This is a genomic window from Aquabacterium sp., assembly GCF_030652515.1.
Taxonomy (GTDB): Bacteria; Pseudomonadota; Gammaproteobacteria; order Burkholderiales; family Burkholderiaceae_C; genus Aquabacterium.
The window spans coordinates 1-81,723 of record NZ_JAUSAR010000113.1 but is presented as its reverse complement, the minus strand read 5'-3'; the positions used below and the strand labels follow the sequence as shown (position 1 = coordinate 81,723).

The 81,723-nt window shown below is 63.4% G+C and carries 61 protein-coding genes, 2 tRNA genes and 2 pseudogenes; 43 read left to right on the top strand and 22 right to left on the bottom strand.

Annotation, left to right across the window (positions count from 1 at the left end; translation table 11 throughout):
* A tRNA-Ser gene (locus tag Q7V20_RS13685) sits at positions 1-91 on the top strand.
* Between the two features lie 76 nt (positions 92-167).
* Here Q7V20_RS13685 and Q7V20_RS13680 read toward each other — a convergent pair.
* Together Q7V20_RS13680 and hmpA are read right to left on the bottom strand one after the other, a co-directional pair.
* On the bottom strand, positions 168-398 hold the full coding sequence (locus Q7V20_RS13680; protein WP_304792009.1) for a hypothetical protein: 231 nt from the start codon (positions 396-398) through the stop codon (positions 168-170).
* A gap of 84 nt (positions 399-482) precedes the next feature.
* Complete coding sequence (gene hmpA, locus Q7V20_RS13675; RefSeq protein WP_304792006.1) at positions 483-1,664, bottom strand: NO-inducible flavohemoprotein; 1,182 nt, start codon at positions 1,662-1,664, stop codon at positions 483-485.
* Positions 1,665-1,842: 178 nt separating this feature from the next.
* Here hmpA and norR point away from each other — a divergent pair, with 178 nt between their 5' ends.
* Positions 1,843-3,378 (top strand): nitric oxide reductase transcriptional regulator NorR, encoded by a 1,536-nt coding sequence (norR, locus tag Q7V20_RS13670; RefSeq protein WP_304792003.1) that lies wholly within the window; start codon positions 1,843-1,845, stop codon positions 3,376-3,378.
* A gap of 63 nt (positions 3,379-3,441) precedes the next feature.
* Positions 3,442-4,920 carry an NAD(P)/FAD-dependent oxidoreductase gene (locus Q7V20_RS13665; protein ID WP_304792001.1) on the top strand — a complete coding sequence of 493 codons (1,479 nt, stop codon included), beginning with the start codon at positions 3,442-3,444 and terminating at the stop codon, positions 4,918-4,920.
* Between the two features lie 7 nt (positions 4,921-4,927).
* On the opposite strand, the gene Q7V20_RS13660 is transcribed toward Q7V20_RS13665, so the two are convergent.
* Positions 4,928-5,287 (bottom strand): DUF2845 domain-containing protein, encoded by a 360-nt coding sequence (locus tag Q7V20_RS13660; protein ID WP_304791998.1) that lies wholly within the window; start codon positions 5,285-5,287, stop codon positions 4,928-4,930.
* Between the two features lie 92 nt (positions 5,288-5,379).
* Here Q7V20_RS13660 and Q7V20_RS13655 point away from each other — a divergent pair, with 92 nt between their 5' ends.
* A complete protein-coding gene (locus Q7V20_RS13655) occupies positions 5,380-6,186 on the top strand; it encodes an EcsC family protein (RefSeq protein ID WP_304791996.1) in 807 nt (268 codons plus the stop codon).
* On the opposite strand, the gene Q7V20_RS13650 is transcribed toward Q7V20_RS13655, so the two are convergent.
* Entirely contained in the window at positions 6,155-7,096 is a 942-nt protein-coding gene (locus Q7V20_RS13650; protein WP_304791993.1) for a LysR family transcriptional regulator, read from the bottom strand. The genes Q7V20_RS13655 and Q7V20_RS13650 overlap by 32 nt on opposite strands.
* Before the next feature lie 108 nt (positions 7,097-7,204).
* On the opposite strand from Q7V20_RS13650, the gene Q7V20_RS13645 reads away from it, so the two are divergent.
* The 4 genes and pseudogenes from Q7V20_RS13645 to pbpC form a co-directional block, all read left to right on the top strand.
* Positions 7,205-7,828 (top strand): glutathione S-transferase family protein, encoded by a 624-nt coding sequence (locus tag Q7V20_RS13645; RefSeq protein ID WP_304791990.1) that lies wholly within the window; start codon positions 7,205-7,207, stop codon positions 7,826-7,828.
* Entirely contained in the window at positions 7,825-8,763 is a 939-nt protein-coding gene (locus Q7V20_RS13640; RefSeq protein ID WP_304791987.1) for a pyridoxamine 5'-phosphate oxidase family protein, read from the top strand. Before Q7V20_RS13645 ends, Q7V20_RS13640 begins: the two co-directional genes overlap by 4 nt.
* Positions 8,764-8,803: 40 nt before the next feature.
* Positions 8,804-14,908: an MG2 domain-containing protein gene (locus Q7V20_RS13635; RefSeq protein WP_304791984.1), complete on the top strand. Its 6,105-nt coding sequence runs from the start codon at positions 8,804-8,806 to the stop codon at positions 14,906-14,908.
* Between the two features lie 4 nt (positions 14,909-14,912).
* Positions 14,913-17,090 (top strand): annotated as a pseudogene (gene pbpC / locus Q7V20_RS13630) (penicillin-binding protein 1C); the annotation flags it as partial.
* Here the strand turns inward: pbpC and Q7V20_RS13625 are convergent.
* The 5 genes from Q7V20_RS13625 to Q7V20_RS13605 form a co-directional block, all read right to left on the bottom strand.
* Positions 17,066-18,352 (bottom strand): RNA polymerase sigma factor, encoded by a 1,287-nt coding sequence (locus Q7V20_RS13625; RefSeq protein ID WP_304791981.1) that lies wholly within the window; start codon positions 18,350-18,352, stop codon positions 17,066-17,068. The pseudogene pbpC and the gene Q7V20_RS13625 sit on opposite strands and share 25 nt — an antisense overlap.
* Positions 18,352-18,765, bottom strand: a complete 414-nt coding sequence (locus Q7V20_RS13620) for a VOC family protein (protein ID WP_304791979.1) — start codon at positions 18,763-18,765, stop codon at positions 18,352-18,354. The genes Q7V20_RS13625 and Q7V20_RS13620 overlap by 1 nt, the downstream gene beginning before the upstream one ends.
* Positions 18,762-19,292, bottom strand: coding sequence for an SRPBCC family protein (locus tag Q7V20_RS13615; protein ID WP_304791976.1), 531 nt, complete (start codon positions 19,290-19,292; stop codon positions 18,762-18,764). Before Q7V20_RS13615 ends, Q7V20_RS13620 begins: the two co-directional genes overlap by 4 nt.
* A 10-nt stretch (positions 19,293-19,302) precedes the next feature.
* Positions 19,303-19,686, bottom strand: a complete 384-nt coding sequence (locus Q7V20_RS13610) for a YciI family protein (RefSeq protein ID WP_304791973.1) — start codon at positions 19,684-19,686, stop codon at positions 19,303-19,305.
* Positions 19,687-19,758: 72 nt separating this feature from the next.
* Positions 19,759-20,115 (bottom strand): YciI family protein, encoded by a 357-nt coding sequence (locus tag Q7V20_RS13605; RefSeq protein WP_304791970.1) that lies wholly within the window; start codon positions 20,113-20,115, stop codon positions 19,759-19,761.
* A gap of 165 nt (positions 20,116-20,280) precedes the next feature.
* Here Q7V20_RS13605 and Q7V20_RS13600 point away from each other — a divergent pair, with 165 nt between their 5' ends.
* Entirely contained in the window at positions 20,281-20,493 is a 213-nt protein-coding gene (locus tag Q7V20_RS13600; RefSeq protein WP_304791966.1) for a hypothetical protein, read from the top strand.
* A 68-nt stretch (positions 20,494-20,561) separates the two neighbouring features.
* A complete protein-coding gene (locus Q7V20_RS13595) occupies positions 20,562-21,146 on the top strand; it encodes a DUF2239 family protein (RefSeq protein ID WP_304791964.1) in 585 nt (194 codons plus the stop codon).
* A gap of 449 nt (positions 21,147-21,595) precedes the next feature.
* On the opposite strand, the gene Q7V20_RS13590 is transcribed toward Q7V20_RS13595, so the two are convergent.
* Complete coding sequence (locus tag Q7V20_RS13590; RefSeq protein ID WP_304791962.1) at positions 21,596-22,471, bottom strand: universal stress protein; 876 nt, start codon at positions 22,469-22,471, stop codon at positions 21,596-21,598.
* Positions 22,472-22,674: 203 nt separating this feature from the next.
* Here Q7V20_RS13590 and Q7V20_RS13585 point away from each other — a divergent pair, with 203 nt between their 5' ends.
* The 6 genes from Q7V20_RS13585 (at position 22,675) to Q7V20_RS13560 (ending at position 30,073) form a co-directional block, all read left to right on the top strand.
* Positions 22,675-25,314 (top strand): cation-translocating P-type ATPase, encoded by a 2,640-nt coding sequence (locus Q7V20_RS13585; protein WP_304791959.1) that lies wholly within the window; start codon positions 22,675-22,677, stop codon positions 25,312-25,314.
* A complete protein-coding gene (locus tag Q7V20_RS13580; protein ID WP_304791956.1) occupies positions 25,311-26,315 on the top strand; it encodes a sodium:calcium antiporter in 1,005 nt (334 codons plus the stop codon). The genes Q7V20_RS13585 and Q7V20_RS13580 overlap by 4 nt, the downstream gene beginning before the upstream one ends.
* Before the next feature lie 15 nt (positions 26,316-26,330).
* Complete coding sequence (locus Q7V20_RS13575) at positions 26,331-26,468, top strand: hypothetical protein (RefSeq protein ID WP_304792024.1); 138 nt, start codon at positions 26,331-26,333, stop codon at positions 26,466-26,468.
* A gap of 11 nt (positions 26,469-26,479) precedes the next feature.
* On the top strand, positions 26,480-27,673 hold the full coding sequence (nhaA, locus tag Q7V20_RS13570) for a Na+/H+ antiporter NhaA (protein WP_304791953.1): 1,194 nt from the start codon (positions 26,480-26,482) through the stop codon (positions 27,671-27,673).
* Positions 27,674-28,281: 608 nt separating this feature from the next.
* Positions 28,282-29,574 carry a hemolysin family protein gene (locus Q7V20_RS13565; protein WP_304791951.1) on the top strand — a complete coding sequence of 431 codons (1,293 nt, stop codon included), beginning with the start codon at positions 28,282-28,284 and terminating at the stop codon, positions 29,572-29,574.
* A gap of 148 nt (positions 29,575-29,722) precedes the next feature.
* A complete protein-coding gene (locus Q7V20_RS13560; protein ID WP_304791949.1) occupies positions 29,723-30,073 on the top strand; it encodes a hypothetical protein in 351 nt (116 codons plus the stop codon).
* Positions 30,074-30,225: 152 nt separating this feature from the next.
* Here Q7V20_RS13560 and Q7V20_RS13555 read toward each other — a convergent pair whose 3' ends face one another.
* On the bottom strand, positions 30,226-30,768 hold the full coding sequence (locus tag Q7V20_RS13555; protein ID WP_304791946.1) for a hypothetical protein: 543 nt from the start codon (positions 30,766-30,768) through the stop codon (positions 30,226-30,228).
* Positions 30,769-30,923: 155 nt separating this feature from the next.
* Here Q7V20_RS13555 and Q7V20_RS13550 point away from each other — a divergent pair, with 155 nt between their 5' ends.
* From Q7V20_RS13550 to Q7V20_RS13510, 9 genes are all read left to right on the top strand, one after another.
* Positions 30,924-31,508, top strand: coding sequence for a TetR/AcrR family transcriptional regulator (locus Q7V20_RS13550; RefSeq protein ID WP_304791943.1), 585 nt, complete (start codon positions 30,924-30,926; stop codon positions 31,506-31,508).
* Between the two features lie 95 nt (positions 31,509-31,603).
* Complete coding sequence (locus tag Q7V20_RS13545) at positions 31,604-32,311, top strand: SDR family oxidoreductase (protein WP_304791940.1); 708 nt, start codon at positions 31,604-31,606, stop codon at positions 32,309-32,311.
* Between the two features lie 34 nt (positions 32,312-32,345).
* Positions 32,346-33,767, top strand: coding sequence for an MFS transporter (locus tag Q7V20_RS13540; RefSeq protein ID WP_304791937.1), 1,422 nt, complete (start codon positions 32,346-32,348; stop codon positions 33,765-33,767).
* Between the two features lie 170 nt (positions 33,768-33,937).
* Positions 33,938-35,191 carry a glucose-1-phosphate adenylyltransferase gene (locus Q7V20_RS13535; RefSeq protein WP_370652470.1) on the top strand — a complete coding sequence of 418 codons (1,254 nt, stop codon included), beginning with the start codon at positions 33,938-33,940 and terminating at the stop codon, positions 35,189-35,191.
* A 3-nt stretch (positions 35,192-35,194) separates the two neighbouring features.
* Positions 35,195-37,351 carry a glycogen debranching protein GlgX gene (glgX, locus tag Q7V20_RS13530; protein ID WP_304791933.1) on the top strand — a complete coding sequence of 719 codons (2,157 nt, stop codon included), beginning with the start codon at positions 35,195-35,197 and terminating at the stop codon, positions 37,349-37,351.
* Entirely contained in the window at positions 37,348-39,225 is a 1,878-nt protein-coding gene (gene treZ, locus Q7V20_RS13525; RefSeq protein ID WP_304791930.1) for a malto-oligosyltrehalose trehalohydrolase, read from the top strand. The genes glgX and treZ overlap by 4 nt, the downstream gene beginning before the upstream one ends.
* Positions 39,225-44,381 (top strand): malto-oligosyltrehalose synthase, encoded by a 5,157-nt coding sequence (locus Q7V20_RS13520; protein ID WP_304791927.1) that lies wholly within the window; start codon positions 39,225-39,227, stop codon positions 44,379-44,381. Before treZ ends, Q7V20_RS13520 begins: the two co-directional genes overlap by 1 nt.
* Positions 44,378-45,820: a glycogen synthase GlgA gene (gene glgA, locus Q7V20_RS13515; protein ID WP_304791924.1), complete on the top strand. Its 1,443-nt coding sequence runs from the start codon at positions 44,378-44,380 to the stop codon at positions 45,818-45,820. The genes Q7V20_RS13520 and glgA overlap by 4 nt, the downstream gene beginning before the upstream one ends.
* Before the next feature lie 167 nt (positions 45,821-45,987).
* Complete coding sequence (locus Q7V20_RS13510) at positions 45,988-49,059, top strand: transglycosylase domain-containing protein (protein ID WP_304791922.1); 3,072 nt, start codon at positions 45,988-45,990, stop codon at positions 49,057-49,059.
* 15 nt (positions 49,060-49,074) lie between these two features.
* Here Q7V20_RS13510 and Q7V20_RS13505 read toward each other — a convergent pair whose 3' ends face one another.
* Positions 49,075-50,298, bottom strand: a complete 1,224-nt coding sequence (locus Q7V20_RS13505; protein ID WP_304791919.1) for a sodium:proton antiporter — start codon at positions 50,296-50,298, stop codon at positions 49,075-49,077.
* A gap of 142 nt (positions 50,299-50,440) precedes the next feature.
* On the opposite strand from Q7V20_RS13505, the gene Q7V20_RS13500 reads away from it, so the two are divergent.
* From Q7V20_RS13500 to Q7V20_RS13490, 3 genes are all read left to right on the top strand, one after another.
* Complete coding sequence (locus Q7V20_RS13500) at positions 50,441-51,802, top strand: ethanolamine ammonia-lyase subunit EutB (protein WP_304791916.1); 1,362 nt, start codon at positions 50,441-50,443, stop codon at positions 51,800-51,802.
* Positions 51,799-52,608: an ethanolamine ammonia-lyase subunit EutC gene (gene eutC / locus Q7V20_RS13495; protein ID WP_304791913.1), complete on the top strand. Its 810-nt coding sequence runs from the start codon at positions 51,799-51,801 to the stop codon at positions 52,606-52,608. Before Q7V20_RS13500 ends, eutC begins: the two co-directional genes overlap by 4 nt.
* Before the next feature lie 20 nt (positions 52,609-52,628).
* A tRNA-Arg gene (locus Q7V20_RS13490) sits at positions 52,629-52,703 on the top strand.
* Here the strand turns inward: Q7V20_RS13490 and ureG are convergent.
* Genes ureG through ureE form a run of 3 tightly spaced genes read right to left on the bottom strand, consistent with a single transcriptional unit; the run spans position 52,704 to position 54,720 of the window.
* Positions 52,704-53,348 (bottom strand): urease accessory protein UreG, encoded by a 645-nt coding sequence (gene ureG / locus Q7V20_RS13485; protein ID WP_304791910.1) that lies wholly within the window; start codon positions 53,346-53,348, stop codon positions 52,704-52,706.
* A complete protein-coding gene (locus Q7V20_RS13480; protein ID WP_304791907.1) occupies positions 53,345-54,100 on the bottom strand; it encodes an urease accessory protein UreF in 756 nt (251 codons plus the stop codon). The genes ureG and Q7V20_RS13480 overlap by 4 nt, the downstream gene beginning before the upstream one ends.
* Entirely contained in the window at positions 54,100-54,720 is a 621-nt protein-coding gene (ureE, locus tag Q7V20_RS13475; protein ID WP_304791904.1) for an urease accessory protein UreE, read from the bottom strand. Before ureE ends, Q7V20_RS13480 begins: the two co-directional genes overlap by 1 nt.
* 106 nt (positions 54,721-54,826) lie before the next feature.
* On the opposite strand from ureE, the gene Q7V20_RS13470 reads away from it, so the two are divergent.
* Positions 54,827-55,852, top strand: a complete 1,026-nt coding sequence (locus Q7V20_RS13470; protein ID WP_370652469.1) for an extracellular solute-binding protein — start codon at positions 54,827-54,829, stop codon at positions 55,850-55,852.
* 1 nt (position 55,853) lies between these two features.
* Here Q7V20_RS13470 and Q7V20_RS13465 read toward each other — a convergent pair whose 3' ends face one another.
* Positions 55,854-57,503 (bottom strand): ABC transporter permease, encoded by a 1,650-nt coding sequence (locus Q7V20_RS13465; protein ID WP_370652468.1) that lies wholly within the window; start codon positions 57,501-57,503, stop codon positions 55,854-55,856.
* A 31-nt stretch (positions 57,504-57,534) separates the two neighbouring features.
* Here Q7V20_RS13465 and Q7V20_RS13460 point away from each other — a divergent pair, with 31 nt between their 5' ends.
* Positions 57,535-58,620: an ABC transporter ATP-binding protein gene (locus Q7V20_RS13460; protein WP_304791902.1), complete on the top strand. Its 1,086-nt coding sequence runs from the start codon at positions 57,535-57,537 to the stop codon at positions 58,618-58,620.
* 1 nt (position 58,621) lies between these two features.
* Positions 58,622-59,404 carry a DUF72 domain-containing protein gene (locus Q7V20_RS13455; RefSeq protein ID WP_304791899.1) on the top strand — a complete coding sequence of 261 codons (783 nt, stop codon included), beginning with the start codon at positions 58,622-58,624 and terminating at the stop codon, positions 59,402-59,404.
* A gap of 77 nt (positions 59,405-59,481) precedes the next feature.
* On the opposite strand, the pseudogene Q7V20_RS24375 reads toward Q7V20_RS13455, so the two are convergent.
* A pseudogene (locus tag Q7V20_RS24375) lies at positions 59,482-59,631 on the bottom strand (hypothetical protein); the annotation flags it as partial.
* Positions 59,632-59,697: 66 nt separating this feature from the next.
* Here Q7V20_RS24375 and Q7V20_RS13450 point away from each other — a divergent pair.
* On the top strand, positions 59,698-60,483 hold the full coding sequence (locus tag Q7V20_RS13450) for a PEP-CTERM sorting domain-containing protein (RefSeq protein ID WP_304791896.1): 786 nt from the start codon (positions 59,698-59,700) through the stop codon (positions 60,481-60,483).
* Between the two features lies 1 nt (position 60,484).
* Here Q7V20_RS13450 and ureC read toward each other — a convergent pair whose 3' ends face one another.
* The 4 genes from ureC to ureA form a co-directional block, all read right to left on the bottom strand.
* Entirely contained in the window at positions 60,485-62,212 is a 1,728-nt protein-coding gene (gene ureC / locus Q7V20_RS13445; RefSeq protein ID WP_304791893.1) for an urease subunit alpha, read from the bottom strand.
* A gap of 27 nt (positions 62,213-62,239) precedes the next feature.
* Positions 62,240-62,545, bottom strand: a complete 306-nt coding sequence (locus Q7V20_RS13440) for an urease subunit beta (protein WP_304791891.1) — start codon at positions 62,543-62,545, stop codon at positions 62,240-62,242.
* 11 nt (positions 62,546-62,556) lie between these two features.
* Positions 62,557-63,225, bottom strand: a complete 669-nt coding sequence (locus Q7V20_RS13435; protein ID WP_304791887.1) for a HupE/UreJ family protein — start codon at positions 63,223-63,225, stop codon at positions 62,557-62,559.
* A gap of 76 nt (positions 63,226-63,301) precedes the next feature.
* Positions 63,302-63,604 carry an urease subunit gamma gene (ureA, locus tag Q7V20_RS13430; RefSeq protein WP_304791884.1) on the bottom strand — a complete coding sequence of 101 codons (303 nt, stop codon included), beginning with the start codon at positions 63,602-63,604 and terminating at the stop codon, positions 63,302-63,304.
* A gap of 70 nt (positions 63,605-63,674) precedes the next feature.
* On the opposite strand from ureA, the gene Q7V20_RS13425 reads away from it, so the two are divergent.
* From Q7V20_RS13425 to Q7V20_RS13415, 3 genes are all read left to right on the top strand, one after another.
* Positions 63,675-67,217, top strand: a complete 3,543-nt coding sequence (locus Q7V20_RS13425) for an ATP-binding protein (protein ID WP_304791883.1) — start codon at positions 63,675-63,677, stop codon at positions 67,215-67,217.
* Entirely contained in the window at positions 67,214-68,173 is a 960-nt protein-coding gene (locus Q7V20_RS13420; protein ID WP_304791880.1) for a response regulator transcription factor, read from the top strand. Before Q7V20_RS13425 ends, Q7V20_RS13420 begins: the two co-directional genes overlap by 4 nt.
* Positions 68,174-68,307: 134 nt before the next feature.
* The gene (locus Q7V20_RS13415; protein ID WP_304791877.1) at positions 68,308-69,909 is read left to right on the top strand and encodes a DUF342 domain-containing protein; all 1,602 of its coding nucleotides are present in this window, start codon (positions 68,308-68,310) and stop codon (positions 69,907-69,909) included.
* Between the two features lies 1 nt (position 69,910).
* Here Q7V20_RS13415 and Q7V20_RS13410 read toward each other — a convergent pair whose 3' ends face one another.
* Entirely contained in the window at positions 69,911-70,651 is a 741-nt protein-coding gene (locus Q7V20_RS13410; RefSeq protein ID WP_304791874.1) for a fused MFS/spermidine synthase, read from the bottom strand.
* A gap of 136 nt (positions 70,652-70,787) precedes the next feature.
* Between Q7V20_RS13410 and urtA the strand changes: the two genes are divergently transcribed.
* The 8 genes from urtA to Q7V20_RS13370 form a co-directional block, all read left to right on the top strand.
* Positions 70,788-72,065 (top strand): urea ABC transporter substrate-binding protein, encoded by a 1,278-nt coding sequence (gene urtA, locus Q7V20_RS13405; RefSeq protein ID WP_304791871.1) that lies wholly within the window; start codon positions 70,788-70,790, stop codon positions 72,063-72,065.
* Positions 72,066-72,224: 159 nt separating this feature from the next.
* Positions 72,225-73,802 (top strand): urea ABC transporter permease subunit UrtB, encoded by a 1,578-nt coding sequence (gene urtB / locus Q7V20_RS13400; RefSeq protein ID WP_370652471.1) that lies wholly within the window; start codon positions 72,225-72,227, stop codon positions 73,800-73,802.
* Positions 73,799-74,941 (top strand): urea ABC transporter permease subunit UrtC, encoded by a 1,143-nt coding sequence (urtC, locus tag Q7V20_RS13395; protein WP_370652467.1) that lies wholly within the window; start codon positions 73,799-73,801, stop codon positions 74,939-74,941. The genes urtB and urtC overlap by 4 nt, the downstream gene beginning before the upstream one ends.
* Positions 74,938-75,837, top strand: coding sequence for an urea ABC transporter ATP-binding protein UrtD (gene urtD, locus Q7V20_RS13390; RefSeq protein ID WP_304791869.1), 900 nt, complete (start codon positions 74,938-74,940; stop codon positions 75,835-75,837). Before urtC ends, urtD begins: the two co-directional genes overlap by 4 nt.
* A gap of 6 nt (positions 75,838-75,843) precedes the next feature.
* Positions 75,844-76,548, top strand: a complete 705-nt coding sequence (urtE, locus tag Q7V20_RS13385) for an urea ABC transporter ATP-binding subunit UrtE (protein WP_304791865.1) — start codon at positions 75,844-75,846, stop codon at positions 76,546-76,548.
* A 97-nt stretch (positions 76,549-76,645) separates the two neighbouring features.
* Positions 76,646-76,993, top strand: a complete 348-nt coding sequence (locus tag Q7V20_RS13380) for an FKBP-type peptidyl-prolyl cis-trans isomerase (RefSeq protein WP_230182500.1) — start codon at positions 76,646-76,648, stop codon at positions 76,991-76,993.
* A gap of 6 nt (positions 76,994-76,999) precedes the next feature.
* Positions 77,000-77,431, top strand: a complete 432-nt coding sequence (locus Q7V20_RS13375) for a DUF1841 family protein (protein ID WP_304791861.1) — start codon at positions 77,000-77,002, stop codon at positions 77,429-77,431.
* A gap of 224 nt (positions 77,432-77,655) precedes the next feature.
* Positions 77,656-81,723, top strand: a 4,068-nt coding sequence (locus Q7V20_RS13370) for an Ig-like domain-containing protein (protein WP_304791858.1), incomplete at its 3' end; no start/stop codon positions are given.

Below are 81,723 nucleotides of genomic sequence, written 5' to 3'. Positions count from 1 at the left end.
GGAGATGTGGCCGAGTGGTCGAAGGTACTCCCCTGCTAAGGGAGCATACGCCAAAAGCGTATCGAGGGTTCGAATCCCTCCATCTCCGCCAAAACAGAGATCCCCCTGCAAGTCTTGTACTTGCAGGGGGTTTTTCTTTGGGCGCGCTTTGGTGCCGGTGCACCGCCTCACTGCCTGGCCAGGGCCTGGCCAATCGCCAAGCAAACCTCATAAAGGATTTCGCAGATCTTGGTTGCGGCCAGCACCGCGATGCAAATCGAGCACACCCAGATCAGCAGCGCCACGCGTTGTTCTGCACGGTTCATGGGCACGCGGGCATTCACCCGCGTGATCTGAATCCGGGGCAAGGCATTCGGCAGTGGGCGGGGCTCTAGGCGCCGTTCGCGTTGACTGTTCACGACATGTCTCCCGGGACAAATCCGGATGCATGCTTTGTGCCAACGACTGGACGGCCCTTTCAGCCGCGGGCCCGCCTTGAATGCTCACGCGGTGATGGCTTCCATGGGCCCAAAAAACTCGTAGCGCAGCTGGCTGGGCTGCACGCCCAGGTCTCGGCCGATCTGGTAGATGGCCTGCATGAAGGGCTTGGGGCCGATGAAATAGACGTCCACGTCGCGGTCGGCGGGCAGGTGCTGGCCGAGCAGATCCTGGGTCACCCGACCGATGGTGTGGGGGCGCTCTGCACCACGAGGTTGCTCGTACACATACGTGGCGCGCACGTTGGCGTGCTGGGCTGCCAGCTCGTCCACCCGATCACGAAATGCGTGCACCCCGCCATGGCGGGCCGCGTGGATGAAATGAATGGGGCGACCGGACGCCGCATTGGCTTCCAGCATGCTCATGGCGGGCGTGATGCCCACGCCGCCAGTGACGAGCACCAGCGGGCGCGTTGTTGCTTCGCTCAGCACGAAATCACCACTGGGGGCCTGCACCTGCAGTTCCTGCCCCACTTGCACTTCATCATGCAACCAGTTGGAGGCCAGCCCGCCAGCTTCGCGCTTCACACTGATGCGCAGCCAGGGCTTGCCCGGCGCATCCGATAGCGAGTAGTTGCGGCGCATCTCCTGTCCGTGCACCTTGAGCACCAGGGTCAGATATTGGCCGGGTTGGAAAGCAGGCAGCGCCCCGCCATTGGTGGGCTCCAGGTAGAACGAGGTGATCAGCTCGCTCTCAGGCTCTTTGCGCGCGACCTTGAAGGCGCGCGTGCCACGCCATCCGCCCAGCTTGGCGGCGTTGTCCTGGTACACCTGTTCTTCGGCGGCGATCAGGATGTTGGCCAGGGCCGTGTAGGCCTCGCCCCAGGCGGCGATGATGTCGTCGGTGGCGGCCTCACCCAGCACCTCCTTGATGGCGCGCAGCAGGCACTGGCCCACGATGGGGTAGTGCTGGGCCTCGACGCCCAAGGACACGTGCTTCTGGATGATGCGGGGCAGGGCGCCTGCCAGGGCTTCCAGGCGATCGATGTTGGCGGCGTAGGCCAGCACGGCGCCCGCCAGTGCGCGCGCTTGCGTGCCATGGGCCTGGTGCGCCTCGTTGAAGAAGGCCTTGAGCTCGGGGTGCTCCCGCAGCATCAACTGGTAGAAATGCGTGGTGATGGCCTCGCCGTGCTGCTTGAGCACGGGCACGGTGGCCTTGATGAGGGCGATGGTTTGGGCAGAAAACATGGTTGGGCTCCTGAGGGTGGTTTGAACGTCTGCCTCACTCCAATCCAAATACCGTGCCAAACCTGCACCGCGCGCAAGTGCTTGATTCACAAGTGGCTTTGCTCAAGTGTTGTTAAGATGACAGCATGATGATTGTTGTCTGAATGACATGGATGTTGTCGAATTGACTAATGAGGGTGTGCTGGCACCATATCAGAGGCTTCTTTCTGCCGCGCGGGCGTTGGTGCAGTGCGATGCCGTCGCCTTGCTGCGGCTGGAGCACGATGTGCTGGTGCCCGTGGCCATCGATGGTTTGAGCGACGACACCCTGGGTCGGCGTTTCGCCGTGGCCCAGCATCCCAGGTTGGCGCAGTTGCTCTCCAGCGGGCAGGGGCTGCGTTTCCCCTCCGATTGCAACTTGCCCGATCCCTACGATGGTCTGGTGGCCGGCCACCCGGACATCCTGCCGGTGCACGACTGCATGGGCGCCCCTCTGATGGTGGGCGGCCGCCTGTGGGGGCTGATCACCCTGGACGCGCTGACCCCAGGGGCCCTGGCGGGCGTCTCGCCCGAACAGCTTCGGGCTTTGACAGCCTTGCTGGAAGACGGCATCGAAAAGCAGAACACCATTGGAGCATTGGCCGAACGGGCCGAGCGCGAGCAGGCCGTGTCGCGGGCCTTGCTGCAAACCGGCCAACAGCCACGGCGCCTGTTGGGCCACAGCGCATCGCTGCAGCAGTTGGTGGGTGAAATCAACATCGTCGCGTCGTCAGACCTGACGGTGTTGATCCTGGGCGAGACCGGGGTGGGCAAGGAGCTGGTGGCGCAGCAACTGCACGCGCAGTCCGCGCGGCGAGATCGCCCCCTCATCCAGCTCAATTGCGCGGCCTTGCCCGACACCTTGGCCGACAGCGAGCTGTTCGGCCACAAGCGGGGCGCTTTCACCGGGGCGGTGCAGGACCGGGTGGGCAAGTTCGAGTTGGCCGATGGCGGGACCTTGTTCCTGGACGAGGTGGGCGAGCTGTCGCCCTCGGTGCAGGCCAAGCTGCTGCGCGTGCTTCAAAGTGGGGAGCTGCAACGTCCGGGCAGCGACAAGGCCTTGCGGGTCGATGTGCGGGTGTTGGCCGCGACCAACCGCGATCTGAAGCAGGAGGTGGCGCAGGGGCGTTTTCGCGCCGACCTGTACCACCGTTTGTCGGTGTACCCCTTGCACGTGCCGCCACTGCGAGAGCGTGGCCGCGATGTGTTGACCTTGGCTGGTGGATTTCTGGAAGAGAACCAGCACCGTTTGGGCGCGCGCAATCTGCGCTTGTCGCCGCTGGCCAAGGCGGCTTTGCTGGCGCATGACTGGCCTGGCAATGTGCGCGAGTTGGAGCACCTGATCAACCGGGCCGCGCTGCGTGCCTTGTCGGAGCAGGGGCGCAGCGCGAGGTGGGTGGCCATTGACCCGGGGCACCTCAACTTGGGCGATGTGGCCGGTGGTGGCACGCAGCCGCAGACATCAAGTGCCGAGTTGCCACCACCGGTGGAGATGGTTGACGGGCAGGGACTGCGTGCCGCCACGGAAGCCTTTCAGAGGCGGTGGATCGAGGCGGCCCTGGGCAAGCATGCGGGTTCCATGGCGGCAGCCGCGCGAGAAGCGGGCATGGACCGGAGCAACTTTCACCGCTTGGCAGTGCGGCTAGGGGTGTCCAGGCCTGAAATATCTGACATCGTTTGTGATCAAATATATTGACAATGATTGTTGTCACTATTAAAGTGCAGGCCAGACACTCGCACTTTGACCCTGAATCGCACCATGTCAGCCACCAACGCTTCCACCGAAAAAACCTCGATCCTGATCATTGGCACTGGCTTTTCCGGCCTGTGCATGGGCGTGCAGCTCAAAAAGGCGGGCATTGAAGATTTTGTGCTGCTGGAGCGGGGCGATGACGTGGGTGGCACCTGGCGCGACAACCACTATCCGGGCGCGGCTTGCGACGTGCCTTCAACGCTGTATTCCTTCTCGTTCGAGCCCAACCCGGAGTGGTCGCGCTCCTTCCCGACCCAGCCCGAGCTGTTCGAGTACCAGCGGCATGTGGCGCGCAAGTATGGTTTGACGCCGCACGTGCGCCTGAAGGCCGATGTGCAGGAGTGCCGCTACGACGAGGCGACCAAGCGCTGGACGGTGACCGCGAAGGACGGCCGCGTCTTTGAGGGCAGCGTGGTGGTCTCGGGCATGGGTGGATTGAGCAACCCGTCGTACCCCAACATCCCTGGGCTGGACCAGTTTGAAGGCGAGTCCTTCCACTCGGCCACCTGGAACCATGATTTTGACCTGCGTGGCAAGCGCGTGGCCGTGATTGGCACTGGTGCCAGCGCCATCCAGTTCGTGCCGCAGATCGTGGGCAAGGTGAGCGAGTTGCATTACTTTCAACGCACGCCGCCTTGGGTGCTGCCCAAGGCCGACGGCCCGGTGCGTGGCTGGGAGAAGTCCATGTTCCGCGCCTTGCCCTTCACCCAAAAAATCTACCGCGCGTGTGTCTATGGTCTGCGCGAATGCTATGTGCTGGGCTTTACCACCTTTCCCAAGGTCATGGCGGCGGTCGAATGGCTGGCCAAGGCGCACATTCACCGTCACGTGAAAGACCCGGTCAAGCGCCAGCAACTGACACCCAATTACCGTGCCGGCTGCAAGCGTGTGCTGCTGTCCAATGACTACTACCAGGCCGTGGCCCGCCCGAACGTCAACCTGGTCACCGATGGCATCCAGGAAGTGCGCGGCAAGCGTGTCGTCACCAAGGATGGCACCGAGCGCGAGGTGGACGCCATCATCTTCGGCACAGGTTTCAAGATTCAGGAATTGGCACCCAAGGGCACTTTCATCGGGACTGCAGGGCGTGATCTGGCCGATGTCTGGCAATCGGGCGTCGAGGCCTACCGCGGCACCACCATCAGCGGCTTTCCCAACCTGTTCATGATGGTGGGGCCCAACACGGGCGTGGGGCACACGTCCATCATCTACGTGATCGAATCGCAGGCGCGTTATGTGGTCGATGCGATCAAGACCATGCGCGACCAGAAGCTGGGCAGCGTGGATGTGCGGCCTGAAGTGCTCAAGCAATACAACGACAAGGTGCAAAGCATGCTGGTGGGCACCGTGTGGAACAACGGTGGTTGCAAGAGCTGGTACCTCAGTGAGAATGGCCGCAACAACACGCTGTGGCCCACCTTCACCTTCCGCTTTCGCAGCCAGCTGAAAAGCTTTGACCAGGCCAGCTACCAGGTCAAGCGTTGATCCTGGGTCATTTGGGGGCTCGGCCGTAGGTGATGGACTGAACCACCCCCGACTTGAACCGCACGGTGGCCATGAGGTTACCTTCGCCCCGGTCGTACAGCCATTCCTCGACCTGTTGGCACGGGGCCACCACACTGGCAAATGGCTGGGGCACGGGCATCAGGGAGGGGGCGTAATACACCGGTGCACAGAAGCTGTCGGTGAGCATGGGTTGGCCGCATTTGTGCAACACGGACAGGCGTGAGTCGCCTTCGGAGGCGATGTTGCCATGGCAGCGCAAGGACTCTGCGTTGGCGGACGCGCCATGCAGGGCCGCGATGGCGGCCGCCATCAGAACAAGGCGGTGGTGGGCACGTGGTTCACGCATGGCCCTCAGAATACCTTTTTTAGGCGGCGCCCGCAGGTGGCCACGCGTGGGCGCACCAATTGCTACCGAGAGGTCAAACAAAGGACCACAACATGCCATTTTCATCTGCCGACATGGGCGACCTTCGCCAAGCCAAGGCGCTGCTTGAAAACCCCGGCCTGGTGGCCAGGATCAGTGATGTGCTGGGCACGCCGCTTGAGAGGGGTTTTGGCATGCTGCCTAAAAAGTGGGGCACCGTGATCAACGAGGCTGCCAGCAAGGCCATTGCCAAGGCCATGGACGTGGCTTTGAGCACCATGAACAGCCTGCCCGCCAGCCACTCGTCCAACGGCTGGCACAAGCTGGCGGTGGGGGCCAGTGGCGCGGTGGGTGGTGCGTTTGGCCTGTCCACCTTGTTGATCGAATTGCCGGTGTCCACGACGATCATGTTGCGCTCGATCGCGGATGTGGCGCGCAGCGAGGGAGAGGATCTGAGCACGCCCGAGTCCCAACTGGCGTGCGTGCAGGTGCTGGCGTTGGGGGGCCGATCTGCCCAGGACGATGCGGCAGAGACCGGCTACTTTGCGGCCCGCGCGGCCATGGCGCAGGCGGTGTCTGAGGCTGCCCGACAGGTGGCGCAGAAAGGTTTGGTTCAGCGCAAGGGAACGGCGCTGGTTCAGCTCATCGCGCAAGTGGCATCGCGCTTTTCAGTGAACGTGTCCGAGAAGGTGATGGCCCAGGCCGTGCCCATCGTCGGGGCCGTGGGCGGCGCGGTGATCAACACCTTGTTCATGGAGCACTTTCAGTGCATGGCGCGCGGGCATTTCATCGTGCGAAGGTTGGAGCGCGTGCACGGTGTTGAAGAAGTCCGGGTGGCCTATGCCGGTATCACAGTGAACGGGTCGGATCAAACTCGTTGAGCGCAGGGTGGGCACGCAAGCGCGCCACCGCGAAGTCAACGAAAGCGCGCACCTTGGCGGCGGCATGCCGGCCTTCGGGGTGCACCAGATGCACCGGCACGGGGGCTGGTTCATAAGCCGCCAGCACGATGCGCAGATGGCCTGAGGCCACATGCTCGGCCACCTGGTAGGAGATGGCCCGCGCCAGCCCATGACCGGCCCGTGCGGCCAGGATGCCGACCTCGCTGCTGTTGACCGTGCATTGCACGCGGGGTGAGGGCGCCGGGTGCAACTCGCGCTTGGGGTCATCGGGGCGGGCGAACTGCCAGGGCGTGAAGGGCCCGCCGGAGGTCGAGGTGCCGATGGCGTCGTGCTGGCCGAGTTCATCGGGGGACATGGGCTCACCATGCTGTGCCAGGTAATCGGGCGAGGCGACCACCACACGCCGCACGCTCCCGACCTTGACGGCGCTGAGGGAGGAGTCGGGCAGGTGCGCGATGCGCAAGGCCACGTCCATGCCTTCGTCGATCAGGTGCACCACGCGGTCCACGAAAAAGGCCTTGGCCTGCACACGCGGGTGTGCCTTGAGGAAGTCCAGCATCAGCGGCGCGATGTGGATGCGCCCGAACAACACCGGGGCCGTCACTGTGAGGTAGCCCTGGGGTTCGACGTGCGCGCCGCTGGCCACGGCATCGGCCTCGTTCAATTGGCCCAGGATGCGGCGGCAGTCGGCCAGGTAGCGCTCGCCGGCTTCGCTCAGGCGCAGGCTGCGGGTGGTCCGGTGCAGCAGGCGCGCGCCGAGGTGGGCCTCCAGGGCGGCCACCGCGCGGGTCACGGCCGCGGGCGAACATTTCAGCCAACGGGCGGCGCTGGCGAAACTCTGGGCATCGGCCACGGCGACGAACACCCGCATTGATTCAAGCTGGTCCATGGCCTCATTGTTGCGCAACTTGCAATGATGATTTTCTACACATGAGGATTCACAACGTTATCTGGTGGGAATAAGGTGAGGGCACTGTTCAACCAAGGAACCTTCACCATGTCGATCCGATTGCATGACTTTGCCTTGTCCGGCCACGCCCACCGGGTGCGCCTGTTCCTGTCACTGCTGGGTTTGCCCTTTGAGACGGTGCCGGTCAACATGCTCAAAGGCGAGCACAAAAGCCAGCCATTCCTGGCCCTGAACGCGTTTGGCCAGGTGCCAGTGCTGGAGGATGGCGACGTGACCTTGTCCGACAGCAATGCCATCAACATCTACCTGGCTTTGAAACACGATCCGTCGCGGCAATGGTGGCCCGAGTCGCCAGCGCAGATCGCCCGGGTGCAGCATTGGCTGAGCGTGGCGGCAGGGCAGTTGGCACAAGGCGCGGCCCGCGCGCGCTGGATCTGCCTGACCGGCGGCACGCCCGACCAAGCGGTGATCGACACGGCGGTGCAACTGCTGCGCGTGATGGACCAGCACCTGGCTGGTCAACGTTTTCTGGCCTCGTCGCAGCACCCCACCGTGGCCGACATCGCCTTGTACAGCTACACGGTGCGCGCGCCCGAAGGCGGCATTCCGCTGGAGGCGTACCCGCACGTGCGGCGCTGGTTGTCCGAGCTGGAGGCCTTGCCAGGTTTCGTGCCCATGCCGTCAACCCAGCCTTTCAAGAAGCCGGCATGAACGCCAGCCCTTCGCCCTTTCATGCTGGCGAGCAAGCCATGCAAAGCCTGGTGGGCGTTCGCGAGGCGATGGAGATGCGTGGGCGCCAGATGATCCGGGACCACATGCCTGATCAGCACCGCGAGTTCTTTGCGGCCTTGCCTTTCATCGTGATCGGGGCGCTGGATGGGCAGAGGCGCCCATGGGCCACCGTGATGGCCGGCCCGCCGGGGTTCATGGATTCGCCCGATCCGCAGGTACTGCGCTTGAATGCCGGACTGCTGGCCCACGATCCTCTGGCGCCGAGTTGGCACGCTGGGGCGCCATTGGGTTTGCTGGGTATCCAGCCGCACACGCGTCGGCGCAATCGGATGAACGGTGTGTTGACCCAGGTGGATGAGTCGGGGGCCTTGGTGGCCGTGCGGCAGAGCTTTGGCAATTGCCCCAAGTACATCCAGCCGCGCCGCGCGGTGTGGATGGGTGGCGATGGCTTGCCCAAGGAGCCACCACAAGTGCGTGATGAAGGCCCACACGTGTCGCCGCAGGCCATGGCCATCATTCAACAATCCGATACCTTTTTCATCGCCTCGGCGTCGCTGCACGCGGGCGACGGCGACATGGCCAGCAGTGAAGGGGTGGACGTGTCGCACCGAGGCGGCCCGCCGGGTTTCGTCAAGGTGCACGAAGAAGCCGAGGGCACCTGCTTGACCGTGCCCGACTACACCGGCAACTTCATGTTCAACACCCTGGGCAACATCGTGAGCAACCCCAAAGTGGGCCTGCTGTTCATCGACTTTGCCAGTGGCGCGCTGTTGTGGTTGCAAGGCTGGGCCCACGTCGATCACGACAGCCCGGAGCAGGCCGAGCATGCGGGCGCACTGCGCTTGCTGCGCATCCGCATCACGCAAGGGCGCCTGCATGAGAAGGGGTGGCCGCTGGTCTGGTCGGAAGGCTGATATCGTCTCTGCCAGGACAACAAAGCAGAGGATGCCCCCCATGAGTCAAGATTGGTTTCGCCACCGCATGCCCAGGGCTTTGGTCTGGACGGCGTTGGCTTTGACCACGGGGGTGTTGTCCGCCGCCACGGTGCAGACTTTTTCGCCGCAGGGCGAGGTGGCCAAGGTGCGGCAGGCTCGGGCCACGTTCACAGAATCGATGGTGCGTTTTGGCGACCCCAAGCTGCCATCGCCGTTCGACCTGGCCTGCGCCAACAGCACGCCACCAGCCGGTTCAGGCCGTTGGGTGGACGACAAGACCTGGGTGCACGATTTCACCCAGGACGTGCCAGCGGGCACCAAGTGCAGCTTCAAGCTCAAGCCGGGCTTGAAGACCTTGGCGGGCGATGCGGTTCAAGGCCCGGTCGCGTACGACTTCAGCACGGGCGGCCCCACGATCGTGCGGGCCTACCCCTCGGCGGGTGAGGGCAGCCGGATTGAGGAAGAGCAGGTCTTTGCGCTGCTGCTGACGGGCGCAGCCACAACGGCCAGCATTGAGCAACATGGCCGCTGCGAAGTGGCGGGCCTGGGTGAGCAACTGCCTTTGAAGGTGGTGACAGGCCCGGTGCGCGAGGCCATCCTGAAAGCCGTTGACCTGGTGCCGCAGCAAGCGCGCGTGGTGGCGATGCAATGCGCGCGGCCCCTGCCCAACGATGCCCGGGTCCAGGTGGTGTGGGGGCGCGGCATTGCCACACCCTCTGGCGTGGCCAATTCGGCCGACCGCAATCTGGACTACACCGTGCGCGCGCCGTTCAGCGCCAGTTTCACGTGCGAGCGCACCAGTTCGCGGGCTGACTGCCTGCCCATCCGCCCGATGCGGATCGAGTTTTCATCGCCCGTGCCGCGCAAGTTGGCCGAGCGCATCGTGCTGATCGCGCCCGATGGCACGCACAAACCCGAGGTGGAGCAGCAGCGCGGCGAGACCAAGGAGCAATTGTTGTCGGTGGTGCGAAACGGCATCCGCCAGTTCTTCTACCTGTTCAGTCGCAAAAAGGGCGAGGTGGGCATTGATCCGTCCGAGAGTGGCGTGAGTGCCGTGCAGTTCAAAGGCCCCTTGCCCGAAAGCGCCGACATCCTCATCGAGCTGCCCGCTGATCTGCGCGATGACGCAGGCCGTGTGCTGAGCAATGCCAGCGCGTTTCCCCTGAAGACGCGCACGGCGGAAGCCCCGGCCCTGGCCAAGTTCCCGGCCGCCACCTTCGGCATCCTGGAGTTGAACGCCGAGCCCATGCTGCCTTTGACGGTTCGCCGCATCGAAGGTGATCTGAAGGTCAAGGGTTTGGCTGCGCCAGGCAGTGCGGTGCGTGATCTGAAGTTGGCCGATGACCGCGCCATCATCGATTGGTTGGCCAAGGTCAAACGCTACAACGAAGGCCGCTTGCCGCGCGATGAAGTGCAATCAGAGTTGGGCATCAAACTGCCGCCGCCAGTCAAGCGGGCCAAGCCGGCACGCCAGGCCAAGCGCTATGGCGAAGAGGTGCCCGACGGTGAGCAGGACAACGAGGACCCGCCCGATGTGGTGCAGACGCGCACGGTGAGTTTGTTGAGCCGCGAATCCGGCGCGAAGAAGCTGAGCCTGCCGTCCAACGATGCCAAGGTTGATGCCCGGCCTTTCGAGGTCATCGGCATCCCGATGACTCAGCCCGGCTTCCACGTGGTCGAGGTGGAATCGGCCAAGTTGGGCCAAGCCTTGTTGGACCGCAATGCGCCCATGTACGTGCGCACCAGCGTGCTGGTTACCAACCTGGGCGTGCATTTCAAGACCAGTGCCAACAATTCGCTGGTGTGGGTCACCACGCTGGACAAGGGCAAGCCGGTGGAAGGCGCGCAGGTGCAGATCTCGGATTGCCTGGGCGAGCCGGTGTGGTCAGGCCGCACCGACAAGCAGGGCCTGGCCATGGTCAAGCAGGAACTGCCGCGCCTGATGTGGGACTACTGCCAGCGCAGGCAGCGCAACGAGAACGAGACCGGTTACTTCGTGAGTGCCCGCAAGACCGATGCGCAAGGCCGTGGCGACATGGCCTTCGTGTGGTCCACCTGGAATCAGGGCATCGAGCCGTGGCGCTTTCACGTGGACACCAATGGGTCTGACACGCCCTCGGCCACGATCTACCACTCGGTGCTGGACCGGACCTTGCTGCGCGCCGGCCAGACCGTGTCGATGCAACACCATGCGCGGCTTGAAAAGCTCACGGGCCTGGGCCTGGTGGATGCCGGTGATTTACCGCCCACGCTCACCATCACTCACGAAGGCACGGGCCAGGAGTTTTCACAAGCCTTGAGCTGGCGCGGCCGCCATGCGGACTCGACCTTTGCCATCCCGGAAGACGCCAAGCTGGGCGTCTACAACGTGCAGCTGGTCAGCGAAGGCCAGCGCGTGAATACCGGTAACTTCCGCGTTGAAGAGTTCCGCTTGCCGGTCATGACAGGCCGCATCATCCCGCCCAAAACAGCGCTGATCCAGCCCAAGGAAGTGAGCCTGGGCTTGCAGATCAATTACGGCAATGGCGGTGGCGCGGCCGGTTTGCCGGTGCGCGTGTCGGCCCAGTGGCGCGATGCCCAGGTGGCCAGCGCCTTGCGCACCGAGCGCTACCCGGGCTTTCGCTTCAACCCGCCAAGCGCGCCGCGCGATCCCAATGCCAAGTCCTTCTTCTCGGAAGACTACGTGGACGAGGGTGATGAAGATTCCGCCATCGATACCCGCGAAGACCGCGCCAACCTGGTGGCCGACAAGCTGTCGGTGACGCTGGACAAGAACGGCGCGGGCAATGTGTTGCTGCCCAAGCTGCCTGCCACCAAGGTGCCGCGCGAAATGCTGGTGCAGGCCACCTACGCCGATCCCAATGGCGAGGTGCAGACCCTGAGCCAGACCGTGCCCGTGTGGCCCGCTGGCCTGGTGCTGGGTGTGCGCACTGAAGAGTGGGTATCCGTCAAGCAGAAGGTGGCCACGCAGATCGTGGTGCTGGACACCAGCGGCCAGCCCAAGGCCGGTGTGAGCGTGGCGGTGCGCGCCGTGGCCCACCGCACCAACTCCACCCGCAAGCGCCTAGTGGGTGGCTTCTACGCCTATGACAACCAGAACGCCGACGAGGACCTGGGCCAGGTGTGCAGCGGCACCAGCGACGCGCGCGGTCTGGTGCTGTGCGAAGCCCCGATGAAGTCCGCCGGTGAGATCGAGTTGATCGCGCAGGCGAATGACGCGGCGGGCAACACCGCGCGCTCGGCCGCCTCCGTGTGGGTGACGCGCCAGGGCGAGCTTTGGTTTGGGGGTGACAACCAGGACCGCATGGACGTGATCCCCGAGCAGCGCAACTACGAGCCTGGCCAGACCGCCCGGTTCCAGGTGCGCAGCCCCTTCAGGCACGCCACGGCGCTGGTCGCCATCGAGCGCAACGGCATCATCGAAACCCGCATGGTCGAGCTGAATGGCAAGGATCCGACCATCTCGCTGGAGGTCAAGGCCGAGTGGGGCCCTAACGTGTTCGTGTCGGTGCTGGCCGTGCGCGGCCGTGTGCGCGATGTGCCCTGGTACAGCTTCTTCACCTGGGGCTGGCGCTCGCCCACCGAATGGTGGAAGGCCTTCAACGACGATGGACGCGATTACCAGGCGCCGACGGCCATGGTCGACCTGTCCAAGCCCGCTTTCAAGTACGGCATTGCCGAGATCGAAGTGGGCACGGCTTCGCACCAGTTGAAGGTGACGGTGCAACCGGACAAGGCCCGCTACCCCATCCGCGCCACCAGCCAGGTGCGCGTGAAAGTCAGCTTGCCCAATGGCCAGCCCGTGCCTGCGGGCACCGAGGTGGCCCTGGCCGCCGTGGACGAAGCCTTGCTGGAACTTAGCCCCAATGACAGCTGGGACTTGCTGGGCGCCATGGTGCGCAAACGAGGCTACGGAGTGGACACCGCCACGGCGCAGATGCAGATCATCGGCAAGCGGCACTTCGGCAAAAAGGCCGCGCCACCAGGCGGTGGGGGCGGCCAGTTCCCCACCCGTGAATTGTTCGACACCTTGCTGCTTTGGAACCCGCGCGTGGTGCTCGATGCCAAGGGCGAAGCGCTCGTCAACGTGCCTTTGAACGACTCGCTCACGTCCTTCCGCATCGTCGTCATTGCGGATGCGGTGCAGGGTGGCAACGCTGGCTTGTTTGGCACGGGCCGCGCCAGCATCGCGGCCACGCAGGACTTGCAGATCGTCTCGGGCGTCCCGCCCCTGGTGCGCGAGGGTGACCGCTACCGTGCCATGTTCACCCTGCGAAACACCACTGCCCAGGCCATGGACGCGGCCTTCACCGCGCAGGTCGGCACCGAGACTTTGCCGCCACAGCGCATCCGCCTTGAACCCAATGCGGCGGCCGAAGCCGGTTGGGACGTGACCGTGCCTTTCAACGTGAAACAGCAGGATTGGACCGTGTCGGCCGAATCCGGTACCACCCGCGACCGCATGAAGATCATGCAGAAGGTGGCCGAAGCCGTGCCCGTGACCGTGCAGCAAGCCACGCTGATGCAACTCGACAAAGGCAGCGTCAGCATCCCCATCGGCATGCCCGCCAGCGCCTTGGCCGACGCGCAAGGCGTGCCACGCGGCGGCATTGAAGTCACGTTCAAGCCCAAGCTGTCTGATGGCCTGCCAGGCGTGCGCGATTTCTTCGAGCGCTACCTGTGGGATTGCCTGGAGCAGCGTGCCTCGATCGCCATCGGCCTGCGTGATGTTGAAGCCTGGCGCAGCCTGGCCAGCCGCATCCCGCTGTATTTGGACGAAGACGGCCTGGCGCACTACTTCCCGCCCTCGGCCAGCGCCGGCCGCACCGGCAGTGACAGCCTCACCGCCTACCTGCTGGCCATCAGCGACGAAGCCAGCAAGCTGGGCTACGACTTCAGCCTGCCCGATGACACGCGCCTGCGCATGGAGCGTGGCCTGGCCGCGTTTGTCGAGGGCCGCATCAAGCGCGACTTCTGGGCGCCCGCCTTCCTGAAGAACGGCGACCTGGATGTGCGCAAGCTGGCGGCCATCGAGGCCTTGTCGCGCACCGGCAAGGCCCAGGCCCGCATGTTGGACTCGGTGCAGATCCTGCCCAACCAGTGGCCCACCAGCGCCGTCATCGACTGGATGGCCATCCTGGACCGCGTGAAGGACATCCCCGACCGCGACAAACGCATCACCGAGGCCGAGCAAATCCTGCGCGCACGCCTGAACGTGCAGGGCACGCGCCTGGGCTTCTCCACCGAGCGTGACGACAGCTGGTGGTGGCTGATGGCCAATGGCGACGTCAACAGCGTGCGCATGATCCTGGCCACCTTGCCCAAGGCCGGTTGGAAAGACGACCTGCCTCGCCTGGTCACCGGCACCTTGCAACGCCAGCAGCGCGGCCGTTGGTCGACCACGGTGTCGAACGCCTGGGGCTCGGTCGCCATCGAGGCCTTCTCCAAACGCTTTGAGCGTGATCCCGTCGCCGGCACGTCGCGTGTGGGCTTCGAGCCCGGGCCCGCGCCGCAAAGCTTTTTGTGGAGCCAGTCGCCCGAGGGCGGCAAGGTGGCGCTGGGCTGGCCCAAGGCCGTGGCCGCAAGCAGCGCTTCGGTCTCACCTGGCAGCAGCGTCAAAGTCACGCACGAAGGCACAGGCAAGCCCTGGCTCACTTTCACCAGCAAGGCCGCCATTCGCCTGACCACGCCCTTCAGCAGCGGCTACCGCATCACCAAGACGATCACGCCGGTCGAGCAGAAAGTAAAGGGCCAGTACAGCCGTGGCGATGTGCTGCGCGTGCACCTGGAGATCGACGCGCAGGCCGACATGACCTGGGTGGTGGTCAACGATCCCATCCCCGGTGGTGCCACTTTGCTGGGCTCCGGCCTGGGCCGCGACGATGCCATGAGCACCACCGACGAGCGGCAGGACAGCCGTGGGTGGCTGGCGTATCAAGAGCGCAGCTTCGAAGCCTTCCGCTCCTACTACCGCTACCTGCCCAAGGGCCCGCTGGTGCTGGAGTACACCGTGCGCCTGAACAACCCGGGCACCTTTGGCCTGCCGCAAACGCGGGTCGAGGCCATGTACGCGCCCGAGATGTTCGGCGAGTTCCCCAATGCGCCCGTGGCGGTGGGGCCTTGAGGTGATGAACTCCCGCCGATCATGGTTGGCCATTGCTTTGGCGTTCACCTGCACAGCCGCCATGGCCTTGCCCAGCTTCGACCAAGTCAAAGCAGGGTACCGATCGTCAGATGCCGTGCTGCTGGACCGCCATGGCGAGCCCGTGCAGCAGTTGCGGGCCGACACCCGCGCCCAGCGGGCCGACTGGGTGCCGCTGGCGCAGGTCTCACCGGCATTCCGGCAGGCCTTGTTGTTCTCGGAAGACAGGCGCTTCTACGAGCATGGCGGGGTGGACTGGTCCTCTGTCGGTGCCGCCGCCTGGGCCAATCTGTGGAACACCCGCACGCGCGGCGCCTCGACCGTGACCATGCAACTGGCTGGCCTGCTGGACCAGGATCTGGCCACGCGCGGCGGCCGTTCGGTGGTCGCCAAGGTGGGCCAGGTCAGCACGGCTTGGCAGCTGGAGCGCCAATGGCGCAAAGACCAGATCCTGGAGGCCTACGTCAACCTGGTGGGCTTTCGGGGCGAGCTGGTCGGCATTGGCGCGATGTCGGCCAGGCTGTTTCAAAAATACCCCAGCGGTCTGAATGCCCAGGAGGCCGCCATCGCCGCCGCCCTGGTGCGCGCTCCCAACGCCAAGCCGGTCGCCGTGGCCAACCGCGCCTGTGGCATCCTCACCGCGCAAGGCCGCGCCAAAGAGTGCGTGTTCTTGTCCACCTACACCGCACAAGTCCTGGCCAGTCGGCCCTCCGAGCGCCTGGATGCCGATCGCCAGATCGCCCCGCACCTGGCCCGCCGCCTGCTGAACCTGCATGCAGCACCGGCCAACTCGGGCGCGTCGATCACCGTCAAGAGCACGCTCGATGCCCGCCTGCAACGCTTCACCCGCGACACCCTGCGCCAGCACCTGGCCGAGTTGAGCGACCGCCATGTTGAAGACGGCTCGGTCATCGTCATCGACAACGCTTCGGGCGACGTGCTGGCCTGGGTGGGCTCCAGCGGCGCGCTCTCGCAAGCGGCCGAGGTCGATGGCGTCATGGCCTTGCGCCAGGCCGGCTCCACGCTCAAACCTTTCCTCTACGAGATGGCGGTGGAGCAGCGCTGGATGACCGCCGCCTCGATCCTGCATGACTCGCCCGTGGACTTGTCCACCCCGGGTGGCCTGTACATCCCCCAGAACTACGACCGCCACTTCAAGGGGCCCGTCTCGGTGCGCACCGCGCTGGCCGCGTCGCTCAACGTGCCCGCCGTGCGCACCTTGGTCATGGTCACGCCCGAGCGCTTTTCGCAGCGCCTGAAAGCCTTGGGCCTGCCCCTCAAACGCAACGGTGATTACTACGGCTACAGCCTGGCCTTGGGCTCGGCCGAAGTCACGCTGGCTGATCTGAGCAATGCCTACCGTGCCCTGGCCAATGGCGGTGCCTACTCGCCACTGCGCATGCGCACCACCGACCCAAGCACCGCCATGAAAGCCGTGATGGACACTGGCGCCAGCTTCATCGTCAGCGACATCCTGGCCGACCGAGAAGCGCGCGTGCCCACCTTCGGCCTGGACAACGCCTTGGCTGCCCGCTATTGGGTGGCGGCCAAGACTGGCACCAGCAAGGACATGCGCGACAACTGGTGCATCGGCTTTTCAAAGCGCTACACCGTGGGCGTCTGGGTGGGCAATGCCAGCGGTGAACCCATGTGGGATGTCTCTGGCTTGACCGGCGCCGCACCCGTGTGGCGAACGGTGATGGACGAGTTGCAACGCCGGGCCAGGTCTTTGCCGGCGCCGCCACAGGCCGTGCCCGCCAGCGTGCTTCAAACCGCCGTGAGCTTTGATCGCCAACTGGAGCCACCGCGCCAGGAATGGTTTCTTGACGGCACGCAGCAAAGCCTCATCCAGCTGGCCAGCCTGTCGGGCTCGGCCCGATCGCTGATCACCGCCCCCGCTGACAGAACGATCATTGCGCTGGACCCCGACATCCCCCCCAGGTCACAAAGACTGACCTTGAAAGCGGCCCCCGGTGTGCCTGCACAATGGAGCTGGCGCCTGAACGACCAGCGGATCGGGCCCGCCAGACCCATGTTGTGGCCGATGTGGCCAGGCCGACACCATCTGGCCTTGGTCAATGAACAGGGCAAGACCATGGCAGAGGTGAAGTTCGAGGTGCGTGGTGCTGGGGTCAAGCCTCAAGCACCCAGTCCCCGTGCCCGCTCCAGCAGCAGTTCGCGTTCACGCGCATTGCCCGCCATCTCCGCTGCGCGCTCAAACTCGGTGCGTGCTTCTTCAAGCCTGCCCAGTTTGGCCAGCAGGTCGCCGCGCACGCTGGGCAGCCACTGGTAGTTTTTCAGCGAGGGGGATTCGCGCAGCTCGTCCACCATCTGCAGCCCAGCGGCCGGCCCAAAAGCCATGCCCACGGCCACCGCGCGGTTCAGTTCCACCACCGGTGAAGGCATGGCCTGCGCCAGCGCATCGTACAAAGCCGCGATGCGCGGCCAGTCGGTTTCGCCGCCCGTGCGTGCCCGGCCGTGGCAAGCGGCGATCGACGCCTGCAAGGCGTAGGCACCCAGCGGCTGATGCAAGGACACGGCCAAGGCTTCGGCGCGCCCCAGGGCCGTCAAGCCGCGGCGAATCAGCAAATGGTCCCATCGGGCGCGGTCCTGCGCCAGCAGCAGCACCGGCTTGCCAAGCGCATCCACCCGCGCCGCAGAACGCGAGGCCTGCAGTTCCATCAACGCGATCAGCCCATGCGCCTCGGGCTCTCCGGGCGCCAGCTCGGCCAGCATGCGGCCCAGTCGCAATGCTTCGTCGCACAAGGCCGGGCGCATCCAGTCTTCACCACTGGTGGCGGTGTATCCCTCGTTGAAGATCAGGTAGACCACTTCCAGCACCGAGGCCAGGCGCTGCGCCAACTCTTCGCCGCGCGGCACCTCGAAGGGCACCTTGGCCGCGGTGAGCGTGCGCTTGGCCCGCACGATGCGTTGCGCGATCGTGGTCTCTGAAGCCAGGAAAGCCCGGGCGATCTCCTCGGTGCTCAGCCCGCCCAGCAGCTTCAAGGTCAAGGCGGCACGCGCCTCAGTTGACAGCAGCGGGTGGCAGGCTGTGAAGATCAGGCGCAGCAAGTCGTCGCCGATCTCATCGGCCCGGGCGGCGTCCAGCGCATCCACAAAGTCAGGCACGATCAAGGCCTCCTGCGCTTCCAGGTCGTGGCCAAGCTCTTGCAGCTTGCCCTCGATCATCTTGGCGCGCCGCAGCCGGTCCAGCGCGCGGTTTTTGGCGGTGGTCATGAGCCAGGCGCCCGGGTTGTCTGGCACACCGGTGGATGGCCACTGTTCCAGCGCCGTGAGCAGCGCGTCCTGCGCCAACTCTTCCGCCAGCCCGATGTCGCGCACCAGGCGCGCCACCCCGGCGATGATCTTGGCCGATTCGATGCGCCAGACTGCCTCGATGGCCCGGTGCGTGGCCGACGCCGCCATCAGAACTGGGCCGGGGCGGCGCTCATGTCCATGTGCATCACTTCCCAGAGGTGGCCGTCCAGGTCTTCAAAGCCATGCTCGTACATGAAGCCGTGGTCCTTGGCTTCCTTCGAAGCCTTGCCACCAGCGGCGATCGCCTTGGCTACCATCTCGTCCACCTGAGCACGGCTGTCGCACGACAGACAGATCAGCACCTCCGTGCTTTTGGTGGCATCGGCCAGCGTTTTCTTGATGAAGGTTTTGAAGAAGTCCTCGACCAGCAGCATCGCGTAGCTGTGGCCCTCGGAGATGACCATGCAGGCCCCTTGCTCGTTGGTGAACTGCGGGTTGAAGCTGAAGCCCAGGCTGCTGAAAAACGCCTTGGTCTTGTTCAGGTCCTTGACGGCCAGGTTGACGAAGATCTGGTGGCTCATGATGTTTTCTCCGCTTTGGTTTTCAAACTGTTCAGGCCGGTCTCGAAGTCGCGGCCAATCATCTGGTCCATGTTCATGAAGATGCCCACCAGCTTGAACATGAAGGGGGCAGGGCCGCGCATGGCCCAGGTCACCTCTGTGGTGTCATCTTGTGGCCGCAGCGTGAACTCGACCAGGTTGTGGCCTTCAAAAGGCTCGATGATGTCCAGCTTCATCGCCACCTGGCTGGGCGTTGAATCGGTGATCTGGATGCTGCCTTTGCCGACATCCTTGTTGCCTTCAAATTCGTAGCGGGCACCGGGGCCAGACACCGGGCCGCTGTAGAACCCCTTCACCTTGGGATCCTTCTGGTTGTAGGGGTTCCAGGTGTTGAACTGGTGCAAATCGTTGATCAGCGAATGCAGTTGGTCGGTCGACGCTTTGATGCTGATACTGCGTTGAACCGCGAAGGTGTCCGGCTTGCTGGCCGCGTAAAACAGCAGCCCCGCGATGCCCATGGCCGCGATGATGAAGATGGTCTTGATCACCGTGTTTTCCTCATGGTTGGATGCTCGGGCCAAAGCCGCCTGGCTCATGCAACTGGCGCGCCTCGATTTCAGCGTTCCAGCCTGGGCCCATCGGGGCTGGAAAGCGCTGAGTCCATTCCACCGCTTCTTCACGTGAGCGCACCTGGATCAGCGTGTAGCCGGCCACAAGGTCCTGGCCCTCCGTGAAAGGGCCATCGACCACCTGGCGTTGGCCCTGCGCTCCGAAGTGCACCCTCCAGCCCATGGCCGTGGGCTGCAGGCCCGATGCATCGAGCAGCACACCGGCTTGGGCCAGTTGCTCGTGGTACTCGGTCATCGAGGCGGTGAGGGCCTTGTCGGGCATGCCGCCGGCCTCGCTTTGTGGCCTTGCTTTCACCATGATCATGAATCGCATCTGGATGCTCCTGGGTTGTCATGAACACGACGAACCGGGTGCCACGGTTTCGACAACCTGGCTGCTAAAAATTCAGGTTTCGTAGCAGGGGGCGAGGGCGCGCACTTCGACCGTGCACCATTCGGCCGCCGGACATTGCTTGGCAATGGCGATGGCTTCGTCGCGGGTTTGGCAATCCAGCAAAAAGAAACCACCGATCATTTCCTTGGCCTCAGCGAAAGGGCCATCCACCACCCGACTGGCACCGCCGCGCACTTCAACGCGCGCCGCATCGTGCTGGGATTTCAAGGACTCGCTGGCCAGCAACAGGCCGCGCTCTTTCAGGTCGGCACCAAAGCGAACCATGCTGGCATAGGCCTCGCGGCCCTCAGCTTCAGTGCGAGAGAGCCTTTGATCAACGGGCTCGACGATCAGCAACATGTACGGCATCTTGATGTCCAGAAGGGTGGTTTGAAGGGGTGGCCAAAGCTTGGGGGAAATGATATCGCCCAACCTCGTGTGAGGCCTTGGCTTGACGGTCGCCCCGAAAAGGTCGACAAGGAAGCTCAAGCACGCCAAAAGCGTTTGATGACATCAATTCAAAGGAGCAAGACCATGACCATCGGTTCCGAAGTCCATGTGAGCGTGCGCGATCTGGTTGGCCCGCAATGCGTGCAGCGGCTGACCCAGGCCATTCAGAAACTCGACCCGACCGCCTTGGTGCAGTTCGATTTGCAACAGGGCTTTGTCGATGTGGTGACCACGCAGCCGGAGAAGGCTGTGCTGATGGCCATTCAGGACCAGGGCTTTCATCCAAAAATGCTGTGAAACAAGCACCAATGTAAATTTACCCGGGTTTAATTGACGTTTTTATTTTACCCGGGTATTATTTGGTGATGGAACATTCATCACTGAGCCCCGCCACCGCCTTCATCGGGCATCGCCTGCTGGCCACAGGCCCACTTCAACATGTCGCCCTGGCCGTGAAAGCCGCAGGTGAGGCGACTGAGCCGATCCTGGTGTTCAAGGATGCCACCGGCACCGTGATCGACCTGGACCTGCGCGGTTCGGAGCAAGAAATCATGCAACGGCTGGAACCGGCACCCAGCGTGCAGCCCGTCGATGTGGACGCGCTCACGGCCGAGCCGCGTGGCCGAGGCAGGCCCCGTCTCGGTGTGGTCGCACGTGAGGTGACTTTGTTGCCCCGCCATTGGGATTGGCTCAATGCCCAAGCGGGTGGAGCGTCTGTGGCGTTGCGCAAGTTGGTGGAAGAAGCGCGGCGTGCCTTGCCCGAGAAAGAGCGCAAGCGCCAATCCCAAGAGGCGGCTTACCGCGCGATGTCAGCCTTGGCGGGCAACCTGCCTGATTTCGAGGAAGCCAGCCGCGCACTGTTTGCCGATGATGCAATTCGTTTTGCCAAGCTGGTGGCGGGCTGGCCCGAAGACATCCGCCGCTATGTGCAACGCCTGGCCTGGCATTGAGACGCATCAGGCGAAAAGCGTTCAGCACGGGATGCCAGCGGCCTCCTCTCATGCTTCGTCTTCGCAAGAATGCGTTTATGGCCAAGGCGCCCATCCCCACCAACGGCAGCTGATGTGTGGTGACATAGAGAGACAGCGTCTTTTCCACCTTGCCGCTCTCGATGGCTGTATGCACCGTCCATCAGCCTGAGTCAGACCTTGGCTGGCCCGGCTCACCTTGCTCTGCATGCCAGCTGTGTCGGCTCCGACATGCACGAGGTGGCAGGACAGGCCTTTGAGCAGAGGCCTGCAACCGAGATCATGGCGGGTCACCCTCCAGCAATGGCGATCACGAGCGCCATGCTGAACGAGGCATACAGGCCCACTTTGGGGTCCACCCCTGCGATGATGGAAAGGCGCAGACAAGCAAGGCAATGGCATCGGCGCGATTGTCTCCACGCCGCCCACCTTTACTGAGGACGCACGACCATGGTGTCGCAATCGAGCGTGTGCAAAAGGTTTTCTGCCGTGCTGCCAAGCAGTGCTTTGAGCAGGCCGCTGCGGCCATTCGTGCCCAGGATCACCAGATCGACATCCGCGAAGCGGACATAGTCTGGCAGCAAAACTTCAGGGTGCCCTCGCTCAAGGATGAGCGAGATGCCCAGCGACACGTCTGTGCCGAGCCCAGATTCTTTGAGGAACGTGTCGCACTGGCCAGCTGCCACTGCGCGCCATGTGTCCTCGACGAGGTGTTCTCCTCCCAGGCCGGCGCCGGTCGATGGGTAGGCGTGAAAGAGCGACAGTTTGCAGTCGCCGAACCAGCGAACTGCGGTGTTCAGCGCAGCACGCGAGGCGGGCGAAAAGTCTGTTGCCAACACCACATGCCGATAGGGGCCGTGGACCCGGCGTCGCACTGTCAGAACAGGTGCATGGGCTTCGCGCACCAGTCGGTCAACCGTGCTGCCCAACTGGATGCGTCCGATCGGGTCGTCTTTGGCAATGCCACCAATGATCATGGCAACATGGTGCTGTTGTGCCGCATCAAGCACCGCGCTGGCGGGGGTGTCCTCGACCACCTGGACTTGCGCAGAGACGCCTTCCTCCTGGAGATCGGATTGCAGTCGACGGGTGACGGTGGCTGTCCATTGCTCTGGCTGGCGCCAGGACGGCAATGTCCGTGCAAATCGACTGGCCTGTGCTGTTGCCGATGGATCGACGGCATGCACGACGAGCAACTCGCCATCCCATTGCTGGGCCAGTTGTGCGGCGCGATCAAGCGCACGGTCGCACCGCGCGCTCATGTCTGAAGCCAGCAGCAAGCGAATTGGATCTTTGCTTTGTGTCATGTTGACCCTCGGTGTCAGGCGTCGAATGATGGTATGGATGGTTGTACCTGGTCAGTATTTCCCAACCTTGCGTCATGTCAAGTTTTTCGAGCGAAGCGACCCACCCGGCGGCGGTTTGCGAATGGTGTCAACTGTGTGCGGAGTAGACTGGGATGCGCTCAGTTTGTCTCGCTGCCTGTCGGTATTGAAGGATCTGACCCACCATGAAGAACTTGCCTGAGGAGGGGGTCGCATGGCACCAGCGTGAGCCCCATGACGTTGCACGCGAACACGCTGTCGATCCAGCCATTGGGCTGCAGCAGGCGCAAGCACAAGAGCGGACAGCGCGCTATGGCGCCAACGCTTTGCAAACCCAGGAGCGCCGGGGGTGGCTTGCCTTGCTGGCGGACCAGTTCAAGGACTTCATGGTGCTGGTCCTGCTGGCCGCTGCGGTCATCGCGGGCCTCATCGGCGAGTTGGCGGACACGCTGGCCATCATCGTCATCGTCTTGCTCAATGCGGTCATCGGCTTTGTGCAGTCGTGGCGGGCTGACAAAGCAATGGCGGCCTTGCGTCTGCTCGCGGCCGCGCAGGCCACGGTGCTGCGTGGCGGCGAAGTTCTGGTGGTGGCTGCCAGCACGCTGGTGCCTGGCGACGTGGTTTTGCTGGAGGCGGGCAACCAGATCCCTGCCGACCTTCGCTTGATCGAGTTGGCCCGGCTTCAGGTGGACGAGTCGGCCCTGACCGGTGAATCCGTGCCGGTGGACAAGCAAACGGATGCGCTGCCCCAGACGGATGGCGCTGCCTTGGGTGACCGGCTCAACATGGTGTTCAAGGGCACCACGGCCACCCATGGGCGGGCACGCGGCCTGGTGGTGGCCATCGGGATGGACACCGAACTTGGCAAGGTGGCCCGGTTGCTCAACAGCGAAGACCGCAGCACCCCGTTGCAGCGGCGTCTGGCCGCGTTTGGCAAGCGGCTGGCCCTGGGGGTGATCGGTATCTGCGTGGTGATCTTTGCCGTCGGCGTGCTGCGTGGCGAGGCGCCCTTGCTGATGGCCCTCACCGCGATCAGCCTGGCGGTGGCGGCCATCCCCGAAGCCCTGCCCGCAGTAGTCACGGTGTTGCTGGCGCTGGGCGCACGCCGCATGGTGTCCCAGCATGCCCTGGTTCGACGCCTGCCATCGGTGGAGACCTTGGGCTCGGTCACGGTCATCTGCTCCGACAAGACAGGCACGCTGACGCAAAACAAGATGCATGCGGAGTTGCTGCAGGCTCAAGGACAGCCGTGGGTGCCGGGCGATGCGTTGCCGGGAGAGGTCCACCGTGAAGCCTTGAAGGCCGCAGCCCTGTGCAATGACGCCCGCCAGGGGCATGCGCCCCCAGACTGGGAGGGCGACCCGACAGAAACTGCGCTGGTGCTGGCCGCTTTGAGCGCAAAGATCGACAAGACGGCGCTGGACCTGGCCATGCCACGTGTGCAAGAGCAGCCCTTCGATTCCGAGCGCAAGCGCATGACCACCTTCCATCGCAACCAGGATGGGTATGTGGCCTACACCAAGGGAGCACCCGAGTCGGTGCTGCCTTGCTGCGCTGCGCAGTGGACGCCGCAAGGGCCCACCAAGATGGATGGTGCCGCAGTGCTGGCCAGTGCCACGGAGCTGGCCGCACAAGGCCTGCGCGTGCTGGCTCTGGCGCGACGCGAGCACGCCCGCTTGCCGGACACCAACGCGCTGGCTTCGGTCGAAAGCGACTTGCAGTTCCTGGGCCTCATCGCTCTGATCGACCCGCCGCGCCCCGAAGCCGCCGCCGCTGTGCGCGACTGCATCGCGGCGGGCATCACCCCGGTCATGATCACGGGTGATCACCCCTCCACGGCAAGGGCCATCGCGCACCGCCTGGGGATCGTGGCCGACGCTCAAGCCGATGTGCTCACCGGCCAGGATCTGAGCACACTGGACGAGCAGACCCTGCAGCAACGTGTGGCCCATGTGCGTGTCTATGCGCGCGTGGACCCGGCGCAGAAGATCCGCATCGTCGAGGCCCTGCAGGCCTTGGGGCACTTCGTGGCCATGACAGGCGATGGCGTGAACGATGCACCTGCCCTGAAGCGTGCCGACATTGGCGTGTCCATGGGCAAGGGCGGCACCGATGTGGCGCGCGAAGCCTCCAGCATCGTCCTGCTTGATGACAACTTCGCCACCATCGTTGCAGCGGTGCGGGAGGGGCGCCGCATCTACGACAACATCCGCAAGTTCGTGCGCTACGCCATGACGGGCAATTCAGGCGAGATCTGGACCCTGTTTCTGGCGCCCATGCTGCTGCTGCCCATTCCCCTGCAGCCCATTCACATCTTGTGGGTCAATCTGGTCACCGATGGCCTGCCGGGCCTGGCGCTGGCCGCCGAACCGGCCGAACCCGGCGTCATGCAGCGTCCACCGCGTGCGCCGGACGAAAGCCTGTTTGCGCGTGGCATGTGGCAGCACATTCTGGGCATTGGGCTGCTGATTGGCGGGCTGTGCCTGGGCCTGCAGGCCTGGGCCTTGCACAACGGCAACGCCCATTGGCAGACCATGGTGTTCACGGTGCTCACGCTGTCGCAGATGGTCCATGTTTTGACGATCCGGTCGGAAACGCAATCCTTGTGGCGCCTGGGGCTGGGCAGCAACCGGCCCTTGCTGGGTGCGGTGTTGCTGACGTTCCTGCTGCAGATGGCCACGATCTACATCCCGCTCTTGCAGCCGATCTTCAAGACCCAAGCCCTGAGCCTGAGCGAATTGGCCATCTGCGTGGGGGCCGCCTCGATGGTGGGTGTGGTCGTCGAGTTGGAGAAAGCCTGGCGTCGACGGAAGGCCCAAGCATGAGCCCCCTCCTTTTGATCTGGCTGAAATTTGCCGCGTGTGTCTGCGTGATCGGCGTGGCTGGTGTGCGCCTGAGCCGCTATGGCGATGCCTTGGCCACCCTGACGGGGCTCTCGCGCAACTGGATTGGCCTGATCCTGGTGGCCACGGTCACGTCTTTGCCTGAGTTGGTGACGGGCCTGAGCGCCGTGACGGTGGCGGCTGCCCCCGATATTGCCGTGGGCGATGTCTTGGGCAGTTGCGTCTTCAACCTGGCGATCCTGGCTTTGATCGATCTGGTTTACCGCGAGAAAGTGATGTACTGCGTGGCGGCCAGCGAACATGTGCTGTCGGCGGGTTTTGGCGTCATCTTGCTGGGCGGGGTGGCCTTGGTGCTCCTGTTGGCAACGCAGGGTCAGATACCGACCATCGGGCATGTCAGCCTGGCGAGTGTCGCCATCCTTGGGCTTTATCTGGTTGCCATGCGAGCGCTCTACAAGGCGGAGCAACGCCACGCCGGCAGCCACGTGGCAGCGCGCTCAGAGATGACGCTCAAAGCGGCCTTGTGGGGTTATGGGGTGGCCTCGGCCGTTATCGTGGGCGCAGGAATCTGGCTGCCCTTCATTGGCGTCGAGCTGGCCCGGATCATGGGTTGGTCCAACTCCTTTGTGGGCACGCTGTTGGTGGCTTTTGCCACCTCGGTACCAGAGCTGGCCACCACCTGGGGTGCGCTTCGCATTGGCGCTGTCGACATGGCACTGGGCAATCTGCTGGGCAGCAACCTGTTCGACGTGGTGATTCTGGCGCTGGACGATTTTGCCTACCTGCCAGGCGCCATCTACCAACAAGTGTCGCCCATCCACGCTGCCACGGCGATCACGGCCTGCATGATGAGTGGCGCGGTTGTGGTGGCCTTGGCTTACCGTCCGGTTTCGAGGGTATGGCACACGGCGAGTTGGGCCAGCCTGTCATTGCTGGCCATGTACCTGCTCAATGCGGTGATTCAGTATCGGCACGGGTTGTAGCATCGCCTGACCGTGATGGCGGTAGGCGTGGCGGTCGCCGTGCTTTGGCCATGGCCGATCGACGACACCCGCCCGGATCGATGGAATCTGATCGGCAGTACCATCACCCTGATTGGCATGGCCATCATTTGTTCTCCGCGCGGCAGCGCTTGACTTGAATCCGCATGACACGCTCAAAAAGTTCCTCGATCCTGTCCGTGGTCACGCTCAAGGCTTTCCTGCAAAGCCAGAGCGCTGGCGGCATCCTGTTGATGGGCGCCGCAGCACTGGCGATGGTGGTTGCGAACACCGCCTGGTCAGATGTTTACTTCAGTGTGCTGGAACGGCATGTGGCGGGTCTGAGTGTTCTGCACTGGATCAACGATGGACTCATGGCCATTTTCTTCCTGCTGGTGGGGTTGGAGATCAAACGGGAATTCCTGGACGGAGAGCTTTCGACCTGGGATCAGCGAATCCTGCCTGGATTGGCCGCACTGGGCGGGGTGATCGTGCCCGCGCTCGTTTACGTTGGTTTCAATCTTCAGGAGCAGCAAGCCTTGCAAGGCTGGGCCGTCCCCACCGCCACCGACATCGCTTTTGCGCTGGGTGTCCTGTCGATCCTGGGTTCTCGGGTTCCGCCTTCGCTCAAGGTCTTCTTGGCGGCGCTTGCCATCATCGACGATTTGGTGGCCGTGCTTGTCATCGCGTTCTTTTACACCGCGCAGATCAACGCCCTGTTCCTGGGCCTGGCGGGCCTCACTCTGGGCGCGCTTGTGTTGTGCAACCGCGCGGGTGTCCGCAGCCTCGCGGTGTATGTGATTCTCGGGGTGGTGCTCTGGTTCCTGGTGCTTCGTTCTGGCGTGCACGCGACGTTGGCTGGCGTGGCGTTGGCGATGGTGGTGCCCATGCGGACCGGGCCTGCATCAAGGGGGCTCTCACCGCTGCATCGGCTTGAACATGGCATCGCGCCTTGGACGGCCTTTGTCGTGGTGCCCGTTTTTGGGTTCGCCAATGCGGGCGTGTCGTTTCACGGCATGACCGTGGAGACGCTCGCCCAGCCTGTGACCCTGGGTGTCGCTGCCGGCTTGTTCTTTGGCAAGCAGATTGGCGTCATGGGTGCAGTGGTCTTGGCCCGCATGGCAGGCATCGCCCAATTGCCGTTGGGTGCCTCCTGGGGGCAGGTGTATGGCGTGGCCCTGCTTTGCGGCATTGGATTCACCATGAGCCTGTTCATCGGGCTTCTTGCCTTTGAAGGGCCCGAGTTGCAGCAGGCGACGAAATTAGGGGTATTGGTCGGGTCTCTGCTGTCTGGGGTGGCTGGGTGGCTCGTCTTGCGGCTTTTACCTCACAAATCGCCCAATAGTTTGATAGAAACTTGAGCAAGCGCGGGCCTGCAGTGCCCGGATCGTTTCAGCTGCCGTTCAAGCACCGCCCGAGCGTCAGTCGCTATACTCACTGCCTGTATGCATCGCCAGGCCATCGCGTTCGTTGCTTCGATCGTTCTTCTGTGCGCGGGACTCCTCAGCACATGGACAGGGCCGTCCGTGATTGGCGATGGTCATGCATTTGCCATGCACCAGGTCAATACCGACGATGGCGTATCTCTGGATGAGAGCGTGATCGATGATCTGCGACCTAGCACACTGGCCGATGTGTCCCAGTTTTCCATGCTGGCGGACATGGCGGCTGTGCCGGTCTGGCGGTGGTCTCCGCTTCAAGATCGCCGCCATGCTTTGCCGCCATGCCGACACCTTTCGGTACACCAGCCGCCATTCATCGAATGCCTCTTGCGGCCGCCATCGATCAACCCAGTTCCGACCTGATAAGGCCCCCTTGCTGTGAAGCAAGGCGCGCCTGACGTTCATCCAGTTCTGCTTTCCGTGATCGCTGCTTCGCGCGCAGATCTGGGTAACTCCGACGACGGTTGATCGTCTCTTGCCTGCCGCCTGACCCAATCCGGCCCATCACGGCCCACCCGAATCCCATCATGGAAATTGCCCTTCTTCTATTCCTCATCATCCTCAATGGCTTGTTTGCCATGTCCGAGATCGGTCTGATGACCGCCCGCAAAGCCAGGCTGCAGCGGCACATCGACGAGGGGGACAGTGGGGCGGCCGCGGCCGTCAAGTTGGGGGAGGATCCGACCAGGTTTCTGTCCACCATTCAGATCGGCATCACCTCCATCGGGGTCTTGAACGGCATTGTGGGTGAGGCCGCTCTGGCGAAGCCCTTGTCGCTGTGGTTCGTGTCGCAGGGGCTCAACGAGGTTCACGCGGGCTATGCAGGGACCGGCTTGGTGGTGGTTTTGATCACCTATTTCTCGATCGTGCTGGGCGAACTGGTGCCCAAGCGGCTGGGGCAGACCAATCCTGAGGCCGTGGCGCGGTTGGTGGCCAAGCCCATTGGGTGGTTGGCCACGGCCACCAAGCCCTTCGTGCGTTTGCTGACCGTGTCAACCAACACCTTGCTTCGGGTCATGGGTGTCAAAGCGGGCGCAACGTTCAATGTGACCGAAGAAGAAATTCACGCCGTGCTGGCCGAGGGCACGAGTGCAGGTGTCATTGAGTCCAACGAGCACGCGATGGTTCGCAATGTTTTTCGCCTCGATGACCGTCAGATCGGCTCTCTGATGGTGCCTCGCAGCGACGTGGTGGTGCTGGATCTTGATGAGCCGTTCGAGGAGAACCTTAGACGCATCGAGCAGTCCAATCATGCCCGCTTTCCGGTGGTGAGAGGCGGACTGTCTCACATCGTTGGACTGGTCAATGCGCGTCAATTGCTGGCGCGGACTGTGCGAAGTGGGACCAAGGATCTCAGCGAGCATGTGCAAACGCCTTTGTATGTCCCGGAGACTTTGACCGGCATGGAACTGCTGGGCAACTTCAGGGAGTCCGACGTTCACATGGCGTTCGTCATCGATGAATTTGGGGAGGTGCAAGGCATCATCACCTTGCAGGATCTGGTCGAGGCCATCACGGGCGAGTTCCACCCTCGCAATCCGGACACATCCTGGGCCATGCAACGAGACGACGGGTCTTGGTTGCTGGACGGGTTCATCCCCATTCACGAACTCAAGGATCGCCTGGGCCTGGATTGCACGCCAGAAGAAGACCGCGGTCGATACCACACCCTCAGCGGCATGATGATGTTGTTGACAGGGCGTTTACCGAAAGAGGGGGACATCACGACGTGGGAGGCCTGGAAATTCGAGATTGTCGACATGGACGGTAAACGAATCGACAAGGTGTTGGCCACGCCTGTTCTGGCTACCCATGAATGATCGGCCATCGACTCCCTTGCATGCCTGCACGGCTCGGGCTGGTTGGGGTCGGCGGCAGATGTGCGTCTGGTTGATGGTGGCAGTCGCGCTGTCAGCCTGCTCCGATGGGTACCCAACGTCAGATGTCTCACCGTTGACAGCGGAGCAGATGAACCGACCGCAGCTTTTAAAGTATTTGCGCCAGTTGGGCGAGGCTGGACATCAGGGCTTCACCTGGCGATACGAGCTTCACGATGATTGCCATCTGGCGGTTGTTGGGCGTGAAGCTGGCCGGGCGGACGATGAATGGGACGCATCATTGCGCGGAGCTGTGTTGGACATCGATTTCGACGAAGCAAGAAAGGCCTATGACGTGGGCATCTCGCCCAAGACGTTGGTAGGCAGTTCGCGCCATGTTCTGTACCGGGCTGACAAATGGACGGATGCCATTTTTGCCATGGCTTTTTTCCAGAAAATGCAGATGAACTGCGTGGGGCAGGGGGCGCTCGCTCCCGTCTGAGTTGTCTGCTCGCCCAGGGCATGCTGCAAAGGCGGCAGGATGTGGAAGCCTCCTCCTGCGGCTGGCGCTTTGAGCCACATTGACGGGAGGCACTCTCGCCCGAGAACATTCGCCGTTCTGTTCAACGACTTGCACCAGAAGACGCTGACCAATTACGCGCGATGCGTCCGCAACGCCTGAGCTTGTTTGCGCAAACTCACGATCGTTGAATGCTGGGCTTGCAGTGCATCCTGTTCATAGCGTTTGACGGCTGCAGCGCGCATTTCGGTGCTTTTTGCGAGCGCGGTGAGGTACTTCTCGACCGTGTACGTATTCTCGCTAGCGATGTGAACGGTCTTAACCTCGGCCGACATGCCAAACCGTGGCAGCAGGACTGAAAGGACCGCCGAGGGTGCGCGGCCAGCGCGTTGCCGAACAATGGGCCCGGAGATCCCCGCAGGAAGGTCAGACGTTTTGTTGGCGCTTGGGCCTTGCTTGAGACCACTTGGCGCAGGCATGGCCGAGATTCGTGCGGCCAGTTCACGTGTGGCCTTGGCCAAGGAAAGCTGGGCGTCTGCGCTCTCACCGTCTGAGAAGAGCTTGGTTCCCTGGCATCTGACTTGCCAGCCATGGGTGGATTTGGAGTCGATGCGCTGGATGCCTTGAGGAACTTGGAAGCTTTGACCGCTTGCAAGCGTCACTTCACGAAATTTCATGGTTGAGCCTTGATGATTGAATGCTGACTCCCCTTTGAACTTGTGCTGATTATGCCGGGCAATCCTAACGCCTGCGTTAACAGGCGAATTCACCAATGCCCATGCCGTCATCATAAAAATATGACGATCATCATAAAAAGCAGTAATATATCGACATGGACGCCAAACCAAGCCGCCGCGAGGCCACCCACGATCGCATTGTCGAAACCGCTGCACGGGCCATCCGCCGCGCCGGTTACCAAGGCGTTGGTGTGGCCGACATCATGAAGGAAGCGGGCCTCACCCATGGCGGCTTCTACGCGCACTTTGCTTCCCGCAATGCCTTGTTGGTTGAAGCCGTGGAGCGGGCCGGCCAGGACGGCTTGACCAACATGACGCGCCACATGGCCGAACGCCAGGCAGCGGGTGCCAGCGAGTTTCGCGCCTTGGTCGAGTCCTACTTGTCCGATGCTCACCTGGTCGGCGCCGAGCATGGCTGCCCTGTGGCAGCGCTGTGCTCCGATATACCCCGCCAGGCCCCGGAGGTGCGCGACGCATCGGTGCTGCGGGTGCAAGGCATGGTCAAGTTGGTGAAGAAGACATTGCCCGCCAGCGCGGCAGCCGATGCAGCCATGGTGATTGCCAGCACCATGGTGGGGGCCTTGCAACTGGCCCGTGCCCTTGGCAACAACGCGCAAGGCAAGGCTTTGCTCAAGGCAAATCGCCAAAGTTTGCTGGCTCAGCACGACCAGCCCGATTGACACTGCAGTTTCCCTGAACGCGCCATCCAGAATGATGGCGATTTTTTGAACCAAATATATGATGATCATCATATAAATAGACCAAGGACATGACCATGAAACTCGACAACGCTGTGGTTCTCATCACCGGTGCCAACCGGGGCCTGGGCTTGGCTTTCGCCAAAGAGGCGCTGGCCCGTGGTGCGCGCAAGGTGTATGCCGGCGCGCGCGATCCCGCCTCGGTCACGCTGCCCGGCGTCATCCCCGTGAAGCTGGACGTGACCAATCCCGCGGATGTGGCGCGCGTGGCGGCCGAACTGGGCGATGTCACGCTGCTGGTCAACAACGCGGGCATTGCCAACACCGGTGGATTTCTGGCGCCCAACAGCGTGGAGTCCGCGCGAGCGCACATGGAGACCAACTTCTTCGGCCCCCTGCTGTTGAGCCAGGCTTTCGCGGGCGTGCTGGCGGCCAATGGCGGTGGCGGCATCGTGAACGTGTTGTCAGTGGTGAGCTGGATCAACTCGCCCGTGCTGGGCGTGTACAGCGCCAGCAAATCGGCCGCCTGGGGCCTGACCAATGGCTTGCGCCACGAGCTGCGCCGACAAAAGACGCAGGTGCTGGGCCTGCACGTGGGGTTCATCGACACCGACATGACGAGCGGTTTTGATGCCCCCAAGACACCTCCCGGGGTGGTCGTGGCGCGCACGTTTGACGCCTTGGAAGCGGGTGCCGACGAGGTGCTGGCCGATGAGTTCACGCAGCAGGTCAAGCAGGGCTTGTCCGCCGAGCCGGGCGTGTACCTGGTCCCGGCCGACGCCTGACCTGACCTCACCTCACCGAGACGGAGAGACCGCCATGCGCGCAGCAGCCACCCATCCTGACATCACTGTGGTGTCGCCAAACCCATCGGTTTCTGCGGCGTCGCTGTGGCCGGTTTTCTGGATCGCCAGCGTGGCGGTGTTCCTGGTGTCGCTGGACAGCACCATGCTGTTTGCGGCCTTCGGCGCCTTGCGCGCCGCCTTCCCGCAAGCCTCGGCGGCGGACATGTCCTGGGTGCTCAATGCATACACCGTGGTCTACGCCGCCATGTTGATCCCGGCGGGTGGCCTGGCCGATGCGCATGGGCGCAAGCGCGTGTTCATGTTCGGCGTGGTGTTGTTCCTGGCCGCGTCGGCGGCCTGCGGCTTGGCTGGCAGCGTGGGCTGGCTGATCGCGGCGCGTGTGCTGCAGGCCATCGGCGCGGCCTTGCTGACGCCCGCATCCTTGTCCATCGTGCTGGCCGCGTTTCCGCAGGAGAAGCGCGCCGTCGCCATCAGCCTGTGGGGCGCGGTGGGCGGCTTGGCGGCGGCGATTGGCCCCAGCCTGGGCTCGTTCGTGGTGGATGCCGTGGGCTGGCAGTGGGCTTTCTACCTGAACCTGCCTTTGGGTGCGATTGCTTTGTGGCGCGGGGCGTCCAGGCTGACCGAATCGGTTCGCCCCGAGACCCGTCGCCGCGTGGATGCGGTGGGTGTGGGCTTGCTGATCGTGGCGGTGGGCACCATCGCCTTGAGCATCGTGCAGTCCGACGCGCCAAGCTGGCACCGCACCGATCTGCTGATGACCTTTGCCACCGGTGCGATTGCTTTCATCGGCTTCATCGCCTGGGCCCGATTCACGCCAGCGCCGCTGGTGGACCTGGGCTTGTTCCGCCACCGCACTTACAGCTACGTGAACCTGGCCACGCTGTCGTTTGGCATCGCGTTCTCGATGATGTTCTTCGCCTTCTTTTTCTACATGACCGGGGTCTGGCACTACACGCTGCCGCGCGCCGGTTTGGCGATCACGCCGGGGCCTTTGCTGGTCATGCCGGTGGCCATCATCACGGGGCGGCTGGCGGGGCGGCTGGGGCATCGGCCCTTCCTGGTGGGTGGCGGCCTGATCTACGCGGCCAGTGGCTTGTGGTTCCTGCTGGTGCCGGGCGCCGAGGTGAACTACCTGCGCGACTGGCTGCCAGGCTTGCTGCTCAGCGGTGTGGGCGTGGGCATGGTGTTGCCGTCCTTGTCGGCCGCGGCCGTGAACAAGCTGCCAGCGGAGCACTATGCGGTGGGCAGTGCCGTCAACCAGGCCACACGGCAGATTGGTTCGGTGCTGGGGGTGGCGATCACGGTGGTGTTGATTGGCCACGGAGGCGTGCAACATGCCGACTTCCAGCCGGTCTACCTCATCCACGTGGCCTTGGCCGTGCTCACGGCGGCATTGTGCTGGCCGGTCAACACCAAGCCGGTGCCCGCCGGCTGATTTGACGCGCAGCTTTTACAAGGCTTTTCGACAGGTTTACACGCACGGGCCTGGGTTTCCGGATTTGAAGCGTTCGATGAATGGGCACGCTGATTGCCCCAAGAGATCATCGATCTATTCAAGGACCTGGCGATGACTGCAAACACCAAGCTGACTGGGCGGAGGCTGCCATGATCGCCGGCAAGAACGTGCTGGCTTTCGTCATGGCGGGCGGTGAGGGCACGCGCCTGCACTCGCTCACGGCAGATCGTTGCAAGCCTTCGGTTCCGTTCAACGGCAAGCATCGAATCGTGGACTTCGTGCTCAGCAACCTGGTCAACTCCGAGATCTACTCGGTGTACCTGCTGGTGCAGTACAAGTCGCAGTCCTTGATTGAGCACGTGCGCCAGTCCTGGACCATGAGTCGGTTCATCCCCAACCATTTCATCACCGTGGTGCCGCCCCAGATGCACTCGGGCAAAGAATGGTTTCAGGGCACGGCCGACGCCATTTTTCAGAACATCCACTTGATTGAAAGCGCCCAACCCGACCTGGTGGCGGTGTTTGGGGCCGATCACATCTACCGCATGGATGTTCGCCAGATGGTCGAGTTCCATTTGAAGACCCAGGCTGATGTGAGTGTGGCGACCTTGCCGGTGCCGGTTTCGCAAAGCTCCTCGTTCGGGATTGTCGAGATTGATGACGAGCACCGTGTGGTTGATTTCATTGAAAAGCCGCCCACCGCCAAGTCAATGCCAGGTCGGCCGGGGCATGCGTTGGCTTCGATGGGCAACTACATCTTCAAGGCCGATGTGCTGTTGCGGGAATTGAAGCGTGCCAAAGAATTGGGTGAGAGCGATTTCGGCAAGCACATCCTGCCGCGCATGATGAAAACGCACAAGCTGGTGGCCTACGACTTCGGCACCAACGAGGTGCCGGGTACCCAGCCTTATGAGGAAGCGGCCTACTGGCGGGATGTGGGCACCATCGATGCCTATTTCGACGCGCATTTCGACACCTTGGGCGCCAAGCCGCGCTTTCGCATGAGCAACCCGCAGTGGCCGATTTACTCCAGCAACGATTCGGCTGAATCGGCGCAGATCGAAAATGGTTTGATCAATCGCTCGGTGGTGGGCTCAGGCAGTGTGATCAATGGCGCGCGCTTGGACCATGCCATGTTGCGCAGGTCGGTCATCGTTGAGCCCGACGCCCAGCTTGAGCATTGCATCGTGATGGAGCGCTCGGTGATCAGCGCCGGTGCGCGCATCAGGCGCGCCATCATTGACCAGAACAACCACATTCCGCCGGGCGAGTTGATCGGCCATGACCTGGAGAAGGATCGGCAGCGCTTCCACGTGAGCGAGGGCGGCATCGTGGTCGTTCCCCGAGGTTACTTTTCAGGCACCGTTCCGGTGGAGCGTGACGTCACCAGCCGGCACGCCTGAACCATGAAGAAGTCATCGGGAGAGAAGCGGGCTGCTGAAGCTGTGCGCGCCTGGCATCTGGAAGCCGGGCAGGCCTATCCGCTGGGGGCCACGTTCGATGGCAACGGCACGAATTTTGCGCTTTACGCCAGCACGGCCGACAAGGTCGAGTTGTGCTTTCATGCGCCAGACGGCCACGAGATCCGCCGCTTTGAGTTGAGCCGCAGGTTGCACCATGTCTGGCATGGCTATGTGCGAGGTTGCTCGGCGGGCACCCTGTATGGCTATCGGGTGCATGGCTCGCACCAGCCTGAAGAAGGACAGCGCTTCAATCCGAGCAAGCTGCTCATTGATCCCTACGCCAAGGCCATCGTCGGGTCGGTGGATTGGTCCCCAGCCCACTACGATTATGAGTTGGACGCAGTTGACGAAGACCTGGCGCAGAACAATGACGACAGCGCGCCAGGCATGCCCAAGTCGCAAGTGGTGGACGAGTCCTTTGACTGGGGCGATGACCAGCCGCCGCAAGTGCCTTGGCGCGACACCATCTTCTACGAGGTTCATGTCAAAGGCTTGAGCCAAAGCCATCCTGAAGTGCCCGAGGCCCAGCGGGGCACCTACGCCGGCTTGGCTTCGCCCCCGGTGTTGAACCACTTGAAAAAGCTGGGCGTGACGTCGATCGAGTTGTTGCCCGTGCATGCCTTCATCGATGACCAGCGCCTGGTCGAGTCAGGCCTGCGCAACTACTGGGGCTACAACACGATCGGCTTCTTTGCGCCCGAGATGCGCTACAGCGCCGCGGGCTCGATCAACGAGTTCAAGCAGATGGTCAAGGACGTGCACGCCGCCGGGCTGGAGGTGATCCTGGACGTGGTCTACAACCACACGGCCGAGGGCAACCATCTGGGCCCCACGCTGTGCTTCAAGGGCATTGACAACGCCACCTACTACCGACTCAGCCCAGAAGACCCGCGCTATTACGTGGACTACACCGGCACCGGCAACACCCTGAACAGCCACCACCCGGTGGTGCTGCGCTTGATCATGGACAGCCTGCGCTACTGGGTCACACAGATGCACGTGGATGGCTTTCGATTTGACCTGGCGACCACATTGGGCCGCAGTGCATCGGCCTTTGACCACCACAGCAGTTTCTTTGCCGCGCTGGCACAAGACCCGGTGCTGTCGCGCGTCAAACTGATCGCCGAGCCTTGGGACCTGGGTGACAACGGCTACCAGGTGGGCGGTTTTCCGCCCGGTTGGGTGGAGTGGAACGGCCTTTACCGCGATGCCGTGCGCGACTTCTGGCGTGGGCAAGAACACACGGTAGCCGAGTTGTCACGCCGCATGTGTGGCTCCAGTGACCTGTACGAACACCGAGGGCGCTGCCCGACCGACAGTGTCAACCTGATCACCGTGCATGATGGCTTCACCCTGCGCGACCTGGTCAGCTACAACGACAAGCACAACGAGGCCAATGGCGAAGACAACCGCGATGGCGAGAGCCATAACCGCAGCTGGAACTGCGGGGCCGAGGGCGAGACTGACGACGAGGCCATCCGCGCCCTGCGCCTACAGCAGCAGCGCAATCTGCTGACCACCTTGTTCTTGTCGCAAGGCACGCCCTTGCTGCTGGGCGGTGATGAGGTCGGGCGCTCCCAAGGGGGCAACAACAACGGTTACTGCCAGGACAGCGAGATCAGCTGGTTTGACTGGAACCTGACACCCGATCAGCAGGGCCTGCTGGCCTACGTGCAGCGCCTGATCGAGTTTCGCAAGGCCCAGCCCGGCTTGCGCCGCACCGATTTCCTGGATGGCCACATTGACGAAGATGGCCACCGCGATGTCACCTGGTTCGATGCCGAAGGCCGCGAGATGACGACCGAGGCCTGGGAAGAGCCAGAAGCCCGCACCGTGGCCTCCATGTTCTGCGGCCGCCACACGGGCGAGTACGACGAGCATGGCCGCCGTGCCAATGCCGAGACGCTGCTGATGCTGATCAACGGGCACCACGAGGACGTGCCATTCACCCTGCCGCCGCACTACGAACAAAAGGACTGGACCGCGCGCTTTGACACCAGCCATGACCACGGCCAGCCCGACCAGCAGGCTTGGCGGGCGGGCGAGGCTTATCCCTTGGCCGCCAGGTCCATGGTTGTGTTCACGCAGGAGCCTGGATGATGGCGAGACAGGCCCATGCCATGCGCTTCGGTGCCCAGGTGCGCGAAGGCGGTGGCGTTGATTTTCGCTTGTGGGCACCGGCTGCCAAGCGCGTCGAGCTGGTGTTGAAGATCCAGGTGGCCGAAGGCGGCGAGGCGCGCTTCATCGAAGTCCATGGCAACGCCTGTCAGGGGAGTGATGATCCTGCCCGCGAGTGGTACGAGTTGTTCGTGCCAGAGGCGACGGCGGGCAGCCGCTACCGCTGGCGAATTGATGGCGAGTTGGACGTGCCGGACCCGGCTTCGCGCAGCAACCCTGATGGGGTGCACGACTTCAGCGAAGTCATTGATCCGCTGAGTTTTGAGTGGGTGCACTCAAAGGCTTGGCAGGGCTTGCCTTGGCACGAAGCCGTGATGTACGAAATGCATGTGGGCGCTTTCACGCCAGAGGGCACTTACGCCGCTGCGCAGGCCCACTTGTCAGATTTGGCCGAGCTGGGCATCACGGCCATCCAGCTGATGCCGCAGGCCAGCTACCCGGGCCGCTTTGGCTGGGGCTATGACGGCGTGCTGCTTTTCGCGCCCCAGTGCAGCCATGGCACGCCAGACGACTTGAAGCGATTCATCGACGCGGCCCATGGCCTGGGCTTGATGGTGATGTTGGACGTGGTCTACAACCACTTTGGGCCGGATGGCAATTACCTGCCTCGCTACGCGCCCGGGTTTTTCTCTGAGCAGCATCACACGGCCTGGGGCGCGGCCATCAACTTTGACGGGCCTGGCAGCGCCACGGTGCGCGACTTCTTCATTGACAACGCCATGTACTGGCTGGAGGAGTACCGCTTTGACGGTCTGCGTTTTGATGCAGTGCACGCGATGCTGGATGACTCGCGCCTGGACATCATGGCTGCGCTCTCGGTCCGTGTGCGTCAGGCCTTCCCGCAGCGCCACATTCACCTGGTGCTGGAGAACGACAGCAATGATGCATCGCGCCTGGATAAGCCCGGCACACCAGGCCGGTTTGAGGGGCAGTGGAATGGTGATTTTCATCACGCCGTGCACGTGCTGTTGACTGGCGAGCGCGATGGTTACTACGCCGAGTATGTGGACGATACCCTGGGGCAACTGGCCACCAGCCTGACCCATGGCCTGGTGTGGCAGGGTGGGCCGCACAACTGGGCGCATGCCCAACCAAGGCGCCGAACGATATTGCCCCAGCCTTTGCTGAACATGGTCAACTTCTTGCAGAACCACGATCAGGTGGGCAACCGCGCCATGGGCGAGCGCCTTGCGCAATTGGTGGGTGAGCCTGCTTTGCGCCTGGTCACCGCCATGCACTTGCTGAATCCTGCGCCACTGTTGTTGTTCATGGGTGAGGAGTTTGGTGCCGCCACGCCATTTCTGTACTTCAGCGACTGGAGCGGCGACTTGCGCACGGCCGTGACGGAAGGGCGCCGTCGCGAGTTTGCCCAGTTCCCGCAGTTTGCCAACGCCGCGACACGAGCGCTGATCCCCGACCCTTGCGATGAGGTCACCTTCCGGCGCAGCCAACTGGATTGGACTGCCGCCACCAAGCCTGAAGGTCAACGGTGCTTGAGTTTCTACCGCGAGCTGCTGGCCCTGCGACGCTTGTGGATCGTCCCCCACCTGCCCACGATGCCGGCTGGCGAACACCAGGCTGAGCGCATCGGAGAGCACGGGCTGAGGGTGCGTTGGGCGCTTGGTGATGGGGCCGCGCTGCACATGGTGGTCAACCTTTCAGCGCAGCGTTTGAGTTGGCTCGGTTCTGCCGCCGCTTTGGATGTGGCGGCCGCGCTGATGGTGGTGGGCGAGGTGTCCGGTCATGAGCTGGGGCCTTGGGCGGGTGGTTGGTGGATTGACCGGACTGCAAGCTGATGGACAACATGCCAAGTTCCTCGGGCCTTGAGTCGCTGTGCGCCCATGTGGGCTTGGCCAGCCGCTACAACGACTTTTGGGGGCATGCCCGCGAGGTGCCGGAAACTTCTTTGCGCAAGTTGCTGAAAGCCATGGGCCTGGATGCCGACAGCGATGAGGCGGCGCGATCCACCTTGTCCCGCTTGAAAGGCCAGGAGCAGCATCGGCGCATGCCTTCCGTTGTCGTGCTGCGCCAGGGCCAGCCCGGGAGCATCAGCATCTCGCTGCCAAAGCATGCACCGCACGGCGATTCGGACAGCCGCTACACCTGGGCGCTGGCTTGCGACAACGCCGAGCGTTATGGCGGTCTGATGTTTGCGCGTGACGATGACGGCCTTGATGCGCTCCACCTGCGCATTGATCTGCCGCAAACTTTGCCATTGGGGTACCACCAGCTCACCCTTAAATCGGCTGCGCAGTCGTCAGGTGAGGTGGCACGCACGAGGGTCATCGTCTGTCCGCCCCGGTGCTACGAGCCCAAGGCGCTGAAGCAGGGTGAGCGGCTATGGGGCCCCAGCATCCAGCTTTACGCCCTGCGCTCCAACGACAACTGGGGCATTGGCGATTTTTCAGACCTCAAACGCTTGCTGGAGATCGTGGCCGGGCAGGGCGCATCGTTTGTCGGCCTGAACCCCTTGCACGCCTTGTTCCCGCATGAACCCGAGCGGGCCAGCCCCTACAGCCCGTCCAGCCGCAATGCCCTGAACGTGTTGTACATCGATGTGACGGCGGTGCCTGATTTTGCCGAATGCCGCTTTGCGCTTGACCTGGTCAACAGCGTGGCGTTTCAGCAGCGCCTGCAGGCCCTGCGCGCACCGGACATCGTCAACTACCAGGGCGTGGCGGCGGCCAAGTTCGAGGTGCTGGAGATGCTGTTCAAGCACTTCCACCTGCGCCACCTGTCTGCCGATACCCACCGCGGCCGCGCGTTCAGGGCCTTCCAGAAAGAGCGTGGCACCGAGTTGCTCCGCCAGGCTTTGTTCGAGACCTTGCAGGCGCACTTCCATGCGCAAGACTCGTCGGTGTGGGGCTGGTCTTTGTGGCCGCAAGCCTACCAAGATCCTCAGTCGCCCGCCGTGGCGGATTTTGAGCGCGAGCACGAGGCCCATGTCGAATTCTTCGAGTACCTGCAATGGCAGGCCGAGTTGCAACTGCAGTCTGCCCAGTCGCGGGCCGAGTCATTGGGCATGCCGATCGGCCTTTACCGCGACCTCGCTGTGGGCGTGAACGAGGGCGGGGCGGAAACCTGGTCCCGGCAAAGCCTGTATGCCATGGGCCTGCACGTTGGTGCGCCATCAGAGGACTACAACCTGAATGGCCAGGACTGGGGGTTGCCGCCGATGATCCCCTCGCGCTTGCGCGAACAGGATTTTCAACCCTTCATTGACACCCTGCGCGCCAACATGCGCTGCGCGGGGGCCTTGCGCATCGACCATGTGATGGCCTTGATGCGGCTGTTCTGGATCCACCCTGAAGACGGTGCCAAATCGGGCGCCTACATGAACTACCCCTTTGAAGAGATGATGGGCATCCTGGCGCTGGAAAGCCAACGCCACGGTTGTCTGGTCATTGGAGAAGACCTGGGAACTGTGCCGCCCCGCATGCGCGAGGCCATGCGCGACCAATACCTGCTGTCTTACTGCCCCTTGTTTTTTGAGCGCACGCACGATGGGCGCTTCAAGCCGCCTGCCGATTGGCCGCCTCATGCCCTGGCCGTGGTCAGCACGCATGACTTGCCCACCTTGCGTGGTTTCTGGAATGGCAAGGACGTGGACCTGCGGAGCGAGTTGGGCCTGTTTCCCAGCGATGAAGTGCGGGCGCAGCAGGTGGTGGGCCGCGCGCAAGATCGGGCGCAATTGCTGTTGGCCCTGGCGCAAGAAGGCGTCACGCCCCAGGATGCCAGCGTGCACCCGCCATCGATGGACGACACCTCACCCGCGTTCACCGATGCGGTCTACAGCTTCCTGGGGCGCACGCCCTCGCAACTGGTGGGTGTCCAACTGGAGGATGTCACCCAGCAGCTCATCCAGGTGAACATTCCGGGCACCAGTGAATCGCAGTTTCCCAACTGGCGACGCAAGTTGGGCATCGCGTTGGAAAGCCTGGCCAGCGATCCCCGTCTGCTGTCGGTCAGCGCAGCGTTGCGACGCGCGCGGCCCAGCGAGGTGGCGCCTCATGGCCCCATGGATGAACTGCCGGCGCTGGCCACCGCCGTGATTCCCCGGGCCACTTACCGCGTGCAACTGCACCAAGGCTTTCGCTTCAGCGATGCCATGGACATCGTGCCTTACCTGGATGCGTTGGGCATCAGCCACCTGTACACCTCGCCTTACCTGCGAGCCCGAGCCGGCAGCACGCACGGCTACGACATCGTTGACCACAACGCGCTGAATCCCGAGATCGGTGACGAAGACGATTTCGAGCAACTGTGCGCGAGCCTGTCGCGCCACGGCATGCACCAGTTGATCGACATCGTGCCCAACCACATGGGCGTGCTGGAGGCCGACAATGCCTGGTGGCTGGACGTGCTGGAGAGCGGCCAGGCCTCGGTGCATGCCGAGACCTTTGACATCGACTGGAACCCGCCCGCGCCCGAGCTGTCGGGCCAGGTCCTGCTGCCAGTGCTGGGCGACCACTACGGCAAGGTGCTGGAGGCGGGCGAACTCAAGCTGTCTTTCGATGCGTTGGCGGGCGAGTTCAGGATCCACTACCACGACCACCGTTTCCCCATCGATCCCCGCCACTACGCCGACATCATGGCCGTGGTGTCGGCCCCTGCGCCATCAGATGAATCCGTCAGCGAGGAGGTCCAGATCGTTCAGTCGCTGCTGCATGCCTTCGCCAGCTTGCCACCGCGAGATGATGAGGCGCCAGCGCAGCGCGCCGTGCGGCACCGTGACAAGGGCATCCACAAGCGGCAATTGGCCCAACTGGCCAGCCGCTTCAACTGGCTGGGCCACTGGGTGGATGCCTGCCTGAGCACCCTGAACGGCATCCCCGGTGAGGCCGCCAGCTTCGATTCACTGGATGCATTGATCAGGCAGCAGGCCTACCGGCTGGCCTTCTGGCGGGTCGCGGGCGATGACATCAACTACCGCCGTTTTTTCGACATCAACACCCTGGCCGCCGTGCGCATGGAGCGGGAAACCGTGTTCGAGGCCACGCACCACACCATCTTCCAGTGGTTGAGAACCCGCAAGGTGGCGGGCTTGCGCGTCGATCACCCGGATGGCCTTTGCGACCCGCAAGGCTATTTCAAGCGGCTGCAATCGCGTCACCTCGCCATCATGCGCACGGCGGACGAACCGGACGAAGCGCCCAAGGCCTTGTTCCTGGCCGTGGAAAAGATCCTGGCCGACCACGAGCGACTGCCGCCAGATTGGCCCGTGCATGGCGGCACGGGCTACCGCTTTTCCAACCTGGTCAACGGCCTGTTCGTGGATGGCGAGCACGAAGAAGACTTCGATCGGCTTTACACCGACTTCATCGGCCACAAGCTGGTGTTCGACGATGTGTTGTACCAGGCCAAGCTCGACATCATCGCCACCTCATTGTCCAGTGACCTGGAGGTGCTGACCGAGGCCTTGCACCGCATCGCCTTGGGTGATCGCCGCACTTGCGATTTCACCCGCAACCGTTTGCGCGTGGCATTGCGTGCTGTGGCGGCCGCCTTCCCGGTTTACCGCACCTACATTGGCGAGCGAGGCTTCAGCGACGCGGATCGCCAGCACATCGATTGGGCCACCGCCAGCGCCAAGCGTCGCAGCCGTGCTTCGGAGGTCAGCGTCATCGACTACCTGCGTGACATCATGCTGGGCGCGCCGACCGAGCCCGATCTCGCACGCCGCCAGGCCATGCTGAACCTGGTCTACCGTTGGCAGCAGTTCACCGCCCCGGTCATGGCCAAGTCCATGGAGGACACGGCGTTTTACCGATACCACCGCCTGGCTTCGCTCAACGACGTGGGGGGCGACCCGCGCCACTTTGGCCTGTCGGTCAGCGCCTTCCACGCGGCCAACCAGCACCGGGCCCGCTTCACGCCCCACAACATGCTGGCCACCTCGACCCACGACACGAAGCGTTCCGAAGACGTGCGCACCCGCATCGACGTCCTGTCGGAAATGCCGCAAGCGTGGCAAGGCGCCATTGAGCGGTGGCAGGCCATGAACCACAAGCGCACGACCCGCATCGACGGCATGCTCGCGCCCACGCGCAACGACGAGTACCTCCTGTACCAGACCTTGGTGGGTGTGTGGCCCCTGACTCCCGTCAACAGCGAGACGCTGGCCGACGTGTGCCAGCGCGTTCAAGCCTACATGCTCAAGGCCGTGCGCGAAGCCAAAGAGCAGACCAGCTGGGTCAACCCCCACCAGGCGTACGAGGCCGCTTTGGCACGCTTCATCGATTCACTGTTGGGGCAGCTGGAGCCCAATCCCTTCTTGAAGGACCTGCAAGCCTTCGTTGACCAGATCGCGCCCTTCGGGGCGTTGAACAGCCTCAATCTGGTGGCTTTCAAGTTGACCGCGCCGGGCGTGCCCGACATCTACCAAGGGTGCGAGACCTGGAACTTCAGCCTGGTGGACCCCGACAACCGCCGACCCGTGGATTTCGAAGCCTTGCGGGCCCGGCACGCTCAGGTGCAAACGATGTTCGCGGGCGGCCAGGCCGACGAGCGTGCGCTGTCAACCCTGCAGGAAAACTGGCGTGACGGCGGACCCAAGATGTTGTTCACCTGGCGCCTGCTGCAATTGCGCGCTCGCTGCCCGGAGCTGTTCAGCCGAGGCACTTACCAAGCGCTGCCCGTGGTGGGGGCGGCCGCCTCACACGTGGTGGCTTACGCCCGGGCCATGGACGGCCAACAATGCATCACCATCGGCAGCCGCCTGCTGCACGCCCTGACGCAAGGAGATCACGGCGCCTTGCACCGCCCGGAATGCTGGGGCGATGCGCGTGTGGACTTGGCGGTGGGTGCACCTGCTCGGTGGCGTGATGTCCTCACTGGCCGGATCCTGACGGTGAACGATGGACCTGCCGGGGCGTTGTCATTGGCTGACCTGTTCAGGCACTGGCCGGCCGCCGTGCTGGTCCCCGCCGACCAGGCGTCTGGGCTGTCATGAAGATCTTGTTTGTCACCCCGGAGTGCGCCCCCTGGGTCAAGACTGGTGGCCTGGGTGAAGTGTCGGCAGCCTTGCCCAAAGCCCTCGGTGAACGGGGCCATGACGTCAAAGTGCTCATGCCGGCTTACCGCAGCTTGCGGGATCAGCTGGACCAAGGCGAGTTGCTGGCCGACATCCCGGCTCAAGGCGTGTGGCCCGCTGCGCGTCTGGTGCAGGCCCCGCCATCCGTCCATCAGACTGCTGGCTTCACGCTGTGGCTGCTGGACTGTCCGGCGCTGTATGACCTGGCTGGCGGCCCTTATCAAGATGAAAGCAGCCAGGACCATGCCACCAACGCCGTCCGCTTTGGCTGGCTCAGCCAGGTCGCGGCCCGCCTGGGCAGCACCCTCACGCCCGTGCCGGGATGGCAGGCCGACATCGTCCACTGCAATGACTGGCCCACCGGCCTGGCGCCCGCCTACCTGAGCCGCCTGCCGGGCCGGGCGGCCAGCGTCATGACCATCCACAATCTCGCTTTCCAGGGCCTGTTCCCCTTGGACGAGGCCGCTGGCCTGGACCTGCCAGACGAGTGGCTGTCGGTCAGCGGCCTGGAGTATTGGTCGCAGCTGTCCTTCATGAAAGGTGGCTTGCAATTCGCGGACGCCATCACCACGGTCAGCCCCACCTATGCCCGTGAAATCCAGGAAGAACCGCTCGGCTTTGGCCTGCAGGGTGTGCTGCGCGACCACGCCGACCGTTTGCACGGCATCCTCAACGGCATCGACACGGCGGTGTGGCATCCGGCCGTGGACACCTTCATCCCGCAACGCTATGACGCCTCGACTGTGCAAACCGGCAAGCGGGCCAACAAGGCGGCGCTGCAGATGCGCTGCCACCTGAACCCTGATCCGCAGGCGATGCTGTTTGGCGTGGTCAGCCGCTTGACCGCGCAAAAAGGCAGCGACCTGATCGTGCAGGCGGTGCCGGAAATCATCGCCCAGGGTGGCCAGTTGGTCATGTTGGGCAAGGGCGATGCCGAGCTGGAAAGCGCCCTGCGCTCCATGGCGCAGCAGCACCCAGGGCGCGTCCACGTGAGCATCGGGTTTGACGAAGGCCTGGCCCACCTGATCGAGGCTGGCGCCGATTGCTTTCTGATGCCGTCCCGGTTTGAGCCCTGTGGCCTGAACCAGCTCTACAGCCTGGTTTACGGCACACCGCCCATTGTTCACGCCACGGGCGGGCTGGCCGATTCTGTGGTGGATGAGGTCACCGGCTTCGTTTTCACGCCCTCCACAGCCGAAGCGCTGATCGCCGCGATCACGCGTGCCTTGAGCCGCTACCGGGATCCTGTGGCCTGGGGGCGCCTGATTCAGGGGGGCATGGCACAGTCGCTGGATTGGTCGGGCAGTGCGGAACGGTACGAATCCGTCTACCGGAATTTGCACTTGAGGGTTATCTGAGCAAGTGGCCGTTGCGCCCAGCACACATCGCGTGGCGCAACGCGAAAGAAGCGTGAAAGCCACAGCCATTTTTAATGATGAAAATGGCTGTTCCGCTTTATGCTGGATTTTGCGAATTGCCCGTGTTGGCCGCTCGCCAGCGGCCTGTTTTCCCAGCTGAGTGACCCTTGACCGATTCCCCCACCAAGCCCCCCCGTGTACTGAAGCGGCTGCTCATTGGCAGTGTCGTGGTGGCTTTCATCGCGGCGCTTGCCTATTTCGTGTCTGACGAGGCGAAGACCTCCCGGCTGCAGGCCCGCTATCTGAGCGGCCTGGCCCAGGGCTTGACCTACAAAGTCGAGCCCGGGCCCAGCACCGCCCTCAGTTTCCCCCAGCCCGGGCCTTATGACGACCGGCTGGGCTACAGCCACATTCCTGATTTCGTCAAGCGATTGGGGGTGCAGGGCTACCAGGTCAGCGCCCAGGCGCGCATGTCCGACGACCTGCTGCGCGTGACCAACAAAGGCATCTTCACGGCCTACCACGAGACATCTCAGGCGGGGCTGCAGATCCTGGATTGCAGTGGCCAGGCCATGTACGCGGTGCGGTTTCCAGAGCGGGTCTACCCGCGCTTCGAGGCGATCCCTGATCCCCTGGTTGATGCGCTGCTGTTCATCGAAAACCGCGAATTGCTCGACGCCACCTACCCCACGCACAACCCGGCCATCGAGTGGAGCCGTTTGGGCAAAGCGGTGATCACGCAAGTGGCCCGGCACGTCAGCGATTCGCAAGCCTCGGCTGGCGGCAGCACCTTGGCCACGCAAATCGAAAAGTACCGGCATTCGCCCGATGGCCGCACCTCGTCCATGAAGGAAAAGCTGCGCCAGGTGGCCTCCGCCTCGGTGCGCGCCTACCTGGACGGCGAGGACACCCGTGGCGCGCGCCGCCGCATCGTCCTCGACTACGTCAATTCCGTGCCCCTGTCTGCCAAGCCGGGCGTGGGTGAAGTCCACGGCGTGGGCGATGGCCTTTGGGCCTGGTACGGCCGCGATTTCGCCGAGGTCAATGCCTTGCTGCACGCGGCCGTGAAATCGCCGGCTGCCCCGGGCCCTGAACTGGAGCGGCAGGCCAAGGCCTACAAGCAGGTGCTGTCGCTGTTCATCGCCCAGCGCCGTCCTTCTCATTACCTGGTGGATGGCCATGAAGACCTGCAAAGGCTGACCGACAGCCACCTGCGCCTGCTGGCCAGCGTCAACCTGATCCCCATCTCTCTGCGCGATGCCGCCTTGCCCATCAAGCTCAAGCTTCACCCGGTGCAACCCACCGAGCGGCCGGTGTCCTTCGTGGACCGCAAGGCCATCACGGCCATGCGTTCCACCCTGTCCACCATGCTGAAGGTGCCGCGTCTGTACGACCTGGATCGTCTGGACCTGAAGACCAACAGCACCCTGGATGGCGATCTGCAGCGCACAGCCACCCGCCTGCTCAGCGACCTCAAAGACCCCAAAATGGCCAAGACCCACGGCCTGTATGGTTATCACATGCTGAAGGAAGGCGATGACCCCAGCAAGCTGACTTTGAGCTTCACGCTGTTCGAACGCAGCGGCCAGGCCAACCTGCTGCGCGTGCAGAGCGACAACCTGGACCAGCCTTTCGACATCAACGAAGGCGCCAAACTCGATCTGGGTTCCACCGCCAAGCTGCGCACACTGATCTCCTACCTCAAGGTCATTGCCGACCTGCACGGGCAGTTCAGCCCCATGAGCGAAGAAGACCTCACCGCCGTGCCCGTGCAGCGCCGGGATGTGCTGCGCCGCTGGGCGCGTGACTACCTGCTCGATGCCAAGGACAAGGGCCTCAAGACCATGCTGGAGGCCGCCATGGACCGCAAGTACTCGGCCAACTCGGGCGAGACCTTTTACACGGGCGGTGGCGCGCACCACTTCAACAACTTCGAATCCGAGGAAGACGGCGGGGTCATGGACTTGCGCACGGCTTTCCAGAAGTCGGTGAACCTGGTGTTCGTTCGCCTCATGCGCGATGTGGTGTATGCCTACATGGCCAACAACAGCAAGTCAGACAACGACTTGCTGGAAGACTCGGACGACCCTCGTCGCCAGGAGTACCTGGCCCGTTTTGCTGACAGCGAAGGCCGTGAGTTCCTGCGCCGTTTCTACAAGAAATACAAAGGCAAGCCCCCTGAAGAGGCCCGCGACCAGTTGATCAAGCGTGCCAAGTCCGCGCCCTCGCGCCTGGCGGTGATGTTCCGCAGCATGGATCCCCAGGCCTCTTTGGCCGAGTTCACTGCCTTCATGAACGAGCAGTTGCCTCAGAAGGAATTGAGCGAGGCCAAGCTGCAGCGCCTGTACGACGACTACGCGCCTGACAAGTTCTCGTTGGCCGACCGTGGCTACATCGCCCGCGTTCACCCGCTCGACCTCTGGCTGGTCGGCCACCTGAAGGCCCACCCCAAAGCCAGCCTGACCGAGGTGATGGCGGCCAGCCGCGACCAGCGCCAGGCGGTCTACGGCTGGCTCTTCAAAACCCGCCACAAGACCGCCCAGGACTCGCGCATCCGCAACCTGCTGGAGCGGGACACCTTTGCCGAGATCAACCGCGACTGGCGTCGCCTGGGCTACCCGTTCGCCACGCTGACCCCGTCCTATGCCACGGCCCTGGGCGCCTCCGGTGATCGGCCCGCGGCCTTGGCCGAGTTGATGGGCATCATCGTCAACAAGGGCATGCGCATGCCGGTCAGCAAGCTGCAACGCCTGAATTTTGCATCGGGCACACCGTTCGAGACCCGGCTTGAGCAGACCACTGCCAAGGCCGAGCGCGTTTTGCCGGAAGAAGTGGCTGATGTGGTACGCAGTACCGTGCTTGCCGTCGTTGATGGTGGCACGGCCAGGCGCTTGAAGGGGGCCTTTGTCCGCCCTGACGGCAGCGTGATTGACGTGGGTGGCAAAACCGGCACGGGCGACCACCGCTTTGACGTTCATGGCCCGGGCGGCGGACTCATCTCATCGCGCGTGGTCAACCGGTCGGCCACCTTCGTTTTCCTGATTGGCGATCGCTTCTTTGGCACATTGACCGCCTATGTGCACGAGCCCTACGCGGCCAAGTACACCTTCACCAGTGCCCTGTCGACCCAAGTGCTCAAGTCGCTGGCACCGGCCCTGATGCCCTTGGTGCAGGAAAAAGCACCTGACGGCCCGGGCAGTTGTCGCAAGAAAGAGCCTTTGGTGGCGGCCAAGCGCTGACAGTCCAGTCGGGGCTCAGGCGCGTTTGGGGCGGGGCTGACGCTTCTTCAGCTTCATGTAGCGTTCCATCAGGGGGGTGGCCGAGATGCCATGGGCCAGGATGGAAATGAAGATCGTGATCATGACCGCGCTGGTCAAGGTGCGCGCCACCGTGCCATCGATGCCATGGTTGATGGCATAGGCCAGGTAGTACACCGACCCCACGCCCCGGATGCCGAACCAGGCCACCAGGCGGCGCTGGGGCTGGGCCATCAGGCGCACAGGCACGGTGGCCAGCACCGACACGGGCCGCGCCACCACCATCACCAACAGGGCAAACACCACGGTGGCCCAGTCCCAATCGACCGAGGCCAGCGAGGCCCCGATGACGAGCACGATCGCCACCTCGGCGAGGTGCTCGCTCTGTGCGCTGAAGTGGATCAATCGAGACGAGTGCGCTCCGTCGGGATGGGGTGCTTTGTCGGCCCGCAAAGAGCGTTCGCAATGGGCCAGCGCGGCACCTGCTGCAAACACGGCCAGGAAGCCATAGGCGTGGACCAGCAGCGCGGCCCCATAGACCAGGGCAATCACCCCAAAGGTCAGGAACTCTTCGGCCTCCAGCGGTTGCCCGCTTTGCCGCAAGGCGTGCACCGATCGCCCCACGGCGTAGCCGCACAACCAGCCCAGCAAGAGGCCGCAAGACGCGGCCCAGACCACATCGATGGCCAGCCACCGCCAGCCCAGGTCACCGATCTCATGCAGGCCCATCAAGCCCAACGCCAGCATCACCCCCGGAAAGGCCATGCCATCGTTCAGCCCCCCTTCAGCGGTCAGCGAGAAGCGCAAACCGTCCCGGTCATCGGGGTGGCGGATCTGCACCTCAGAGGCCAGCACCGGATCGGTGGGCGACAAGATGGCGCCCAGCAGCAGCAGGGCGGGCCAGGACAGGTCCATCAACAGCCACCCGATCAAGGCAATGCAGGCCGTGGTGACCACCATGCCCGCCGTGGCCAGCCGCAGCGGCACGGCCCATGCCACCAGAGAGAACGGCACGCGCAAACGCATGCCCACCGTGAACAGGGTGATCAATACCGCCACTTCCGTGAGCAACTCCAGCCAGGGCATGCTGTCCTGGGGTGACAGGTCCAGCATGCTGGCGCCCAGCGGCCCGATCAGGGCGCCGACGCCAAGGTAAAGGATGGCGGGTGACAAGGGCAACCGCTTGACCAGATGGCTGGAAAACGCCATCGCGATCAGCATGGCCCCCACCAGCACAAACCAGGCTATGTGCATGTGGAACAGACTGACAAAAAGCGCTTGATCCACTGACCAGCAATGCGGGTGCCACCCCCATCGTCAAAATCAGGCAGACTGCGTTGGTCTGGACTGAATGTGTCCCGCCATGCCCGCATTCCGTGATTTGAAAGACCTGTTGGCCAAGGCCACGCCCGCGCGATCGGGCGACCTGCTGGCGGGCATTGCCGCGCAAACCGCCCAAGAGCGGGTGGTGGCCCAGATGGCCCTGGCCGATCTGCCCCTGCGCACCTTCTTGAACGACGCGCTGATCCCCTATGAAGAGGACGAGGTCACGCGCCTGATCATCGACACCCACGACGCGCAGGCCTTTGCACCCATTGCGCACTTCACAGTGGGGGATTTCAGAAACTGGCTGTTGCGAGACGACACCGACAGTGACACCTTGGCCGCCGTGGCGCCGGGCATCACGCCCGAAATGGCCGCTGCCGTTTGCAAGATCATGCGCAACCAGGACCTGATCCTGGTCGGTCAAAAATGCCGGGTGCTCACCGCTTTCCGCAACACCCTTGGTTTGAAGGGGCGGCTGTCCACCCGCCTGCAGCCCAATCACCCCACCGACGACGCCAGCGGCATCGCGGCCAGCCTGATCGATGGCTTGCTGTATGGCAGCGGCGATGCGGTCATCGGCATCAACCCCGCCACCGACAACGTCCCGCAAGTCATCAAGCTGGTGACGATGATGGCCGAGCTGATCGAGCAATACGCCATCCCGACCCAGTCCTGCGTGCTCACGCACGTCACCAACACCCTGGCCGCGGTGGCGCGTGGTGCGCCGGTGGACCTGGTGTTCCAGTCCATTGGTGGCACCGAAGCCACCAACCGCAGCTTTGGCATCGACCTGTCCTTGCTGGGGCAGGCGCGCGAGGCGGCTTTGTCCTTGAAGCGCGGCACGGTGGGCGACAACGTCATGTATTTCGAAACGGGACAGGGCAGTGCCTTGTCGGCCAATGCCCACCACGGCGTGGACCAGCAAACTTGCGAGGCGCGGGCCTATGCGGTGGCGCGGCATTTCAAGCCGCTGCTGGTGAACACCGTGGTCGGCTTCATTGGGCCCGAGTATCTGTACGACGGCAAGCAGATCATCCGTGCAGGCTTGGAAGACCATTTTTGCGGCAAGCTGTTGGGCTTGCCCATGGGCTGCGACGTTTGCTATACCAACCACGCCGAAGCCGACCAGGATGACATGGACGTGCTGCTCACGGTGCTGGCCACGGCGGGCTGCACCTTCGTGATGGGCGTGCCCGGCTCGGACGACATCATGCTCAACTACCAGAGCACCTCGTTCCACGATGCGCTGTATGTGCGACGGGTGCTGGGACTGCGGGCGGCGCCCGAGTTCGAGGCGTGGCTGCAAAGGATGCAGATCATGCAAGGCGAGGGCGCGGGGTTTCGGCTGCTGGATGGCTTGCCGCCTGGTTTTCAGCATGCCTTGCTGGGTGCGCCATGAGCCAGTCCCCCGTCACCACCAACCCCTGGCTGGCGCTGCGCCAGTTCACGCAGGCGCGCATCGCCCTGGGCCGATCCGGTGTGAGTTTGCCGACCGAGCCGCACCTGGCGTTTCAACTGGCGCACGCGAAGGCGCGCGATGCCGTGCACCTGGCGCTGGACGTGACAGCGCTTCAAGCCGCGTTGACAGCACTGGGCCAGGAAACGCTGGTCTTGCACAGCGCCGCCATCGACAGGGACACGTATCTGAAGCGGCCTGACCTGGGGCGAAGGTTGGATGCGCCATCGCGCCAGGCCTTGCTGAGCAGGGTGGCTGGCCTTGCTTTTGGGTCATCAGAAGCAGACGCCCGCCAGCACGACATCGCCTTCGTGGTCGCAGACGGTTTGTCGGCCGTGGCCGTGGGCAAGCATGCACCGTCTTTGCTGCAAAACGTGCTGCCTGTTTTGCGGGCCGAAGGGTGGGCGATCGCACCATTGACCATCGTTGAGCAGGGCCGGGTCGCCGTTCAAGACGAAGTGGGCGAGCTGCTGGATGCACGCCTGGCGGTCATCCTGATTGGCGAGCGCCCGGGCCTGAGCTCACCCGACAGCATGGGCCTGTACCTCACCTGGATGCCGCGCATGGGCTTGACCGATGCCAATCGCAATTGCATCTCGAACGTGCGTCCGGAAGGGCTGCCCTGCGACCAGGCCGCGGGCAAACTGCTGCAACTGTTGCGCGAATCGCGGCGCTTGCGCCTGTCGGGCGTGGCCTTGAAAGACGAAGGCGACGCCCCAAGCCTCATTCCAAAAGCAAGCCAGACCTGAGGCACAATCACGTCCGGTCTGGCTCCATGGTTCAATGGATAGAACAGCCCCCTCCTAAGGGGCAGATGCAGGTTCGATTCCTGCTGGGGCCACCATCAGCTCTTGAGCAAACCCTTGGTTTCGATGAAGGCGATCACCTCGTCCAGGCCCGCCTTGGTCTTCAGATTGCTCATCACGAACGGCCGCGTGGGGCGCATGCGCTTCGTGTCGGCCTCCATCACGTCCAGATTGGCCCCCACATGGGGCGCCAGGTCGGTCTTGTTGATCACGAACAGATCGCTTTTGGTGATGCCGGGCCCGCCCTTGCGTGGGATCTTCTCGCCAGCCGCCACGTCGATCACGTAAATCGTCAGGTCGCTCAGCTCGGGGCTGAAGGTCGCGGCCAGGTTGTCGCCACCCGATTCGATGAACACGATGTCGGCATTGGGGTACTTGGCCAGCATGCGGTCCACCGCCTCCAGGTTGATGGAGGCGTCTTCGCGGATGGCGGTGTGCGGGCAGCCGCCGGTTTCCACGCCCATGATGCGGTCGGGCTCCAGCGCGCCGGCCACGGTCAGCAGGCGCTGGTCTTCCTTGGTGTAGATGTCGTTGGTGACGACGACCAGGTCGTAGGTGTCGCGCATGCCTTTGCAGAGCATTTCGACCAGGGTGGTCTTGCCGGAGCCGACCGGGCCGCCCACGCCGACGCGCAGGGGGGGCAGTTTCTTGGTGCGGTTGGGGATGTTGTGCAGATTGCTCATGATCGGAAGAGGCGTGAGTATTGGGTTTCGTGCTGGCTGCTCAAGATGGCCAGCATGGGCGTGAAGGCCTGGCGCTGGCTGTCGGGCAGGGCGCAGGCGTGGTCAATGGCGGCGGGGAGGTCGTCGATCAGGCTTTGCAGGATGCGCTGGCCCGCGCTTTGGCCCAGGGGCACGGATTTGATGGCCGCTTGCACCATGTTTTCGGCCCAACCGAAGGCGAAGCTCAACAGGGTGTCTTTCACCGTGTTGGCGTGCGGCGCGGTGCTGGCCGGGTTGTCGGGCAGGCACTGGGCCACGGCCAGGGCAAAGGCCACGGGCCAGGTGGGCGCGGGCTTCAAGGCTGCACACTGAGCCAGGCGTGGGTCGTTCGGGGCCACCGAGGCGCCACGGTTGCGCACCCATTCCACCAGCGAGCGGCCCATCTGCTCGGCCTGCAATTTGAACTCGGTGGTCTCGCGGGTGTGCACGATCCAGTCGTTCAGCTCGGTGATGCGGGCCAGGTCGTGGCGCTGCCAGGCGGGCAGGGCCTTGGCCACCACGGCCATGTCTGAACGGGCCAGGCTCAGGTACAGCTGGTCGCGCAGCCAGGCACCGGCAGTGGCCTCGTTGGTGACCAAGCCTGATTCAACGGCGGCTTCCAGGCCTTCGGAGTAGCTGAAGCCCCCCACCGGCAAAGCCGGTGAAGCCAGCCACATCAACTGCAGACGAGCAGCGGCGCTGAGGGGCACGGCGGCGCCCAGCACGCGAGACATCAGTGGTCGTGGCCGTGGTTGCAGCCCGGCCCGTGCACATGAGGCTTGGCAGCGGCCGTCACGGCAATGCCGATGGGCTTGCCGCGTGCCGGTGTGGCAGGCGCGGCATGGCCGTGGTCATGGTGATCGTGGCCATGGTCATGATGAGCATGTGCATGAGCGCCGCCTGCAGCATAGGCGCCACCTTCGGGCTCAAACGCGGCCTGGGCTTCGACCACCGTCAAGTGCATGGCACGCAGCATGTCGGCCAGCACGTGGTCGGGTTCGATCTTCAGGTGATCAGGTTGCAGCTCGATCTGCACATGGCGGTTGCCCAGGTGGTAGGCGGCACGGGTCAGGTCGAAAGCCTTGCCATGTTCGGCGCAGGGCGTGATCACCAGCACGGGCTGGGGTTTGGCGGTGACGCGGATCAGCGAGCCGTCTTCGGCCACCAGCACATCGCCACCCCGCACGGCGGTGCCACGGCTCAGAAAGATGCCCAGTTGGCGGCCGCCGCTGTCGGTGGCGTCGAAGCGGCTTTTCTGGCGCACGTCCCAGTCGAGTTCAACGGTGTGGGCGCGCTTGAGCAGCGCGTTGGCCAGGCCTTGGCCTTGGGGGAGGAGTTTGTTGACGGTCAGCATGGGCTCAATGGTAAGCAAAAAACGTGACACCCATGTTCCTCAAATAAGAATCATTGCTGTTATTATTTTTGAAGAACAAATTGGACGCCAACCGGCCTCAAAGCTCATGAATAACTTCGTCAAATCCGTTTTAACCGGCGTGCTTGCGGGTGCTGCCCTGGTCAGTGCTCATGCTCAATCGGGCGGCGTGCTCAACATCTACTCGGCGCGCCACTATCAAACCGACGAGGCGATGTACGCCAACTTCACCAAGCAGACCGGCATCAAGATCAACCGCCTGGATGGCAAGGAAGACGAGTTGCTGGAGCGGATCAAAAACGAAGGCGCCAATGGCCCGGCCGATCTGCTGATCACCGTGGACGCTTCGCGCCTTGAAGTCGCCGACAAGGCCGGGTTGTTTCAACCCTGGCAATCCAAGGTGTTGGAAGCCCGCATCCCAGCCGCTTTGCGCACGCCCACCTGGGTGGCGTTTTCAACCCGGGCCCGCCTGGTTGTCTACAACAAGGCCACCGTCAAGGCTGACATGGTTCAGACCTATGAAGACTTGGCCTTGCCGCGTTTGAAGGGGCAAGTTTGCGTGCGATCCGGCTCGCATCCCTACAACCTGTCGCTCGGGGGCGCCATGATCGCTCACCTGGGCGAGGCCAAGACGGAAGCGTGGGCCAAGGGCCTGGTGGCCAATTTTGCCCGCTCGCCCAAGGGCGGAGACACCGACCAGATCAAGGCGGTGGCGTCTGGCGAATGCGGCGTGGCCATTTCAAACAGCTACTACCTGGCGCGGCTCATGCGCTCCAGCAAGCCCGAAGACCTTCAGGTGGTCAAGGAGCTGGGCGTGGCTTGGCCCAACCAGAAGTCCTGGGGCACGCACATCAACGTGTCTGGCGCTGGCGTGATCAAGACCGCACCGAACCGCGACGCGGCCATCCGTTTTCTGGAGTACCTGAGCAGCGATGAGGCCCAGGCTTACTTTGCCGATGGCAACAACGAGTGGCCCGTGGTGAGCTCGGCCAAGGTCAAGAACCCGGCGCTGGAATCCTTGGGCGCTTTCAAAGCTGATGCGCTGCCCGTGGGCCAACTGGGCGCCAACGCGGTGCTGGCTCAGAAGGTGTTCGACCGCGCTGGCTGGCGCTGAATCAAGCTTGCCGCTCGGCGGCAATCTGCCGACACAAAATGATGAGCGGCACCAGGCCCACCGCCACGATGGCCAGGGCGGCGGTCGAGGCTTCGCTCAATCGCTCGTCCGAGGCCAGGGTGTAGACCTGCGTGGCCAGGGTGTCGAAATTGAACGGCCGCATGACCAGCGTGGCGGGCAGCTCTTTCATCACATCGATGAACACGAGCAGCCCCGCGGTCAGCAGGCCTCGGCGAAGCAGTGGCAGGTGCACCCTGAGCAAGGTCTTGCCTGAGGACAACCCCAGGCTGCGCGCCGCGTCGTCCATGTGGGGCGTGACCCGGTGCAAGGCTGCGTCCACGTTTTGCAGGGCGGCGGTCAAAAAGCGAACCAGGCAGGCGTACACCAGGGCGGCAATGCCGCCGGTGAGGATCAAGCCGCCTTGCCACCCGAAGTGAGCCTTCAAGGCCGATACCAGGGCATTGTCCAGTTGGGTGACAGGGATCAAAACGCCGACGGCGATCACGGAGCCCGGCAGGGCATAGCCCATGCCTATGGCTCGGTGGGCCATGCTCGTCCAGGGCGTGGGGTGCAGGCGCCTTGCATAAGCCACGATGAGGGCCAGCGCCACCGCCAGCACGGCGGTCATGGCCGAGACCAGAAAACTGTTGCGTGCCAGGGTGAGGAAGCGTGTGCCGAACTGGGCATCGCCGTCGGTCAGGGCCATGTGCAGCATCACGCCGCCTGGCAGCACGAAGCCGATCAGGATGGGGATCAGGCAAGCCACCACCGCCAGGCCCGACGGCCACTTGCGCAGCCGGTGAGCTCGCGAGGGCTTGCGCAAGCCGGTGCCGTGGAAGCGGGCCCGTCCCCGTGAGCTTTGCTCGATGCTCAAGACCACCAGCACAAAGCCCAACAGGCACATGGCCAATTGGGCGGCGGCCACACGGTCGCCCAACGAGAACCAGGCTCGGTAGATGCCTGTGGTGAAGGTTTGAACGGCAAAGTAAGAGACCGCGCCGTAGTCGGCCAATGTTTCCATCAAAGCCAGGGCCATGCCGGCGGCGATGGCGGGGCGGGCGATGGGCAGCGAAACCCTGACAAAGCTCTGCCACGGGCTCAAGCCCAGAGACCGGGCGGCTTCGGTCACGGCGCCGCCTCTTTCCAGAAAAGCGGTGCGGGTCAGCATGTACACATAGGGGTACAGCACCCCGATGAACATGAAGATGGCCCCGGCCAGGGTGCGAACGTCGGGGAACCAGTAGTCGGCACGGGTCAAGTTGAAGCTGGCCCGAAGCCAGGTTTGAACGGGGCCTGAAAACTGGAGGACATCCGTGTAGGCATAGGCCATCACATAGGCGGGCATGGCCAGCGGCAGCACCAGGGCCCATTCAAAAACACGGCGCCCCGGAAACTCGCAATGCGTGACCAGCCAGGCCGCGCCCACGCCCACCAGCGCCGTGCCGATGCCCACGCCCAGGCACAACACCACGGTGGTGGTGATGTAGTCCGGCATCACCGTGGCCATCAGGTGGGCCCAGGTATCGGATGTGCCTGCGTTGAACACATTGGTGGCCACGGACAGCAGGGGGATGACCATGACGACGGCGATGAGCAGCGCGAACAGGGTCAGCCCACTGGGCCGAATGCGGTGGGGGTAGGAGGACATCATGGATGCGGGCTAGTGTAAGGTGCCGCCCTGTATGACTCATTCAACACCCCATCCATCGCTGGCGTTGCACGGCATCCACCACGCCTATGAGGGCCAGCCCACCGTTGAGCAGTTGAGCCTGTCGGTCGCTGCAGGAGACATCTGCTGTTTGCTGGGCCCCTCAGGCTGCGGCAAGACCACGGTGCTGCGGTGTGTGGGCGGCTTCGAGCGCCTGACGGCGGGGTCGATCAGCATGGAGGGCGACGTGGTCAGCGGGCAGGGGCGGCATGTGCCCCCTGAGCGCAGGCGCATCGGCATGGTGTTCCAGGACTACGCCCTGTTTCCTCACCTGAGCGTTGAACGCAATGTGGCCTTTGGCTTGAAGGGCGGGGCGGAAACACTTCAAACGGCGCGGCAATGGCTGGACACGGTGGGCCTGGCCTCGGCCGCCAAACGCTTTCCGCATGAGCTGTCCGGGGGGCAGCAGCAGCGGGTGGCTTTGGCCCGGGCCTTGGCGCCTCGGCCACGCTTGCTGTTGCTGGACGAGCCTTTTTCCAACCTGGACGTGGCCTTGCGTGAGCAACTGGCCGCCGAGGTGCGTGGTGTGCTGAAAGCGACGGGCACCACAGCGGTGTTCGTCACGCATGATCAGAACGAGGCATTTGCCATGGCCGATCAGATCGTGGTGATGGATCACGGGCGCATCCAGCAAATCGACACGGCTTACAACCTGTACCACCGGCCCCGCAGTCGTTTCGTTGCCGACTTCATCGGGCAGGGGGTGTTCGTGTCGGGCCGGGTGCGCGATGCGCAATGCTTGGGCATTGAACTGGGCGATGTGATCTCACCCGGGCCCATTTGCTACGCCAATGACCTGGCGCCGTGCGCACCCGACAGTCCGGTGGAGGTGTTGTTGCGGCCCGATGACGTAGTCCACGACGATGCCAGCACGGTGCGGGCTTTGGTGAAACACAAGGCTTTCCGGGGGGCCGAGATCCTCTACACACTGGAGCTGCCCAGTGGCGCCAGGGTGCTGTCGATGGTGCCTTCACACCATGACCATGCGCTCGACGAATCCATCGGCGTGCGCCTGGAGATGGATCACCTCATCGTGTTTCCGCCGGGTGACGGGCTTTGACATGAGCGCGTACCGCATCTGCTGTGCGGGCTGGGCCTTGCCCAAGGAGGCGCAGGGATTGTTCGCGCCGGAGGGCAGCCACCTTGAGCGCTATGCCAGCCGTTTCTCAGGCGTCGAGATCAACTCCAGCTTTTATCGGCCCCACAAGCCTGCCACGTACGCGCGGTGGGCGGCCAGCGTGCCGTCAGATTTTCGGTTTTCGGTCAAGGTGCCCAAAGCCATCACGCACGAGCGCCGTCTGGTGGATTGCCAGGATTTGCTCGGTGCCTTTTTGCTGGAAGTCGGGCAATTGGGCCATAAGCTGGGCTGTCTCTTGGTCCAGTTGCCGCCGAGTCTGGCACTCGATCCAAACCGGGCCGATGTGTTCTTCGCCATGCTGCGCGCACGGCATGAGGGACACGTGGTGATCGAGCCCCGGCATGCGAGCTGGTTCGGTGAACAAGGCTCAGCGTTGCTGGCGCGGCATCGCATCGATCGGGTCTTGGCCGATCCGGCGCCTTGCGCTGGCGCAGCTTGGCCTTTGGCCGGTGGTGATGTTGCTTCCCGGATCGCCTATTACCGCTTGCATGGTTCGCCTCGCATCTACTACGACAACTACGACGCGGGCTATCTGCAAGCCCTGGCTCACCGGCTGCACGAGGATGCCCTGAGCTTTGAGTCGGTCTGGTGTATTTTTGATAACACCGCCCTGGGCGCGGCGACCTTCAATGCGCTGGAGTTAACGAACCTGTTCGAGCGAGGGACTTCGCCATGGTTCGGCATTGACCCGCAACCACGGCCTTGACCACAATGAGCCGCAGCTTCCTTCCCCTCAGAAAAGGACATGGTGCTGCACCAGGTGGCTGGGTTGGACACGCCCACGACCTGCACTCCTGGGATGCGCTGCCGCCATTGCTTAGGTGCTTGGCTTTCCGTCAGCATGAACACCGTGGCCGCGAAGCCGAACAGGAACAGGTCGTGGGCCAGCGAGGCGGCTGCCCGGTTTGCTTGGGCGGCCTTGAGGAATCCGATGAGCCCGCAGTTGCGCGATATATTGCAGTGGCCATTTCCAAATCAACCAATCACTGGGAGAAACTCATGAAAAAAGTTCAATGCTTGAAGATGTCCGCGCTGACGTTTGCGATGCTGGCGGGTGCGGTGCATGCCAATACCGGAACAGCTTACTCGCGGTTCACGAACCTGTCCTTGGCAGCCGTTGACCTCACGCCAGGCGATGGCGTGGCCGCCTCGTTTGAGGTGTTGGCGAGCGGGGGGTCGACCCGCGTGCTGTATAGCCAGTACTACGCCACCAGGGATGGCCAGTCAAGCAACGCCTTTTTGGCCAACACTTCGGTGAGTGGGGCGGGCTACCTTGCACAGACGACGGCAACGTCGCTTCAAACCTCGGTGTCGGGGAGTGGAACGATCGAAGATGGCGCGTGGGCGATGGTCCGCCCCAACGTCTACAACGGCAACATCCGGCTGGCACCCAACACCATGTTGCTGATTTCAGCTGACATCGAATTGTCGGCGCAAGTCAACTGCACCGAGTCACAACTCACTTGCTCGGCCTCGTCTGCTGCCTACGTGGAAGTGAGGCGGGACAACTACCAAACCTCATCACCTTACTCAGGCATCGCGAGCTACTACAAAGGCATCAGTGCCAATGCGTCGACGGCGTCGAACTCTTACACTGACACGGCCAGGATCGCTTACGTGAACTACAGCAACGAATACCAGAACCTTGGGGTCACCCTGACGTCGAACAGCCAGGTGTCTCTGAACTCCGGCAATGTGCCAGAACCCTCGGCCTACCTGTTGGTGGCCGCGGGCCTGGGCATGGTGGCCTGGCGTGCTCGCGCTCGCCAATCGCGGGTGGTCTGAGTCAGAACAAGAAGTACCGCTGCGCCATCGGCAACACGGTGGCCGGTTCGCAGGTCAACAACTGCCCATCTGCGCGCACCTGGTAGGTTTGCGCGTCGATCTCCATCACCGGAAGATAGTGGTTGTGGATCATGTCGGCCTTCTTGACGCTGCGGTTGCCCCGCACGCCCACGGCTTGCTTCTTCAAACCATATTGCTCGGGCATGCCCGCATTGATGGCAGCCTGGCTCATGAAGGTCAGCGAGCCCCGCGCCAGCGCGCCACCAAAGGCGCCGAACATGGGCCGGTAGTGCACCGGCTGCGGCGTGGGGATGGAGGCGTTGGGATCGCCCATGGCCGCTGAAGCGATGAAACCGCCCTTGAGGATCAGGCTGGGCTTGATGCCGAAGAACCCGGGCTTCCACACCACCAGATCGGCCCACTTGCCCACTTCGATGCTGCCCACTTCGTGCGCGATGCCATGCGACAAAGCTGGGTTGATCGTGTACTTGGCCACGTAGCGTTTCACCCGCGTGTTGTCATTGCGATCGGAATCGCCGGGCAGGGCGCCGCGTTGCGACTTCATCTTGTGCGCCGTCTGCCAGGTGCGCATGATGACTTCGCCCACACGGCCCATGGCCTGCGAGTCAGAGCTGAACATGCTGATGGCGCCCAGGTCGTGCAGGATGTCTTCGGCGGCGATGGTTTCGCGGCGGATGCGGCTTTCGGCGAAGGCCAGGTCTTCCGCGATGGACGCGTCCAGGTGGTGGCACACCATGAGCATGTCCAGGTGCTCGTCGATGGTGTTGACCGTGTAGGGCATGGTCGGGTTGGTTGACGAGGGCAGGAAGTTGGCCTCGCCCACCACGCGCATGATGTCGGGCGCGTGGCCGCCGCCAGCACCTTCGGTGTGGAAGGCGCACAAGGTGCGGTCCTTGGTGGCCGCGATGGTGTTTTCAACGAAGCCCGACTCGTTCAGCGTGTCGCTGTGGATCGAGACCTGGGTGTCGGTCTCTTCGGCCACGCTCAGGCAGCAGTCGATGGCCGAGGGCGTGGTGCCCCAGTCTTCGTGCAGCTTCAGGCCGATCACGCCAGCCTCGACCTGCTGGCGCAAGGCCTCGGGGCGGCTGGCGTTGCCCTTGCCCAGAAAGCCCAGGTTCATCGGGAAAGCCTCGGCCGCTTGCAGCATGCGCGAGATGTTGTCCGGCCCAGGCGTGCAGGTGGTGGCGAAGGTGCCCGTGGCCGGGCCGGTGCCGCCACCGAGCATGCTGGTCACGCCGCTGTTGAGCGCTTCCTCGATCTGCTGCGGGCAGATGAAATGGATGTGGGTGTCGATGCCGCCAGCCGTCACGATCATGCCTTCGGCCGCGATGATCTCGGTGCCGGGGCCAATGACGATGTCCACGCCAGGTTGCACGTCGGGGTTGCCCGCTTTGCCAATCTTGAAAATGCGGCTGGCCTTGATGCCGATGTCGGCCTTGACGATGCCCCAGTGGTCCACGATCAGGGCATTGGTCAGCACGCAATCGGCCGCCTCCATGGCGCCAGGGCCATTGATGCGTTGGCTTTGGCCCATGCCATCGCGGATGGTTTTGCCGCCGCCGAACTTGACTTCTTCGCCATAGCCTCCAGCTGCCAAGGTCAGGTCTTGCTCGACTTCGATGATGAGGTTGGTGTCGGCCAGGCGCAGGCGGTCGCCCACGGTGGGGCCGAACATTTCAGCGTAGGCACGCCGTTGGATGGTGGCCATCTGGGTGGTTTCCTTGGCAAATGGTGGTCAGAGCGGGCCTTGAACCAGGCCGCGGAATCCGTAGACGATGCGCTCGCCAGCGTAGTCGACCAGTTCGACGGTGCGCTGCTGGCCGGGCTCGAAGCGCACGGCGGTGCCGGAGGCGATGTTCAGGCGCATGCCGTGCGCGGCTTGGCGGTCAAAGCTCAGGGCGCCATTGGTCTCGGCAAAGTGGTAGTGCGAGCCGACCTGGATGGGGCGGTCGCCCGCGTTCTCAACGACCAGGGTGATGGTGCGGCGGCCGGGGTTGATGGGATGGTCGGGGCCATCGGTGAGCAGTTCGCCAGGGATCATGGTGGCGCTCCTCAGAACACGCCAGCGATGGCGGGGCTCAAGAGTCCAAGGCCCAAGGCGGCGACACCGACGCCTGCGATGCGCGGCAGCCAGCGGCTGCGTTGTTGGCCCAAAGCCAGCCCGAAGCCGATGCCGACCGTGTGCAGGGCCATGGTGCTCAAGACCATGCCGGTGAGTGCGGCGCTGGCGTGGCCGCCCAGCTCCTGGCCATGCGCCAATCCGTGGAAGAGGGCAAAACCGGCCACCAGGGCAGCGCCCACGCCGGTCGGCAATGCAGTGCGCGTGGCCACCAGCAGCCCCAGGGCCAGCAGCGAGGCCGCGATCATGGGTTCAACGCCGGGCAGGGTGACGCCATTGAGCGCCATCAAGGCGCCGATCAGCAAGGTGGCCGCAAACGCCAGCGGTGCGGAGAGAAGGCGCTTGGCGCTGGCGGATGAGGTCGATTGCCCCCCCAGGCTCAAGGCACTCCACAAGCCCACGCTGACCATGGCGGCCAGGTGGTCCAATCCCGTCAAGGGGTGGGCGGCGCCCGCCGTGAAGCTGTCAAAGGCACCGTGGTGGTGGGCCAGGCCATCGGCACCCACGTGGGCTTGCGCCACGGAGGTCAAGGTGGCCACAGCCAGGCCGGTGGCCCAGGGAGCGCAGACCAGAATGGTGCGACGGAAAGAGATTTTCGGCATGTTCTTGAATCCAGGCTGGGACGTGGATGGGTTTGATTGCACTTTATTGGTGCAATTCAGGGCTGATTGAATGATCTCAAGCAATGGGTTGGTGCACGGTCACCAATTTGGTGCCATCCGGGAAGGTCGCTTCCACCTGGATTTCAGGCACCATGTCGGCCACGCCATCCATCACGTCGTGACGGCTCAACACAGTTTTGCCTTCGCTCATCAAGGCGGCCACGGTTTTGCCATCGCGGGCGCCTTCCATGATGGCGGCGGTGATCAGGGCCACGGCTTCCGGGTAATTCAGCTTCAGTCCCCGTGCCTTCCGGCGCTCGGCCAGCAGGGCGGCCGTGAAGATCAGCAGCTTGTCTTTCTCTCGTGGGGTCAGTTCCATTGTTGTTCTCGGCACCGAAATTGCGGCAACGGCCGTTGATGAAGTACCCACTATGCAAGACACACGCCAAATGAGTCCAGCCGCCGAACGGCGTATTGATGGCCCGCCCGCCGCCGAAGGCGAGTCTTCCGCCGATTTGCTGGGAGACCAGGCCCTGCAGCGCGTGGTCAAGGTGCGGCGCGACTACAACACCTGGGTCGGCAGCGAGACGCTGGAAGACTACGCCCTGCGCTTCACCCCCCGGTCTTTCCGGAAATGGAGCGAATGGCGCGTGGCCAACACGGCCTTCGGCGCGGCGTCGTTTCTGGTGCTGGAAGCGGTGGGTGCCACCTTGATGGTGGAGCACGGTTTCATCAACGCCTTGTGGGCCATCCTGGCCACGGGTTTGATCATCTTGCTGGCCGGTTGGCCGATCAGCGTGTACGCGGCGCGCCATGGCGTGGACATGGATCTGTTGACGCGCGGGGCGGGCTTTGGCTACATCGGCTCCACCATCACCTCGCTGATTTACGCCACCTTCACCTTCATCTTCTTCGCGCTGGAGGCTGCCATCATGGCCTACGCGCTGGAGCTGGCCTTCGACATCCCGCCCGCCTGGGGCTACCTGATCTGCGCGGTGGTGGTCGTGCCGCTGGTCACGCACGGGGTCACCGTCATCAGCCGGTTGCAGGTGTGGACGCAACCGATCTGGCTGGTGATGCTGGTGCTGCCCTACATCTATGTGTTCAAGGCGAACCCGCATGTGTTGAGCGACCTGGTGGGCTATGGCGGTGCGCAAGGGCAGGCCCCCGGTTTCAACCTGATGTCTTTTGGCGCGGCCATGACGGTGGGCGTGGCCCTGATCACGCAGATGGGCGAGCAGGCCGACTACCTGCGCTTCATGCCCGAGCAGCAGCCCAAACACAAGGCCCGCTGGTGGTTCAACGTGTTCATGGGTGGGCCGGGCTGGGTGATCCCGGGCGTGCTCAAGATGCTGGGCGGCACGGTGCTGGCCTACCTGGCGCTGAGCCTGTCGGTGCCCGCCGACCGCGCGGTCGATCCCAACCAGATGTACCTCCTGGCGTACGAGACCATGTTCTCGAACCTGAGCTGGGCGGTCGCGGCCACCTGCCTGTTCGTGGTCATCTCGCAGCTCAAGATCAACGTCACCAATGCCTACGCGGGCTCGCTGGCCTGGTCCAACTTTTTCGCGCGCATCACGCACAGCCACCCCGGGCGCGTGGTGTGGGTGGTGTTCAACATCATGATTGCCTTGATGCTGATGGAGTTGAACGTGTTCCAGGCCCTGGGCCGTGTGCTGGGCCTGTACTCCAACGTCGCCATCGCGTGGATGATGGCGGTGGTGGCCGACCTGGTCATCAACAAACCCATGGGCTGGTCGCCCAAAGGCATCGAGTTCAAGCGCGCTTATTTGTACGACGTGAACCCGGTGGGTGTGGGCGCCATGAGCGCGGCCTCGATCCTGTCGGTGACGGCCTACCTGGGGTGGTTGGGGCCGATGGCGCAGGCGTTTTCCGCACTGATCGCGCTGGTCACGGCCTTGATCACTTCACCGCTGATCGCCTGGTTCACCCAGGGCCGCTATTACATCGCCCGCCAGGCCGAGCCCAAGGCCCCCAGTTGCGACACCTGCCCATCCCGGCAAGGCATGAAAGGCGTTTACCGCTGCACCGTGTGCGAGCGCGAGTACGAAGGCGAAGACATGGCCCATTGCCCGGCCTACCAGGGCTTCATCTGCTCATTGTGCTGCTCGCTGGACGCGCGCTGCCACGACCTGTGCAAGCCCGAGGCGCGCTGGTCGGTGCAGTGGCGGGCGGTGGGGCAAAAGCTGTTGCCGCCCTTCGTCTGGCGCCACCTGGACACCGAGCTGGGCCATTTCATGCTGTTGATGGGCGCATTGGTGCCGACACTGGCGCTGCTGTTCGCCCTGATCTTCAACCACGAATTGCGCGCCTTGGACCAACCGGCCACGGTGGGCTTGATCGAGGCCTTGCAAAGCGGTTTCCTCAAGGTCTTCGCGGTGCTGCTGGTGATCTCGGGCGTGGTGGGCTGGTGGCTGGTGCTGGCGCACAAAAGCCGCAAAGTGGCGCAAGAAGAGTCCAACCGCCAGACGCATCTGCTGGTGCGCGAGGTGGAATTGCACCGCCGCACCGATGAAAAACTGCAGCAGGCCAAGCGAACCGCCGAGCAGGCCAACCAGGCCAAGAGCCGCTACATCTCGACCATCAGCCACGAGCTGCGCACACCGCTCAACAGCATCCTGGGTTATGCGCAATTGCTGGACGAAGACCAGCGCCTGCCCGCGCACGCCAAGCACGGCGTGGAGGTGATCAAGCGCGGTGGCGACCACCTGTTGTCATTGATCGAAGGCACGCTGGACATCGCCCGCATCGAAAGCGGCAAGCTGACGCTGGACGTCAAGCCCATGCGTCTGTTCGAATCCCTGCAGCAGATCATCAGCATGCTGCAGCCACAAGCCTTGAGCAAAGGCTTGATCTTTGACGTGGAGCTGGACGCGGCCCTGCCTGAAGTGGTGCGCGCCGATGAGCGGCGGGTGCGCCAGATCCTCTTCAATGTGCTGGGCAACGCGGTGAAGTTCACCTCGCAAGGCAGCGTGAAATTCCGCGTCAGCTACGCGCGGGAGATCGCCCTGGTCGAGGTGATCGACACGGGGCCGGGTATCCCGATCGACGAGCTGGAGCGGGTGTTCGAGCCTTTTGCACGTGGTTCATCGGTGGCGGGCTCGGTGGTGGCGGGCACCGGCCTGGGCCTGACCATCAGCAAAATGCTGACCGATCTGATGGGCGGCGAGATGAAGGTGAGCAGCGTGGAAGGGCAGGGCACGGTCTTCCGCATCCGCCTGTTCCTGCCTCAGGTGCGTCTGACGCACGCCGACCGATCGGTGCCCTTGGGCGTGCGCACCGGCTATGTGGGTGATCGCCGTCGTGTCTGGGTGGTGGACAACGAAGAGGCCGACCGCGGCCTGCTGGTGCGCATCCTCGAACCCCTGGGGTTTGACGTGACCCCGCTGGCCTCGGGCGTGGAATGCCTGTCTTTGCTGCGCAGCTGCCCCCAGGCGCAAGAGCCCCATGCCGTGTTGATGGACCTGGCCATGCCCGGCATCGACGGTTGGACCACGATCCGCACCATCAAGCAAGAAGGTTTGAGCCGCGCGCCCATCGCCATCGTGTCGGCCAATGCCTTTGACAAGGGCATGGACAACGACGTGGGCATCACTTTCGATGACTTCATCGTCAAGCCCGTGCGCATGAGCGAGTTGCTGGACTGGCTGGGGCGGCGCCTGACCTTGCAGTGGATCGAGGCGCAGCGCCCCGCGGTCAAGCAACCCATGCTGGACATGGTCGCGCAAGGGGCGGTCGAAGGCACGCAAGTGCTGCCATCGCTCAAGGCCTTGCAAAGCCTCGAAGAGCTGATCGACGCCGGCTACGTGCGCGGTGTGCACAAAACGCTGGACCAGATCGCGGCAGCCGAACCCCAATGCGAAGCATTCGTGCAGCACATGCGCCACCTGGCCAGGCAGTTCCAGCTGGACGCCCTGGCTGATGCCGTCAAGCGGGCCCTGGTGCAGTTCCATGCACAATCGCGGCCATGATCCCGATGCTTGACCGACTCGACCGCAGCCGTACCGATGTCGTGCTCATCGTGGACGACGTGCCCGACAACCTCTCCCTGCTGCACGACGCGCTGGACGAGGCGGGCTACACCGTGCTGGTTGCCACGCATGGTGAAGCCGCCCTGCAGCGCGCCAGCCAATCGGTGCCCGACATCATCTTGCTCGATGCCCTGATGCCCGGCATGGATGGCTTCGAGGTGGCGCGGCGCCTGAAAGCGCAGCCCGAAACCAGCCACATCCCCATCGTCTTCATGACCGGCCTGACCGAGACCGAGCACGTGGTGGCCGCCTTTGAAGCCGGTGGCGTGGATTACGTCACCAAGCCGATCCGGCCCCGGGAAGTGCTGGCCCGCATCGTCTCGCACATGGCCAGCGCCCGGCAGGCGCGCCAGGCGCGCAATGCCCTGGATGCCTTTGGCCACGCCTCCATGACGGTCCGCCTGTCGGATGGCCGGGTGATGTGGCAGACGCCCTTGGCCCGCAAGCTCCTGCAGCAGTATTTCGAGACGCCCGAGACGGTGGCTCCAGACGAGTTGGTGGTCTGGCTGCGTCAGGTCACGCCCAGCGCCCTGGCCGACATGGCCACCGGCAAGCCTCCACCGCCCTGGCTGGTGCAGCAGGCAGGCCGACGCCTGAGTTTTGCGCTGCACGAACCCACGGGCGACGACAACTGGCTGCTGGTGATGCGCGAGACCTCGGACGAGGCCGCCATCGAAGCGCTGACCCAGGAACTCAAGCTCACCGCCCGGGAGGGCGAGGTGCTCTATTGGGTGGTCAAGGGCAAGACCAACCGCGACATCGGCGACATCCTGGGCACCAGCCCGGCCACCGTCAAAAAGCAGCTGGAGCATGTTTTCGCCAAGCTGGGGGTCGAGACCCGCACGGCGGCGGCCGGATTGGCCATGAGCCGGGTGGGACAGCTGAAAATGCGCTGAGTCGCGCATGCGCCCAGGCAAGTTGTGATCAATTGGCCGCAGAAAGGTGTTTCCGCTATTGCCAGCTTAAGTGGGCTCGGTACACTGATCCGTACTGAGGCCTGGGACCTTGTCCCGACTGGAAAGGGCTGCAGATGTCGGGTTTTCCCGGTGTTGATCTGATCGAGGCCGACGGGCAGCTTTGGTTGCACCACCGACCGATGCCCAACCGCCCCGCCTTGAGTGTGGATGCGGCAAAGGACTTGATTGCCCAAGCCGGGCATGCCCATTGGTTTTTGCTGGACGACGAACTGCAACAAGCGGTGAGCCGATGCGCCAGCGAAGAGACTTTCAAGGTGTTGGTTGCCGAGCGGCGAGACGCCAGCTTTGAACTTGAAATCGCGCCCGATGCCATGTGTGCCTGGGTGACGGTGACGCCAGCGCGGGGGGGCAGCCTGCTGAATCTGAACGACATGGTGCAGGCCTTCGCTCAGGCAGGTGTGGTGTTTGGCGTTGACGAGGCCGCCTTGCAGCAAGTGTGCGCCTCGCCCGCAGGGGGCCGTGTGGTGGCCGCCCAGGGCAAACCAGCTCGCAATGGCGAAACCGCCCGCTTCGAGATGTTGGTCGATGTCACGCGCGACCGTCGGCCCAAGGTGGGCGAGAACGGTCTGATCGACTTCCGGGAGCTGGGCGACATCCCCGTGGTCGAGGCCGATCAGCCCTTGATGAAAATCATCCCTGAAACCGTGGGCTTCCTGGGCCGCAACATCCGCGCCGAGGTGTTGGAGCCGGTCCGCGGCCAAGCGGTGGCTTTCGCGACCGAACTGCCCGGCGCCAAGGTGGATCCGCAAGACCCCAGGCTGCTGCGCGCCGTGTTCACCGGACAGCCCGTGAGCGTGGGCGATGGTGTCATGGTTGAGAAGGTGGTGTTCTTCAATGGCGCCAGCATGGCTTCGGGCAACATCGCGTTCGATGGCACCGTGCAGATTGAAGGCGATGTCCTCACGGGCATGAAAGTGCAGGCCAGCGGCGACATCATTGTGACGGGCACCGTGGATGGTGGGCACCTGGAGGCGGGGGGCAGCATCCGGGTGGGCGGCGGCATCATTGCCCACGCCAGTGCGCGCGCAGGCGATTCGGTGTCGGCCCGGTTCATTGAAAATTCCAGCGTTGACGCCGGTGTCGGCATTGCGATCGACAGCATGGCGTTGCAAAGCCAGTTGCAAGCCGGCAACCAGATCATCGTGGGCACGCAGTCGCCCCAGCGCGGGCGTCTGGTGGGCGGTTCTGCCCGCGCCATGATGCTCATCCGCACACCCTTGCTGGGCGATTCGGCCAGCACCGTCACCCAGGTGCTGGTGGGCGTTAATCCGGCACTGGAGGCCGAATACCAGGAGGTGTTGGGCTTGATCGCCAAGCAGAATCAGGAAGAGGAAAACCTCAGCAAGCTGGTTCAGCACCTGACCCGGCAGGGCGACAAGACGGGTGTGCTGGACCGGGTGCGCTCCACCTGGGCTCAGGCGCTGCAGGCCCTGGGCTTGTTGCTGGTGCGCAAGGACGATCTGGAAAAGCAGATGGCCTTGTTCGGCAACGCGCGCGTCGAGATTGGCGCGGGGGTGTCGGGTGCGGTCGACCTGGCCTTCGGCAAGACGCAGCGCCGCTTGCGCCGCACTTACGACATCGGCTACTTTTCCATCGACAAAGGCCTGGTCCTGTTCACCACGCCGGATGGGGATGCCTTGGTGGTGGACGGTTGATTCACACAGCCGGATAGCGCTTGATCAAGCCACGCTCAATGCGGCTGGAGCAGGCGCCCAGGGTTTGCTGATGCGCTGCGGACAATGCCGCCCAGCGCTCTTCAAAGGCGACGCGGCAACGGGCGAAAGCAGGGCCCAACCCGGCCAGCACGACGCAGTTGTCGCCATCGTCGGTGGCCACCGACACCGCGTGACCGCCAAAGCACCGCTCGATGCGTTGGGTCAGCTCGCCACAGCGGGGCATTTCGGCATGCAGGTTGACCACCAGCATGCCTTCGTCGCTCAGCGCGGCCTGGCAGGCGTCGTAAAAATGGCGCGAGCACAGGGCCTCGGGCTGGCCTTCGCCCGTGAAACCGTCCACCATCAGCACGTCATAGCGTCGCTGGGTTTGCGCCACAAAAGCCGCCCCATCGGCACAGATCACCCGAAAGCGCTCGTTGTCCGTCGGGATCAGGAACTCATCCCGCAGCGCGATCACATCCGGGTTGATCTCGACGGTGGTGATGTCGGCGCCGGGCAAATGCAGGTGGCAATACTTGGGCACCGACCCGCCGCCCAGGCCAATCATCAGCATGGACGCGGGCTGTGGCTTGAAAAGCAGGAATCCCATCATCGCCCGGGTGTAGTCCAGGATCAGCGCGTTGGGGTCATTGCGCCGCATGCAGCTCTGGATCAAGGGTGAGTCCAGGCTCAGCGACAGGGTCTGCCGGTTTTTGTGGATGGAGGGGGACTGCGGAGGCACGATGGCGTCAGTCTCTCACAAGCCACAAGTACGCCACCGATACGCCATGTGGCGTATTCCTGGAAAACAAGCGGCTGTGCACACTGAGTTCACTGATTTCCCAACCCCCACTTGTTGTCTACCAGGAGCTTCATCCATGAACATTTCTCGTCGCAATGCCACCCAATCGCTGACGGCCGTCGCTTTGGGCGTGGCTGGCCTGCTCGTCGGTTCCCTGGCCCATGCCGCCGACACGATCAAGGTCGGCGTTCTGCATTCGCTGTCGGGCACCATGGCCATCTCGGAAACCGTCCTGAAGGACGTGGCCCTGATGGCCATCGATGAAATCAACGCCAAGGGTGGCCTGCTGGGCAAGAAGCTGGAACCTGTGGTCGTTGACCCGGCCTCCAACTGGCCCCTGTTCGCTGAAAAGGCCAAGCAACTGATCAGCCAGGACAAGGTCGCCGTGACCTTCGGCTGCTGGACTTCGGTGAGCCGCAAGTCGGTGCTGCCGGTGTTCAAGGAACTGAACAGCGTGCTGTTCTACCCCGTTCAGTACGAAGGTGAAGAGCTGGAAAAGAACGTGTTCTACACGGGCGCCGCGCCCAACCAGCAAGCCATCCCGGCCGTCGAATACCTGATGAGCAAGGACGGCGGCAGCGCCAAGCGCTTCGTGCTGCTGGGCACCGACTACGTCTACCCCCGCACCACGAACAAGATCCTGCGCGCCTTCCTGAAGTCCAAGGGCGTGAAGGACGAGGACATCATGGAGGAGTACACCCCCTTCGGTCACTCGGACTACCAGACCATCATCGCCAACATCAAGAAGTTCGCAGCCGCCGGCAAGAAAACCGCCGTGGTCTCGACCATCAATGGCGACTCGAACGTGCCTTTCTACAAGGAACTGGGCAACCAGGGCCTGAAGGCCTCGGACGTGCCGGTCGTGGCTTTCTCGGTGGGTGAAGAAGAATTGCGCGGTGTGGACACCAAGCCCCTGGTTGGTCACCTGGCCGCCTGGAACTACTTCATGTCCATCAAGAACCCGACCAACGCCGAGTTCATCAAGAAGTGGTCCGCCTATGCCAAGGCCAAGAACATCGCTGGCCACAAGGACAAGCCTTTGACCAACGACCCGATGGAAGCCACTTACATCGGCATCAACATGTGGGCCCAGGCCGTGACCAAGGCCAAGAGCACCGACACCGACAAGGTGATCGCCGCCATGGCCGGCCAGACCTTCAAGGCACCCGGTGGCTTCACCTCCACGATGGACGTCAAGAACCACCACTTGCACAAGCCAGTGTTCATCGGCGAGATCAAGGCCGATGGCCAGTTCAAGGTGGTCTGGAAGACACCTGGCCCCGTCAAGGCCCAACCCTGGAGCCCTTACATCGCCGGCAATGACGTGAAGAAGGACGAGCCAGAAGCCAAGTGATGCTTGGCCCCGCCTGGTGCCGTGTGGCCCAGGCGGCTTGATTTATCGAAGCAGAGCGGTTCGCCCCGTTGGGGGGTCACCCAACGGGGCGCTTTTGTTGGCCGCACCTCATTTAAAAAACGACTGGAACAAGCTGTGAAACGATTTGACGCAGCACGCATGCTGGGGCTGGCCATGATGGTCGCCATCGCTTGCCTGACAAACCCGGCCCGCGCACTGACCACCGAGGAAGCTCATGCGGTTTCGGCCGGCGACAACGATGCTCGCATCCAGGCCTTGCAAACGCTCATTCCCAAGAACGACGCGCGCCTGCCCATCCTGGTCCAGGCGCTTTTGAACGACAGTGTCAAGGTGTCGGGTGATAAGGCCTACATCGTTGAAGACGACAAGGTGCTTGATGCGGCCACCGGCCAACCCGCCACCTTGCCGGAAGACGCCGAGGACGTCACCAACAACGGCCGCATGAGCGGTGAGTTGGAGGCCGTGCTGGCCGTGGGCAAGCTCCTGTCGCCCGACGTGGCCGTGCGCGCCGAGGCCATCAAGACCATCGCGCAGAGCGTGGACGAAGCCAAGCTGCCCATGATCGACCAGGCCCTGGCGGCCGAGGCCGATCCCAAGCTCAAGATCCAACTGCAGAACCTGCGCGCCAAGGCCTTGCTGAGTGGCACCGACGCTGCCAAGCGCATCGAAGCTGCGCAAGAGTTGGCCGCCAGCGCCGACCCGGAGACCCAAGCCTTGCTGATGGAGCGGCTGCAAGACGGCGTGGAAACCGATCCGCAAGTCAAGATCGAAGTGAAGAAGTCGCTCGACTCCATCGCCAGCCGCCTGGCCTGGGGTGACCGCGCTGGCGTGCTGTTCACCGGCATCAGCCTGGGCTCCATCCTGCTGCTGGCGGCGCTGGGCCTGGCCATCACCTACGGCCTGATGGGCGTGATCAACATGGCCCATGGCGAGTTGATGATGATCGGCGCCTACGCCACTTATGCGGTGCAGAACCTGTTCCGCGAGTACCTGCCCGGTGCTTTCGACTGGTACATCCTCGCGGCCGTGCCTGCGTCCTTCTTGGCCGCGGCCCTGGTCGGGGCGGTGCTGGAGCGCACGGTGATCCGCTTCCTCTACGGCCGTCCGCTTGAAACGCTGCTGGCCACCTGGGGCATCAGCCTGGTCTTGATGCAAGCTGTGCGCGGCCTGTTTGGTGCGCAGAACGTGCAGGTCGAGAACCCGGCCTGGATGTCTGGCGGCTTCAACGTCCTCAGCAACCTGACCTTGCCTTACAACCGCCTGGCCATCATCGCGTTCGCGGGCCTGGTTCTGTTGGGCATGACCCTGCTGATCGCCAAGACGCGCATGGGCTTGTTTGTGCGCAGCGTGACGCAGAACCGACCCATGGCCGCCTGCGTCGGCGTCAACACCGCCCGGATCGACACCATGGCGTTCTCGCTGGGTGCGGGCATCGCAGGCCTGGCTGGCTGCGCCTTGTCTCAGGTCGGCAATGTGGGCCCTGATCTCGGTCAGAACTACATCGTGGATTCGTTCATGGTCGTGGTGCTGGGCGGTGTGGGTCAGATTGCGGGCACCGTCTATGCCGCCATGGGACTGGGCATTTTCAACAAGTTGCTGGAAGGCTGGACCGGTGCGGTGCTGGCCAAGATCATGGTGCTGATGTTCATCGTCGTCTTCATCCAGAAGCGTCCCCAAGGTTTGTTTGCCATGAAGGGCCGGAGTGCCGAAGCATGAGTGCAGTGTTGAAACCATCCCTCCTTGCCCCGGCCGTGACCGTGCCTCACAGCGCTCTGGGCGCCAAAGGCTGGAGCAGCGTCATGGTGGCCATCATCGTGGTCTGCCTGCTGGTGCCGCTGCTCAACCTGATGGTGCCGGTGGATTCCGCCTTCCACCTGTCGGACTACGCCGTTGGCCTGATCGCCAAGATCATGTGCTACGCCATCTGCGCCTTGGCCATGGACCTGATCTGGGGCTACACCGGCATCCTGTCGCTGGGCCACGGTTTGTTCTTCGCGCTGGGCGGCTATGCCATGGGCATGTACCTGATGCGCCAGATTGGCCGCGATGGCAGCTACAAGAGCGATCTGCCCGACTTCATGGTGTTTCTGGACTGGAAGGAAGTGCCCTGGCACTGGGCCTGGAGCGAGTCCTTCATCGGCCAGATGTTGCTGGTGATCCTGGTGCCCGGTCTTCTGGCCTTCATCTTTGGCTTCTTCGCCTTCCGCTCGCGCATCAAGGGCGTGTACTTCTCGATCATCACCCAGGCCATGACCTACGCGGCCATGCTGCTGTTCTTCCGCAACGAAACCGGCTTTGGTGGCAACAACGGCTTCACCGATTTCAAGCGCATCCTCGACATCCCGCTGGCCCAGCCCTCCACGCGCATGGTGCTGTTCATCCTCACGGGCATGACGCTGATCGGCTTCTACCTGATGGCCCGCTGGCTGGTGAACACCAAGTTCGGCCGCGTGCTGCAAGCCATCCGCGATGCCGAGAATCGCGTCATGTTCTGCGGCTACAACCCATTGGCCTACAAGCTGGCCATCTGGACTTTGTCGGCGGTGATGTGCGGCATCGCCGGTGCCTTGTACGTTCCCCAGGTCGGCATCATCAACCCGGGTGAAATGTCAGCCGCGGCGGGCATTGAGATCGCCATCTGGACCGCAGTGGGTGGGCGTGCCTCGCTGATCGGCCCCATCGTTGGCGCCTTCTTCGTCAATGGTGCCAAGAGCTGGCTGACCGTGGCCTACCCCGAGTTCTGGCTGTACTTCCTGGGCCTGCTGTTCATCCTGGTGACCCTGCTGCTGCCACAAGGCATCGTCGGCGGCCTGAAGAAGTTGTTCAACAAAAATGCACCGGAGACCAAGGCATGACGCCCGATCTGATGGAAGCCGGGGTGCAAGCCCTGAACAAGGCGCATGGCCGGCCTGTGGAGAGTGAGTCCGGCGGCCGCGAGGCCAGCTATGGCCGCGTGCTGGTGCCCGATGAGGTCGATCTGGCCCACGGCTCAATCCTTTACGTGGACGACATCACCGTCAGCTTCGATGGTTTCCGGGCGCTGAACAAACTGTGCCTGAACATCGCGGCGGGTGAGATGCGCTGCATCATCGGGCCCAATGGCGCAGGCAAGACCACGATGATGGACGTGATCACGGGTAAGACCAAGCCGGATTCCGGTTCGGCATTTTTTGGCTCGACCATCGACCTGCTGGCCATGCGTGAAAACGAGATCGCCCGCATCGGCATCGGCCGCAAGTTCCAAAAGCCCACGGTGTTCGAGCAACTCAGCGTGTTCGAGAACCTGGAGCTGGCCCTGAAGGCCGACCGCCGCGCGCGCTCGTCGGTGTTCTTCAAGTTGAACAGCGAACAACTCGACCGCATTGGCGAGATGCTCAAGCTGATCCACCTGCGCGACCAGGCTCAACGCACAGCCGGTTTGCTGTCGCACGGCCAGAAACAATGGCTGGAGATCGGCATGTTGCTGATGCAGGATCCCAAGCTGCTGCTTCTGGACGAACCCGTGGCTGGCATGACCGACGAAGAAACCGAACGCACGGCCGAGCTTTTCCTGTCGCTGGAAGAAGAGGGCTCGCACTCGCTGGTGGTGGTCGAGCATGACATGAAGTTCATCAATGAGCTGACCACGCAAGGCAAGAACGCCGCCAGGAAGAAGGTCACGGTGCTGCACGAAGGTTCGGTGCTGGCCGAGGGCACCTTGGCCGATGTGCAGGCCAATGACAAAGTTGTCGAAGTTTATTTAGGACGGTGACCATTCATGTTGAACGTTGAATCCGTCAATCAGTACTACGGCGGCTCCCATATCCTGCGTGGCTTGGGTTTCGAGGCCAAGCTGGGCGAGGTCACGGTGGTGTTGGGCCGCAATGGCGTCGGCAAAACCACCTTGCTCAAAAGCCTGATGGGCGTCGTTGCCATCAAATCCGGCTCGATCAAGCTGGATGGGCAGTCCATCGACAAGCTGAAACCTTACGAGCGTGTGCGCCTGGGCGTGGGTTATGTGCCCCAAGGCCGTGAGATTTTCGGGCGCCTCACGGTCGAAGAAAACCTGCAGATGGGCCTGGCCAGCAAATCCGGCGGCACGCCTTTGCCCGAGCAATTGTTCGAGTTGTTCCCGGTGCTCAAGCAGATGCTGCACCGGCGCGGCGGCGACCTGTCGGGCGGCCAGCAACAACAATTGGCCATTGCCCGCGCTCTCGCGGCCGGCCCCAAGCTGCTGATCCTGGACGAGCCCACCGAAGGCATCCAGCCCAGCATCATCAAGGACATCGGCCGCGCCATCCGCAAACTGGCCGATGAGGGGCTGAACGGCCAGAAGATGGCCGTGGTGCTGGTGGAGCAGTTCTACGACTTCGCGGCCGAATTGGCTGACCAGTACCTGGTCATGGAGCGCGGCGAGATCATCAAGCGTGGCCGGGGAGCGGACATGGAGGCCGACGGTGTGCGGCAACTGATGTCCATCTGACCTGAACGGAAAGCGCCCATTCCTTGGAAAAGGCGGGGGAGCGCAGTAGACTGGCGCCCCTGTTTGTTTTTCCAATTTAAGCCTGAGGACCCTCGACATGCCCACGACCGCATCCGGCCTGCAATATGAAGACACCGTTGAAGGCGAGGGCGCCGTCGCTCAGGCCGGCACTTACGTTTCCGTGCACTACACCGGTTGGTTGTACGAAGGTGGCGTCAAAGGCGCCAAGTTCGACTCCAGCAAGGATCGCAATGATCCCTTCGAGTTTCCCCTCGGTGCAGGCCATGTGATCCGTGGCTGGGATGAAGGCGTGCAGGGCATGAAGGTGGGCGGCACGCGCACCTTGGTCATCCCGCCCGAGCTGGGCTATGGTGCCCGTGGCGCTGGCGGCGTCATCCCTCCCAATGCAACCTTGCTGTTCGAAGTCGATCTGCTGGCGGTCTGATCGACCATGTTTGCCCCCAGTCAGGACCAGGTTCGGCGTTTTTTCTGCGAGGCCTGGGCCAAGCACGAGGCCGGGCAGGTTCTGACCCCTCTGGAGTTGCAGGCCACCGACTGGGCGGCCCAGCATCCCGAGTACCACGCTGACCTCGCGGATGCCGAGGCGGCGGTCAAGGCGGTGTATGCCGTGGAAGGCGGGCGCACCAACCCCTTCCTGCACCTGTCCATGCACTTGTCGATCACCGAGCAGGTGAGCATCGACCAACCGCCGGGCATCCGCGCGGCCGTGCAGCGGCTGGCGCAACGCCGGGCTTCCTTGCACGATGCTCATCATGAGGTCATGGAAGCCTTGGGGGAGATGGTCTGGAACTCCCAGCGCTCCGGCTTGCCATTTGACGGCCTCGCCTACATCGACCGCGTGCTGACGCTCGCCAGCCGCTGAACTCCCAGTCGTTTTTTTTGTCGGGCCAGGCTGACCCGTCGGCTTTGGTGCGCGCTTCGCGGGATGAAATATGCCAAATAAGTCACGGAAATCACGAGCCTTATTGAATCAAATAGCCTGCTGAAGTGTGACTTCTGCCGCCTATATCGGGGGCTGAAAACAGTTAAGCGCGAGGCACTGAACGGTACACTTGAACTGTTACCAACTGTTCAACTGGGCCTGTCATGCCGATCCTGAGTAAATCCGCCGGTACCGTCATCGCTGTTTGGGGCAAGGCGTTTTATCACCTGCCCAATGGCAAGCTCGTCCCCGTCAAGGTTGGTGACCACATCGAGGGCGGCGAAGCGATCCTGACGAGCCAGGACGGCATCGTCAAAATCACCTCGGATGACGGCCCCACGGTATTGCTGAAGGCCAAGCTGGCCGCCGCCGATACCGACAAGGTCATCACCGGCCTGAACAACGACGAGTTGGATTTCAACACCGCGGCTGGTTTGCAAGGCGGCGGCAGCGGTGGATTGCTGCCGGGCTTGCGCGTTGACCGTGTTTCCGAGTCGGTGACGGCCCAGGAATACCAATACAGCACGGAGCGCGGCGCACCGACAGTGCCGTTTGCATCGGTCGAGCAGCCTTTGTATCCTGCGGCCGAGGTACCACCCGTGGACGCGCCTGTTCCCGTGCTCCGCGTTTTAAGTGACCCCGTGGTTGAAGGTCAGTCTGCGGTGTTTGCCGTGCAACTGAGCGTGGAGTCCAAAGAAGCCATCACGTTCTCGCTGTCCCTGAGGCCAGGCGTAGACCCCGCCACGTCGGCCACTTTGTCGGGCAACGACTGGGATGTGGCAGAGAAGATCGAGTATTTCAACAGCACCACGGGCCAGTGGGAGGCTTATGTGGCGGGCAGTGATCTCACGTTCAAGCCTGGTGATACCGAGGTTCTGGTGCGGGTGGCGACCAAGGATGACAGCATCAAGGAATCGCTTGAATACTTCATCCTGAATGCGCATGTCACCAGTGGCACGGTCCAGAACACCGATGACCTCGGTCAGCCAGACGCCTCCAATGAAATTACCCTGATCGACAACGAAGGGCCTGCATTGACGGCCCAGCTCGATCCGGGCTCTGACAGCGGCACCAAGGGTGATGGCATCACGAACGACGCGACGCCAACCATCAGTGGCACGGGCGACCCCGGCACGGCCATCAAGGTGGTCATTCCTGGCACGGGTGAAGAGCTCACGACGACGGTCAAGGACGATGGCACGTGGAGCGTGACGCCAACCCAGGACGTCCCGGACGGTACCAGTGGGGTGGTGCAAGTCACCGGCACTGACCCGAATGGCAACAGCACCAGCACCACGGTCCCCTTGAGCATCGACACCACGCCCCCGTCGGTGTTGACGGCTCAACTGGATCCCGCCTCGGACAGCGGCACCAAGGGTGATGGCATCACCAACGATGCCACCCCCACGATCACCGGAACTGGCGAGCCTGGCGCACAGATCAAGGTGATCATGCCTGGCACCAATGAAGAATTGACCGCGACGGTGGGCACCGACGGCACCTGGACGGTGACGCCCCAGCAAGACATTCCTCACGGGACAACGGGCCAGGCGCAGGTCACGGAGACCGACACGGCTGGCAATACCGTTGTCACCAACGTTCCTTTGAGCATTGACACGAGCGTACCCAACAACGGTGCCGCACCGACCGTGACGATCACGGAAGACGCCAACAACGATGGTTTCATCAACAAGGCCGAGCTGAACGGCAATGTGGACGTCAAGGTGGCCTTCACGCCAGCGCAAGTGAGCGTGGGCGATGTGGTCAAGGTCACCTCTGGTGGTGTGACCAACGAAGTGAGCATCACGGACCAAGACAAGGCCAACGGCTTTGTGAGCACCACCTTCTCGGCCCCTGCCAATGGCACGACGATGACGGTGAGCTCGCACATCGAGGATGCTGCCGGCAACCGCAGCGCCACCGGCAGCGATGCCGCCAAGCTGGACCTGAGCACGCTGACGGGCCTGAGCGTCAGCCTCACCACCGATGCGAATGACGATGGCTTCATCAACCAGAACGAACTGGCGGGTGCCCAGACGGCAGGTGCGCAGGTCAAATTGCCGGTTGACGCGGTGGCAGGCGATTTGCTGACCATCACCAGCACGGGCAGTGCGCCACAAACCATCACGCTCACCCAGTCGCACATTGACGCGGGCCAGGTGCAAGTGAGCGTGGCCGCTCCGGCCAGTGGCACTGATCTGGTGGTCACGGCCCAAGTGAGCGATGCGGCGGGCAACCAGTCCGCTGTCGTCAGCGACCATGCCGTCATCGCGACCGATGACATCTTGGCGCCCAAGGTCACGATCGGCGAAGACAGCAACAACGACGGCTACATCAACAAGGTCGAACTGAGCGGCAACATCGACGTCTCGGTGGCCCTGCCTGCCACGGCCAAGGCGGGCGACAGCCTGCTGGTCAGCGCCAATGGCACCGCCCAAACCCCGATCGTGCTGACACAGGCCGACATCGACAAGGGCAGCGTGTCCGTGCCCGGCATCACCAACCCTGGCGAAGGCAGCACCTTGACGGTGACGGCCCAAGTCAAGGACGTGGCGGGCAACCTGGGGGCCACCGGCACCGACAGCGCCCTCATCGACACGACACCTCCGTCAGTCCTGACCGCGCAGCTGGACCCAGCCTCCGACAGCGGCACCAAAGGCGATGGCATCACCAGCGATGCCACCCCCACGATCAGCGGCACGGGCGACCCTGGCGCGCAGATCAAGGTGACCATGCCCGGCACGAATGAAGTGCTGACAACCACCGTGTTGCCCAACGGCACCTGGACGGTCACCCCCACGCAAGACATCCCCAACGGCACGACGGGCCAAGCCCAAGTCACCGAGACCGACGCTGCAGGCAACACCACGCAAACCACTGTTCCCCTGAACATCGACACGGGCGTGCCCAACAACGGCGCCGCACCCACCGTGACGATCACGGAAGATGCCAACAACGATGGTTTCATCAACAAGGCCGAGCTGAATGGCGACGTGGACGTCAAGGTGGCGTTCACGCCAGCGCAGGTGAGCGTGGGCGACGTGGTCAAGATCACCTCCGGTGGCGTGACCAAGGACGTGACGATCACGGCGCAAGACAAGGCCAGCGGCTTCGTCACCACGACCTTCACCGCCCCGGCCAACGGCACGACGATGACGGTGACTTCGCACATCGAAGATTCGGCGGGCAATGTCAGCGCCACCGGCAGCGATGCCGCCAAGCTGGACCTCAGCACGCTGAGCGGCCTGAGCATCACCCTCAGCACCGATGCGAACGACGATGGCTTCATCAACCAAGCCGAGTTGGCGGGCGGCAGCCAGGTCACGGCGCAGGTCAAGTTGCCAGCCGATGCGGCCGCAGGCGATGCGCTGAACATCACCGCCACGGGCAACGCGCCGCAAACGATTGTTCTGACGCAAGCGCAGATCGATGCGGGCCAAGTACAAATCAGCCTGACGGCTCCGGCCAGTGGCACCGACCTGGTGGCCACTGCTCAAGTGAGCGATGCGGCGGGCAACCAATCGGCGGTGGTCAGTGACCACGCCATCATTGCCACGGACGACATCTCGGCCCCCAAGGTGACCATCACCACGGACGCCAACAACGACGGCTACATCAACCAAGCCGAGCAAGGCGCCAGCAGCGCCATCGGTGTGCAGATCGATCTGCCCGGCTCAGCCAAGGCGGGCGACAGCTTGCTGGTGAACATCAACGGTGTGAGCCAGGCGCCGATCGTTCTGACACAGTCCGACATCGACAACCACGCTGTGGCCATTCCTGGCGTGACCAACCCAGGCGACGGCAACACCTTGACGGTGACCGCCCAAGTCAAGGATGTGGCGGGCAACCTGGGTGCCACCGGCACTGACAGCGCCAAGATCGACACGACCAGCTACAGCGGCCTGGGCATCGCGATCACCACGGATGGCAACAACGACGGCTACATCAGCAAGGCCGAGTTGACCGACAACACCATCGGCGTGCGGGTCACCCTGCCAGCCGGTGCCGCCGCGGGCGACACCCTGAGCGTGACGGGCTCGGGCAACGTGGCCCAAGTGATCACCTTGACGGCGGGCCAATTGGCCGCCGGCTTCGTGGACCTGAAGGTCAATCCCCCGGCCGACAACACCGACTTCGTGTCCACGGCCAGCATCGTGGACGCGGCTGGCAACAGCGCGGGCCAGGTCAGCGACGCTGCCCGCCTGCAACTGGGCGTGCCTGGCGCTCCGATC

Excerpts from the sequence above, each read along its gene's own strand:
- urtC (WP_370652467.1), top strand. The coding sequence starts at position 73,799 with ATGAGTGCAGTGTTGAAACCATCCCTCCTTGCCCCGGCCGTGACCGTG.
- Q7V20_RS13420 (WP_304791880.1), top strand. The coding sequence starts at position 67,214 with ATGATCCCGATGCTTGACCGACTCGACCGCAGCCGTACCGATGTCGTG.
- nhaA (WP_304791953.1), top strand. The coding sequence starts at position 26,480 with ATGACACGCTCAAAAAGTTCCTCGATCCTGTCCGTGGTCACGCTCAAG.
- Q7V20_RS13595 (WP_304791964.1), top strand. The coding sequence starts at position 20,562 with ATGGAACATTCATCACTGAGCCCCGCCACCGCCTTCATCGGGCATCGC.
- Q7V20_RS13535 (WP_370652470.1), top strand. The coding sequence starts at position 33,938 with ATGATCGCCGGCAAGAACGTGCTGGCTTTCGTCATGGCGGGCGGTGAG.
- Q7V20_RS13585 (WP_304791959.1), top strand. The coding sequence starts at position 22,675 with ATGAAGAACTTGCCTGAGGAGGGGGTCGCATGGCACCAGCGTGAGCCC.
- Q7V20_RS13505 (WP_304791919.1), bottom strand. The coding sequence starts at position 50,298 with ATGCTGATCGCGATGGCGTTTTCCAGCCATCTGGTCAAGCGGTTGCCC.
- Q7V20_RS13480 (WP_304791907.1), bottom strand. The coding sequence starts at position 54,100 with ATGTCTCGCGTGCTGGGCGCCGCCGTGCCCCTCAGCGCCGCTGCTCGT.
- urtA (WP_304791871.1), top strand. The coding sequence starts at position 70,788 with ATGAACATTTCTCGTCGCAATGCCACCCAATCGCTGACGGCCGTCGCT.
- Q7V20_RS13545 (WP_304791940.1), top strand. The coding sequence starts at position 31,604 with ATGAAACTCGACAACGCTGTGGTTCTCATCACCGGTGCCAACCGGGGC.
- Q7V20_RS13580 (WP_304791956.1), top strand. The coding sequence starts at position 25,311 with ATGAGCCCCCTCCTTTTGATCTGGCTGAAATTTGCCGCGTGTGTCTGC.
- Q7V20_RS13625 (WP_304791981.1), bottom strand. The coding sequence starts at position 18,352 with ATGGCGGCGTCGGCCACGCACCGGGCCATCGAGGCAGTCTGGCGCATC.
- Q7V20_RS13565 (WP_304791951.1), top strand. The coding sequence starts at position 28,282 with ATGGAAATTGCCCTTCTTCTATTCCTCATCATCCTCAATGGCTTGTTT.
- Q7V20_RS13575 (WP_304792024.1), top strand. The coding sequence starts at position 26,331 with ATGGCGGTAGGCGTGGCGGTCGCCGTGCTTTGGCCATGGCCGATCGAC.
- urtD (WP_304791869.1), top strand. The coding sequence starts at position 74,938 with ATGACGCCCGATCTGATGGAAGCCGGGGTGCAAGCCCTGAACAAGGCG.
- ureA (WP_304791884.1), bottom strand. The coding sequence starts at position 63,604 with ATGGAACTGACCCCACGAGAGAAAGACAAGCTGCTGATCTTCACGGCC.
- hmpA (WP_304792006.1), bottom strand. The coding sequence starts at position 1,664 with ATGTTTTCTGCCCAAACCATCGCCCTCATCAAGGCCACCGTGCCCGTG.
- Q7V20_RS13605 (WP_304791970.1), bottom strand. The coding sequence starts at position 20,115 with ATGCCGTACATGTTGCTGATCGTCGAGCCCGTTGATCAAAGGCTCTCT.
- Q7V20_RS13645 (WP_304791990.1), top strand. The coding sequence starts at position 7,205 with ATGTCGATCCGATTGCATGACTTTGCCTTGTCCGGCCACGCCCACCGG.
- Q7V20_RS13665 (WP_304792001.1), top strand. The coding sequence starts at position 3,442 with ATGTCAGCCACCAACGCTTCCACCGAAAAAACCTCGATCCTGATCATT.
- Q7V20_RS13470 (WP_370652469.1), top strand. The coding sequence starts at position 54,827 with ATGAATAACTTCGTCAAATCCGTTTTAACCGGCGTGCTTGCGGGTGCT.
- Q7V20_RS13635 (WP_304791984.1), top strand. The coding sequence starts at position 8,804 with ATGAGTCAAGATTGGTTTCGCCACCGCATGCCCAGGGCTTTGGTCTGG.
- Q7V20_RS13415 (WP_304791877.1), top strand. The coding sequence starts at position 68,308 with ATGTCGGGTTTTCCCGGTGTTGATCTGATCGAGGCCGACGGGCAGCTT.
- Q7V20_RS13435 (WP_304791887.1), bottom strand. The coding sequence starts at position 63,225 with ATGCCGAAAATCTCTTTCCGTCGCACCATTCTGGTCTGCGCTCCCTGG.
- glgX (WP_304791933.1), top strand. The coding sequence starts at position 35,195 with ATGAAGAAGTCATCGGGAGAGAAGCGGGCTGCTGAAGCTGTGCGCGCC.
- Q7V20_RS13660 (WP_304791998.1), bottom strand. The coding sequence starts at position 5,287 with ATGCGTGAACCACGTGCCCACCACCGCCTTGTTCTGATGGCGGCCGCC.
- Q7V20_RS13550 (WP_304791943.1), top strand. The coding sequence starts at position 30,924 with ATGGACGCCAAACCAAGCCGCCGCGAGGCCACCCACGATCGCATTGTC.
- Q7V20_RS13640 (WP_304791987.1), top strand. The coding sequence starts at position 7,825 with ATGAACGCCAGCCCTTCGCCCTTTCATGCTGGCGAGCAAGCCATGCAA.
- ureG (WP_304791910.1), bottom strand. The coding sequence starts at position 53,348 with ATGAGCAATCTGCACAACATCCCCAACCGCACCAAGAAACTGCCCCCC.
- Q7V20_RS13540 (WP_304791937.1), top strand. The coding sequence starts at position 32,346 with ATGCGCGCAGCAGCCACCCATCCTGACATCACTGTGGTGTCGCCAAAC.
- Q7V20_RS13425 (WP_304791883.1), top strand. The coding sequence starts at position 63,675 with ATGAGTCCAGCCGCCGAACGGCGTATTGATGGCCCGCCCGCCGCCGAA.
- Q7V20_RS13380 (WP_230182500.1), top strand. The coding sequence starts at position 76,646 with ATGCCCACGACCGCATCCGGCCTGCAATATGAAGACACCGTTGAAGGC.
- Q7V20_RS13440 (WP_304791891.1), bottom strand. The coding sequence starts at position 62,545 with ATGATCCCTGGCGAACTGCTCACCGATGGCCCCGACCATCCCATCAAC.
- Q7V20_RS13620 (WP_304791979.1), bottom strand. The coding sequence starts at position 18,765 with ATGAGCCACCAGATCTTCGTCAACCTGGCCGTCAAGGACCTGAACAAG.
- Q7V20_RS13500 (WP_304791916.1), top strand. The coding sequence starts at position 50,441 with ATGCCCGCATTCCGTGATTTGAAAGACCTGTTGGCCAAGGCCACGCCC.
- ureE (WP_304791904.1), bottom strand. The coding sequence starts at position 54,720 with ATGCTGACCGTCAACAAACTCCTCCCCCAAGGCCAAGGCCTGGCCAAC.
- eutC (WP_304791913.1), top strand. The coding sequence starts at position 51,799 with ATGAGCCAGTCCCCCGTCACCACCAACCCCTGGCTGGCGCTGCGCCAG.
- urtE (WP_304791865.1), top strand. The coding sequence starts at position 75,844 with ATGTTGAACGTTGAATCCGTCAATCAGTACTACGGCGGCTCCCATATC.
- Q7V20_RS13650 (WP_304791993.1), bottom strand. The coding sequence starts at position 7,096 with ATGGACCAGCTTGAATCAATGCGGGTGTTCGTCGCCGTGGCCGATGCC.
- urtB (WP_370652471.1), top strand. The coding sequence starts at position 72,225 with ATGCTGGGGCTGGCCATGATGGTCGCCATCGCTTGCCTGACAAACCCG.
- Q7V20_RS13555 (WP_304791946.1), bottom strand. The coding sequence starts at position 30,768 with ATGAAATTTCGTGAAGTGACGCTTGCAAGCGGTCAAAGCTTCCAAGTT.
- Q7V20_RS13655 (WP_304791996.1), top strand. The coding sequence starts at position 5,380 with ATGCCATTTTCATCTGCCGACATGGGCGACCTTCGCCAAGCCAAGGCG.
- ureC (WP_304791893.1), bottom strand. The coding sequence starts at position 62,212 with ATGGCCACCATCCAACGGCGTGCCTACGCTGAAATGTTCGGCCCCACC.
- treZ (WP_304791930.1), top strand. The coding sequence starts at position 37,348 with ATGATGGCGAGACAGGCCCATGCCATGCGCTTCGGTGCCCAGGTGCGC.
- Q7V20_RS13455 (WP_304791899.1), top strand. The coding sequence starts at position 58,622 with ATGAGCGCGTACCGCATCTGCTGTGCGGGCTGGGCCTTGCCCAAGGAG.
- Q7V20_RS13450 (WP_304791896.1), top strand. The coding sequence starts at position 59,698 with ATGAAAAAAGTTCAATGCTTGAAGATGTCCGCGCTGACGTTTGCGATG.
- Q7V20_RS13610 (WP_304791973.1), bottom strand. The coding sequence starts at position 19,686 with ATGCGATTCATGATCATGGTGAAAGCAAGGCCACAAAGCGAGGCCGGC.
- Q7V20_RS13375 (WP_304791861.1), top strand. The coding sequence starts at position 77,000 with ATGTTTGCCCCCAGTCAGGACCAGGTTCGGCGTTTTTTCTGCGAGGCC.
- glgA (WP_304791924.1), top strand. The coding sequence starts at position 44,378 with ATGAAGATCTTGTTTGTCACCCCGGAGTGCGCCCCCTGGGTCAAGACT.
- Q7V20_RS13590 (WP_304791962.1), bottom strand. The coding sequence starts at position 22,471 with ATGACACAAAGCAAAGATCCAATTCGCTTGCTGCTGGCTTCAGACATG.
- Q7V20_RS13600 (WP_304791966.1), top strand. The coding sequence starts at position 20,281 with ATGACCATCGGTTCCGAAGTCCATGTGAGCGTGCGCGATCTGGTTGGC.
- Q7V20_RS13520 (WP_304791927.1), top strand. The coding sequence starts at position 39,225 with ATGGACAACATGCCAAGTTCCTCGGGCCTTGAGTCGCTGTGCGCCCAT.
- Q7V20_RS13465 (WP_370652468.1), bottom strand. The coding sequence starts at position 57,503 with ATGATGTCCTCCTACCCCCACCGCATTCGGCCCAGTGGGCTGACCCTG.
- Q7V20_RS13460 (WP_304791902.1), top strand. The coding sequence starts at position 57,535 with ATGACTCATTCAACACCCCATCCATCGCTGGCGTTGCACGGCATCCAC.
- Q7V20_RS13560 (WP_304791949.1), top strand. The coding sequence starts at position 29,723 with ATGAACCGACCGCAGCTTTTAAAGTATTTGCGCCAGTTGGGCGAGGCT.